This is a genomic window from Heliorestis acidaminivorans, from assembly GCF_008933955.1.
GTDB classification, from domain to species: domain Bacteria; phylum Bacillota; class Desulfitobacteriia; order Heliobacteriales; family Heliobacteriaceae; genus Heliorestis; species Heliorestis acidaminivorans.
Genome location: NZ_WBXO01000005.1, coordinates 115344 through 230686 on the forward strand (window position 1 = coordinate 115344; position 115343 = coordinate 230686).

The window sequence follows — 115343 nt, forward strand, 5'->3', positions numbered from 1 at the left end:
TAGGTGGTGGTTTTGGTATTCGTTACACTGAAGCTGATGAGCCAGCTGATATTAACGATTATGCTAGAACAGTTCTCTCTACCGTTCAAAGTGAGGCAGAGAAGAGAAACCTAACTGTTCCCCGCGTTGTCGTAGAGCCTGGTCGCTCTATCGCCGGTCCCGTAGGAACAACTTTATATACTGTTGGCTCAGTCAAAGAAATTCATGGAGTACGTAAGTATGTAGCTGTTGATGGTGGTATGAATGATAATCCTCGCCCAGCTCTTTACGGATCTCGCTACGAAGCAATGCTAGCTAACAAAGCTACAGAAGCTAATGAAGAAGTTGTCTCTATTACGGGCAAATGCTGCGAATCAGGTGATATGCTGATTTGGGACGTAAGCTTACCGAAAGTGAAAAGTGGCGATATTCTAGCTGTATCAAGCACTGGTGCTTACAACTACACTATGTCCATGAACTATAACCGCATTGGTCGCCCAGCAGTAGTTTTTGTTCGTGATGGACAGTCAGCTGTTGTTGTAGAAAGAGAATCTTATGATGATCTAATTCGCAATGACCGGATTCCTCCCTATCTCCAAAGATAGTCTGCAGTAAGATGCCTGAGAGTAACCCTGCTACAGAACAAACAGAGTAAGCTACTACTTCATATATGGAGAGACTACAGGAAAGGGGTGACGGAGCATGTCAGAAAAATTTTATGAAATAGCCATGGAAGCTCTAAAAAAACAGCAAGAGACTCAAGGGGTTGAAACCGTCGCTGAAAACACAGAAGAGAGAGAATAAGTGACACCCTAGAACTAGATCAAGAAAAGATTAATAAAAGTGCGGTATCTAGCAAGTTTGCTGATACCGCATTTTTTTCTTGACGAAAAAAGCAAAAGGTGCTATAAAAGATACATACATAAGAATATACTTATATACAAATTCGTTCAGCGCTTTTGATTAAAGGGAGGTGTCTAATGAAAGAGCGCAATAAACTTTTGCTTATGGTAGGAATCTTTTTGCTAGCCTTCTATATTCCTTTGGAAAGCACAAGAGTGCAGGGTGCTATTCTGGAATCTTTTTATATGTTGCAAGATTATGCTCGTGAGCATGTTTTGGCTTGCTTGATTCCGGCCTTCTTTATCGCAGGTGCTATTTCCGTATTTGTATCGCAAGCTTCTGTACTCAAATATTTTGGTGCACAGGCTAATAAATTTTTGTCTTACGCTGTTGCTTCTGTATCAGGCACAATTTTGGCTGTTTGCTCATGTACAGTTCTGCCTCTTTTTGCTGGTATTTATATGCGTGGTGCGGGGATAGGTCCGGCTACAGCTTTTCTTTTTGCTGGACCGGCTATCAATGTGTTGGCTATTATACTAACGGCAAGAGTTCTAGGCTTGGAGATGGGTATAGCTAGAGCTATTGGCGCTATTGTCTTCTCCATTATTATTGGCCTTGTGATGCACTTTGTTTTCCAAAAAGAAGAAAAGGAAAGGGAAGCCACTTCTTTCCATTTGCCTGTTGAAGAAGAACAACGTAGTCTCTGGCAATATATAGTTTATTTTGGTACTATGATACTAATCCTAGTGATAGCCTCTTGGGGTAGGCCGCCAGAAACAACAGGCTTTTTTCACTTCATCTATACAATTAAGTGGCCTTTAACAGTCTTGTTGCTACTTATCCTGGCTATAATCTTGAAAAGCTGGTTCACAAAAGAAGAAGCTTCAGAATGGGTTAGTTCAACTTGGACCTTCACCAAACAGATCTTTCCTCTGCTTCTAGTAGGTGTGCTCATTGCAGGCTTTCTTATGGGGAGACCAGGTACAGACAGTGGGATCATTCCTGCAGAGTATGTAGGTGCTCTCGTTGGTGGTAATTCGATTCAAGCTAACGCGCTGTCTGCTGTTTTAGGTGCTTTTATGTACTTTGCTACATTGACGGAAATACCTATTTTGCAAGGTCTCATGGGAAGTGGTATGGGCAAAGGCCCTGCTTTAGCTTTACTCTTAGCTGGTCCTTCCCTAAGCTTGCCTAACTTAATAGTAATTCATAAGATTCTAGGTTTCAAAAAAACAGCTCTTTATGCCACATTGGTGATTACTATGGCTACGCTCAGTGGTCTTATTTTCGGCACATTTTGGGGATAAACATTAGGCTTAGCCTTATAATATGGAAAGGTAGGTTTTTGTAATGGATATTAAAGTTCTAGGAACAGGATGCCCTAAGTGCAATCAGTTAGAAGAAAGAGTGAAAAAGGTAGTTAATATGCTGGGGAAAGAAGCAACAGTTTCCAAAGTCTCCGATATCAAAGATATCATGTCTTATGGTGTTATGATGACACCAGCACTCGTAATTGACGGGGAAGTTAAGGTTTCTGGCAAGTTGCCTTCTGAAGGAGAACTTAAAGCTCTTCTAGATTAATAATCATGCTAATCTTTCATGTGATTGTAATTTAAATAAAGAAGTTAATCTTAGTCTTATAAAAAGCCTTTATGCTCCTGTAGTGTGGAAGGCTTTTTTCTCTACCTGAGGGAGGGTTGTTACTATGTTTGGACCTAAGGACTCCCCAACTGAAGAAGATATTTTACTTTGGGTGGAGCTCTTCAAGGTGCTCGGTGATAAAAGTCGCTTAACTATTTTAGCTCTTTTGATGAACAAGCCGCTTTGTGTTTGTGAAATTGTCAATTACTTAGGAATGACTCAACCAGCAGTATCACAGCATTTGCGTCGCTTAAAAGCTCTTGAACTAGTGAAGGAGCGCAAAGAAGGGCAGTGGGTTGTTTATAGAGCTAATGAAGAAAAGGTTAACACTCTCAGTAAAGCTTATCAAGCTATGCTAAACTTTGGTGTACAGGAGATAGAAAAAGTAGAAATACTGCGTCCTATGGGTACTGAATAAGTTGAGAACCTTTCTTCACGGTGAGGAATAAAGCGTGGTATAATATTCTCTATGAACAAAATAACAAGAGGTGGGTTGGAGCTTGGAGATTATCCTTACCCACAATAATACAGACTTTGATGGTCTTGCTGCCGCCTATGGGGCGCATAAATTGTATCCAAGAGCCATACCAGTACTGCCAAGTAAACTTGGTGCTAATGTGCAAGAATTTATGGCTCTCCATAAAGATACTTTAGGTTTTAAGGCTGTAAAGAAGATTAATCCTCATAAAGTCAAAAGAATTATTATGGTCGATACGAAATCACCTCACCGAGTAGGCCCTCTAGGTAAACTATTAGCAGATCCTGCCATAGATGTTCATGTTTTTGACCATCATCCTCCTGGAGACGATGATGTGGTAGGTTCTTATGTGAACCAGGATAGTGTGGGTGCAGTAACGACGATTATTGTGGAAGAAATACAAAAACGCAAGATCAAGCTTACTTCTTTTGACGCTACCTTATTAGCCCTAGGGATTTATGAAGATACAGGTAGTCTTATGTTTTCTACTACTACAGCACGTGATGCGGCGGCTATTGCTTATTTGTTAGGGCAGGGAGCTAACTTAGCTGTTGTTGGTGAGTTTATTGACCGACCTCTTTCTGTGGAGCAGCGGAAGCTATTTCATAAGATCATGCGCAATGCCGAAGTGCACATAATACAAGGCTTTAAGATTGTCGTAACGACCGCCACCGTTGATGAGTACGTAGAAGGCTTAAGTTTGCTTGTCTACAAGTTAAGTGAAAATGAAAGTCCTGACGTTATCTTTGCTGTTGTTAAGATGGAAGATCGCGTTATTGTGGTGGGTCGCAGTCGTATTGAACATGTGAAAGTTAACAAACTGCTTTTACCTTTAGGAGGAGGCGGTCACGGTGCTGCCGCTGCTGCTTCCATTAAAGGTGGCAAAAGTGAAGAGATTTTAGCTCTATTAGTACAACGTCTTTATGAAACTATTGAACCCCAAAAAGGGGCTCGCGAAATTATGTCTTCGCCTGTTAAGACAGTGACATCAGATACTACGATTGAAGAAGCTGGCAAAGTACTGCTTCGTTATGGCCATACTGGTATGCCTATTGTAGATGGCGATAAGCTTGTAGGCGTCATCAGTCGTCGCGATCTTGACAAAGCCTTCTATCATGGTCTTCGCCATGCACCTGTCAAAGGCTTTATGTCCCGCAATGTACTTACGATTGATGTAGATAGCTCTATACGTGAAATTCAAAGTCTGATGATCGAGCATGATATTGGACGCTTACCTGTTATAGAAAAAGGAAAAATAATCGGTATTGTATCGCGGACCGATGTTTTACGAACTCTTCACGGTGAAGATACGCCGCGAATTTATCGAACTAATTTTTCAGCGAGCACGCAAGAAGAACAGCGAGTTACTGTTGACAACAACCGACTCGATCATTTAATGGAAGAAAGATTACCAGATCATATAATCACCTTGTTTCAGAATATAGGACAATTAGCAGATGAAGCAAATGTAAAAGTTTATGTAGTAGGTGGCTTTGTTCGTGACCTTTTGCTTGGTGTTAACAATCTAGATATAGATCTTGTAGTAGAAGGTGACGGTATTGCTTTCGCTACACGTTTAGCTCGCTTTTTGCGAGCTCGTCTGCGAGTCCATGAAAAGTTTGGAACAGCTATGATTCTCTGGGAAGATCAGAAGATTGACGTAGCTACAGCCCGTCGAGAGTTTTATCAGCATCCGGCGGCTTTACCGCAGGTGGAAGCATCGAACTTACGACAAGATCTTTATCGTCGTGATTTTACGATCAATGCTTTAGCCTTACAGCTTAATTTACCTTCTTTTGGCTATCTTGTTGACTTTTTCTCAGGTAGAAAAGATCTAGATCAAGGTTTGATCCGTGTTCTTTATAACTTAAGCTTTGTTGAAGACCCAACACGGATTATTAGAGCTATTCGATTTGAACAGCGTTATGACTTTACTATGGAAGTAGAGACTTTAGAATTTGCTCATGAAGCTATTTCACGTAAAATGATAGGTGAAGTTTCTCATGAGCGTATGTTCGATGAATTACTTTTAATTCTACAAGAAAAAAATCCCGTACCAGCATTGCGTAGAGTTACAGAAATGAACTTATGGGATTACTTTCTACCAGACTTAGAGTGGAGCGAAAGGCTCGAAAGAGAACTGACCACATTGACAGAGCTTTATCAAGAAGTAAAAGATAGAGAATTAGTACCGCTAGAAACTCGCTGGATGCCCTACTTTCTAATACTTACGAAACATATGAAGCCAGAAGGTGTAAAATTAGCAATAGATCGATACCCACTGAAGATGTGGATTCGGGAGGCTATTGTAGAACTAGCAAGTACGAATGAACAGACCGGATTGTTGATGGAACAATCTTTACAATATGGCAAACTTAGTGACCTTGATAAACTTTTTCAAGGCTGGTCTATTGAAGCCTTCCTAGCTCTACGAGCGTCTTATGCTTTGCCCAAAACGGTAGAGTTGTTAGAAGCTTGGCATATTATCAAGAAGTGCAAAACAATTATTACAGGCAAAGAACTTAAAGAAATGGGTATTAAGCCTGGACCTCACTATAAAACTTTACTGAATCAGATGCGTTGGGATCGTCTCGATGGGATTGTGCAAAGTTACGAGGAGGAGTTAGAGCACTTACGAGAGCTCTTGTTTGAACTGGGTTTTGTGAGTAAAGACTAGGAGGAAAAAATGTTTGATTTTTCACTGGCTTCATTAGTGGCCAAAGCGCCAGCTATTTTACTGGGCCTGGCTCTTCATGAGTATGCCCATGCCAAAGCGGCGACAATGCTAGGTGATCCCACACCACGCTATGAAGGCAGATTAACTATGAATCCTTTACCACACCTTGATGTAATAGGTACATTAATGCTCATCATAGCGCCAATTGGATGGGCCAAACCAGTTAATGTAAACCCTTATAATTTTCGTGGCGATCCTAAGCGTGGTATGATGTATGTTTCTCTAGCCGGACCGGCCATGAATATCTTTCTGGCTCTGATCTCTATGGTTCTATTTGTGGGTTTTTATAACCATCCTGAAATGAACAGGGTCTTACAGTGGATGATTATTGTCAACATCTCCTTGGCTGTTTTCAATATGCTGCCCATTCCACCTCTCGATGGTTCTAAAGTATTAGCTGGCTTATTGCCTTACAAACACCTTACCTGGATGGGCAAAGTAGAGCAATATGGACCTCTAATTCTCATTATTGCTGTCGTGACAGGTATTGCACAAATGATTATTCGACCACTTTGGATTATTGTCCATGATGGTTTTGTATCTCCTGTAGGTAGGTTTATTGGTTCATTTATTTTTTTCTGACTTCGTTGTAAGGAGGCTCCTCAAGGGTGAAAAAAGGTACGATTTTTAGTGGCATGCGGCCGACAGGCCGCTTGCACATTGGTCATCTTAGTGTTTTAGAAAACTGGGTGCGTTTGCAAGATGATTACAACTGTGTTTATGGTATTGTAGACTGGCATGCCTTGACTACTTCTTTTGAAGATGTACAAGCTTTGCAAAATAACATTCGCGAGATTGCTCTGGACTGGTTGTCAGCAGGACTAGATCCCGAAAAAAGTATTATCATGGTACAGTCGCAAGTAAAAGCTCATGCAGAACTGCATTTGCTCTTTTCCATGATGACGCCACTTAGCTGGTTGGAGCGCTGTCCCACTTATAAAGATCAGATTCAGCAGTTTGGTCAGCAGGGCAAAGAAATTAATATGTATGGTTTCTTAGGCTATCCTCTTTTGCAAGCGGCAGACATACTGCTTTATCGAGCTGATCATGTGCCTGTAGGACAAGATCAGCTTCCTCATATCGAAATTTGCCGTGAAGTTGCAAGGCGCTTTAATCACCTCTACCAGACAGAGCTATTCCCAGAGCCAAAAGCTTTGCTTTCCCAAGTAGCCCTATTGCCTGGTATAGACAAAAGAAAAATGAGTAAGTCTTACGGCAATGATATTGCTTTATCAGCTTCAGCAAAAGAAGTACAAGAAAAAGTACGTCTTATGGTCACTGATCCACAGCGGATTAAGAAAACTGATCCAGGCGATCCTTCCGTCTGTGTGGTCCATAGTTACCATCAGATTTACAACGTTGATGAAGTGGAAGAACACGCAGAAGGATGCCGTAGTGCTGGCATCGGCTGTGTGGCCTGTAAAAAAAGATTGGCCCAAAAACTTGAAGAAGTGCTAGGACCAATTCGTGAAAAACGTCATGAATTGATGGCACGGCCAGGTCTTGTTGATGAGATTCTTGCTGAAGGTTCCAAAAAAGCAGAGGCTCTTGCCGAAGAGACAATGGCACAAGTGAGATCATCTATGGGTGTCAAAGGGCCTTTAGAAGGATAAGCTGATGACATACAGAGTGAGCCTTCCTGTCTTTGAAGGCCCCTTCGATTTGCTCTTTCATTTGATTGAGAAAAAGGAAGTCGATATTTACGATATTCCGATCAGTCAAATCACAGCAGACTATCTAGCCTACTTACGGCAAATGGAAGAGTTGGACCTAGATGTGGCCAGCTCTTTTCTTGTCATGGCGGCCACGCTTTTGTCGATTAAAGCACGCATGCTTTTGCCTAAACCGATGCTTTTACAAGAAGGGGAAGGCGAGATTGATGAAGATCCAAGGCAAGAATTAGTCGATCGTTTGCTTGAATATCGAAAGTTCAAAGCTGTAGCCGAATATCTGAAAGAAAGAGAAGAAAGTTCGGGACAGCTCTTTCCAAGAGCACTTGACCCGGCTACTATAGCTCCTTTCTTAGAAGAGGAAGACTCTTTACAAGGTATTATGATCGGTGACTTGCTGGAAGCTTTGCGACGAGTTATTTCTCCTGCTTCTCCAAGTGAAAAGGTGGCAAAAATCTCAAAAGAAGAAATTTCGATTCAAGAGCGTATGGAAGAATTTCTAGAGATAGTTGAGAAGCAAAGGCCAGATAAGCCCTTATTATTTAGCACATTTATTAGAGAAAGCCGTTCTATCAGTGAAGCTATAGTAACCTTTCTCGCCCTCTTAGAATTACTGCGCATGAGAAAAATCAAAGTGATTCAACAAGAAGCATTAGGTGAAATCTACGTCCTTAATGGACAAGCTCTGTAGGATAAAGGAGGGAAAAGATTGCCCCCTCTTTTGCTAGAAGATAAATCATCGGTACTAGAAGCCCTTTTGTTTGCTTCTTCTGAGCCTGTGCCATTAGATTTACTGGCTAAAATTACGGAACTTACAACAGAAGAAGCAGAAAAACAGTTGAGAGTATTAGCTCATAGCTATGATCAAGAGCGTCGAGGTTGGCAGTTAGAAGAAGTAGCTGGTGGCTATCGATTAGCAACAAGACCTGAATATAGTACCTATGTGATGCGTTTAATAAAACCACAAGGCTCACAAGGCTTGTCTAAAGCGGCACTAGAGACTTTAGCTATCGTTGCCTACCATCAACCTGTGACTCGAGCTGAAATTGAGCAAATCCGTGGTGTAAAGGTAGAGCGTTCTTTAGCAACTCTTTTAGGCAAAAAGCTTATTCAAGAAAAAGGAAGAAAAGAAGCTCTAGGTCGTCCTATTCTTTATGGTACGACGGAGCAGTTTCTCCTTCATTTTGGTCTTCGTACTATAGAAGAATTGCCTCTTTTAGAAGAAGTTTTTGTACAATCTGATTTGGCTTTTACTGAAGTTGAACAAGAGGCTGATGGATAGTAAAGATAAAGAAACGAGCCCTAGGAGGTTTGCTGTTGATGGAACCGATTCGTCATTCTTTCGAACTACCAGGAATCACCTTATCTTATCTGGAGTGGCAAGGAGAAGGCAAAGAACCACTCTTACTTTTACATGGCCTTGGAGATCATGCACTAGTATGGTCTGACCTAGCCCCTTTGCTAAAAGAAGACTTTCAGATCATCGCACCAGATATGCGAGGTCATGGAGAGAGCGGCAAGCCTCATAAAGGCTACACATTTGACCATGCTATTGAGGATCTAGAGAAACTGATGGACCATCTAGGCTGGTCAGCAGCCCATATAGTTGGTCATTCTTGGACAGGAAAGTTAGCGCCTATCTGGGCTCGCCAAAATAGCAAGCGCTTCTTAAGTATGGTACTTATTGATCCTATCTTTATTATCAAGATGCCATCTCTAATGAAACTTTCTTTCCCTATTCTCTATCGTGTTCTCGATAGCTTAAAAGGCATGGGGCCTTTTGCAAACTATGAAGAAGCGGAAAGCAAAGCTCGAACTTTGCGACAATACGAAGGCTGGAGCGAGTTACAACAAAAAGTTTTTCATCAAGGTATGGAAGAAAAGGGTAACGGTCGCTGGGGAAGTAAGTTTGTTATACCGGCACGCAACGAAATCTTTGAAGATGTCATGAAAGTAGCTGGCTTAACAGAAGACATCACCGTACCTACTCTTTTTGTTCAACCAGAAAAAGGTGTAAATAGAGCTGATTTTCAGCTCAAACCTTACAACAAATATCTCAAGAATTTGACTATTGCTCGCGTCCCAGGTAATCATTGGCCTCATCTTGTAGAGCCAGAACATTTTAATAAAGCTGTACGAGAATTCTTGCTTGCCCATAAGCAATAAAAGTAGTATTGATGAAGAAAACATAGGACTCGGAAAGGGGAATTTTAACTATGGCAAATTATATAGACGGAAAAGCAATTGCCGCAAACTTAAGGGCAGAAGTAAAGGACGAAGTGGAAAAGATCAAAGCACTAGGCCATACTCCCAAATTAGCGGTACTCTTAGTTGGCGATGATCCTGCCTCCGTTCTTTATGCCCGTTCAAAAGAAAAAAGTGCTGCTAATGTAGGCATTGCTTTTGAACTATACCACATGCCGGGGAATACAGCAGAAGAAGAAGTACTGGCTTTGATTGAAAAACTAAACAAAGATGAAGCTGTTCATGGGATTATGGTGGAATTGCCTGTACCAGCTCATATCTCAAAAGAAAAAGTAATGGAGCAAATTGATCCACTGAAGGATGTAGATGGTGTACATCCCTTGAATCGTGGCTATCTAGTAGCAGGCCGACCCTCCTTAATTCCTGCCACGCCACAAAGCTGTATAATTATGTTAGAGCGCTCAGGCATTGATTTGCGCGGCAAGCGCGTTGTTCTTGTAGGACGTGGAGAAACAGTAGGTAAGCCTTTGTTTTTCTTACTATTACAGAAAAACGCTACCGTTACAGTCTGTCATACTGGTACGAAAGACTTAGCTAAGGAAGTGAAAGGCGGAGAAATTGTTATCGCCGCTGCAGGTCGAGCTGGTCTTATAACTAAAGAGATGGTAGCTCCAGGATCTATAGTCATTGATGCAGGCATTAACGAAGTAGAAGGACGTATTGTCGGTGATGTTTTAACTGAAGAAGTAGCCGAAGTAGCGTCTATGATTAGTCCCGTTCCCGGTGGCGTCGGTTCTTGTACAACCGTATTAATCTTCAAAAACGTCATTGAAGGTCTGAAAATGCAGAAAGGGCTATAGGGGGCTGTAATAAATATGAAAAATCTTTTTGATGAATCATTACGTGAAGTACTTAAACAATCAGCATCACCAGCGCCAACACCAGGTGGAGGCTCTGTCTCTGCTGTGGCTGGTGCTTTTGGAGCGGCTATGGTCGCCATGGTCGGTAACTTGACAGTAGGAAAAGAAAAATATAAAGATGTAGAACCAGAAGCAAAAGAGTTACTCCATAAGGCCAACAAGGTTATTGAAGAACTAGAACAACTAGTACAAGCTGATATTGACGCTTTCAATGCCTACATGGATGTATATAAAATGCCCAAAAATACAGAAGAAGAAAAAGCATTGCGAGCGCAAGCTCTGCAAAAGGCGGCTATAGAAGCAACAGAAGTTCCTCTAGCCATTGCAGAAGTGGCCCTAAAAGGGATAGAAGTAGCTAAAGCTATGGCCAGCATAGGTAATAAAATGGCTATTTCCGATGTTGGTGTAGGCGCTTATCTAGGAGAAGGAGCCTTAAAGGGCGCTCTTCTAAGTGTTGATATTAATTTGCCAGTAATCAAAGATGCTGACTATGTAAAGAAAGCAGAAGCAAGGCGAGATCAGCTTATTGCAAGAGCAGAGAAAGTGCGAGAAGAAGCATTACAAGTGCTTCGGCAAAGGTTTTAATCGGGATAAATTATTATCTTATTAGGTAGATAGGGATAAAAGGGAATTAATTGGGAATAATAACCTTCTGAGATAGAGGGGGCAATCCCAATGCTGATCAAAATCTTAGTGGGAATCCTCCTAGTTGGGACTTTGCTCCTGACTCTGGGGATTTTTTTCTTACAGAGACCACTTACTTTAAGGATTACATACCGCAAAGAAGGCTCTAAGAACCAGGTTCTTATTGAATGGTTGATCTTTGGTCGGGCCATCTCTCTTGTAAAAAGCCCATTCACGTCGAAGTTAGAACCAGGAAAGTACATGAAGCCAAAGATAGATACAAAAGCACCGGAGGATAAAGATCATCACAATGAAATGAAAGCTATGTTTGGTGCATTAAAAGAAGCAATACCCAAAACGCGATATTATATAAATTATTTGCGCCGTCATAGCAGGCGTTTTGACATTCAGAAATTACACTGGAAAAGCGATGTAGGAGGATCTGATGCACTCGACACGGCTATGCTATCAGGAGCTTTATGGGCTATTAAAGCAACTTTACTAGGTCGCTTTTATCAATATATGAATCGTAAAGGTGAGAAACCTGTTATTCACGTTAACCCCTGGTATCAAGGAAAAAGATTTAATATGAAACTAGATTGTATAGTTAGCTTGCAACCGGGTCATATTATTTTTACAGGCCTATGGCATGCTGGGATTAAACCCAAAGCGATATCTAGGGGGGGTGAAGATACCCATGAACCATCCCATCGAAGGCTTGATGCGAACAGCTATGGAAAGTATCAAAGAGATGGTTGACGTTAACACCGTTGTTGGCGATGCTGTACAAGCGCCAGACGGTAGCTTGATAGTCCCGGTCAGCCGCGTTGCTTGTGGTTTTGCTGTTGGTGGTTCTGAGTTTGATGCTGAAGGAAGGAATTCAGAGCAGGAAGATAGAACTTCCTTGCCTTTTGGCGGCGGCAGTGGAGCTGGAGTTTCTGTACAACCTGTAGGATTTCTAGTTGTAAGCAACGGCACTGTTCGACTATTACCAGTAGACGGCACAGCCATGGTTGATCGGCTCATTGATTTGGCTCCACAAATGATGGATCGTGTTAAAGAAATGATGGATAAAGATCCTTGTGAATCACCTAATAGTGAAGTCGATGAAGAAAATCGTGATAGTACTATCGTGAATCCAGAGAAGATTTGTTAAAGTAAAAAGGCAATATAGAAAGAACCCTAGGTAAGTTACCTAAGGTTCTTTTTTTATAGCAAATATTAGTTTACTCTTCACCTTTCGGGACACCTTCTATGACCCTTTCTTCACTATTGCTTGAATCACTAGAACTGTTAATAAAATCGGTGGTAATTGGTTGATTTGCTACTGGAGTAGTTATAGCTCTTGGTTGTGAATCTGTTACCGGTTGTGAATCTGTTACCGGTTGAGCATCTGTTACTGGTTGAGCATCTGTTCCTACATAAGTAGGAGGTATTTCTGTGGAATCCTTTTCTATTTCTTCTAGAGCTTGCTCTTCTTGCTCGGGAGGATAAAGTCGCTCTGTCGCGGCTGGTTCTGCCTGAGCCTGACTTTCTACTATAGTGCTTTCCTCTGTACTTACAGGTATAGCTGTCGAAGCGGAAGTGCCAAGAAATTTACCAGAAGCATATCTAAGACCTTCCGGTCGTGCAAAAGCTTGCACTGGTTGATCTTGTAAAGCTAGGCTTAGAACATCACGAAACATAGCGGCAGGATATGAGCCACCATAGATTTGACGTAAATAATGATTACGATCGGTTATATCATAGCCCATCCAAACAGCGCAGGTAAGCTCTGGTGTATATCCTACAAACCAAGCATCTTTGTTGCCACTAACATTACGAAACTCAGCTGTATGAGGAAGCTCTACTGTGCCTGTCTTACCGGCTACAGGTCTACGCATTTGGGCTCTTGTACCTGTCCCTGACTGAACAGCCGTTACTAGCATATCAGTCATTTTGTAAGCTGCTTCTTCACTTAGCACTCTTTTTTCTATAGGCTTAATGACTACTTCTTTGCCTTGATAATCAACAATTCTTGTTACGGCCAGTGGTTCTATATATAGCCCACTGTTGGCCATTGGAGCATAAGCCCCAGCCATTTGGAGGGGAGAAACGCCTTTGGTCATGCCACCGAGAGCAAGAGCTAGATAAGCTTGCTCTCCCTCTAAAGGCAGACCTACGTTTTTAGCAAATTCAATGCCTACTTCAGGACCAATATGGCGAAATAAATAAACAGCAGGAATATTTATAGAGAGAGAAACAGCTTGTCGAATAGAGACAGTGCCTCGAAAACTATTATCATAGTTTCTAGGTCTATAACCTCCGAAATTAATGGGACTATCAGGCAAAATATCATTAGGTGTAAAGCCAGCTTCCATAGCTGGTGCATAAACAAAGATAGGTTTGGCCGCTGATCCTGGCTGTCTTTTTAATTGACTAGCTCGATTAAAACTTCGACCGCCTTCATAGCTTCGACCGCCTCCAAGTCCCTGAATGAGACCATTACGGTGGTCTACTACAGCCATGGCGGCTTGAACAAGCTGATCTTGGGGACTAGGTGGGAAATAAGACTGGTTGTTTAATACTTCCTCAATTTTTTCTTGTGTTTTTCGATCCATGGCTGTGTAGATATGTAAGCCACCTCGAAAAACTTGATTGTCCGTGTAGCCATGGCGTGTAACTAGTTCTTCAATAACGTAGTCAACATAAGCAGGATGAGGATACTGCAATGAAAAAGTATTATATAATTCCTGAGGCAGGGGCTCTAGAGCCGCTGTTTTTGCTTCTGCAGAACTAATTAATTGATTCTGAGTCATCAAAGTCAAGACCATATTCCGACGTTCAAGGGCAACTTCAGCATTTTGAATAGGTGAATAGAAGCTAGGTCGTCGAGGAAGTCCAGCAAGCAATGCAGCTTCAGCAAGGTTTATCTCACTAATGTCTTTATCAAAGTAAGTTTGAGCCGCCGCTTGAACTCCATAAGCTCCGTGACCAAAGTAGATCCAATTCAAATACATTTCTAATATTTCTTCTTTGGTATAGTTTTTTTCAATTTGATAGGCTAGAAAAGCTTCGTGAAATTTTCTCCTGATTGTTTTTTCCGGTGACAAGAAAGCATTCTTTGCTAATTGTTGCGTAATCGTACTTGCTCCTTGTGAAAAGGCACCATCTTGTACATTGGTAAAAAGAGCTCTTACAATGGCTCTTATATCAAGACCTTGATGGTTATGAAAGCGTAAATCTTCAGCGGCTAAGATGGCTTGTTGTAGCGTCTCTGGTATGGTGTCGATAGTTACGGGTATTCGGTTTTGCTCACCATGGAGTGCCGTAATCAGCTCACCCTCTTGGTCATAGATAAAAGAAGTTGCCTGCATCGTCAAGAGAGAATCAGGATCAAAAGAAGTACGATCATGAAGATAGTATGCTAAGACCAGTAAGGGGGGGAGAAGAATAAGTACAAAAAAAAGTACTGCTGTAATTAGCAAAGGACGACGATAAGTTCGCAATTTTTGAGTTAGGGGAGCTTTATTAGGCACTAGTTCTTTCTGGGGATTTTCTTTTTCATTTTCTTTCACATGAAAACAACCTACCTTCCTGGTGGGGCTTTTTACGTAGCCTCCGCCTCTATCTAATAATTCGTAGAAGGCCAAGAAAAACCTCCCACAATTTAACATATTTACATACTTTTTGCTTATGACTTTAATAGAATCATTTGTAGATAACTTTTCTACTTATAAGTTCACTTTCTTCACTCCCCAATCTAGTTCTAGCCTGTCCTTAGGGCTCATAAGCTTGTACCATTCGGGGGTGAAGATTGTGAATTGGATATGGACAATGTTTATCATAGTTGGGATTGGCGTTGCCGCCGCACAGGGAGAAATACATAAAGTTACAGAAGGCGCGATAAAGGGTGCCGAAATGGCCGTAGCTGTCGCTCTAGGCTTAATTGGTGTAATGGCTTTATGGTTAGGAATTATGCGCATTGCACAGGAAGCAGGACTTGTTAATCTTTTGGCCAAGGCTGCAAGACCTCTAATGGCCAAACTTTTCCCTTCCATTCCTTCGAATCATCCAGCTCTAGGTCACATCATCATGAACTTAAGTGCCAATATCTTAGGGTTAGGCAGTGCCGCTACTCCCTTCGGGATGAAAGCTATGCAAGAAATGCAAAAGTTGAATGGGAATCGACCTGTAGCCTCAGAAGCTATGTGTACTTTTTTGGCCTTAAATACATCCTGTCTCACTTTAGTTCCCGCTACTATCATCAGTGTTCGCGTAGCCGCTAACTCAGCAAATCCTACAGAAATCGTAGGACCTACCATCTTGGCCACAGCTGTTGGTATGACTGTTGCTATTACTGCTGACTGGATACTAAGAACTTACTATCGCCGGCGAGGAGGCTTCTAGCATGTTGGCAGCATTTCTAGATCCACTATCGCGCTGGACTGTACCAGTGCTGTTGACAATTATTTTGCTTGTCGGCTTAATGAAGAAAGTAAAAGTTTATGATGCTTTTGTCTCTGGTGCTGAAGAAGGTTTTTCTATTGCTGTCAAGCTTATTCCCTATCTTGTAGCCATGATGGTTGCTATTAGTATTTTTCGAGAAACTGGCGCCATGGCTATTGCCTTAGGTTTTTTAGAACCACTAACAAAATGGCTAGGTATACCTGGTGAAATTCTACCTCTTGCTATTATGAGACCATTATCAGGAAGTGGTGCTCTAGGTGTTGCTACAGAGTTGATTCAAACTCATGGACCAGATTCATTTATTGGTCGCTTAGCTTCTACCATGCAAGGGACAACGGACACAACTTTCTTTGTACTAACTATTTATTTTGGAGCTGTTGGCGTCAGTCGCTATCGCTATGCTCTCTTTACGGGGCTATTAGCAGATATTACAAGCTTCTTAGCCTCTGTTTACTTTTGTCATCTCCTCTTTCTCTAGATGCATCAAAGGCAGGCACATAGAAAGATTACCGAAAGTTCTTTATAGCACAAGTTTTTTATGGTAATATATTAGTGAGATTAAATTGAACCTCTATTCAGAATTGCCTGTCTTTTGAGGTGTCTAGAAAGGAGGGAAGATGATGACAAGAAGGTCCCGTACGTATCAAGTCGGAGATCGTGTTATTACTTACAATGCTCAAGAGGGGACCATTACTGATATTGTTCGCGATGATGATGGTGGTAGCTTTTGCTTAGTCAGACTAGATCATATGGCGGGAGAATATGCTTATGATTTTACTGAAATCACATACCTTCGCCAGCTCATGAACAATAAAACGATAAAAGCTGAACCTGTTCTCAGTGGACACTAAACAAGAGCGCTCATTGTTGGTTTTTTAGAAAAAGAGAATACGGTAAAAAGACCTACTTTGGGCCATAATTGGAAAGTAGGTCTTTTGTTTTGTTTATCAAATCGTTTAAAATAGATAGCATCATAGCAATTTAGAGGAGGAAGGACAGTTATAACAGATACTGTACGTTTACAAAAAGTTCTCGCTTCTGCTGGAATCGCTTCTCGTAGAGAAGCAGAGCAGATGATTCAAGCTGGTCGTGTACAAGTCAATGGTAAGACTGTTACCGAGTTAGGCTTTAAAGTAAGAGAAAAAAAGGATAAAATCGCCGTAGATGGTAAAGTTCTTTCCGGTCAGGAAGATAAAGTATATTATATATTAAATAAGCCTAAAGGCTATGTAACAACCAGAAAAGACCCGCAAGGAAGACCTACCGTTATTGATTTATTTCCCGATGTAAAAGAGCGTATTTTTCCTGTGGGAAGGCTTGACCAAGATACGGAAGGACTATTACTGCTAACGAATGATGGCGATTTGGCTTTTCGACTAACCCATCCTCGTTTTGGTGTAGAGAAAACTTATCACGCTACCTTGAAAGGACAAATTCGAGGAGAAACTATGGCACAACTGGCACGAGGTGTGGAACTAGAAGATGGAATGACAGCGCCTGCAAAAGTACGTCTGGTCACGAAAGATAAAGAATCAACAACTTTAGAACTTAAGATTCATGAAGGAAGAAATCGCCAGGTTCGACGGATGGGAGAAGCAGTAGGCCACCGAGTTTTGGCTTTGTCTAGAAAAGCGTTTGGACCTTTAACGTTAGAGGATCTGGCAGTAGGCACCTTTCGGAAACTGAGTGGCCCTCAGCTAGCCCAGCTTCGTAAAGCTGTTGCAGGTCCTCCGAAAGTAAAGAAAAATGAAGGAGGAGAAGATCATAAAAAGGCCCGACCTAGAAAAAGGTTTGATTCAGGTATACACAGGAAGCGGAAAGGGTAAAACCACAGCCGCTCTAGGACTTGCTTTGCGCGCCTCTGGCCATGGCTTTAAAACTTTCATAGTACAATTTATGAAAGGAAATGGCTATTACGGGGAACTTTTTGCTTTACAAAGGCTTTATCCACAAATCCAAATTGCCCAGTATGGTCGCAATTGCCCACACGACCCTATGATTCGGCAAGGTGAAATGAAGTGTCTAGGTTGTATGACTTGCTTCGTACGCAAAGGAGAAGGGACTAAGCAAGATCTCTTTATGGCTCAAAAAGCTTTAGAAAAGACAAAGGCATTGCTTCATAGTGGCGAATTTGATCTTGTTATACTAGATGAATTATCTAATGCCATTTACTTCGAATTAGTTTCACTAGAAGAGGCCCTTGAGGTAATTGAAGGCAAACCAGATCATGTTGAACTTGTTATTACTGGTAGGAACACGCCAGCAGAAATTATAGAAAAAGCTCACCTTGTTACAGAAGTTAATGAAGTAAAACATCCTTATCAGATAGGAGTTGCAAGTCGAAGAGGTATCGAATATTAGGCTAAGCAATTTAAAGTAGCGTAAAAAAAGGAATTTTATCTACATTTCTCGAATTTTGCTAGACGAATTCTAAGTTTGCTGGAGGATACAATCTTGACAAACATAAGAACAGGGGAAGATTGGCGTCTTCCTTTAAAAGCGAGGGTTCGTCTTGATTTTCGCACACCCTATCGTAAAAGTAAGCTTTTTTTTAGCTCCAATAATCTTGACAAAGAAGCGGCAGAGATTAGGGAACAACAGGTAGGTTTATTGCGCAATGTACCCATTCAAGGGATTGAAATAGAAAATATTGACCTTACAGCAGAAGTATACTGTCTAGTTGACGAAATCACAGGTCGAGAAGTTGCTTTTGCACCAGTAATTCTTACAATTCGTGCCGATACCTTAGAAGATCTCTTGCGCTTTACGATGCGCGATGATTTTCGCAAGATTGAGTTGGTAGAGCCAGAAGAAATATACCTTCAACGTTTTGAGTTAGAGCGATTTATTTATCGTCTTAATGAAGAACAAAAAAGAATTATACAAACCATGGAACGCAAATTATCAGGTCGTTGAAAGGCGGATATAAAACTATGTCAGCGATCATCATCATCGGCGGGGGCGCAGGCGGTCTAATGTCTGCAATTATGGGGGCCAGAGCAGGTGCCCCTGTTTTGCTTTTAGAACGTAACGATAGATTGGGAAAAAAACTTCTAATTACAGGAAAAGGTCGCTGTAATGTGACTAGTGATTCTGAAGTAGAAGAGATTGTTCGTCACTTCCCAGGAAATGGTGCTTTCCTTTATAGTGCTTTGCGAAACTTTGATAGCTATAGGACGATGCAGTTTTTTGAAGATATAGGCGTACCTCTCAAAGTAGAGCGAGGACAACGTGTTTTTCCAGTTTCTGATCGTGCTCAAGATGTAGTTGACGCTTTGGAAAAGGAACTGCGCAAACTTGGTGGGAACATTCGTATGGGACAAAGGGTGCGCTCTATAAAAGTTGACGAAAAAGGTCATGTAGCTGGTGTTATAACAGAAAAAGGAGATTTCTTTCCCGCTTCTGCTGTCATTATAGCTACAGGTGGTATGACTTATCCAGGGACGGGAAGCACTGGTGATGGTTATGAGCTAGCCAAAAGTCTAGGACACACAATTACGAGGCTTCGCCCTTCTCTAGTACCTTTAATTACGGCGGAAGAGTGGGTTAAAGAATTACAGGGCTTGTCTCTCAAAAATGTTCGACTTACCTTATCTACTAGTCAAGGCAAAAAGCTAGGTGAAGATTTTGGAGAAATGCTTTTTACTCACTTTGGTCTTTCCGGACCTTTGATATTATCATTAAGCAAGAAAGCAACAGACTATTGGGAAGTAAAGGAAAACAAAGGACAAGTTAAAGAAGCACTGACCATTAAAATAAATTTGAAACCTGCTTTAACGCCAGAACAGCTTGATCGAAGGATTCAAAGAGATTTTGAACGCTATGCTAGAAAGCAATTTAAGAATGCCTTGCAAGATCTTTTACCTAAATCATTGATTCCCGTTATTATTAAGCTGTCAACAATTGATGAAGATAAGTTTGTCCACCAGATCAGTCGTCAGGAACGACTAGGCTTAGTAGAGTTGATTCAAGGGATGAAAATGACAGTTATAGATCACCGCTCAATGAAAGAAGCAATCGTAACAGCTGGTGGTGTAACGATCAAAGAAATTCATCCTAAAACTATGGCGAGTAAGCTGGTAAAGGGCCTATTCTTAGTTGGAGAAGTAGTTGACGTTGATGGCTACACTGGTGGTTATAACTTGCAAGGAGCTTGGTCGATGGGTGTCGTAGCTGGTAAAGCGGCGGCTGAGGTTGCTACCAAGTCGGGATAAAGGGATGGGAAGATAGGGGGGCGGACTTACCATGACTGGCACAAAAGGAAGTAGAAAAGCTGCTGTAGCGGCTCTGCGCTTAGCGATGACGGAATCAAGAGACGAAGAGTATCAGTTGCGAAAGACCCTGGGGGAAGAAGGAATTCGCTCTGCTGCAGTTGACTACGGTGGTGAATACGTTGGCGCAGTTAAGAAGATTATTGAACGTGCTGTTGTAGCCGCCAAAAGAGAACAAGTAATTCGAGATACACACCATGAAGAAGGCGCTATCGCCGGAGCAACCCATGAAGCGATGATGCAAATTATGGCCAAGGCTATTGGTCTGAATATAGGTGGAAAAGTAGGAATTGCTCGTTATAGAGATCATGTTTCTGTAGCTATCTTTTTTGGCATTGGCTTACTTCATCTTGATGAAGTTGCGGTAGGCATGGGTCATCGAGCTGCACTAGAGGAGGGAAAGTTATCATGACTTGCTATCAAAGAGGTTTGCGCGGTGCTATCTCAGTAGAAGCGAATACGAAAGAAGCGATTCATGAAGCAACAAGAAAACTACTTACAGAAATGATGGCTACTAATGAAGTGCGCACTGAAGATATTGCTTCCGTTCTCTTTACGGCTACATCTGATCTCAATGCTGATTTTCCTGCTTATGTAGCTAGAGAAATGGGTTGGCAATACGTTCCCTTACTCTGTGCTAAGGAAATGGATGTTCCTGGTGCTATGGAACGTTGTATTCGCATATTGATGCACGTTAATACAACTAAAAAACAAGAAGAGATGTCTCATGTCTACCTCGGTGAAGCGAGAAAACTTCGCCCCGATCTGGTAGAAAGAGAAAATGAGTAAAAAAGTAGCCGGAGAAGATAGTAGTTCTTCTCCGGCTACTTTTTTAAGCTTTTTTATGGGGTTATTTTCTTTCTATAATTTAAAGCGACTGATCGCATTTTGTAGACCTCGGGCTAATTCATTAAGACTTTTACTTACTTCTGCTACTTCTTGAGTTGATGCAGATTGTTCTTCTGTAGAAGCCGACACTTCTTCAGTAGCGGCGGCATTTTGTTGTGCAATCGATGCCAGATTTTGAATGATCTCTAGAATCTTATTTTTCTTATCTTCTAGCTCTGCACCTGATTGATTAAGACTTTCTACTTCTTGAATAGTCAGTTCAATGGCTTGTGCAATACCGTGAAACTTACTTTCTGCTTCATTGACGCTTCGACCTTGCTCTTCAATAATCTGTCCTACAGAGTCCATTGTATTTACGGCATTTTCAATTTTGTGAGTTAGCTCTCGCACAATATCTTCAATTTCTTTGGAAAATTGTGAGGCATTTTCGGCAAGATTTCTAACTTCTTCAGCAACAACAGCAAAACCTTTGCCCTGTTCGCCTGCTCTAGCCGCCTCAATGGCAGCGTTTAAGGCCAGAAGATTAGTCTGATCGGAAATACTGCGGATCTCTTCAGTAGCCTGACGAATCTTATAGACACTCTGATTCGTTTCCATAACAACTGTCTGCACCTCTTTAGCAGAAGTAATGTTATCATTCGTTTTGGCTTTGACTTTTTCAATTGCTGACAAGCCATCGTCTTTTAGCTGACGAGTTTCCACCATTGCACGGTTTAAGTTAACCATATAGCTCTGATTCTTCTCTACAATGGCGGCTATAGTAGAAGCTTCCTTTGTGCCTTTTTCTGTCATAGAAGCCTGTTCTGTTGCCCCTTCAGCTATTTCTTCTACAGCCCTAGCTACCTCTTCGGAAGCACTGGATGCTTGCACTGTTATTTCATGAGTATCTTTCGATGATTTTAAGAGTTGTTCTGATAGACCTTGGATCTGGGAGAAACTCTGACGTAAAGACTGTCTAAGTGCTTGTAAAGCACGAGTCATATCACCCATCTCATCTTGACTAGACTCTTTTAAGTCGCTGAAAGAAGTCAAGTCACCAGCAGATACTTTTTGTAGATCTTTTATGTTTTTGCTAATAGAGCCGGTGATTTTGTGAACGAAAAGATAGATTATCACGCCAGATAACAAAGATGCTACTGCTGTGATGATAAAAGATAAAATCAAGTTTTCTCTTTGTTGTTGGTCAAACTCACTGCTTTCAGATCCTGCAAAGAACATGCCGATGACATTGCCTTCTATATCAAAAATAGCTTGATAAGCACCGTAGAGGTCTTGGTTTCCAACTATTGTAAGTCGCCCTGACCAAGTGCCTCCTTTTTCTAAGACCTCTTGCAATACTTCAGGATGACTAATTGTTGATCCTATAGCGCGGTTGCCAGATTCATCTAATAGGGTTGTAGCAATTCTTCGATCACCTTCAAAGATAGTTAAGTCGGTATCAGTCCTTGCGGATAAAGCATCTAAATAATCATTGTTGAGTAATTTTCCAACTTCCAAAATGCCTATGTAATTACCTTCATTATCTAGCACAGGACCTCCGACTCTTATACCTAACCCATTTAAGCCTACATCAAAGCCTTTAAGCATGGTCTGTTCTTTTGCTATACTTTGCGGCATTTTTCGGAAGGAAAGATCCATACCGACTCTATCCGGTTCATGAGGTCGGATAAAAGAGTGCAAATTTTTATCAATAACCTGGATACCGTTAATATCATGACTGTCCTGTAACCTTTCATAGATATGTTTCAGTTTACCTTCTGCAATTGACCTGTCATTACTTAATAGAGAATCTGCAATATGACTATCGCTAGATAGGATTAAGTATACGGCTTCTAGCATTTCTAACTCTTCTTCAATTAAAAGTTCAAGTACAGTTAAGTCATGTTCAACTTCTTCTATTGCAAAGTCTTCAATAAAAGAAGCTTGTCGAAAATAAAAAAGCAATGAAATAACAAGACAGGTAATCACGATCAAAGGAATAAAAAGAACCAAAAACTTTCCTCGCAATTTCACCAGAACAGCTCTCCTTCTTTTCTTTTCTTTTTGTGTATTCTTGGTAAGGTTTTGATATATCTATTGCTCTAGTTATTTGCCAAGATGATAGATAATAAATTAATACATTTTACTCTATGTATATAGTAATAAATTTTTTTAATTTTAGTCTAATAAGTAAGTTCTGTCAAGGAATTTCAGAACAGATATTGCCAATAATGGATACTTAGTTCTATCCTGTTTTTTGAACACGGAAAAAAATCAATCTGAGGAAGGAAAATAGTATTATCGCTACGAAATTATAGTCTAACTAAAATATTTGCACGAACATGCACAATGCAGGCTATTTTTTTATAATTTTGTAAGGCGGTGGGCTTATGGAGAGACTTCCATTGCGATTAGTATTAATCGTTCCTTTTGTGATCCAATTAATGATCGTTGTCGGTCTTACAGGATGGTTGTCTTGGAAAAACGGTCAAGAAGCAGTTTCTGATGTAACTACAAAGTTACGGTCTGAGATTACAGAACGAATCTATGACCACTTAAAAAACCACATGGACACTCCACCTCTAGTCAATCAATTGAATGCGAATGTTTTGGAAACAAATATGCTTGATTTGCAGAATAAAGAAGAGAGAGAACGCTTCTTTTATCATCAGATCAAGTCTTTTCCTGATATTGCCTATACCTTTATCGGGACAACAGAAGGACATTTTTTTGGAACTAGACGTATGCCTAATGGTGACCTTGAACAGGTTATCGTAGATAATAAAACAGGTCCTAATTCTCATTACTATACTATCGATCCTACCGGAGTTGCTGAAGAGCTTACAGAAGTCTTCCAAAACTACGATCCCCGCACTCGACCATGGTATCAAGCGGCGGTAGAGGCAGAGCAACCAACCTGGAGTGGAATTTATCGTCACTTTGTATTTACAGACCTTGCTATAACATCTGCTCATCCTCTTTACAACAAAGAAGGAACTCTTTACGGAGTTCTTGGTGTTGATTATGTATTATCAGGACTTAATGACTTTCTAAATAGCTTACAAGTCGGCGAAACAGGTATGACTTACATAATGGAACGAAATGGGCAAATGATTGCTACCTCTACCATGGAACGGACTTTTCGCATGAACGATAATGGTACAATGAAAAGACTGATGGCCGTACAGAGTAGTACTCCTGTAGTAGCAGAAGTGACGAATTTTTTAGAGAGTTACTATGGTAGCTTAGAAAGTATTTATGCCAGTGAACAATTGGAGTTTTCGGTTAAAGGAGAAAAACAATATATTCAAGTTACGCCCTTTCAGGAATATGGACTTGATTGGCTGATCCTATGTGTTGTTCCCGAAAAAGACTTTATGGGCTATATTCAGAAAAATACGGAGATAACCTTATATCTGATCGGAGCGGCACTTCTAATAGCTATTCTCGTAGGTATAGCAACTTCACAATGGGTCATTCGACCAATTGTTGAGATGAATGATGCCGCCAAAGAATACGCCAAAGGAAAGTGGAATTATCCATTGCAGATCAACCGTGATGATGAAGTTGGTCAACTAGGAAAAACTTTTCAACAAATGGCCAAACAATTGGCAGAGCTTTTTGGGCATTTAGAAGATAAAGTGGAAGAACGGACACGAGAATTAGAACAAAAAAATGAAGAACTAATTGAAGCGAATCAGAAAAAAGAAATGGCCGCTCAAGCGAAAGCCGCTTTTCTGGCTAATATGAGTCATGAAATCCGCACACCAATGAACGCTATTCTAGGTTTTACGGAGATTATGCAAGATCAAGTCAAAGATGAACAAGAAGCACGATACTTAAACTATATTTCGTCTAATGGCGAAACTTTGCTTCGAATTATTAACGACATCCTTGACTTGTCTAAAATTGAGGCAGGACGTATTGAGATTCAGCATCGACCAACAGACCTGAAAAACTTATTTAATGAAGTGCAAATGGCTTTTTTACATCTGCTAGAAGCTAAAGGTGTAGAAATGAAGATGGAAATAGCTTCCAACATACCTGCTAAGGTTATGATTGATGATGTTAGACTACGTCAAGTGCTTTTTAACTTGCTAGGAAATGCCGTTAAGTTTACACATAGCGGTTATATAGCTATAAATGTACAACAAGGCAGTTCCGTGAACGCCGATGGGACTTTTGATTTAATCTTTGCTGTGCAAGATAGTGGCATTGGCATTGAAGAGTCACAAAAGCAAGCTATTTTCGATGCTTTTGTACAACAGAAAGGGCAAGATACGGGGCAATATGGAGGCACAGGGTTAGGCCTGGCGATTACGAAGCGTCTCGTTGAAATAATGGACGGTAGCATTACCGTAGAAAGTGAAGTTGGCCAAGGTAGTACCTTCCAGGTATTATTGCGAGGAATTGCTCCGGTGCAACAAGTAAGCGCAGTAGAAGATGGCTTGGACGACATTGATACGGAAAAAATTCGTTTTTCTCAATCTACTCTTCTAATTGTTGATGATATAGAAACTAATCGACAATTGCTAAAAGATTATCTACAAGATCATAATTTACGTGTTATTGAAGCCAAAGATGGGCGAGAAGCCCTTGAATCTATAGCCCTATATCAACCTCAGCTCATATTGCTTGATATGAAACTACCTATACTCAGCGGTTATGAAGTTATGGAAGTTCTCCAAATGGATGATGAACTGTCTCATATTCCTGTTGTTGCTTGTACCGCATCAGTGTTAGAAGAAGAAGAAGCAACAGTGCGTAAGGCTGGTTGTGTAGGTTTTTTGCGAAAGCCTGTTAGCAAAAAGGAACTGGTCAGTGAACTGGCTCGCTTCTTGCCTTATGAAAACTGAGCGCTCCCTTGAGGTCCTAATTAATCAGGACCTGCGACTCTTTCTGGTTTTTCTGAGAAAAAGTACAATCTTAATATAGTTTCACTAAAAAAACAAAGGGGTGGTAAAGTGCATAATGTAGTAAAAACCGCATGTGCAATCGTTGTTACAGGCTTTCTTGTCACTACTGTAGCTATAGGAGAAGTAGAAGCGAAAAAAGAAGCACCAGGACAAAAGGGTAACTCAGGTCAGGCTGTTCGCTCTGCTGTTCAAGAAACATTAAGAGAAAGAAACATTCCAGCAGGGCCAAAAGCTGAGAAGCCCCAAGCTTCCCCTAACCAAGAAGCAGAAAAGGTTATCGATAAAGTGGAACAAGTTGAAGTAACTTTTCTTCAAACAGATCTGCTTCTTCAAGAAGACCAAGCAACAGAGGTTGAAGAAGAGGTTACCATAGATGATGAAGAAGTTAAGATAGATGAGAAAGAGATAAAAGAAATAAATGATAGAAAAGCATATTTAACGAAAAAAGACCTTCAAAACCAGAAGAAGGCTCTACAAAAAGAAAGGCAACTAGAGCGGAAACATAATCAAGCTCTAGCTAAGGTAGAGAAAGAAGCTCTAAAAAACCGTGCCGTAGAAGAGCGTCTTTATGTGCATGGACAAAAGCTGAAGTTTGACGTACCACCAGTCATTCGCGAAGGTCGAGTACTAGTGCCAGTAAGAGCTATTACAGAGGGCATGGGTGCTAGGGTAGACTGGAACGAAGAAAGCAAAATAATCACCATCACTAGAGATGATGTAACGATTGTTTTTTCTCTAGATAGCCAAACTATCTATGTCAATGGTGAAGAAAGAACTATAGATGTCGCCCCTAGTATTCATAACAACCGAACCCTTGTACCAATACGTTTTATTAGTCTAGCTTTAGGCGATAAAGTGCTCTATGACGAAGAAACAGGCGATATAGATATTATTGAAGAAGATGCTGTCTTAGAAGATGAAGTTGAAGAACCTGTTATTGAAGAACCTATTATTGAAGAAGAACGAAAAGAAGAAGAGACCAACGATGGCATCGAAAATGATGTAACAGAAGATGAAGATACTAACAATGACAATGACGATGACCAAAGTGATGAAGAAGTAGAAGAAGAGGAAGTAGAACTAGAAGAGGATGAGTCAGAAGAAGAAGAGTTAGAAGATCAAGTAGAATAAGAGCAAGCTAAAAAGCCCACCATTTTGCGTGGGCTTTTTTCTCATTTTTAGAAGTACTATACTGACTTGAGTAGCTACTATATCAAAGCTTATGTGATAGAATATAACCATCTATACAATCAATTTAGTATCAAAAACTTACAATACGAAGGGTGTGGAACTACTGCTAATAGCCAATTGGATTGTTATCGTTATCTTCGCTCTTATTGGTATAGCTTTTCGTGCAGGACGTTTCCATGATTTAATGGCCGGTTACAACACAGCTTCTGAAGAAGATAAAAAATATATGCAAGAAAGTGGCCTTTTTCCTTTTGTAGGCAATGGACTGATCTTTTTAGCTCTACTACTCGCTATTGGTACACTTTTAGGCCATATGGGTTACCCTTTTTTTGCTGATCTGGTCTGGGCTATTTTTGTTATAGGAATCCTAATTATTCTCATAGGTGCACAAAAGTTTACACCAAAGACTGAGAAAAATAAATCTAAGGGAGCTATCCTTTTTACCATAGTAATCATGCTGTTTTTTGTAGGCTTGGTTTGGGGATCAATACAAGAATCTAAAGTAACAATTGAAGCAGAAGGAATCCTTGTTAGCGGTTTTTATAGTGAGAATATTGCTTTTGCTGAAATCGAAGAAGTGCGCTTGCAAGATAATATTCCTAAGATTGTGATTCGCACGAATGGTTTAAGCATAGGCCCTATACAAAAAGGAAATTATCGATTAGAAGAGTGGGGTAGTAGTAGACTCCATTTGCATAGTCGAGAAGGCCCTTATCTAGTTATATACACTAAAGAAAAACCTATAGTGCTTAACTTCCGTGATGAAGACAAAAGTCGCCAAATTTACGAAGAGATAAACAGAAAAATATTAGAACAGTAAAAGAAAGCTCTGCCCTATGATCTAAATCAAAGGGGCAGAGCTTTGGTTTTTGGATTATTGAGAAAGCTATTTTGCTGAATTCTTGTCGTGAGCTAGAGCTAAAAAGCGTTGCAATAACTGTCGTCCATAGTCATGGTCTTCAATAGAAGTAATAATTGCATCAACGTCCCGACCTTGCGATAGCAGTTTCTCTCGTTGTTTTTCGACATAAGCATAGGTTATATCTGCAGTAAATTCAGGATGGAATTGTAGACCCCAGATATGTTCAAAGATAACAAAAGCATGATGACCTTCAAAATCATTGCGAGCTAACAAAGTTGCATCTGGCGGCAATTGAAGAACTGTCTGTGCATGGGTTACATGACCTTTAAAAGAAGAAGGCATCTGACCTAAGAGAGGATCTTTGTGACCTTCAGCAGTCAATTCAATTGACACCGTTCCAATTTCAATGCCCCTAGGATGGTAATCTACGATGCCTCCAAAAGTATAAGCTAACAACTGATGACCATAACAAATGCCTAAGATGGGGATCTTCGCTTCCACTGTTGTACGCAACCACTTAGCTAGCGAAAGCATCCACTCTTCCTGATCTGTTACCATCCCATGAGAGCCTGTGATTATAATTGAAGCAACATTTTCAAGAGCAGGTAAAGCTTCTCCCTCAAAAGCTTTTACAACGACTACATCGCGCCTATCTAAATCAATTTGCCTGATAATAAAATCTTCAAAGTCACCCTGTTGTGGTATTAGAGAGGGAAAAGTAGAACCTGCTTTGATAATGACAAGCTTTTGCATAAACGAATTCCTCCGGTCATCTTAGAGCTTTACTATAATAGAAGTTTTTCACAATAATCTTACCATTGGAATTTGTTTTTTGTAAGATATTAGGTAAAGTATTATGTATTCTTAGATAGGAAGCATAAGAAGCATAAGGTGGGCTATTCGAGGCTAAGACGAGTGCTTTTCTCATGGAATCTCATTACAATAATTTACAAGAAAACAAAAAAACTCTAAAAAACTTTTACAATAAAAAGAGGAATTAGGAAAAAGATAGAGAATAACCCAGAATAAAATCAAACAAAAGCTGACAAAGAAAGAAATTCCAACACAATTGTTGGAGAATAAAGAAGAAAGGAGGATATTGGAACAACAGTCTATGAAAAACAACATAATTGAAACACTTATAAAACTATAGAAAAAGAAAGGAGAAAGCTTCATGAGTCAAGGAAGTACTGATGAAGGAAAGAAAAACTGGTTTTTTCGAGAAAGCTTGGCCTATGGTGCTAGCTACAGTACTTCCCTGCTTGAAAGAACTAAAAAAATTCCGATAGAAAAAGTTGAATCAGAAGAACAAGAGCTATTAGATGAAGAAGAGACAATAATCCCCTTAGTCAATTCAATTTTTCGTGAAGCATTGCAAAAAGAAGCAAGCGATATTCATATAGAAGTACACAAAGGAAAAACAATTGTTCGTTACCGTATTGATGGAATTTTACAAGATCAGATGGCTTTACCACCTCTTATCCACAGAACCTTGCTATCAAGAATCAAAGTCTTAGCCCATATGGACATAGCTCAAAAAAGAATTCCTCAAGATGGACGCATTCAGATCGAAGAAAAAGGTAAACCCATTGATTTACGCGTTTCTACTTTGCCAACAATATTTGGGGAAAACTGCACTATTCGCATTTTAGATAAAGAAAAAGTGCCCTTATCTTTATCGGAATTGCATTTTCAAGAAAAGATTCTGCCTCTCTACCTACCTATGCTCCAAAGTAGTTACGGCATGATTCTTCTAACAGGACCAACAGGTTCGGGGAAAACGACAACTTTATACAGCAGTCTTCAATACTTAAATAATCGAGATAAGAAAATAGTAACGATTGAAGACCCCGTTGAATACGTATTGGAAGGCATTAGCCAGATACAAATTAATAGCAAAGCGGGACTTACTTTTCCTACAGCTTTACGATCTATCTTAAGACAAGATCCCGATGTAATTATGATCGGTGAGATTAGAGATCGCGAAACGGCTGATATTGCTGTTAGAGCGGCTATTACAGGTCATCTTGTTTTTTCTACTTTACATACAGGCGATGCGCCTGGTGCTCTGACTAGATTAATAGATATGGGGCTAGAGCCTTATCGAGTAGCTTCATCTATAGTAGGAGTTGTAGCTCAAAGATTGGTGCGAAAGATTTGTGAGCACTGCAAAAGTGCCTACAGCCTTGCCGCAGAGGCACAGGAGCGCTTTTTTCTAGATATCGATAAGGACAAGGAAGTAACATTATATAGAGGTAAGGGATGTAAAGCTTGTAACCAAAGTGGTTATAAAGGTCGAATAGCAATTCAAGAAGTTTTCGCTTTGAATAGGAAAGTGCGCACTCTCTTGATGAACAAAGCATCTGTGGAGACAATTCGCCAAGCGGCTACGGCTAATGGTATGAATTCTTTGCGCGAAGACGGCATTTACAAAGCTTTACAGGGGCTCACAACAGTACATGAAGTGATGAGGGTAGCTTATCGGATCGATTGAAGGTGACGGTTCATGACTTTCTTATTGATAAAAGCACAACAATGGCAAAAGAGCATGAAAAGTGCCATTGGCAAAGCTCCCTTTTTCACCAAAAAAGTAAATAAGCAAGATTTAGCTTTCTTTTGCAGTAATTTTGCTTTGCTGATTCGAACAGGTATACCTATTTACAGTGCTCTGACTATTTTGGAAGAGCAAACGGAACATAAAAGCTTGCGTCAATCTATCGCTATAGTTAGAGAAGAAGTTCGGAAAGGACAAACATTATCGGAAGCCTTAAGTTGCTGTCCTCAAACTTTTCCAATACTCTTCGTGCAAATGATTGAAACGGCTGAACTAGGTGGAATTTTAGATGATGTTTTGAGCTACATGTCTATTCACTTAGAAAAAGAAAGTGAACTAATAAAAAAAGTACAGACAGCTTTGTTTTATCCAGTTATTTTGCTTATAGCATCTATTGCTGTAGTATTTTTTGTCCTTACTTTTATCATGCCACTTTTTGCGGATATGCTTATAGGCTTAGGTGCAGATCTTCCCTTAATTACCAGCTTACTGCTTTCATTTTCTTTCTTTTTACAAGATTATGGCCTTTTGCTTTTGCTACTTTTCTTGATAGCTCTCTTGACGTACATAAGCTATCCCAAAAGTGAGGCTTTTCTCTATAGGGTAGACAAGCTACTGCTGAAGAGTCCCATCATAGGTACTTTACTCTCTAAAGTTCTACTAGCTCGCTTTTGTCGAACTTTAGGTACATTGTTAGGAAGCGGTATACCACTTACGCAGTCCTTAGCAGTTTTACGTAAAACAGTAGGCAATAGAGTTCTTATCGAAGGAATTGACATAGCTGTAGAAGCGATTCACCGAGGTGAAAACTTTTCAACGCCTTTAAGAAGTCAACCTTTTTTCCCGAATTTAATGGTCCAAATGGTAACAGTTGGAGAAGAGACTGGTTCTTTAGATAGCTTACTGCTCCGAGTCGCTGAATTTTATGAAAAAGAAAGTAGTCGAAGGTCAGAAAGGCTATCAACACTTTTAGAACCTTTATTAATGTTGTTTATGGGTACTATGGTTACTGTTTTAGTTTTGTCGATGCTGTTACCTATGTTCGAAGTTATAGACCTACTCGGTATCTAACTATCCTCAGACATCAACAAGTGTAAAGCAGAGACTTTGCTAGTTATAACCTCTTCATGAAAGTTCATTAAAGTCTAAAGATTAAGCAAAAAATGGATAGCATGCAATGAAAGGATAGTAAAAATGAGAAAAAAGATTTTTCAAAACCAACAGGGCTTTTCTCTCATCGAATTGATTGTCGTTGTAGCTGTGATCGGTATTCTTATCGTCGTTATGATACCGAAGGTAGGTGGAGCACCAGACAAAGCTAAACTTGCGGGTGTGAAAAGTGATTTTTTAGCTATTGAGACAGCTGTAAGATCCCATTTTCTAGAGAATAGTAAGTTACCAAAACTAGATGAGATAAATAAGAGCAATCTTCTAGATTACGAACTAGTTGCTCCTAGTTCTACTAATAATGGTGATTCAGTATATAAAGATCCCTGGAATCAACCATACAGCTACAATTTCAAAACTGATAAAGAGGTAGAGGTATCTTCTTCTGGTCCTATAGGTTATGAACATATGATTACAGTCACTTTTTCTATAGTTGAGGGTAGGTTAAAAGTTGCATATAAGGAAGATGATGATCCTACCTAGAGTCCTTTTGTTGTCTATCTCTCTGTGATTTACCCCGTGAAAAGGAGGGTAAAAAGATGTACCATCTCCTCAAAGTAAACAACGAAAAAGGCGCAACCTTGATTGAAATAGTCATTGCTTTTACCCTTCTTTCTATTGTCATGATTAGTCTTATCAAAACTTTGTTTTTGGGAGAAAAGCTAGAAAAATACAGCAATGAAGAGATTAAAGCTCTTTATCTAGCTCGAGCAATTCTTGAACATAAAACGACAGGAATGATCTTAGATTGGCAAGAAGCTCAAGATACTCTTCCCACAACAGTGTTCATACCTAAAGAATACGACTGTGAAGTTTATGTAACAGATGTAGGCACGAGTTGGGAACTAAAAGAAGTAACTGTGAAGGTATGGACTAGTGAAGGTAAAGAAGTAGTTTTGACTAGCAGGGTGTCTAAAAGATGAAAAAACTTATAAATCACCTTAGCAACGAGAAGGGAATTATCTTACCTTATCTGTTTTTCATGATCCTTTTTCTTTTCCTGATACTAACCATGGTAATCTCCCTGGGTATGCAAAGCTTGGAATCTGTTGCGACAGAAAAAGAAACAAAACAAATATATTACGGTGCTGAAGCAGGCCTTGAGACGGTCTATGCCTTGGTACGTCAATACGCAGAGCAAGATGAAAGCGAAAAGCTACAAGGCCAGGCTCTACTTGCTTTTCTTCGACCTAAGCTTGTTCCTTTTCAACTATACAAAGAAAGTAGCAAGCCCATAACAGTTACAGTGAAGCTTGCCGTTGTAAATAGAGTATCAGGAAATACAATAGTGTCTTACTTAGTCATCACTTCTCTAGCACGGTCTAGTGACGGCAGAGGTGAGCATGAGCTAGAGGCTAAGTTATCTCTAACAAAACCTCCAGCAGGTTGGTCCTCCCTTAGTTACATGGAACTGCGCAGTAAATACGACATTGTTTTCTAATGAGGTTGGGAAGAGATGACGATAAGTAAAATAATTAAGAACCATAAGGCTTTTTCCTTAATCGAAATCCTTATCGTTATGACTATTGTAGGGATACTGCTTTCTTTAGGCTTACCTACTATGTACAATAGCCTAGCTGAATACAAGTTGAATATGGCGGCGCGGCAAGTACAAGCTGATATGCACTGGGCTCGTGAACAAGCTGTTAAAGAAAGAAATAATTTCACGATTTACTTTCCTACTGGATTGAAGCAGTACACAGTAAACCGAAGTGGTTACGATCTACAATATAGACGGGAATTGCCTGCAGGTGTACGTATACACGCCACAAGTTTTTATTACGACAAGGATCGTGCTTATTTTTCTGTCGATGGAAGAGTTATCAACCCGACCATGGGGGGTACAGTAATGCTCGAAAACGAAAGAGGTCATCTACGTTATATAATCCTCTCACGGAATGGACGTGTACGTATTTCCAAAGAAGCACCAGGAGCAGGAGAATGAAAAATCAAAAAGGCTTTACGCTTCTCGAAGTGCTTTTTGTTGTAGTTATATTTACCCTGCTAGGACTTACGGCAACCAAATTATTAAATCTAGGTCTAGAGCGGTCACATAAACAAAATCATCACTACGATGGAATCTACAGTGCCCGCTGGGCATTGCATTGGATTAGTATGGATATCCGCAAAGGAAGAGATTTTATCATTCAAAAGAATCGTATTCAATGCCAGGTCTTCCATCCTAGTCGCGGATGGGAGAGTGTAGACTACTATCTTGATAATAAAGAAACTATTCAGAGAAGACATAGAAGTGATGCTAAGCCACTAGCATCAGGTATTGAAGCTCTGGAGATTAGAAAACTTCCTTCCCTTGATGAGAGCTCTGCTTATAGCCCTATCTTGATTACGATTAGGCAAAAGAAAAATTATCAAGGTGATTATGTAGAGTTTTACAATGAAGTTATTCCACTAAAAAACTTAAAATAAAGGGTTGCATTTTTCGATAAGCTATGATATATATATAGAGGTCGTTGCAACACAGCAAACTTGTCTGATGAATGACAAGAGACAAGAAGTTGTTAATACCGATAGATACAGTATGCGGAAGTGGCTCAGTGGTAGAGCATCGCCTTGCCAAGGCGAGGGTCGCGAGTTCGAATCTCGTCTTCCGCTCCATTATGAATGCGCCCGTAGCTCAGCTGGATAGAGTAACTGACTACGAATCAGCAGGTCGGGAGTTCGAATCTCTCCGGGCGCGCCATAAGCCGCTGTAGCTCAGTCGGTAGAGCGTATCCTTGGTAAGGATAAGGCCGCCGGTTCAATCCCGGCCAGTGGCTCCACAAATTATAATGCGAAAGTGGCGGAATCGGCAGACGCGCACGTTTGAGGGGCGTGTGGGTAACTCCATGAGGGTTCAAGTCCCTCCTTTCGCACCAAATTAAATTAACAAAAGCCTTTTACTAGAGTACAGTAAAAGGCTTTTTTCTTGTCAACCTTATAAGTAAAAGTTATAATGAACTCAAGAAAGAGTGAGGAGGCGATTTTCTCCGTCTTATCGCGGACAAGCTTAGCCGTGAAGGCTCTTTTCATGTTACGCAAGGTGAAAAAGAATTTGAGATTCGCCCTGCTGGAAAAACAGAGTTACAGTTAAAGTACGAAACAGAAGGGGACAAGCAGAAGTTCGAGATTGAAATAGAGTGGAGACCTTTGGGAGAAGTAGATAATATTGTTATAAAATAGAACATAATTCCTTTGTAAGAACCTTCTCTTGAAAGTCTTTACCTTTTGTACTATCCTATGGTAGATGACTTTTTTCTATAAAGGAGTAATAACGTGAAAGAAACACAAGAAGCATCTCTAGAACTGGCCGATCAAGCACTTTTAGCTATTCAGGAATCTTTGATGGCGCACTTTCAAGCTAATGAATATGAGAAAGTTGATGAAGCTTTACGGTTGCTAGAACAAGCAAGTCTTTTGTTAGGAGATCTAACAGGTCGCTTTGAGGAAGAAGCAAATAGCGCTTTAAAAAGTAAGAGCACACCTTGTAATCAATAACTTCTAAAATTATTTAGCAAATATCCTGTCACAGATCTTTATAGATGTTTTGACAGGATAAATTTTTTATTTGCACTTTACTTGTAATTGATTTATTAAGGAGGTTTTCTTGTGGGAAAAAAGAGGTACTTACTTACAGCTCTCATCTTACTTCTAGCTATGATTTTTTTAGCTGGTTGTACAGGAGGGAATCAAACAGAATCTAACAGAAATCAACAGGAGGTTCAAGAACCACTGCCGGAAGAAGCAGTCCAAGTAACACTTTACTTTGCTAATCAAGAAGCAGAATACTTGAATCGTGTAGAAAGAGAAATTGCCAAACAAGACGATATCATATTAGCTTTGTTTGAAGAGTTGAAGAACCCTGGTGAATATGGATCTGTTTTGCCAGTTGAGGCGGAGTTACTTAACTATAGTGAAGACGGCAACGTGTTGATCTTAAACTTTAATGAGGCTTTTGCTAATCTCGGTGGAAGCGCTTCTGAATTTTTGGCTATTAACGCTATCGTAAACACTTATACAGAGCTACCAGAATATGAAGCAGTATCTTTCTATGTAAATGAAGAGTTTTTAGAAACAGGTCACAATGCTTATGATCAGCCAGTACCTAGAAATGAAAATGCCATCCAATAGTTGTAGAACATAAAAAGAATAATACAAAAAACCTTAAGCCCACGACGTTATTGTCGTGGGCTTATATGATTCCTATTATTTTTTAATAGGTTCTTCCTGAACCTTGCAAGTATTGCTAACTAATTAGCACCTATATGTTTTAGAACTTTAAGGATTTAGCAGGAGTAGGCTCGGCATTCCGATCAAAAAGCTTTGTCTCAGCGAGAATTTTCTTAGCATTCTTGATTTTCTTACGGGCTACATTGTCAGTAAGATAAGTTTTAAACACGATTAGTTCCTCCTCTAGATATTAAATAGTCTGTTGAGAATTAATCTCAAATAGATTATACCCCAGAATGATAATCAATGTCAACACTTTCAACCTTTTTTCAAGGATTTTTAAGCAAAAAGTTAGCAAGTCAATGAAGTGCTAACAAGATCTGGACATAATGACGGCAATCTCCGGTAGTTATGGCTCTAAGGATACGTTAAAATCTTCTCATATGCACTATCGAAAGAGTGGAAAAGAACGTGTCAGTGAACAAGCTGGTAACGGGGTAAAGGGGTTAAGATATGTTTACTAATAAAATGAAAGTATTATTAGAAAAAAAGAAAAGTTTAATGCTCCTGTTAGCTTTACTAATTGTAGTAGGTACTTCATATACCCTTTATGCCAACTTAGCGCTAGGGAACAGTGAGGAAGGGGAATTACAGATCATTTCGGTAGAAAGAGGCACTGTAACGGAAAAAGTCTCTGTATCGGGAACTGTACAAGTACCTACTCAGTTAAACCTTGGTTTTTTGACGGGAAATAGTCAGATTACGTCAGTGCAAGTACAAGTTGGAGAAACGGTATCAGCAGGACAAGTGCTAGTAACACTCGATGATCGGATAGCCCAGACCCAAGTAGCTCATGCTCGTGGAAACTTGTTAGCTGCCGAGGCTCGATTAGCCCAAGCAAGAGAAGGTGCTAATCAACAAACTATTGCCGTGCAAGAAGCTAATGTAGAAAAAGCGCGCGTAGCTTTGATAGGAGCGCAAAAAGATTTCGAAAACCAAGAGATTCTTTTTAACGATAGGTCTCAAGCTTATCAGCATCTCGTCAATGCTGAAAATCAACTTGAGCAAGCAAGAATACAGCTTCGATCTGCTCAGGCGGGATTAGACAGTGCGCAGGCTAAGTTAGAAGCTTTGCGGCAAGGTCCATCCGAATCAGCTCTATATGCTCAAGAAGTAAGTGTAAAAGCCGCACAAAGTCAATACGATCATGCTCAAGCACAATTGCAAAATGCAATAGCTACAGAAGCTTCTCTTGATGTAATTGGAGAAGCACAACGAACTGTCTATCAAGCTCAAATGTCTTTAGCTAATGCGCAAAAACAGCTCGATGATCTGCGTCGCTCTCCCGATTCTAATCAACTAGCGCAAGGACAAGCAGCTGTAGCCCAAGCAAAAGCAGTTGTTGATCAAGCACAGGCTACAGTCCATTCTACAGAAAAAAATACGGAGATAGCGCGCATAAACTATGAAGATCGAGCTCAGGCAAAAGCTCAACTAGATCAAGTAGAAAATAGACTTCAACAGGCCCAAGCCAATTATGAAGCTACTAAGGCCCAGCTAATGCAGTTGCAATCACCACCAGAACGTTCTGCTGTTTTAGCGGCCGAAGGTTCTGTAGCTCAAGCTAGAGCTCACTTAGAACAACAATTGATTAACCTCAACAACTTAACCTTGCGTGCGCCAATTGACGGTTTAATAGTGCAAGTGAACGGCAAAGTAGGAGAATTTCCTAATGCGGGAAGACCTTTTATTGTGCTTAATGATAGTAATAGTGAAGCTCTACAAGTAGTAGCACAGGTAAGTCAAGGTGATGTAGGACGCATTCAAGGCGGTATGGATGTCCTCTTTACAAGTACAGCCTACCCTGATGAAGAATTCTACGGTAAAGTTTTAAGTGTTTCTCCAGAACCAACAATGCGTAATGGTGTTACTATGTATGATACAATCCTTTCTGTTGATGGAGAAGCCTTATTAAAACCAGGTATGACTGTTAATGCCATGATTACTGTTGCCCAAAAAGAGAATGTTTTGTTTGTCCCAGCAAGAGCCCTAGTTGAAGAAAAAGAGCAAGAAGGTGTCTATATCGTTTCCGATGATCAGACTTCTAAAGAGCCTATTTTTCAGCCTGTTACTGTTGGATTACTAAGCACTGATGTAATTGAGATTACTTCTGGGCTTACAGAAGGACAAGCTGTACTTGTTACTTTGCCGAGAAAAGAAGAACGTAAAGAGAGTAAGTCCATCTGGGATTTTTAGAGGAGAAGTAACAATGACGGAAAAACCTTTGATTTTCCTTGATCGAGTTAATAAAGTTTACTCTTCAGGAGAAGAAGAAATATTTGCACTCCGAGAGATTACAGTAGAAGTAGAAGAAGGGGAGTTTGTAGCTATCATGGGCTCTTCTGGTTCCGGTAAATCTACTATGATGAATTTACTGGGCTGTTTAGATAAGCCGACAAAAGGTGATTATTATCTTGATAAGCAGGCTGTCGCAGAAGCAACTGAAGATGAACTAGCCCTAATTCGCAATAAAAAAATTGGTTTTGTCTTTCAAAATTTCAACTTGTTGCCCAAATTATCAGCACTAGAAAATGTAGAGCTTCCTTTGCTCTATTCTGGAATGGCTACTGAGGAAAGAAGACAAAAAGCGGAAAATGCTTTAGAAGCTGTTGGGCTTAGTCATCGTAAGCAAAACAAACCAACAGAGCTTTCAGGGGGACAACAACAGCGTGTTTCTATCGCAAGAGCTCTTGTCAATGAGCCCGTTATTTTGTTAGCTGATGAGCCAACTGGTGCGCTCGATAGTAGAACAACTACAGAAATTATGGAGATATTTCAAGAGCTACACCAAGCAGGCAAAACTATCATGATGGTTACTCATGAAGCAGAAATTGCAGAGTACGCAGAGCGACTGATTTTGTTTCGAGATGGTATGATTGTAGATGATAATAAGAGGTGAGGCCCTTGAATTTTACAGAATCTCTATTACTATCTTTGCGCAGTTTGAAAGCTAACAAACTGCGCTCTTTTTTAACAACTTTAGGGATAATGATTGGCGTTGCCGCTGTCATAGCTCTCGTTGCACTAGGACAAGGCACCTCATCTCGCATTACGGCTAGCATTGAAAGCCTAGGTAGTAATTTGCTTATTGTTACTCCAGGAGCTGTTCCACCTGACCAAAGGGAGCGAGCTGAAGAGCTTAATAGACTTACCTTAGAAGACTCAGCCGCCCTGAGTCGTCTAGAATCTATTGATGCCGTAGCACCACAAGTTAGACGACAAGGTCAGGTTGTTTGGCACAATGAAAATTGGACAACAGTCGTAGAAGGCACTAGTTCTGAGTATATTGAAGTACGCAATAGCGTAGTAGATGAAGGTCGATTTTTTAATCGTTTAGAAGCAAGGCGACAACAAAATGTAGTTGTACTTGGTGCAACAGTAGCAGAAAAGTTTTTTGAGTCTAATAGCAAAGGAATTGGCCAGGTTATAGAGATTAATCAGACACCTTTTACAGTCATTGGGATTTTAGAAAAACAAGGCAATCAAGGCTATGCTAATCAAGATGACCGCGTTATTATTCCAATTACTACAGCAATGGATCGACTTTTTCAGATCCAAGAGATTAATGCTATCTACTTATCGGCACGCTCTGCCGATTTGATGGATCAAGCTCATGAAGAAGTAGAAAAAATCTTGAAGGTACAACGTAATGTTTCATCTACGGAAAACACTTATTTTCAGATTAGCTCGCAGTCACAAATTTTGAGTACTGCCGAAGAGATTGGCAAGCTGATGACAGGATTGTTGGCTGGCATTGCCGCTATCTCACTTTTTGTTGGTGGTATAGGTATTATGAACATTATGCTTGTCTCTGTGACTGAGCGAACAAGAGAAATAGGTATTCGTAAGGCCATAGGTGCAACTAGAAGTGCCATAATGCAGCAGTTTATTATTGAAGCTGTTACACTTAGTCTCATAGGCGGCTTAATGGGCATTTTCTTTGGTCTAACTCTTTCGAAAATTATTGATTACTTTACGCCTTTGTCAACTCTTATTTCTATAACTCCAATCTTATATGCTTTCTTCTTTTCTTTCCTTGTTGGTTTGATTTTTGGTGTTTATCCAGCGAGCAAAGCCTCAGCACTTGATCCTATTGAAGCCTTACGTCATCAGTAAAAAGCCTTGCTTTTGTGCTATAATGAGCTAGACGGTACAAGCACTTAGCTAGTGCTTACAAGAGTCTAATTACAAAGGAGTCAATGCTTTTATATGTTGCAATCTGAAAAGCTCTGGACCCGCAATTTTATTTTAATATGTCTAGCCAACTTGTTTATGTTTACAAGCTTTTACTTTTTGCTACCTACCTTGCCTATTTTTATTACAGAAGTATTACAGGGAAATGAAAGTCATGTTGGTTATATTATTGGAATTCTATCTCTAACAGCCGTACTTGTAAGACCTTTTGCTGGTTATCTACTAGATCAATGGAGCCGTAAAAAATTATTACTTACGGCTCTCCTTCTTTTTGCTCTTGCCACGGCGGCTTATCACTTGGTCACAGCAATAGCCGCTTTATTTATACTGCGAGCGCTACACGGTTTAACTTGGGGTGTTACAACAACTGGTACGGGAACTGTAGCGGCTGATGTGATCCCACCGAAACGACGCGGTGAAGGGCTTGGCTACTATGGTCTCTCTAATACTTTGGCTATGGCAATTGGGCCTGCTCTCGGTTTATATATTCTAGATTTTGCTGGCTTTTCTATCTTATTCTCGGCCGCTGTTGCTCTGGCTCTATTTGCCTTTGTGGCAGTTATAGCTATGACCTATGAGGAAGAACATAAAGAGAATAGGGAGCAGAAAAACATAAAAAAAATCTCCCTCGATAGCTTTTATGAACGTCGTGTCCTTGCTTTATCAGCCATCATGTTCTTTACGGCTTTTGTGTATGGTGGCATCGTTTCTTTTATCACTCTTTTTGGTAACAACATTGGAATCATCAACGCTGGTAGCTATTTTCTTGCCTACGCTCTTGCGCTCATGGTTGTGCGACCGATTGCAGGTAAGATTTTCGATCGCGAAGGACCTAATAGAATTATGGCCTTAGGCTTTATCAGCATTGTAGTTTCTTTTCTTCTACTTTACATGGCTCAGGGTATGAGTCTGTTTATCTTATCAGCTCTGTTCATGGGTTTAGGTTTTGGTATTGTACAGCCTTCTGTTGTAGCCATTGCTATTAATCGAGTAGAGCCTCACCGTCGTGGCGCTACTAATGGAACTATTTTCAGTGCCTTCGATCTAGGTATTGGTTTTGGGTCGATCACCTTGGGTATCTTTTCTGAGTTCTACGGATTGTCTGCTATGTATCTTTTATGTGCTATCATTACTATAGTGCCTCTCATCTTTTTTTACTTCGGATCTAGAAGCCAACAGGATGCATAGTTTTTTGCTTTACTTTTAGAGCCGCAAATAGAGTAGAGGCGAAAATAAAGGTTCGAAAAATAAAGGCTAACAAGAACATAGAAGGCCATAACAATGTAAGCATCCTAGACAAAAGGGTGCTTTTTTTCTTGCCTAAAAGAGCTAAAGTTCAAAAAACGTAAGTATAGTCTATAGAGGTGATCAAAGGGTGTGGAAAAAGTTTTTTCGCCAAGCTCGAAAGCGATTGAAGTCTCAGGAGATAACTTTATCACTTACCGAGCTTGCCCAATACGATGGAAAAGCAGGACGACGGGCTTATGTAGCCGTCGACAATGTTATCTATGACGTAACAGAAGAGGCAACTTGGGAAGGGGCAACCCACTTCCGTCTTTTGGCGGGAAGAGATTTAACAGAGCCTTTTGGACGCTGTCATAGTGGAAGAAGAGACATTCTAGAAGGCTTGCCTCGAGTCGGTCGTCTTAGCTGACAGGAAGGAGGGAAAAAATTGAAAGTTCCTCTATCCACTAGTTCGCCCCAGAAAAGAATGGAAAAAGGTGCAAAAGCAGTAGAAGAATTGATTGAAAAATGGAAAGTAAAAGCAAGAAGTAGTATTAAGCAGGGAGAAAAAAGAAAGAAACTTAAGCTGATATGGCTTGAATTAACAGGTTGTTCAGGCAATATTATCTCCCTTCTAAATGGTATCGATCCTGAACTAGAAGAATTATTAATGAATCATATTGATCTCTGCTATAACAACAGTTTGATGACAGCAGAAGGAGAAGCGGCGATGGCACAACTATTTGCCTCAGCTGAAGAAGAATTTATTCTTGCTGTAGAAGGTGCTGTAGCGATGCAAGATCAGCGCTACAATATTATTGGACGTTACCAGGGTAAGCCTATCTCTGCCCAAGAGGCAATTCAATATTTTGGGCAACGGGCTAGCTCCATCATTGCTGTAGGTACTTGTGCCACTTATGGGGGGATTTCTGCTAGCCGTCCCAACCCCAGTGGTTCAGTAAGTGTAGCTAAAGCTCTACAAACAATGCGTCAAGACATAGTTCAACTGCTAGGTTGTCCCTGTCACCCTGACTGGTTTATTGGTACTTTGGCGCACTTCATGCTATATGGGCAAGCACCTGTTTTAGACAGCGAGAATCGACCGATTTTGTTTTACGGGATTACTATTCATGATAATTGTGAACGACGTTCTTTTTTTGAAAATAGAATTTTTGCAGAGCGCCTAGGTGAACAGACTTGCATGATCGCTTTAGGCTGTAGAGGTCCTATTACCAAAACAGATTGTCCCACACGACAATGGAATAGCTATCTAAACTGGCCTGTAGGTGCTAATACACCTTGCATTGGTTGTGCTCATCCCACCTTTCCCGATGGAACGGCACCTTTTGTGCAGTATGCTCAGAGAGCAAGAGGGATGGAAAAAAGGGGGCAACATAATTGGCCATCCAAAAAAAAATAAGTCCGCTCACTAGAATGAGCGGCTTTTTAGAACTGGAAGTACAGATTGAAGGCCATACCATTATAGAAGCTAAAAGTAGTAGTCTTTTATTTCGTGGTTTTGAATTAATGCTTCAAGGAAGAGATCCTCTTGATGCTATCTATTTTACACAGCGCATCTGTGGCATATGCTCTACCGCTCATTCTGTAGCCTCTTCATTAGCTTTAGAAGAAGCCTTACAAGTAACTGTTACAGAGCAGGGGCGAACTCTACGAGATCTTGTTCACAGTTGTGAATTCTTACAAAACCATCTTCGGCACTTTTACCTATATACACTTCCTGATTTTATAAAATTACCGCAAAAGCAATGCTTATATGAAAATAGTAGAGATTATAGGTTTCCACCGAAAATAAATGAATTACTGGTAGCAAATTATTTTCAAGCCTTTGAGATAAGTCGCCTAGCTCATGAGATGATTGCAATCTTTGGCGGCAAAGCGCCTCACGATCACGGTATCTTCGTGGGAGGCTTGACTGTTCATCCCACTATTGATAAGATTAGCAAATTTCGCTCCCTATTAAAGAAAATAAAAAGCTTTGCACTTGAAAAAATGCTCCATGATGTTTATACATTAGCTCATTATTATGAAGATTATTTTCAGATGGGGCAAGGACCTGGCCATCTATTAAGCTTTGGACTTTTTGCTGATTATCCTGAACAGAAACCTCACTATGTAGAAGAGGCCTTTTTGCCTTATAAAGGTGAAAAGAAGCAAGTTGATAAACAAAAGATTACAGAATCTTTAACTTATGCGTGGTATGAAGGAAAAGTAGAAGTACCTATGGAAGGGAAGACTATTCCCGATTTAGAAAAAGAAAAAGCCTACAGCTGGTCCAAAGCACCTCGCTATCAAGGCTATCCCTGTGAAGTAGGACCTCTAGCGAGACTAATTATAAGCGGTCAATATCCTAATCAGATCTCCATGATGGACCGCACTATCGCGCGGGTACTTGAAGTTTTGCAAATTATCATAGTCATGGAAAAACTGTTAGACAAAGTAGAGTTAAACAGAGCACCTCAAGAAGTTTATCCAATCCCCAGTCGCAGTAAGGGTATTGGACTAACTGATACAACGAGAGGAACTCTCGGTCATTGGCTTACTATCCGAGAAGCGATGCTTTCTCACTATCAGGTTATAACACCGTCAGCTTGGAATCTTTCTCCACAAGATGAACGAGGAAAAAGAGGACCTGTTGAAGAAGCTCTTATCGGTACAAGAATAGAGAATCTTGATCACCCCGTAGAAATAGGGCGAATTGTTCGTTCTTTTGACCCCTGCATATCCTGTGCAACTCATGTTTATAGTGCCAAAGGGAGAAAAAGAATGACCATATTGTAAGGAGGGATTTTTTCTGAGCCAAAGAATCATCAAAGTAATCGGCCTGGGCAATGTACTTTGTCAGGATGATGGTCTTGGCGTCTATGCTGTTGAAAGGCTAGAAGAAGACTTACAAAGCGATGAAGAACAAGAATGGTGGAACTCAGACTTGTCACTAATCAAGGCAGAAACAGATGCTTGGTATGGACTGCAAGAATGCCTGTCCTCGTGGCAAGTTATCATTATAGATGCTTTAATAGGACCTTGTGAGCCTGGTACAATCTATCTAGTTCCGTTAAACGAGTTGGAAGAAACAGAGTGGTCTAAGTCTTTGCATGGAGTAACCTTACTTCACCTAATAGCTCGCTATCGCAAAAAAGGTAAAATGATCAAAGGTTGGCTAATTGGTATGGAACCGGAAAGAATCGACTTAGGCTTTGGCTTAAGTCCTGTAGTAGAAGATAATATGGATGTTTTGCTAGAACAAGTAAAAGATATGGTAGAGTTAATGCAAGGGACTAGTATGGATAGTTGAAGAGTTACCAACTAATAAACAGGAAAATATAGTAGTCTTTACGAATCCACATGTCATGGTCAAAAAGGTGGATGAAAAAAATGTCTGAACCAATGACAGTACGTAGCTTTTTGGATAGTATGAATCGTATCTTAGAGAAAGAATCTAAAGAGTCCTTAAAACAAATGGAAATCACCCTCAAGGCAGAGCTTTTACCAGAGCGAAATCCTGTAGGGCCTGCTTATCTATGGCTTGTTCGAGATAGTGAAGGGCGAAGTATGTTCTGGATGGTACCAGAAGCTCTAGCCAAAAAATGCAAACCTCGAATGGTTATTATAGCTAAAGGACACCCCGTACTCTGGCCCTCAACAAAACAAGGCAAACGGTTAGAATGGCTACAAGTTAAGGAAATAGAATTCCCATCAACAAAAGAACTATCAAGAATAGAAAAAGCAAGAAAACTATCCCAAAAAGGCCTAGTAGGTTGGCAAAGAGAAAGAAAATGGCCTATTGATAGCAGTCGTGGTTCTGTCAAAATAGAGTTGATCGCGAGCAAGAACAACAGCTTTTTACCACAACTGCGCCACCTATTCCACAAAGGACGCCGCTTCATTATCACTGAAAATCATATCAACATGAACGAAGCAACAGAAGTAGCAGTAGCCGTAGAAAAAGCTTCCCAAAGAGGAGGCGATTTTCTTCTGCTTTTGCAACAGGAAGACGATAATGTCCTGCTTTTTGATGAGCCTGTAATACTACAAGCCCTGAAAAAAACGACTCTCTATACATATTTAATACAGCCTCAGGATCGTCTACGGCCTTTTGCTTATGGCTGGGTTGACAAGTGGCTGGAAAGTCCCGTCAAAGCGTCACAAGAACTTATCGGTCATTGCTGGCAAGTATGGAAAGGTCCGAAAGATAAAGCTCGCCTACGCGAAGCCGTTACAGTTCAAGCAGAAAAAGACCGTACGCGGCTAGTAGGAGAAATTAGTCGTCTACGGCGAGAAAACGAAGCGCTACAAGAAACAGTAGCTACATTAGGGCCTCAAAAAGTAACAGACTTAGAAGACAAGCTAGAAGTTAAAGATAAAGAACTAAAAAAAGGAGAAGAGCGACGGCGTATCATTGATCAACAACTGCTACTAGTAGAGCAGGAACGAGACGATTTACAGCGCAAGTTAGCTTTGCTAGAAGCTGGAGGGCTTGTAAAGGAAGAGCCTGTTGATCAGGATAAAGAAATAGAAAAAATCCGAAGACAGGAAGAGTTTCGTAGAACATTACTAGAAGAAGAACGTGAGCGACTTCTAGCTGAAAACAAAAGCTTACAAAAAAAAGTAGAAGCTTCATCACCACTACTTATGGAAGATATAAAGAAAGAAAAAACGGCCCTAGCACAAGAACTAGATCGCTCCGAAGAACGTCGTGAACAGTTAGCCGAGTTTCTATTCATTCTAGAACAGGAAAACAGAGAACTGCGAGGTAGGCTAGGCTTTAGAACTGCTCTTGATGGTGAAGAAGCAGGGAGCGAAGAACTAGAGCAGGAAGAAGAACTTGTATTAGGTCAAGCTCGCTTATACGAAGAAATTTACGATATCTTAGTACAAGAAGAAATAGAGCGACTACAAAGAGAAGTAAAAAGATTGCAGGAACTACTGAACACCTACTCACCTATCGCTATGGCAACTTTGCAAGAAGAGCTTGAACAAGTAAAAGAGCGACTTATACACTCTGAAGAGCTACGGGAGAAGCAAAGAAAAAAACTAGATAACTTAGAAAAAGAAATGGGTAAAAAAGATTTATTGCAGAAGTCCTTACAAGAAGAGAGCAAAGTAAGAGAGCAGGAAAATGATACGAAAAGTGAAGAGTCCAATAGTAGCGAGAAAGAAAAAGTCGATCCAGCAGAAGGCATGGATACAATTATAGACAAAACCTTCCATCTCTTTAGACATGGTTTGCGCTGGAATCGGAAAAAAGATTAGCCATTTTTAGGCTTGTCTCATGGAACTGTTTAAGCTTACAATGTAAAGGTGCATCCTAATATAAAATGAAGCATAGACGGCTCAGATAGGAGAGGAGAGTTGAGCATGAGTTTACCTCATTCCAAAAAGATCATACTTGAAGAAAAATCCATACCAGAGGCTTGGTATAACATTCAAGCAGACTTACCAAACCCCTTAGATCCACCGTTGAATCCACAAACCTTAAAGCCTATCGCACCTGAAGATCTAGCACCTATCTTTCCTATGGAACTGATTAAGCAAGAAGTTTCCACGGAACGCTGGATTGAAATTCCAGAAGAAGTTCGTGAGCTATATAAAATGTGGCGCCCAACGCCAGTTTATCGGGCCACACAGCTAGAGAAGTTGCTTGATACACCAGCTAAAATTTATTACAAATACGAAGGTACGAGCCCTGCAGGAAGCCATAAGCTTAACACATCAATACCGCAAGCCTATTACAACAAAGAAGCAGGTATCAAAAGGCTTTCAACTGAGACAGGTGCAGGACAATGGGGCAGTGCTCTGTCCTTAGCTTGTAAATTCTTTGACATTGACTGTACTGTTTATATGGTTAAAGTTTCTTATGAACAGAAACCATACCGTAAATCATTTATGCAAATATATGAAGCTGAAGTTATTCCGTCACCTTCTAATCGCACATCAGCAGGTCGTCAGATCTTAGAAGAAAATCCTGGCTCCACAGGAAGTTTAGGTATTGCTATCTCCGAAGCTGTAGAAGATGCTGTGTCTCGTGAAGATACTAAGTACGCCTTAGGAAGTGTCTTAAACCACGTCATCTTACACCAGAGTATTATCGGTCTAGAGGCTAAAGCCCAGTTAGCTCAAGTTGATGAATACCCTGATATTGTTATTGGCTCTTGTGGTGGTGGCAGTAACTTTGCTGGCATAGCCTTCCCCTTCATGCCCGAGATGTTCCAAGGCAAAAAGACACGCTTTGTAGCAGTTGAACCTGATGCCTGTCCTACCTTAACAAAAGGTACTTTTGCCTATGACTTTGGTGATACAGCCAAACTAACACCTATTATGAAGATGTACACACTAGGTAGTGACTTCATGCCTCCTGGCATTCATGCTGGTGGCCTACGCTATCACGGTGAATCACCATTAGTTAGCCGACTCTTTTACGATGGCTTTATTGAAGCTCAATCTTATGGTCAAAAGACTATCTTCGAATCAGCGCTTACATTCGCTCGCACAGAAGGTATCGTACCAGCGCCAGAGTCGGCACATGCCATCGCTTCAGCCATTGCAGAAGCAAATAAAGCCAAAGAAGCAGGGGAAGAGAAGACAATTCTCTTCTGCCTATCAGGACACGGTCTCTTCGACCTCGGTTCATATGATGCTTACTTTGGTGGCAAACTAGAAGATATCGCTCACTCTGATGAAGCATTAAACAAAAGTTTGGAAAAGTTACCAAAAGTATAGAAAGCTACGTAAAGAAAAAAAGCCTCTTCACCCCAAAAAGGTGAAGAGGCTTTTTTATCACTTGGCAAAGAATTAACCAAAAATAAAAAAACTACTTATTAGACTCTTTCTTTTCTTCATCAACAACACGAGCTTCTACTTCTTTGGCTTTATCACCTGGTGTTTTTTCTGGTGTGACTTCTTCTTTAAACTCTTTCAAGCTCTTACCAAGAGCTCGTCCGATTTCAGGTAATCTTTTGGCACCAAAAAAGATCAACACAAGAGCAACGACGAGAAGCCATTGTGCAGGGCTCAAAAAATATCCAAAAGTAAACAAATGAATTCCTGCCTTTCTTAAGATGCTAGAAGCTAACAATAGTATAACAAAGACTTATAGGATGTCTCAACTGGCATTAATTATTTGTGAAATGAAATCTATAGTTGCTATGACTATGAGCAGGAATTTATACTATTAATAAGAGTGAGCCCAAGGATAGGAGGTAGCCCCGTGACAGCCTCTAAACTACAAGAAGAATCGCTAGATCGTCTCTTTGAAGCTATTTTGGAGCTTGAAAATATAGAAGAGTGTTATCGTTTTTTTGAAGACTTATGTACAGTAGCTGAACTTAAAGCACTGGGACAGCGGTTAGAAGTTGCCAAAATGCTAGAACAAGATTGCACCTACATTAACATTGCTGAAGAAACGGGAGCTAGTCCAGCTACTATATCGCGGGTCAAGCGGTCTCTTAATTATGGAGCAGACGGGTACAAACTGCTGTTGCAACGGTTAAGAGAAAAGAAAAAAAGTCGTTGACAGGTTTTAAAAAGTCATGATAGATTTAACACAACACTTTACCTAGATGAAGTGATGTATTAAAAGAGTAAGTGTAGAAACGGGAATTTACCCATAGAATTATTTATAGACATATTAAGTGGATTATATTGAGGAGGTATTGGCGTCATTATGGCCAAAGATCGTAGCCTGTTGCCTATTCCAGCGGGGATGAGGGATTTTCTGCCAGGAGAGGCCCAATTAAGAAGAGTTCTAGAGAATAAGTGGGCTCAGCTTTATACGTCATGGAGTTATGAAGAAGTAATGACACCAACGGTGGAGTATCTTGATGTCCTGACGATTGACACAGGAGAAGAGATGGCTGGGAGACTATTTCAGTTTTTTGACCGCAAAGGACATATTATGGTCTTGCGTCCTGAAATGACTACGCCTATCGCCAGACTTATGGCCTCTCGCTTGTACAAAGATACGTTGCCTCAAAGGCTTTTTTATGGCGCCAACGTATTTCGCTATGATGAACCTCAAGCAGGTCGTCAGCGTGAAATTTTTCAATCTGGCGTAGAGCTTATTGGAGCATCTAGTCCTTTAGCAGATGCTGAAGTTATAGCGCTAGCTGTGGAAGCCTTGCGTCAGTCAGGTCTTGAAGAATTCCAGATTTCTATTGGACAGATAGAAGTCTTTAATGGAATTATGGATGAATTGCCTCTATCGCCAGAAGACAAAAGCAAGATTCGTGATCTCGTAGCCAAAAAAGATTTTGTTAGTTTAGAAGAATTTTTACAAAACCATCATCTTAACTTAGAGCAAGCGGAGCTACTTCTGCGTCTACCTACTTTTCACGGTGGCAAAGAAGCTTTAGAAGAAGCTTCAATTTTAGCAGTAAATGAAAAAGCACGCCAAGGCTTAGAGAATCTACATCAAGTTTACTCAGCTCTTTGCCTTTATGGTGTTGAAGAATATGTAGCTTTTGATCTGGGAGTGCTACGTGGTTTTGATTACTATACGGGTATCGTTTTTGAAGGATATACAGTAGGCTTAGGCTTTCCAATCTGCGGTGGCGGCCGTTACGATCGACTTTTATCCCAAGTAGGCTATGATTGCCCTGCTACAGGCTTTGCCATTGGATTAGATCGAGTGTTGCTAGCGCTTTCTCGCAACCAACAACCAAAAACCCATACCAAACCAGATGTTCTACTTGGTGGCGACGATCTTGTTGAAATTTTTGCCAAGGCGGCACGATTACGAGCAAGAGGCTTTAGAGTAGAAGTTGACGTCTTAGGTCGACAAGAAGAAGCATTGAAAGCTTATGGTCGTGAACGAGGTATTGCAGATATAATTTACTTTGCCTTATCACCAAGGGAAGACGCTGATGACGTTAAGAAGGAGGCCTGACCATGAGAAACTTACTGACTATTGCTTTGCCAAAAGGTAAGCTATATGGTGATGCCGTCGATATACTGGCAGAAGCAGGTCTTTGTGTTGATGGCTTAAAAGAAGATAGCCGTAAAATGGTTTTTACTAATGAAAAAGCAGGTCTTAAATATATCATCTGTCGTCCCACGGACATTCCGACCTTTGTAGAATATGGTGCCGCTGACTTAGGTATTGTAGGCAAAGATACGATTGTTGAACAAGACAAAGATTTAATGGAGCTTGTTGACTTGCGCTTTGGCTACTGTCGCTTTGTTGTTGCCTTACCAGAAGTGACAGCTCATGGACGTGACATCAGTCAATTTAATCATCGCCGTGTTGCTACGAAGTTTCCTAACGTAGCAGAAAACTACTTCCGCCAGCGAGGTATGCAAGTGGAAGTAATTAAGCTTCACGGCAATATTGAATTAGCTCCTGCTGTAGGTCTTGCTGATATGATTGTAGACATTGTTTCCACAGGACGAACACTACGGGAGAATCAACTTGTAGCTATAGAAGATATCTTCAGTGCCACTGCACGTATGGTAGCTAATAGAGTATCTTATCGACTCAAGCACAGTCGCATCCAGCCTTTAATAGAAGAGGTACGCCGTAATGTCAAAGACAAGGAGGTCCGTTCTTAATGGTGAAAGTACTGCACTATCCATCTGCAGAAGCTGATGAGCTACTTCAGAAAAAAAGCAACGATGATGATCAAGTAGCCGGACAAGTAGCAGAAGTAATTGACAAAGTACGTCGTGAAGGCACAGCGGCCCTCTTTGCTTATACTAAACGCTTTGATGGTGCTGATGTAAGGGAAGATAACTTTGCTATTAGTGCAGAAGAAATCGAAAGAGCTTATGGAGAAGTAGATGCTACTGTACTAGCAGCACTACGCCGTGCTTGTGAAAACATAAGAAAGTTTCACGAAAAGCAAATGCGACCTTCCTGGATAGAACCAGAAAGTGATGGCACCATGCTTGGACAACTAATTCGTCCTCTCGATCGCGTGGGTATTTATGTACCTGGCGGTCTTGCCTCTTATCCTTCTTCAGTACTCATGAACGCTATTCCAGCACAAGTCGCCGGGGTAAAAAGCATTGTTATGGCTACACCACCAGGCAAAGATGGCTCGATTAACCCTTATACGCTTGTAGCGGCGGCAGAGTCTGGAGTAACAGAAATTTATCGCATGGGCGGTGCTCAAGCTGTTGCCGCCCTAGCTTTTGGTATAGGTATGGAGAAGGTCGACAAGATTACGGGGCCTGGAAATATTTATGTTACTTTAGCGAAGAAGCAAGTCTACGGCACTGTTGATATTGACATGCTAGCTGGTCCTTCTGAGATTCTTGTAATTGCAGATGATACAGCTTCCCCAGCTTATGTGGCAGCAGATTTTCTCTCACAAGTAGAACATGATGTGCGGGCCGCCGCCATTTTGGTGACACCTTCTCTTGAATTAGCTACAGCTGTGCAGAAGGAAATCGAAACTCAGATGGCAACCTTGTCGAGAAAAGACTTGATGGCTCAAGCACTTCGCGACAATGGTGCAATTATTATAGTCAAAGATCTAGAAGAAGCTTGTCATGTATCTAACCTCTATGCACCAGAACACTTAGAAGTTTTGACTGCTGAGCCCTTTAGTCTTCTAGGCAAACTGACCCACGCTGGTGCTATCTTTGTCGGTCCGTATTCTCCTGAACCTGTAGGTGATTACTATGCAGGTCCTAACCATGTTCTTCCGACAGGAGGGACAGCTCGTTTTTACTCACCCTTAAACGTCGATACATTTATGAAAAAGACAAGTGTTATCGCCTACTCGCGAGAGCGTTTTTATAATACTGCTGAAGATATTATGGCCTTAGCTAAAGTAGAAGGCTTAGATGCTCACGCTAATGCTATAGCGGTGCGCCTTAAGAAGTAGCTCCTATAGTAGCAGTGGTCCATAGAAAGAAGTGATAATTGCATGGAAATGAAAGGCCCTCTAAAATGGGCTCGACAAGATATAAGAGATATGGTTCCTTATCAAGCTAAGGTCTACCCTGATGGTGCTAAGTTAGATGCCAATGAAAACCCTTTTCCTTGGCCTCAATCTTTTGCCAAAAGGTTACAAGAAGATATAGCGACCTATCCTTTTACCCGCTACCCTGACTCAGAAGCCAAAGAATTGCGTCAAGCTTTATGTGACTATACAGGAAGGTCAGCTGAAGAAATCTTGGTATCTAATGGTTCTGACGAAGCTATTCAGTTAATTTTGCTCACTTTCGGAGGACCTGGACTGGCTACGGTAATTTCTCATCCTACTTTTGTCATGTATGGCATGGCTACAAGATATGTAGGTGGACAGGTAATAGATGTACCCTTAAAGGAAGAAGAGGGAACTTACCGACTTGATGTTGCTGGCCTTTTAGCGGCGGCGGCTCAAGAGGAATCAAGGGTCATTGTGATTTGTAACCCTAATAACCCTACTGGTAATTGTTTTGCCGAAGAAGATATTATCGCTGTCTTAGAAGGCACTGATAAGCTCGTTATAGTTGACGAAGCTTACTATGAATTTTCGGGAAAAAGCCTAGTCAGCCGTCTACAGGAATTTCCCAACTTGGTTATTTTACGTACCTTTTCCAAAGCCTTCGGATTGGCAGGCTTGCGCGTTGGATATACTATGGCATCGCAGGAAATCATTCGGGAGATGCACAAAGTTCGCCAACCTTTTAACGTTAACGCTTTCTCTCAAAGAGCTGCCGTAATTGCTTTAGAGGAATTAGAGGCTTTTCAAGAGCAACTTAGAGCGATTCTAGCGGAAAGGGAGCGGCTATTGCCACTTCTAAAGCCTTTTCCTTGGCAAGTCTATCCTACTGATGCTAACTATGTCTTCTTGCGTCCCTTTGCAGAGACAGAAGAAGAACAGGTTAAGTTGAGTCAGACCATTCATCAAGCTTTATTAGACCGTGCTCTTTTGGTGCGTAAGCTAGGCGGTGCACCTAGTCTTAATGGAACTTTGCGCATTACAATTGGTGAACCGTCAGAAAATGATAAACTACTTCAAGCTTTAGAGGAAATATATGATCCGCTTCAAAAGAGGTGGGCTCTATGAAAATAGAACAAAGAATAGCAAAGTACAGCAGAAAAACGGCTGAAACAGACATCGCTATGGAAATCAACCTAGACGGATCAGGTCGCTTTACAGGATCCTCTGGTATTGGCTTTCTCGATCATATGCTTACGCTTTTAGCACGCCATGGTCAGCTCGATATCAATCTAACTTGTCAAGGCGATTTAGAAGTGGACAACCATCACACTGTAGAAGATCTAGGCATCTGTCTTGGCAATCTTATCTTAAAAGCTTTAGGCGAGAAAAAAGGTATCACTCGCTACGGTCACGCTTATGTACCTATGGACGAAACACTAGTGCGAATTTGTCTTGACTTAAGCGGTCGACCTTACTTAGTCTATAAAGTAACCATACCTGTAGAGCGAGTAGGTACTCTGGAAACAGAACTAGTGGAAGAATTTTTCCGCGGTCTCGTTAATCATGGTGCTATGAACTTGCATATTCACCTGCTAGAAGGTGGCAATGGCCATCACATCATCGAGGCTATCTTCAAAGGTTTAGGACGAGCCTTAAAGCAAGCTGTGGCTCTTGATCCGAGAAGCCTTGATAAGATACCTTCTACGAAGGAAGTGCTGTAAGCTTAATATGCTTATTAGTGTCAAGTAATTAGGGGCACTTTTCTTCAGCTAGACCAAGCCGGACCGGGTGAAAAAAGGAGGCGAGTACGAACAATGATTGCGATTATTGATTACGGTATGGGTAATCTGCGGAGTGTGCAGAAAGGTTTAGAAAAAGTAGGTTACAATGGCTTTATAACTAGTGATCCGGAGCAAGTTGTTTCTGCTAAAGCTGTTATATTACCTGGTGTAGGTGCTTTTGCTGATGCCATGGAGAATTTGCGAGAGAGTAAGTTAATTCCTGCTATTGATCAGGTAATAGAACAAGGAAAGCCTTTCATGGGCATTTGCTTAGGTTATCAGTTGATGTTTGAAGAGAGTGAAGAGGGAGGCCTTCATAAGGGGTTGTCCATTTTTCCAGGGCGGGTTCGTCGTTTGCCTCCTGGGTTGAAGGTACCTCATATGGGTTGGAATCAGCTGACGATTCGTCAAGCAAGTCCTTTGTTAGAAGGTGTACCTTCTCAGTCGGAGTTTTACTTTGTTCACTCTTATTATGTTGATCCAGCTGATCCTTCTTTGATTATTGCAACGGCTGATTATGGCTTTGATTTTTGTGCCATTGCAGGACGAGATCATATATTTGGTGCACAGTTTCACCCTGAAAAGTCTAGTGACCTGGGTCTAAAGATTTTACAGAACTTTGGAAGGCAGGTAGAACAATGATAATTTTTCCAGCTATTGATTTAAAAGAAGGTCGCTGTGTCCGTCTTTACCAAGGACGTATGACGGAAGCAACTGTTTATAACGATGATCCGGTGTCTCAAGCTATGGCTTGGCAAGCGCAGGGAGCGCAGATGATTCATCTTGTCGATCTTGATGGTGCTTTTGAAGGCGTCCCCCAGAATATGACGGCTATTAAGGCGATTTTAGATAACCTTACTGTGGCTGTTCAAATTGGTGGGGGCATTCGTGATATGGCCACTATTGATAAGTACTTAAACCTTGGTGTTTCTCGAATTATTTTGGGTACGGCGGCTCTTAAGAACCCCGATCTTTTTGCGACAGCCTGTGAAAAATACGGCTCCCGTATCGTTTTGGGCTTAGACGCTCGTGACGGTTGGGTTGCCACAGATGGTTGGGCTGGTACGTCAGAAGTGACAGCTTTAGAACTAGCTGTAGAAATGAAAAAACTAGGTGCTACTCGTGTTATATATACAGACATTTCCAAAGATGGCACTATGGAAGGTCCAAACTTGAAAGCTACAGCCGATCTGGCTAGAAAAACAGGCTTAAAGTTCATCGCCTCTGGTGGCTTCGCCACTATTGATGATGTAAAAGAAGCGGCGGCTCTTCATTCTGACGGCATAGAAGGTGCAATTCTTGGTAAATCCATTTACACAGGTTCGATAAACTTACCTGAGGCGATTAAAGTTGCCCGTTCAGCTATCGCCGGGGGGAAAGAGGTATGCTAACGAAGCGAATCATTCCCTGCTTGGATGTTCATGCAGGGCGTGTCGTCAAAGGAACCAACTTTGTCAATCTTCGTGATGCTGGTGATCCTGTAGAGTTAGCGGCTCTTTATGATCGAGAAGGCGCTGATGAATTAGTTTTTCTAGATATTACTGCTTCTTCTGATGGTCGCGCTATTATGCTAGATGTGGTTCGTCGCACTGCAGAAGAAGTTTTTATCCCTTTTACTGTCGGCGGTGGTCTTCGTACAGTAGAAGATATTCGAGAAATGCTCAAAGCTGGCGCTGATAAGGTTTCATTAAACACATCGGCTGTACAGACACCAGAGTTAATCGAAGAAAGTGCGAAGAAATTTGGCACTCAATGTATAGTAGTAGCTATTGATGCTCGGAGACGCCGTAACGAAGCAGGAGAGACTACAGAAGGTTGGGAAGTCTACATCCATGGAGGACGAACACCAACTGGCTTAGATGTTCTCGAATGGGCTCAAAAAGTAGAAAGCTTAGGTGCAGGAGAAATTCTACTGACTAGTATGGATTGTGACGGCACCAAAGATGGCTACGATATTGCCCTATGTCGCACCATCAGTGAAGCTCTTACTATTCCTGTCATAGCTTCAGGTGGTGTAGGTAATTTGGAACATATCTATGAAGGACTAACAGAAGGAAAAGCTGATGCGGCGCTGGCCGCTTCAATTTTCCATTACAAGGAATATACGATTCGAGAATCAAAGGCCTTCTTAGAAGAGAGAGGAGTGCCTGTACGACGATGGCACCGCTAAAGATAGCCAAAGAGAAGCTAGAAAAAGTAAAATACGACCCTCAGGGACTCGTTACAGCTATTATTCAAGACTACCAGGATGGACGAGTTTTGATGGTAGCTTATATGAATCAAGAATCTCTAGAAAAAACTATCGAGACAGGACAAACTTACTTTTATAGTCGTAGTCGTCAATCTTTGTGGCATAAAGGTGAAACTTCCGGCCATATTCAAATTGTAAAATCAATGGAAATCGATTGCGATGGCGATGCTCTACTTTTTCAAGTAGAACAAGTGGGAGTTGCCTGTCACGAAGGAATACGCTCTTGCTTCCGACCTGTAGACTCCTCTCAGCCTATGAGCACAGAAGTAACGGAGCAAGCGACTCAAGATCAAAAGGCTGAGCTTGGAGAAGTCCTAGCAGGTCTCAGTCAAGTTATTGCTCAACGTAAAGAAGAGATGCCTGAAGGTTCTTATACAACCTACCTTTTTACTAAAGGTCAAGATAAGATACTCAAAAAAATTGGCGAAGAAGCGGCTGAAGTGATTATTGCTTCGAAAAACAACGAAGCAGAAGAACTAATCTATGAAAGTTGCGATCTTCTTTATCACCTCTTAGTGCTATTGCGTCATCAAAATATTGAGCTTTCCGACCTAGCGCAGGAATTAAATAAAAGAAGATGAAAATAAAGACTATGGAAGATTCAGTGAACTTACACTGAGTCTTTTTTTATTTGCCTTTTGATTCATAGCTTTCTTTCTTCTCTTCCATACTAAAGAATAAAGAAGCTAGGAAGGAGATAGTAAGGTGAGTAGAGCTATTGTCGCAAATAGAGAAGATGCAATAAAAAGCTTACGTTCGATTATCAAGCAACTAGAAAATGGGGCTTTTCGTGTTGGCGATGCCAAAGTAGAAATTCCAGAAGAATTTTTATTATCCGTAAAGTTTCGCCGTGGTGAACATCAAGGACTAGAGATTCGCTTAGCTTGGGATATTATCGAAGAAGAAGAAATTATTGAAGAAGACAAACATGATCGAATCTGGCATAACGTACTCCACTAAAAGCGAAAAAAACAAGATTATGACGACCGATTTCACCTATACATGATAAGGAAAATATAGTAACATCTTGTTTATCAGGATATGAAATGGGGTATTTCACATGACTTGGAAGAGTAAAGAAGAAGTACAACTGTCCATCGACGCTATCAAGCTTATGGCAGAACAGCATGAGGAACTACCACAATATGTTGTGGACATATTTCACAGCAAGATTGAGTCTTCAGAAGAAGCTATGGTTTTAGAGTTTTATAAGAGCCTAGAAGAAGATTTAGCAGATATGCTTCGCTTTTTTGCCCCTCAGGGAGAGCAAGAAGCAAGCTCCAGTTAATTCTAATAACTTAGGGTCAGTTCATTATAAAGTTATATTCTCCATAAAGGTTAAAAGAATAAAGATACGAAAGAAGGTAGTTGAAAAAGAATCAACTGCCTTTTTTGTCTTTTCATACTACTTAGATAGGTCTTGCCATAAAGGGAGAGAATAAGTTGTACTCCAATTCTGGCAATGCTAGAATAAGAAAAAAAGAAAGGGCGTTCCTTCTTGAATGATAGAAATACTCCTCTACTTTGGGGAGACAAACGGTATCATGCTTTTAACTACCACTTAAGAGAACTTTTCGGAGAAAAAGTAATGAAAATTTCTCTTAACGCTGGGTTATCTTGTCCCAATCGTGATGGGACAATCAGTAGTGGTGGTTGTGTGTTTTGCTGTCCTCAGGGTTCGGGAGCTTGTGCTGGTGATCCGGAGCAAGCAATTACTCAACAGTTTAGGGCTATACGAGAAAGGATTCAAAAAAAATGGCCTCGAGGTAAATATTTAGCCTATTTTCAAGCTTACACAAATACGTATGCTGATCCCGCCTATCTAAAAAGTATTTATGAAGAAGCTTTAGCACAAGAAGATGTTGTGGGGCTTTCCATCTCAACAAGACCAGACTGTTTACCAGAAGAGATTCTCGATCTACTTGCTGAACTTAATAAAAAAACATATCTCTGGGTAGAAATGGGCTTGCAAAGCATTCATGATAAAACGCTAGAACGTATCAATAGAGGTCACGATAGTACTGCTTTTTACGAGGCTTTACAACGACTGCGCTCTCGTGGAATAAGAACTTGTGCCCATATAATTCTCGGCTTACCTGGTGAAAGTGAAGCAGAGATGTTACAGACAGGACAAGCCGTAGCAGATATGGATATTCAAGGACTTAAGTTTCACGTTCTTCATTTGATGAAAGGTACAGCCTTAGTTGAAGACTATGAAGCAGGAAGATTTTCTTTTTTAGAACGGGAAAGATACATTAACATGGTTGCTGATATATTGGAAATATTACCACCTTCTGTCGTTATACAACGTTTAACAGGCGATGCACCTCGTCATCTTTTGCTAGGCCCTTCTTGGGTATCTAATAAGTGGCAAGTCCTGCAAGGAATTGATGATTTATTACGAGAGCGTCACAGCTGGCAAGGAAAAAATCAACATTTCTAACAAAGTAAAAATACAATATAAAAAAAGGAAATTAAGACTTTAATATAGAATCATTGGAAGCAATGACCAAAAAGTAATTACTCTTTCAATAAAGAAAGACAGTCTCAGAAGAATATTTACAATTTCATGATGATATTAGAATATATTACAAGAAATAGAGAAAAGAGGACGAAGCGAAATAAGGGTGTGAGTTAATGAACAAGGAAGGTCAAGAAAAATCACGATTGCGATGCCATGACTCTGAAAACTTATCAACAAAAGAAGCGCCACTAATGTCTAAGTGGGCCGCCTTTATTGAAAAAACAGAATCCAAAATAGCAGGTCTAGATAATCCATGGAAGCATTGGCAAACAGTGCTTGCTTATCTGCCTGGCGGGATGGTTTTAGTAGATGCTAATCTACAAGTTGTAGAAGTAAATGATGACTTCTGTCAAAGCTTTTGCAATCTGAAAGCTGAAGAAATTCGAGGCCGCTTGCTTATGGAATTTCATCAGGGAGAAGAGCGAAAACGTCTTGAGAATATAATTAACTCTATTTCATCGGGAACAGTGCGTGGTCCTGAATATTTTCGTAAGAAAATAGGCGAACATATCTACTGGTGTAGTATACGTCCAGTTTTTCAAGACAATAGCTTTACTGGTTTAGTTATGAACTCTATGGATGTAACAGAGTTGGAAATGGAGCGGCAAAAAGCAGAGATATTGGCATCTACAGATTGTTTGACGGGATTATTAAATCGACGGGCCTTTATGGATCGTTTTTTTATAGAACTACAGAGGTCTATGCGTAATAAAGAGCCATTAAGCGTAATCATTACTGACATCGATGCCTTCAAGGCTATTAATGATCATTATGGACACCAAGTTGGCGATGTAGTTTTACAAGCTTTTGCCACAGCGCTAAAAAATTCTTGCCGACCTTACGATCATGTAGGTCGTTATGGAGGAGAAGAGTTTATAGTTTGCTTACCTGCTACGGATAAGTCAGAAGCTGTTAAAGTTACGGAAAGGTTGCGCAATAGCATTAATGAATTGGTAGTTGTTTTACCGAATACATCACCACCAGAAACGCTTACTATTCATGCTAGTTTTGGTATAGCTGTAGCTGAAACTGAAGAAGACAGGGAGATAGATCGACTTATTAAGCAAGCTGATCAAGCTATGTACTGTGCCAAAAAAGCAGGTGGCAACGGTGTTGTCTTAGGATCAGAAAAGCTCGAGCGACTTTAAGTGCTCGGGCTTTTCTTTTATTAAGGGCTATTTTAGGGCGTTGTAATAAGGCGCATCCACAGATAAAGTAACCAGGAAGCGTGGCGCTGTTCATCCATGGCGGCAGAGGAAAAGACTTTGGAAATATAAGGATCTGTGGCCATTTCCGAGATGGCCTGATAGTTTGCGACCGATTGCAACTCATCGCGAATAGCCATTTGCAGTCCTGCTGCATATGTGGCTGGTAAAGGTCCTGCAGAGACTTTAGGTTGACGATTAGTTAGGCTTCTATAGATATCTACGAAAGTGCGGTAATGATCTCTTCTTTCTTCAGCAAGAATATCACGAATAATCTGTCTTGCTTCCATCGTTGGCGCTAACTCTGCTAAGCGAGTGTAAAACTGAACAGCTTGAAACTCGTCTACAATAGCTTTAGCAATTTTATCAGTCAAGGGAGAGCTAGGTCGATGGTGATCATGATGATCGTGGTGATGATCATGGTGATGGTGGCGATCATGTGGACTATGCTCTTGGTGAGGATGCCCATTGTGGTCAGGTCCTGAAGGATGCTTAGCTTTATGAGAATCATAGCTATGAGTTAGATTTGGGTTAGCATACTGATAAAGCCGCTCGTAAGAAGAATCGTCAAAGCCTGCCATTACATAACCTCCTTCCTTAGAGGAAGTAATAACTCAAATATCCCTTTGTATTGTATGTAGGAAGAATCAAAGGGTGTAACAGAGATTTTCTTACAGTAGTATAAAAAGCATTTTTATGGTACTCTTTAAGTTGTTTAAATAATGTTTAACCATGAAAGTAGGTACGATATTGACAGGGCGACAAATTCGCATACTGATCACCTTTCTTTCAGGCGTATTCTTAGGAGCACTCGATCAAAATATTTTAGGTCCTGCCCTGACGTCCATTATTCGGGATTTTAATATTTCTCCTAAGTGGGGAGTATGGGCTGTCACAGTTTATACACTCATGTATGCTGTATCTATGCCCATTACAGCCAAAATTGCAGATAAATTTGGACGACGCAAAGTATTTATGGTCGGGATAACCCTTTTTGCTTTAGGTTCTCTAATAAGTGGCCTTTCTGACAATCTATATCAACTATTAATAGGACGAGCTATTCAAGCTATCGGAGGCGGCGGCATTTTACCTATTGCTGTAGCTGAGATTGGACTAGCTTTTCCCAAAGAACAGCGAGGCAAAGCTTTAGGTCTCTATGGAGCTACTTGGGGCATTGCGTCTATTACAGCGCCCTTACTAGGTGGCTTCTTCGTAGAACATTTATCCTGGCCCTGGCTCTTCTGGGTCAATATTCCTGCAGTTATGGTCATACTTTTACTAGCATTTACTTTGCCAGAAAATGCTGAAACTAGTGAGCGTCAATTTAAAGCCATGGATATCAAAGGCTCTATGCTTACTGGTGCTATTATCTTTTGCTTTATGTTAGGCTTAAGTCATATTCAAGGACATCTTGGGATTACTGGTATATTTAAGCCTAATGTCTATCTATTTCTGTTAGCAGGTATGGCTTTATTACCCCTACTCATTTATGTAGAAAAAAGAGCAGAAGATCCTGTCATCAACTTGAAGTTTTTTCAGAATAGTAGCCTCACCATAGTCTTTCTCATGGCTCTCTTATCTGGTGTGGTCATGATGTCTATTCTTTTCTTACCAGCTTATGTGGAGTACGTTTTAGACTTCCCTGCCGGTCGAGCTTCCTATATGGTTCTTCCCCTGGCTATGGCTAGTGTGATTACTTCTCCCTTAGGCGGTGCTATTGCTGACCGCTTTGGGGCACCAAAAGCAATTTTCTTTGGCTTCACTAGCAGTACAATTGGCTCAATTATCCTAGCGCTACTAGCTTCTTCTGTCTTGCCAATTTCTTTAGAAACAGTGATACCTCTTGTTATGGCCACCATAGGACTAGTATTTCTTGGAGCTGGCTTAGGTCTAGTCATTGGTTCTCCCTTAAACTTACTAGTTATAGGACAAGTTGATCGACAAGAAGTTACTAGTGGACTTGCTGTCATGACGGTAATTCGCTCCCTAGGTAACACTTTAGGGCCTGTTATTATGGGTGGTTTACTAGCCACAGCCACAGCGCTCGGTCATCCAAGAGAAGGTTTTACTGATATCTTTTTCGTTGTTACTTTTGTAAGCCTACTGGGCATGATCTTAACTATATCCTTGAAAAGAATACAAAAAAGTGCATAAAAAAACCTCCTGCCGGTCACACTGAACCATAAAAGCTTATGGTTAGGAAATGCTGTGCAGGAGGTTTTTTTTGTGGATAAAGATCCTAAGCAGAAAAAAAATGAACCTATAGGAGACAAAGAGATTTCTCATACTGAGACTCATAGAGCTGATAGGAATAAAGAAGCAGAAGCAAAAGAGCATAAAGTAGAAGGTCATAAAGCAAGAATGGACCGAGAAGATGAAAAGAAAGACAGAATTGAAGAAAGAAAAGATGATCGAAGCAAGTGGATTGCAGGCGCTGTAGCGGCTGTCTTGTTAGTTGGTCTTTTTACGATGACACCGTTACGACAAGCGGCCGCTGATTTTCTAGCTCAATTTCGAGCCCAGCGCATTGAAATTGTAGAAGTTAATCCTCAACAAATGCAACATCTAGCTCAAAATATTCAAACACAAGTAGGCGAAATTGATTTACAGCAATTTGGTAAAGTTGATGTGCGAGAAAAGCCAGTACAAAACCAATTGCCGCTGGCCGAAGCAAGAAAGCAGATACCTTTTCCTGTGAAGACACCAGCTTTTGTACCGGAGCTTTTTCGTCTTAATGAACCGGTGACCATACACCAGGGAGGTCACGTAGCTTTTACTCTTGATGTAAATCAAGTAAACGCCTTGTTGCAACAGTTAGGGGCGCAGACTTTACTGCCAGAAAATCTGCAAAATAAAACTTTTGAGATCGCTGTTCCTAAAGGTATTCGCATGCAATATATACATGCTGACGAAGAACAGCAGTTTAATATTAGCCAGTTCAATAGCCCTGAGATCAATGTGCCCGGCGGTGTCGATGAAATAGCAGTGCGAAATGCTTTGTTAGACTTACCAGTATTACCAGAAGAGCTAAGAAGCCAGTTAGCGGCCATCGATGACTGGAAAAATACAGCTATTGTTCCTTATGTTGAAGGGCAGATGGATCGCTTAGAGATTAATGGACAAGAAGCGCTTTACGGTCTATCACCTAGAGGTATGGGTCACCTTATGTGGATGGACAATGGTGTAATCATGCAAATGCATGGTAATTTGGATAAAGAAACATTGATTCAAATCGCTCAGTCTCTACGGTGAGCTTAATGAATGCCATAGAAACGCAGAAGTTAACGAAGACTTACGAAGGAAAAGGGGGCTGTCAGGATATTACTCTGACAGTCCCTAAAGGTTCTATATTTGGCTTTTTGGGACCTAATGGTGCTGGTAAAAGCACTTTTGTCAAAATGTTAGTCGGTCTTCTACATCCTGACTCAGGCTCTGCTAACATTCTGGGTAAGCCGATAAAAGGAGAAGAAGCGAGATCGAAAGTCGGTTTTTTACCAGAAAACTTTCGCTATCATGATTGGCTTACTGGCGAAGAGTTGCTTTTTCACCATGGAGCCCTCTTCGGTTTATCGAAAGAAGAGATCACTCAGGCTATTCCGCGTGTCTTAAGGCAAGTAGGTCTTAGAGATCGTGAAAAAGAACGGGTAGGTAAGTACAGTAAAGGCATGCAACAGCGTATCGGGTTAGCTTGCGCGCTTTTGCCAGATCCAGAAGTGCTTTTTCTTGATGAACCTACGTCGGCCCTAGATCCGCTAGGGCGCATAGAAGTGCGCGACTTGCTTATAGAACTAAGAGAGCAAAACAAGACCATCTTCCTAAATAGTCATCTCCTCAGTGAATTAGAAACTGTCTGTGATGGTATCGCGATCATCAAAAAAGGTCGCCTCGTATTCCAAGGCGACTGGCGTGAGCTAGCTAATAAAGCTTATCGCGTGAAAGTCTTGCTAGGGCCTCTTAGTCAAGAACAACTAGCAGAAATTCACCGTCTCCCTTACGAAGTGCTTTCTCATCACATTAGAAGTTCTGAACTGGTCACAGAAGGGCGTCAGGAGTTTCTATTTTCTATCTCCACTGATGATATTCCAAATCTAACGCGAGAGCTGATCAAAGCCAATATACCTCTTTATGAAGTAACTCCGCAGATAGACTCACTGGAAAAGCTCTTTATAGATTATGTTAAAGAGGCATAAGAAAGGCTGGGGTTAATTTGTTGGCTATGGCCCGCTTGACCTTCTTGGAAGGATCGCGGAAAAAAGTTTTTTTGATAACTCTTTTGCTATCTCTAGTATTTCTTTTACTCTACGGCTTGGCTTTAGAGTTCGCTTCTCGAGAAATGCTACGCCTCGATGTAGCAGGTCCTCAACAAGTAATGATCCAGCAGATTATCGGCCATCAACTATTAGGCTCAGGTCTTTACTTTGCTTCCTTTATCTTAGCCTTACTGGCCTTATTAGCTAGTGTTGGATCTATTGCTTCAGAAATTGAAAATGGTCTTATGCATGCTGTTGTATCTAAACCTATCAAACGGTGGGAGATTGTACTAGGCAAATTTTTAGGCTATACAGGCATGCTTATTGGTTATGCTCTTTTACTTTATGTTGGTGTAATTGCTATCAACCGACTCTACAACCCTTTAGCTTTGACGCTGGCAGGACCAGAAAGCATTTTCTATAGTGCTTTGCTTTTTGTCTGGCAACCAGTAGTACTCTTAGCTCTGGCTTTGCTTTTGAGCACTTTGCTTCGTACGATCACAGCAGGCATTGTAGCTGTATTGCTCTATGGACTCGGTTCGATAGGTGGTTTTCTGGAGCAAATTGGCAGTATGGTAGCGCGAGCCGATTTATTGAATATCGGAATTGCTATTAGTTTATTTATGCCTAATGATGCTCTTTATCGCAAAATGCTCGCCACTGTGACGACTACTGATGGAAATCCCTTGCAAGCTATGACTGTTGGTCCCTTTGGCATTTCTATGCCACCAACTAACGCCATGGTCTGGTACACTCTTTTCTATGTTATCCTTTGTTTGGCTTTAGCTGTATACACTTTTCAAAAAAGGGATCTCTAAAAGCCGACAGGTATAAGGGTCAACACTTCCCCCGATACTACTTTTGGAGGTGATGTTATGACCACATCGGATAAAAAAGAAGATAGAATCTATCCATTGCCTCGTCGTGAAGATGAAAAAGAGCGTAAGGCCGAACAAATCGATCCAATCACCACAGGAGTGGTCGACGAAGGCAATTTCGGACTTGGCGTGGGCTTGCCCGGTTTTGACGAAGGCGATCAGTTTACAGACCCTGTAAAGAACCTCAAGGAAGCTCGGGAAGATAGGCATAGTAACAAGGAACAAGACTTAAACAGAGAGAAATTTCATGGACAAGAATTGCATAGACAGGAGTTCCACAGAGAAGATTTTCCTAGAGAAGCAGAAACTGAAGAAAGAATTGATCATCCCCACGATGCAGAAACGAGAATTACTAACGATAGTTTAGAAGAAGTGAATCAGAGAGCTACTGAAGACTTTGATCTTGACTTCTTCCAAAGGGCACGGAACAACTTTGAAGAACTGCCGCTAGAAAAAGCAGATCCCCAAAGGTTAAATAGCACTTTGAGAGATTTTGCACAAGAAGATGATCACGATAATAACTTAAAGTAGCAAGAATTAGCATAAGAAGGAGCAGGTTCAAACAATCGTGAACCTGCTCCTTCTTATGCGATTATTTTTTCTTTCTATCCTAACGACCATTTAAGATCTGACGACAGCGATTAAGTCGCTGGCGGTAATATTTAACTACTTCAAAGTTAGGGTCGGCTTTAGTCATTTCGTCACTCAAAAGTTGCTGATAACTTTTCATGCTGTTCATAGCTTGAATTTTTTCGAAAGCAGAGTAAACAGGATTGTATCGCATGGAATTTCATCCCTTCAGCGTTTTTTATGGTACAATAAAATAATGCCAAGGTATCTAAGAAGGAGGACAGGATCTTTGTCCATTAACTACAACACACTAAATCCTGAGCAACAGAAAGCTGTTGAACATCAAGATGGACCACTGTTGATCTTAGCGGGAGCAGGATCAGGGAAAACTAGAGTTTTAACATATCGTATTGCTCGATTGATAGAAAAAGGTGTCAGCCCTTTCCATATACTGGCCATAACCTTTACCAATAAAGCGGCGGGAGAAATGAAGGAACGATTACGAAAGTTAATCGGCCCGGAAGGGGACAACCTTTGGGTTTCGACCTTTCACTCTGCCGCCGTGCGCATTTTGCGTCGTGATGGAGATAAGATTGGCTACCACCGTAACTTTGTGATCTACGATAGCGATGATCAATTGAAACTAATCAAAGAATGTCTGAAAGAATTAAATATTGACGATAAACGGTGCAATCCCCAGGCTGTGCGAGGCGCTATAAGCTCTGCTAAGAATATGCTCTCTAGCCCTCAAGATTATGAACGCAAAGCCTACGACTATTTTGCCCAGACGGTGGCCAAAGTTTATCATCTCTATGATCGGAAATTAAGAAACAATGTGGCTCTTGATTTTGACGATCTGCTTTTACAGTGTGTTCGTCTCTTCCAACAAGAACCTTCTACTCTAGCATATTATCAAAACCGATTTCGATACATCCATATTGACGAATATCAGGATACCAACCATGTGCAGTACTTGTGGGTAAAATTATTAGCTAGAGAGCATCGCAATCTCTGTGTCGTTGGTGATGATGACCAAAGCGTCTACGGCTGGCGTGGCGCTGACATTAAGAATATTTTGGACTTTGAAAGAGATTATGCTGATACGGAAATAATTAAGTTAGAGCAAAACTACCGCTCTACCAGTATGATCTTAAATGCTGCTAATGCTGTAGTCAGCAATAACTGCGGACGGAAGAAAAAGCGCCTCTGGACAGATAAAGGTGAAGGCCAAAAAATTGCTCTTTACGAAGGTCGCGATGAGCATGATGAGAGTCGCTTTATCGTTCGCACTATTGAGGAGCTAGTTCGACAAGACAAGAGAAACTTTAGTGACTTTGCTATTCTTTACCGAACAAACGCACAATCTCGGGTTTTAGAAGAACATCTGCTTTACTCAGCCCTACCGTACCGTATTCTCGGTGGACTGCGCTTTTATGAACGTAAAGAAATTAAAGATATCATTGCTTACCTGCGTTTTATCTCCAATCCTGCTGATGAAGTAAGCATGAAGCGTATTATTAACGTTCCCAAAAGAGGTATTGGAGATGCTTCCATAGCACGCCTCTTTGCTCACAACTATAAGGAGAACTGGACGCTTTCAGAAACGCTACAAAGAGTGAAAGAAATTCCTGGCATGACGAGAGCGGCCAAAGCGATACAAGCTTTTCATGAGATGATGGAAGAACTACGTCAAGAAGCGCCTAACCTGTTAGTGACGCAGATTCTAGATCAAGTCCTCGCTAAGACTGGTTATATGCTTGAATTACAAGCTGAAGGAACAGAAGAAGCAAAGGGCCGCATCGAGAATATCAAAGAATTGCGCTCAGTAACTCAAGAGTTTGATCGACAGGCGGAAGAGAAGACATTAGAAGAGTTTTTAGCTTCTGTTTCTCTCGTTTCTGATACAGATCAGTTAAAAGAAGAAGATGATGCTATCGTCCTGATGACCATGCACTCGGCTAAAGGCTTAGAGTTTCCTGTTGTTTTTGTAGCTGGTATGGAAGAAGGCGTGTTTCCGCATAATCGAGCTCTTATGGATGACAAAGAATTAGAAGAAGAACGTCGTCTCTGTTATGTGGCTATCACAAGAGCAGAAGAGAAGCTCTTTTTAACGAGCGCATGTGAGCGAACAATTTTTGGTAATACTGTATGTAATGGCAAATCTAGATTTTTTGAGGAAATACCAGCTGATTTAACGGTCAACGTAACACCAGAAAGAAAAAGTACTTTTTCCATGAACAATAAGAACAGTACAAGCCAATTCAGTTCTTCCACTACTTCAACGACTTCCAAGAATGCTAATCCATTTATGTCTACAGGCATTTCCTCTTCTCCCTCAGCGAAGGAAACAAAGGCTACTGACGTTTTTGTTGTTGGTGACAAAGCCATGCATGGCAAGTTTGGACAAGGTGTTGTTGTGAAGACCGAAGGAAGTGGCGAGAACCAAGAAATATCTGTTGCTTTTCCTGAACAAGGCATCAAGAAGTTTCTGCTCAAGTTTGCTCCCTTGAAGAAAATCTAAGCAGACCTTGTCATGGAATTCTCCCTGAAAAGAGGTATGGGTTTTTGTGGATAAGGAGATAGCGAAAAAGCAAATCGAAGCATTAATACAAGAAATAGAAGAACATAATTATCGCTATTACGTCTTAGACAATCCTACTATTACCGATCAAGAATACGATGAAAAAATTGCCCAATTAGAAGCATTAGAAAATGACTATCCCGATCTCATAGAAGTGGACTCACCGACGCAGAGAGTAAATGGGAAGCCTCTAGAAGCTTTTGGGACTGTAGCTCATCGTCAGCCGCTACTTTCACTAGCTAATGCTTTTCATGAACAGGACTTACGGGACTTCGATCGCCGAGCTAGAGAAAAAGCGAGCCGTCCTCTGACCTATATGGTAGAGCCGAAGATAGATGGTCTTACTATTGTGCTTCATTATGAACAGGGACGTTTTGTGCGCGGTGCTACTCGTGGTGATGGTGAAAGAGGAGAAGACATAACAGAAAATCTAAAGACCTTGCGTTCTTTGCCCCTTCGTTTGCGCCAAGAGTGGCCTTACTTGGAAGTGCGTGGAGAAGCTTTTATCTCTAAAGCTGATTTTGCTCATCTTAATCAAGAAAGGGAGGAAAAAGAAGAACCTCTATTTGCCAATCCTCGCAATGCCGCCGCTGGTTCTTTGCGACAACTCGATCCCAAAGTTACAGCCAGCAGACCTTTACGTGCTTATCTCTATAACATTTTGCACCTTGACGGTGAAAAAGTATCTGAACATAGCCAAGCTCTTGAGCTTCTAGAAAGAGCAGGTCTGCCTGTTAACAAGGAACGAAAATACTGCCAAAACATAGACGAAGTCATTAGCTATTGCCAGGAATGGATTCATAAACGCCATGAACTGCCTTACGAAATCGATGGCATGGTTGTTAAAGTAAATGAAGTAGATGAATATGAACGTCTAGGCGTTACAGCCAAAAGCCCTCGCTATGCTATTGCTTTTAAGTTTCCAGCAGAGCAAGTAGTTACGAAAATTAATAATATTATTATTGGCGTAGGCCGTACTGGTGTTTTGACACCTACAGCAGAGCTTGAACCAGTACGGGTAGCAGGAACGACCGTAAGTCGCGCTAGCTTGCATAACGAAGACTTGATTCGAGAAAAAGATATTCGAATTGGCGACTACGTCATTATCCAAAAAGCAGGCGACATCATTCCTGAAGTAGTAGCTGTCTTATCAGAGCGACGCAGTGGTGAAGAAAAACCTTTTGCTATGCCCACTTTTTGCCCTGAATGTGGCGAACCTATTAGCCGTCTGGCAGGGGAGGTAGCTTTGCGTTGTACATCCGCTACTTGTCCAGCTCAGGCCATTGAAGGTCTAATTCACTTTGTCTCACGAGATGCTATGAATGTTGAAGGACTAGGACCTGCTGTTATTGAGCAGTTCTGGAAAGCAGGTCTAGTTCAAACAGTAGCCGATCTCTACCGCTTACCACTTGATGAAGTGATTAAGCTAGAACGAATGGGTCAAAAGTCGGCAACGAAGATTCTCCAAGCTATTGAAGAAAGCAAAAAGAGAGGCTTACCAGCTTTACTTTTTGCTCTAGGTATTCGTCATGTAGGACAGAAAGCGGCTAAAACTTTAGCTAACCACTTTGGGCACCTAGACAAGCTGATGGAAGCTGAAGAAGAGTACTTACAAAAGATTGAGGAAATCGGACCGAAGATAGCCCAATCTATAAAGGCTTACTTTACTAATCCCGCAAATCAAGAATTAATCAAAGAACTAAAAGACCTAGGACTTTCCGTAGAAGTTGCTACCGAGACCTCTTCTCAGCCAAACCAAGACTTAGAAGGCCTTACTTATGTTCTGACAGGAACTTTAGAAAAACTGAGCCGCAAAGAAGCACAAGCTCTTCTAGAAGCAAGAGGTGCAAAAGTAGCTTCAGCAGTCAGCAAAAACACAGACTACCTAGTAGCTGGTGCTTCTGCAGGATCAAAATTAGATAAAGCTCAAAAACTTGGGATAACTGTCTTATCAGAAAAAGAACTTCTTGAGCAAATTGGTTGGGAGTAAAAGGAGGAGTCTGGTGACAGAGGGAGAAAATAAAAGTGATATCTGGCTTTGTGGGGGTACTGTAGTTAATTTATTTACTATGACCCTAGAAGACAAAGATGTTTTAATTTCAGATGGGGAAATTCAGGGGCTCTATGATCGTCAGGAAAGAGAAGCACTGCAAACAGAAGTGCAAGAAATCATAGAACTACAAGGTGCTTACCTTGCTCCCGGTCTGATTGATGGACATATGCACATAGAAAGTACCATGGTAACTCCAGCGGCACTGGCGCAAGTCATTGTACCGAGAGGCACAACATCGATCATAGCCGATCCCCATGAAATAGCTAATGTTCTAGGCCTACCAGCTATTGTGGGACTGTCCGCTATGACAAAGCAGTTACCTCTAGATATCTTTTTTATGATTCCCTCTTGTGTTCCGGCCACACCTCTAGAAACAGCTGGTGCAGAACTACAGGTTGAAGATATACAATGGCTTTTTGAACATTTACCACAAGCGATTGGGTTAGCCGAAGTGATGAATTACCCCGCTGTAATTGCCAAAGAACCTTCCATCATGGCTAAGATTGAAGAAGCTAAGCGCAGAAATTTGCCAATTGACGGCCATGCCCCTGCTTTGAGTGGCGATGATTTGCAACGATACATCTCAGCAGGTATTAGTACCGATCATGAATGTGTTACGGCGCAGGAAGGTTGGGAGAAGCTTAAGCGAGGTATTCATCTTTTAATCCGAGAAGGATCGGCCGCTAAGAATTTGACCCAATTAGCTTCCTGTTTGACCACAGAAAGTGCCGACAGGATCTCTTTTTGTACTGACGATCGACATCCAGAAGATTTATTAGTAGAAGGTCATCTCGATCACCTTCTACGTCAAGCTGTTAAGGTTGGTATCGATCCTTTGCTAGCCCTGAAAGCCTGTAGCTGGACTACAGCACGTCATTATGGTTTGTCTCGCCGAGGTGCTATTGCGCCTGGCTATTTAGCTGATCTAGTTGTTTTTGAAGATCTTGAGAACTTCCAAGCTTCTCTAGTTATCAAAAAAGGTACTGTCGTGGCTAGAAAGGGCCTTCTAGTTGAGGAAAGAGGAGATCCTTCTATCGATCCTATCTTCACAAATACTGTTCGACTGCCGGACATAAAAGGCAAGCTGGTGCCATCGATAGACTCACGTAAATTTGTAAGAGTTATAGGTCTTCAAAAAAATCAAATTACTACTTCTTATGAAGAAGCAAAAGCTAAAGATATTGGCCCAGCTCAGGATCTCCTCTATGCGGCTGTTATTGAGCGTCATGGCAAAAAGGGATCTATCGGTCAGGCTATCGTAAGAGGATTAGGACTTCAAAAAGGAGCACTAGCCTCTACTATTGCTCATGACTCTCATAATCTAATCGTGATTGGGACAAGCGCTGAAGATATGGAAAAAGCCTGTCAGGCTGTAGCCGAGACAGGTGGGGGCATTGCTGTTGTTGTTGATGGAGAACTTCAAGCTCGACTGCCCCTACCCATAGCAGGTCTTATGTCTACAGCTACAGTGGAAGAAGTAGCTGTAGAGTTGAAAAAGATACACCAAGTCCTTTGGGAGGCAGGCTGTACCATATCGTCGCCCGTAATGACTCTTTCTTTTTTGGCTTTGCCTGTTATTCCAGAGCTTAAAATAACTGATCAAGGCTTAGTTGATGTTAGAACTTTTCAATTCCTGTCATTAGAAGTTTAATGTATAAAGAAAGGTAGGCCGCTTGTGAAGGTAATACAATTATCGCAATTTAAAGCTCTAGCGGCCCCTTATCGGCTTCAAGGGGTCATCTCTATGATGATGCTTTGGGAGCACCGACGAAGAGGCGTTAAGGGTATCTACGTCCACTATGTTGTCGCCAATCCAGCTGAATCACAAGTGGAATGGGTTGAAGGTATCCCTTATGGTCAAGGTGATACACTGCTAAAAAGTTTAGCAGAAGATCATGTTATAGACTTAACTTATCAAGAAGCTTATTACATTTTTGAAGAAATGCGTGTCCAGCTAGCTAGAGCGCGTGTTGAATTAACAGAGGAAGTTCAAAAACATTGGTCTCAAGTAGATCGTCCTGCTCAATTAAAGAATTCACAATGGCAGGAGTTAACTCAACGACTAGTGGGACGGAGACTTGATGCCAAAGAAACAGTTCACGCTTATTTTCAAGGATGGGCTATCGAAGACTGGGCTTTTGTTTATTACCTAATGCCACCACAAGTGCAGTCGCGACATCGTGATCATCTATCTTATGCTAGATTAATGATGAAGAAGTTTCGTGGTGAAAGTTTACTACGAGGCATCGTCGTAGATGAGAAAGAGACGAAAGAAAGCAACAAGCATCATTTCGTCGCTGATTTGTTAGTAGGTAAAGAAAATCAACTGCTAAGTCAACGCATGCACTTTTATGTAGAAGAAGTAGAAGGCAACTGGGTTATTCAGAGAACGAGAAGGGAAAAAGCCAAAGAGATACCGCCGGGTTCAGAGCCATTTTTTCAAGGGCGCTGGTACTGGAGGTCTTTTGTTGTTCCCAGTACAGATCAGGTACTGGACTTTTTACGCACTAAAGAAGGATGTCATGTTGACGAGAACGACGAAGGTCTTGCCATCGTTTATGTAAGTCATATGAACGATGCTACTAAGCTCGGCGTTGATGTTTCTCGTGATGCTAGAGGTCAGATCTGGATTGGTTATCGCGAAGTTGTTATCGGTGCGATTAGTGAAGATCGACTTGCCTCACTCTTACAAGAATTACGGCGGGAGAAAATATTAAGTCGCCAAAGTGGAAAAGGTCCTTTTAGACTACCTGAAGCGGCTAACTATCTATATCGAGAAGGCCATTTTGATAGCTTTGAGGAATTTGTCAAAGCATGGGAGCAAGAATTTCGCAGAGCTGGAGAGGCTGAGGGAGAAGGCATAACATTTGAAGCTTCTCAGATGGGTTCATTGCTTACCCAGTTTATGGAGTGGCGTTTTGGCGAAAGCTGGAATGCTGAGTGGCGTCGGTTTGCCCGTCAGAGTGGTGAAGATAGTAAAACTATTGAAGAGCATTCTCAAGGTGCTCTGTTCTGGGAATGGTTTGTTTTCGATCGGCTTTCACAAAAAGATACAACTTTAGATGTTTTTATTGATGAAGTAGGTATTCATTTACCTCCGATGATGGTAACAACACTGAAGAAGTGGCGAGAGAGCACTCCTGGATTTTTTGTAATCACTTCAATGGAAGAAAAGGGTTTTTGGGCTCGTGATCTTTTTCGAGATAAGTCTTATTATATCGAAGACAGTGATTGTAAGCCTGGAGAACCACCCTATGAAGAAGGCTATATAATCTTTTCGCGGATAATGATTAGAGAAGGTAAATGGCATTATGGTGGAGTGGCGCACTTTTTTCCACGCTGGTATCGTAAGGCCATTGAAAGTTTTATGGAACGGATCGGCCTCTGGGATGGAGAAAATTTCAGAGAAGATCAATGGCGTAACCGCTCTTGGTCTATTCTTATTTACCTCGTAGAACTTTGCAAAAAACCGATCATACCTAAGCTCTTCACAATGGAAGGACACTTAGCAGGTATGTCAAGAGCTGTTTATCAAGTTAAAGACTATTCTGCTGTTAAGAAAACAGTTGAGAAGCTTTCTGAATTTGTCTTTGTTGCGCGAGAAAGACAAAAAGATCAAGGTGAGTATTTACGCTATGACTGGCTTGAACATGGTTTAACGTCGCAACTAATGACTTCAATGCAAGAGCTGCCTTTAACGATGGATAGCGAAGGAATTCGCTTAAGTGATATTTTTCAAGACAGCAAAGATGGTCAGGAAGTTAGACAAGTGGGCACTTTGATGCTTCACAAACAATATGCAGTCATTGATACAATTTCTATGGAACGTCTTGATGTGTTAAAGCGAGTGCTTTCTAAATACTGCGGCTTTTATCTTATTCACGATGAAGATTTTTTCGAAGAAGCTGAGGTTTTGGCGCAGGCTCCTTTGAAGGAGAAGCAGTAGGTAGCTTTACTCTAGCTTAGATATAAAATAGATTAGACAGGAAGTAGCTAGACAGGTTGAAGTAAATTGGCTAGAATTGTTGAATGATGGAGATCCTATGGAAGTTAGTAAGGTAGGTGATAAGTAGATGGCTTTGACCAAAGAGGAAGTTCAACACGTTGCCAAACTGGCTCGTTTGGAGCTCTCAGAAGATGAAGTTGACAAGTATACAGTGCAGTTAAATGCCATTTTAGAATATGCCCGCAAGCTAGAGGCTTTAGATACTACGAATGTTCCGCCGACAGCTCATGCTTTTCCTTTGCAGAATGTAATGCGGGAAGATAAGGTTACGGCTTCGATGGCTCAAGAGAAAGTTGTGAGTAATGCGCCTGATGAAGAGGATGGGTTTTTTAAGGTGCCTCGCATAGTCTAATTCCTAATTTTTCAATAATACCCTGAACCTAGTATTGAACGGAGGATCCTTGTGAAACTCTATAGTAAGCGTGCTCATGAGTTGCATGAGCTTTTGGTAAGCAAACAAGTTAGTGCTGTGGAGCTTGTTAATGATGTGGCGGCTCGTCTTGAAGATGTAGAGCCGAAGGTGCTTGCTTTTGTCAGTCAGCGGATTGAGGATGCGAAGGCAGAAGCGGCTCGGGTTGATGATAAGATTGCTTCGGGAGAGACTATTGGTCCTTTGGAAGGGATCCCGATGGCTATTAAAGATAATATGTGTACGGAAGGTATTCCGACGACTTGTTCATCTAAGATGCTTCATAACTTTGTACCTCCTTACTCTGCTACCGTTGTGCGTAAGCTTAATGAGGCTGGGGCAATTATGTTAGGCAAGGTGAACATGGATGAGTTTGCTATGGGCTCTTCTTGTGAGAACTCTTGGCAAGAGGGGACCCGCAACCCTTGGCGTTTGGAGCGTGTGCCTGGTGGTTCTTCTGGTGGTTCAGCGGCCTCGGTAGCGGCTGGACAGGCCATTTTTTCGCTTGGCTCTGATACAGGTGGTTCGATTCGACAGCCTGCCGCTTTTTGTGGTGTTGTGGGGTTAAAGCCTACTTATGGTTCTGTTTCTCGTTATGGTTTGATTGCTTTTGCTTCTTCTCTTGATCAGATCGGCCCTTTTAGCCGTGATGTGCGCGATTGTGCTCAGGTTATGAATGTAATCGCTGGTCATGATCCTTTGGACTCTACTTCAGCGCCTATTGATCGCCCTGATTACACTTCTTTCTTGAACAAGTCAATCAAAGGTTGGCGCATTGGAGTGCCGAAAGAGTATTTTGGTGAAGGTATTGACGCTGAAGTAGAAGAAGTGCTTCGCAAAGCTATGAAGACTTTAGAAAGCCTTGGTGCGGAACTGGTTGAGTGTTCTTTGCCACATACGGAGTATGCTTTACCATGTTATTACATTATTGCACCAGCTGAAGCTTCTTCTAATTTAGCTCGCTATGATGGCGTTCGCTATGGTTTTCGGACTGAAGATGCAGAAGATTTGATTTCTATGTTCAGCAAGACTCGCTCTGAAGGTTTTGGTGAAGAAGTTAAACGACGCATTATGTTGGGAACTTACGCTTTAAGCTCAGGATATTATGATGCCTACTATCTCAAGGCTCTGAAAGTGCGCACATTGATTAAGCAGGATTTTGATCGTGCTTTTGAGAAATTTGATGTTCTCTTATCTCCAACGACACCGACTGTTGCTTTTACCTGTGGTGATAGGTTGGAAAACCCTTTGCAGATGTATCAATCTGATATCTGTACGCTTTCAGTTAACTTAGCAGGCATTCCGGCTATTTCTATTAATGCTGGTTTTGCCGATGGTCTACCTATTGGACTACAATTTATGGGCAAACCTTTCGAAGAAGGACGTCTTTTGCAGATCTCCCATGCTTTTGAGGAGGCCACGGGCTGTCACAGCCAGATGGCGCCATTGAAAGGAGGCTGTGAAGGATGAGAGACTTCGATTTTGAAATCGTCATGGGCTTAGAAGTCCATGCAGAGCTTCATACGAAGAGTAAAATCTTTTGTGGTTGTACGACCGAATTTGGCGGGGAACAAAATACCCATGTTTGCCCTGTTTGTTTAGGCTTGCCCGGTGTGTTGCCTGTGCTCAACGAAAAAGTAGCAGATTATGCTATGAAGGCAGGGTTGGCTCTAAACTGTAAGATAGCTAGCTTTTCTAAGTTCGACCGGAAAAACTATTTCTATCCTGATCTACCAAAGGCTTATCAAATCTCGCAATTTGATCTACCCATTGCCTCAGGTGGCTATATTGATATTGAAATAGAAGGCAAGAAGAAGCGTATCGGTATTACGCGCGTTCATATGGAAGAAGATGCCGGTAAGCTTGTTCATGGTGGTGGCTCGCTGGCTTATGCAGGTTACTCTTTAGCAGACTATAACCGCACAGGCGTTCCACTGATTGAGATCGTTTCTGAGCCTGACATTCGTTCTATTGAAGAAGCTATCGCTTACTTAGATCTATTAAAAGCTATTTTGGAGTACACGGAAGTTTCAGATTGCAAAATGGAACAAGGCAGTCTTCGCTGTGATGCTAACGTATCTTTGCGCCCCTGGGGTCAAAAAGAGCTAGGTACGAAAACAGAGTTGAAGAATATGAACTCTTTTAAAGCTCTGCAAAAAGCCTTAGAATATGAGATTGAGCGTCAAGCAGAAGTTTTACGTGAAGGCGGTAAGATTATTCAGGAAACGCGCATGTGGGATGAAAACAAAGGCGAAACCATTTCTCTGCGCAGTAAAGAAGAAGCTCACGATTACCGCTACTTCCCTGATCCAGACTTGCCTCCCATTATAATTTCTGAAGAATGGGTAGAGCGAATTCGCCAGACCTTACCGGAATTGCCTCAAGCAAGACAGATTCGTCTAGTAGAAAGCTATGGTTTACCTTCTTATGATGCATCTGTAATCACAGGCTCTAAAGCCATGGCTGATTATTTTGATCAGGCTTGCTCTGCTTACGGTATTGCTTTACCAGCAGGTCAAAGCACTGACGATAAAGGTAAGGAACGAGCCAAGCAAATTTCTAACTACATGATGGGCGAGCTTTCTCGACGCTTAAATGCTTCCGATCAAGGCTATCAGGACAGTCCAATTACGCCAGAAAACTTGGTAGAATTGCTTACCTTAATTGAAGGTGGTACTATCTCCGGTAAGATTGCTAAGACTGTCTTTGATGAGATGTTCGAAAGCGGCAAAAAGCCTAAGCAAATCGTAGAAGAAAAAGGCTTAGTGCAGATCTCCGATGAAGGCGCTATAGCCGCAGTAGTTTCTGAAGTTGTGGCTAAGAATCCGCAAGTTGTGGCAGATTTCAAAGCAGGCAAAGATAAAGCTGTAGGATTCTTTGTTGGACAAGTCATGAAAGCAACACGCGGTAAAGCTAACCCAGGTCTAGTTAATAAGCTCTTAATGGAAGAGTTGAAAAAGCAATAAAATAAGAAAAGAGATCCGACAAGCTAGTTAGCCACTCGGGTCTCTTTTTTTGTCACAACTTTTCACAAAAAAGAGCAGGGAAGATTGGTCAAGTTGTGGAATAGAATAACCTGTATTTTCCTTTCAACTCAGAGCGAAGGAGTTGCATATATGGCAGAACAGAGCGTTCTTCAATTCAAGACCATGTTAGGCAATTTATTAAAAGCCCGTTTTCCTTGTCTATATATATCAACGTGGGAAGAAGAGCGGGCTTTGCAAGTGATAGACAAAGTTGTCCATGATACTGAATTGATTAGAACTACTCGTAAACTTTTTACTTGGAACTTGACCGATGGTATCAAAGGTGAAGGGCAGTCAGGTAAAGAAGAAACTAAGACACCGCTTAAAGCGTTAGAATTTATAGAGAAGTATACTGAGCCTGCTGTTTTTGTTCTGAAAGACTTTCATATCTTTTTTGGTGGTCAAGGTCGATTGCCTGATTTTCAAGTTATCCGTAAGATCCGCAATATTATTCCTGCGCTGAAACTATCTACACCCAAGAATATCATCTTTTTGTCACCCACTTTGATCTTACCTAAGGATCTAGAAAAGGACGTAACAGTTATAGATTTTGAACTGCCGTCCTTTCTTGAAATAGAGAGACTTCTTGATGATATGATCGATGCTAATAGAGACAATGAACGGATCACTATTGAACTTTCAGATGAAGAAAAAGAGCGCTTAGCCAAAGCCGCTTTAGGTCTAACCTTACAGGAAGCAGAAAATGCTTTTGCGCGAGCTATGGTTGAAAACGGACGCTTGTGTATCAAAGATATGGATATTATCTTAGAAGAAAAGCGGCAGATCATCAAAAAATCAGAAATACTTGAATTCATTAAGTCTGATCTTAATATGGATGATGTGGGTGGATTAGAGAATCTAAAGCGTTGGCTGAAGAAAAGGGACAAATCTTGGCTAGACTCAGCACAGCGTTATGGTTTGCCAGCCCCGAAAGGTGTCTTGATTACAGGCGTTCCTGGTTGTGGTAAGAGCCTCATAGCTAAAGCAGTGGGAGCTACTTGGCAGTTGCCGCTTTTGCGTCTTGATATTGGGAAGATATATAGCGGTATCGTTGGAAGTAGTGAAGAGAACATGCGTCGGGCTATTCAAACAGCCGAAGCAATTGCTCCCTCTATTCTTTGGATTGATGAGATAGAAAAAGGCTTAAGCGGCATGAACTCTAATGGCGACAGTGGTACTTCGACACGTATTTTTGGCACTTTCTTAACGTGGATGCAAGAGAAAAAGAAGCCTGTTTTTGTTGTTGCTACGGCTAATAATATTCAATCCTTGCCACCAGAACTGTTACGCAAAGGTCGGTTTGACGAAATCTTTTTTGTTGACTTGCCTACATTGAGAGAACGGATGGCCATCTTTGAGGTTCATCTGAAAAAAAGGCTTCACGATGAAGAAGTAAAAGGCTCTTTTCATCTGACTGAAGCAGTAATGGAGCGGCTAGCTCAGAAGACAGAAAGCTTTGTGGGCGCTGAGATTGAGCAAATTGTCGTTGCCGCACTTTTCGAAGCTTACTCAGAAAATCGAGCCATCGAAGAAAAAGACCTTTACAAAGCAATCGATACAATGATTCCATTAGCAGTAACACAAGCCGAAACGATTAGGGCTATTCGTGAATGGGCTAATGTGCGAGCAGTAGCCGCTACGTCACAAGATTATCGTGTAGAATACCAACAGCCTTCTTTTCCAGAAAAAGAAGAAAAAAGTCCTGCTCCAGCAGAAGATATTCGAGCCTTGCGGGGTGGAAGAACAATAGATTTTTAGAAGCAGGTGGGTGCTTTGAGCGTTTCATTAATTCTTTTGCCATTAGGGCTTGCCGCGGCAGGTATGATTGGCATAAAAGAAGTTGAGAAAGCTGATCAGCTGGAATTAGAAAAGCTAAGAGCTAAAAAGCAAAAAGAAGTCGCAACAGATTCTATAGAAAAAGAAGTAAGTAAACCTTTGCACTGGTATGCTATGGAGACAAGAATGAAAGATCTATCTATGATAGGCAATAGTCTTGATAACTTAGGATGTCTCTATCAGAGCATAGACGATCTTATTGCTTTTCGCTGGCGAGAAAAGGATTGTTTTCTAAGGCAAAATGAAGCTGGTCTTTATGAGGCAATTTTTAACGATCTTGTAACTGTAGAAGTAGCACAAAAAATCGTTGCCGAAGTACAAGAAGAATACACTAAAGTATTACAAGCCCAGGTTTATACAAAATTGCTTGCGAAAGCAGAAGAGAGAGGCTTGATCTTAGAAAGCGAAGAAATAGAAGCAGACAACTCTGTTTTGCTTACCTTTTCTGTACAGGGGAGATAAGGCTATGTTAAAACGTAAGATAGAGATCCGTTTGCGACCAGATGGTGAGATAGAAGCAGAAGTAAAAGGGTTCAAAGGTAAGAAGTGTACAGACTATATAGCTTTCCTCGAAGAGCTATTAGAAGCTGAGACAATTGATTCCAATTATAGGGCTGAATATTATGAGCAAGAAGTTCTCCTGAAGGATGAAAACAAAGTACTAGAATCAATAGAGGTAATACCAGAAAGCATCTTAAAGGCTTCCAACAAAAAATAAGGCTAAGGCATTTTGAATAGGCAGGTGAAGTTATGGCTATCACTTCACGAGGTAAAATGTGGGAATTCATGAATTCCTTCTGGATGTTATGGCTTTTTACACTCGGTATCTTTAACTGGATCTCTTTTCTCTACATAGGTTTTAGAGCTAAGCAGAAAAAATGGATGCTTTATGGTCTTGCCTACGCTATTCCCTTTATGATCATGATGATGGCTGATGCGAATGAGTCCTTAAGTGAGTTAGGTGCTACTTTAGCTCTGCTGATTTTTCTTATCTCTTTAATTCATGGCTTTATCGCCCGTAAAGAATACTTGCTTCGATTAGAGGCTTTACAAGAATCGAAAGGGCAACGCATGGCCGAGATGAAAGAGAAAATAGCCTCTCAATACAACCCAAATGGGGTGACAGTAGAAACTGATAGTGGGGCAACAAACTCGTCAGTCAACAGACAAGTAGATTCGTCAGCGTCACATCCAGTATCAGCGCCCAAAGAGTCCATCACGCTTCCACCAAAAGAGGTGGAGAAAATAACTCCAAAAGTAAATGATTTTGACTTACTTCCTCCAGTACAAGGCCCTTATGCCAATAAGTCAACGGAAAGTCCCAAACCGCAAAATTCAGTCAAGACAGTACCGTCGAAGATAGAAGAAAGAGAAGAGAAAGCAAAGAAGGAAGAAAAGCAACTGCTCGATCTTAATCAAGCCAGCGTTGACGAGTTAGCTTCCTTGCCAGGCATTGGTCCTATATTGGCCAAAAAGGCAGTACAAGTAAGAGAAAGTCAACAAGGCTTTCGTCAGCTAGAAGATTTTGCCGCCGCACTACAACTGAAGCCGCATATAGTAGAAAGAATAAGACCTATGGTAACCATCAAGGCTCTTTCCAGAAGACAAGGTCGCTCCGGTCGTGTTGTAGATTATTAAGGTGGTGTCGAAATCTATGGAGCTACAAGTCCATCGTTTCTTGCCTGTAACAAGAGCAGAAGGACCGGGCTTGCGTGCTTCTATCTGGGTTCAGGGATGCAAAAGACATTGCCCAGGTTGCGCTAACCCTGAAACATGGCCTTTTCAAGGAGGCCAAAGCTGGTCAGTAAGAGACTTAGCGACAGCAATCATAGCGAATCGTCAGATCGAAGGAGTCACTTTTTTAGGTGGAGAGCCTTTCGAACAAGCTGAAAGCTTAGCCCAACTGGGGCAAGAAGTTCAAGAAGCAGGGCTGTCAGTACTAACTTTTACCGGTTACAGCTTAGAAGAGATAAAAGCGTCCCCTCGCTCAGGGTGGCAAGAGCTCTTAGCAGTTACTGATCTATTAATTGACGGTCCCTATCTTCAAGAAGAAGGAGATACCTCGAGGCCTTGGATAGGTTCGCGCAATCAACGTTATCATTTGCTTACTTCTCGATACTCAGCCAAAGACTGCTCTATAGCACAACAGCCTAATCGCTTAGAAGTGCGATTTCAACAAGATGGCAGAATTGCTATTAATGGCATGGCCGATCCAGAAGAGCTCGAACAATTGCTAGCTCTTTTGAAAGATAGGAATGATTCTTAATAGGTATTTGCTTTTAAATATTTGCCTAACCCTTAATACCTGCTTAATTCTCTTTAAGTAATTAGAAAAAGAGAGTTAAGCAGTTTTTTTCTTTTTTTACCATTACGATGAAACTGAGTACAAGCTATCGGAACAGCGAATACTAGGACAGAAAAAAGGGGCTCTATAAGTAAGAGCCAGGAAGGTGATCTTTCCTGCTAAAGTTTGAGAATGTGACTAAGCGGTACGTAGACGGCACTGTAGCAGTAAAAAGCTTAAACTTGCAAGTAGCGGCTGGTGAACTTGTAGTACTCATAGGGCCTAGTGGTTGTGGTAAATCAACAACTATGAAGATGATTAATCGACTTGTTGATCCTTCATCAGGCACGATCACCGTCGATGGAAAAGACATCTCCAAAGTAAATCCTGTAGAGCTACGACGCAACATTGGCTATGTTATCCAGCAAATTGGTCTTTTTCCACATATGACGATTGCTCAAAATGCAGAAATTATCCTAAAACTAAAAAAAGTGCCTGAGAATGAACGAAGCAAAAAAATCGACGAACTACTGGAGCTAGTGAACTTAGATCCAGCGCAGTATCGAGATCGCTATCCCCATGAATTGAGTGGGGGACAGCAACAGAGGGTCGGTGTAATCAGAGCCTTAGCGGCCGAGCCCTCTATTATCTTAATGGATGAACCTTTTAGTGCTTTAGACCCCCTAAGTCGAGAACAACTACAAGATGAGCTTTCCAGATTGAAAAAAACGATTAAACAAACAATTGTCTTTGTAACTCATGACATGGATGAAGCTCTAAAGATTGCTGACCGCATTATTCTGATGAAAGACGGAGAAATCGTACAAGCTGATACACCAGACCGGATGCTTCGTCATCCCAAAAACGATTTTGTAAGGGAATTTATAGGCGAAAAAAGAATGGTCTCTGACGATAGTCCCATCTATGTTGCAGAAGCCATGATTGATAAGCCTGTCACTATTGATCCTGATAAAGGCATTGCTTACTGTGCCAAATTAATGCGCAAAAAGCTAGTCAACAGTTTGCTCGTCATCGATGGGGAGCGCAAACTTTTAGGTGTCTTAACAGCCAAAAAAGTAGAAGAAAATTATCGCGATGAAGACTTAACAGCAGGAAAGATTATGAATACCGATGTACCTACCATCGAAGATGAGACTTTGTTAAGCGATGCTGTAACATTGATGCAAGAAAAAGGTGTGGGCGCTTTACCAGTGATTAACAAAGAAGGTCGTCTTGTAGGCTTGGTGACTAACTCTAGTTTGATGGATGTTCTGTTAAAGCAAATCGGTTAGATTATAAGTCCAATATAAATCTCTGCATAGCAAGAGCATACACTAGATTGAATAAAGGAAGGTTCTATGGAAGAGTTTTTTCAACTACTCGTCAATCGTCAAGAAGAATTAATTACTTTAACCCTAGAACACCTCTGGCTATCCTTTGCCTCTCTATTTATTGCCATTATCATCTCCGTGCCACTAGGAATCTTTTTAACACGATCTCAGAAATTAGCCAGCCCCATAATTGGTGTAGCAAGCATTTTCCAAACTATACCTAGCCTTGCCTTACTCGGTTTCATGATTCCACTCTTTGGTATAGGCTCTCAACCAGCTATTATTGCCTTGACGATCTATGGCATTTTGCCAATTCTGCGTAACACTTACACAGGAATTATGCGCGTTGAACCAGCATTAAAAGAAGCAGGCCGTGGTATGGGCATGACCAATATGCAAATCCTACGTATGGTAGAACTGCCTATGGCTCTCTCTGTTATTATGGCAGGCATACGAACTTCCACTGTTTTGATTATCGGCGTTGCAACGCTGGCAACTCTAGTAGGTGCAGGCGGTCTTGGTGACTTTATTTTTCGTGGTATCGCCACAGCTTACAATGAACTAATCTTACTAGGAGCTATTCCTGCCGCGCTATTGGCTATTTTTCTTGATACGATACTTGCTTGGGTTGAAAAAAGAGTTACTCCTAAAGGAATTAAAGCAGTTTGATATTGTCGTAACCTAGATGAAGATAGCCCTAACCAAGATAATTACCATTAGAAGAAGCAAAGATTAAGCTGAAGCACCCGAATAGAAGCCTAGGAGGCAAAAATGAAAGTCAAAAAAATTATCGCTATTACGCTACTACTCTTTTTTACAGGAACAATGCTAACTGGTTGTTTACCAGGTACTGGAGGAGGACAACTACCGGAAAACCGAATTATCATAGCAGGCAAAAACTTCACAGAGCAAGATGTTCTTGTTCATATTATGGCAACGCTTGTTGAAGAAAACAGCGATATCGTTGTAGAGAGACGAGGCTACTTAGGTGGTACTAACGTTGTTCATGAAGCAATCGTTAACGGAAGTGTTGATATATACGCTGAATACACAGGTACAGGTTGGACAGTAATCTTAGGTGAAGAGCCTATTGATGATCCTGATGAAATTTATAATCTTGTCCAAGAAGGCTATGATGTACAGTTTAACCTACGTTGGCTCGCACCCTTTGGCTTTAATAACACTTACGGGCTTACCATGAGACCTGAACAAGCCCAAGAACTTGGCATAGCAAGCATCTCTGATCTTCAAGAGCATGCACCTAACCTTAACTTTGGCTGTTCTCACGAGTTTTTGGAGCGACCTGATGGTTACGCTCGCATGAACGAATACTATGGACTTAACTTTCAATCGGTAACAGGCATGGATCCAGGTTTGACTTATGCGGCCTTGCGTGATGGTGCTGTAGATGTAATCGATGGATTTACTACAGATGGACGTATCCCTGCTTTTAACCTTCAAGTCTTAGAAGATGATCGCAACTTCTTCCCACCCTACTATGCCGCTCCTGTAGTTCGAGAAGATACACTAGAACGCTTACCTCAACTAGAAGAGATCCTTAATCGCCTTAGTGGCAGATTAACGGAAGCAGAAATGGCCCGATTAAATGCTATGGTAGACTTAGAAAGAATGAGAGCAGAAACAGTAGCTCGCATGTGGTTAGAGGAAGAGGGATTACTGCCCTAGGGGGGATACTACTAAAAGTAACAAATGACCATGAGGCCATTAGGCTTACATGGTCATTTGCAACTTAAGATTAATTTTTGAAGACTCCTATCCATATCAATATTGAGGAAAAGGAAGAATAAACAGTGATAAGAACCTACCAAGACATTCCCAGATGGCGAGATATTACAGAAGAGCAATGGAATGACTGGCAATGGCAATTACAAAATCGCATAGAAACGGTAGAGGAACTATCAGAGATAATTAACCTAAAAGAATCAGAGAAAAAGGGTATTCGCAGGTCACTAGACCGCTTGCGTATGGCAATTACACCTTACTATGCCTTGCTGATGGATCCAGACGATCCCGATGACCCCATACGTAAACAAGCCGTACCTTTATCATTGGAGTTGCGTGACGGTAATGCTGACCTTGATGATCCTCTTGCGGAAGACTTAGATTCTCCCGTACCAGGATTGACCCATCGTTACCCTGATCGAGTCTTACTGTTAGTTACAGATCAATGTTCTATGTACTGTCGCCATTGTACGAGAAGACGCTTCGCTGGTACAAATGATCAAGTAACGCCACAAGAACAAATAGAGCAAGCTATAGCATACATTCGCGATACACCTGTAGTTCGCGATGTTATTCTCTCTGGTGGCGATAGTCTCTGCATTTCTGACGATCGTTTAGAGTGGCTTTTGCAAAAACTCCGTGAGATCGATCATGTAGAGATAATCAGAATTGGCACGAGAACTCCAGTAGTAATGCCGCAACGTATAACGAAAGAGCTTTCCGAGCGTATCAAAAAATACCATCCTCTATGGCTAAATACCCACTTCAACCATCCCAAAGAGCTAACAGAAGAAGCACAAAAAGCCTGTGCCATGCTAGCAGATGCTGGCGTACCACTTGGTAATCAAACAGTTTTACTTCGTGGTGTTAATGATTGTCCATATGTGATTAAAGAACTTATGCACCGATTATTAAGAAATCGTATACGACCTTACTATATCTATCAATGTGACCTTTCAACTGGCATTGAGCACTTTCGTACATCGGTGGCTAAAGGGATAGAGATCATAGAAGTACTTCGTGGTCATACCTCAGGCCTAGCAGTACCAACTTATGTCATCGACGCTCCTGGTGGTGGAGGGAAAATACCTGTTGCTCCGCAATATATGATCTCACAGTCAGAAGAGAAGGTCATCTTGCGTAATTACGAAGGAGTTATCTCTAGCTATCGTGAGCCAGCGAAAGAAGATTATGAAGCTTGCCAGATGGCTCAAGAATATTTATCAGATAAAGAAACAACAGATCCAGAAGGCTTAGAAATATTATTAGAAGGAAATGAGCTTAGCTTAATACCAGAAGGTAACTTGCGAGCTCAGAGAAGAGAAGAGTGGGGATCTTGTCGATGAATAATAAGAATATGATTATAGATAGGAAAATTGAAGGACCAAATTATCGAGGCCTAGTAAAGCTTGATTACATTAATAGTCGTCTTAAAGTGTTAAGCTATGAAGGCAAAGGCTACCAAGATATGGCTAATGCCTGCGTAAAGCTTGCTACTGAAGAGGGTCTTGGAAAAATATTATGGAATTTTCTAAAGCAACAATCTAAAGAATCTATTAATAGAGAACTTGGCTTAGAAGAACTTCATGAAGTAGGTTTCGTGCAAGAAGGAAAAATTCCGGGATTTTTTAGAGGTCAAGACGCATTGTGCTATGCTTATTTTGTTGATAAAGAGAGAAGCAACAGCCCTTATATAATAGAAGAACAAAGAATTCTTGAACAAGCCATGGCTATTTCAGAACCAGGTAAAACAGAAGCTCCCTTGCCTTTAGGTTTTACATTACGACCTTTAGGGAAAGAAGATATAATGAATCTTGTTTCTTTATACAGGGGAGTTTTTGAATCTTATCCTAGCCCACTTTTTGATCCGCACTATATCAAGGACATCATGAATACGCATGTTTTTTTTGTCGGTGTTTTTGAAAAAGGTCAACTGCTGGCGGCTGGTTCAGCAGAAATGGATCTAGAACATCGAAATGCTGAAGTTACTGATCTGGCCACAAAACCGGAGGCTCGGGGTAGGGGGCTAAGTGGTTCTATTATCAAAGCATTAGAAGTAATAATGCTTAATCGTAATATTGCTTGTCTTTATAGCTTGGTAAGAGCAGGCGAACCTGGTGCTAACAGAGGCTTATTCAAGTTAGGCTATCAATATCAAGGTAAACATATTAACAATTGCCATATTGATGGGCGATATGAGAATATGAATATTTGGACGAAGATGTTGTAGTTGTCCGGAAAAAAATGACCATCATCAGGCACGTAAGGCCTAAATGGTCATTTTTTTCATGTTCCTACCTTATTAGATGTGACGAATCACTTGCCAAAATCCCGAAGGAAGCTTAGAAGAGCATTTATGGAGAAATGGTTACGACCAATGAAGTAGGTAGCAATTTCTATGATTCTTTATGGTCAGTGAAGGTAGAGTGGAGTAGAGTAAAGGCGATTGTAAAAAGGAAAAGAGCAAAGATACATAGAAGAATCTATATATCAATACAGTGGAAGCTAAAGATTTTCTTTAAGGAGACAGTCAAAAGATCATATGAAAAAATCTTCTTCTACTCGCAAGAAAAGCATAACCAAAAAGACCATAGTGACAGTTCGCACCAAACAACTTGAGCTAGATCTAGCAGATAAACCCTTACTAGTTACCATAGAGTGGCGTAAAGGAATTATTAATGCTAGTTTGCGCCTATTGCCGGAAGGCTTAACTTTACGTGTCCCCGATAGCATGACAGAAAAAAATGTTCAGACCTTGCTAAAAGAGCGGAGTAGCTGGATAGAGGGCAACTGGCGACGGCTACTAGATAATGAAAAACGTTATAAAGAAAACAAAGGTTTATTATATTATCACGGGAAAGCTTACCAATTAACGTTAATCATAGAAGATAGCAACAAAATAGTCGAAAAAATCGGGATCGACGAAGAGAGAAGTCGTCTTTACCTGAGAGTGCCAAGTGGTGAAAAAAGTCAGTGGCGTGATAGTCTTCTTGATAGTCTGCGACAAAAGGGCAAAGAAACTATTCTAGAACGACTCCAGACTATTAATCAGCATCTAGGCTTTAAGTACAATAAAGTAACTATCAAAGACCAAAAGACTCGCTGGGGTAGTTGCTCTAGCAAAAAGAACTTAAACTTTAGCTGGCGCTTAGTTCTTATGCCGCCGGAAGTATTGGATTATGTAATTATTCATGAACTATGCCATTTGGAAGAATTGAATCACTCGCCGAAGTTTTGGCGGCGAGTTGGACAGTTAATGCCCCAGTATGAAACATATCGCCAGTGGCTTCGGAAAAATGGCCAGTTTGTAGCGCGAACTGTTGATGAAGTGGAGATTGAGTAGATAGAAAAAAATAAGACGCTAGCAGTGTAATTGAATAATTAGACTACTAGTGTCTTATTTTTTGTTTAAAAGTACTAAGTACTTTTTCAGTTCTACTTATTTTTCTGGCTTGTAATTCAACCCATACTCAGCCGGATCTTTACCTGCATCAGGAAAGAATAGGGGAGAGCCATACTCGGCAATACCAAAATCCTTGATAATGCTTTGTGCTTTTTCAGAAACCATAAATTCTACAAAAGCTTTAGCTCCTTCAGCGTTGATCAGATTAGACTTCTCGGGATTCACTTGTGCTACGTGATAGATGTTCAACAGGTCAGTTTCGCCTTCTACTAGAATTTCGAGATCTAAGCTTTTTTGTAAAGCTAGATATGTTCCCCGGTCTGTAAGGGTATAGCCACTTTTTTCTGAGGCAATGTTAAGTGTTTGTCCCATACCACTGCCTGTTTCGATGTACCAGGAACCGTTAGTATCTAAGCCAGCCTTTTTCCAGATAGATAACTCTTTTTTGTGAGTGCCAGAATCGTCAGCACGAGAAACGAATAGTTCTCCTGCTTCAGCAACCTTTTGGAAAGCTTCAGAGGAGGAAGCTAAGCCTTTTATACCGGCAGGATCGTTAGCTGGACCAACAATAACAAAATCATTATGCATAACAAGGCGATAGTTCTGAATGTCACCATTTTCATATAGCTTTAGCTCGGCATCTGGTGCATGAGTTAGCAACACATCAGCGTCACCTTTTTCACCCATAGCCAAGGCCTGACCTGTACCTACAGCAATCGTTTTTACAAAGTAACCGTATTCTTCTTCGAAGACAGGAAGTAGTGTATCTAATAGGCCACTATCTTGGGTGCTTGTTGTGGTGGCTAGAATTACGTCTTTCTTAACAACTTCAGAATTACCCTCTGGGGTGGAAGCACCACAAGCTGTCATAAAGAACATGAGCAAAACTAATAGTAAGGGAAATGCTTTCTTACGTAAAGACAAATTGAACACGCCTTTCTTTTTCGATATTAATTAAGCACAGAAGATATTATTGATAAAATATATTTCTTTGCTCTCGGAGCAATAAAAAAAGTCCTCCTTTCCAATTTTGATCAATGGAAAAGAAGGACTTTAATCATTTAAGTCAACTTGAAGATATACTGTCCTGCTCCTTTCCACCATGGGAGGCCAGAAAGTTTCCTCGCTGACCCTATAGACTGATAATCCATGCTCCCTCTGTGCGAGGAAAGTTTAGGAGTAACAGTTCGGAGTATGAAGTTTTCTGAGCTTTATTTGTTATTCTAGATGGCTGTTAATATTCCTGCTTACGTAGAAGATGAAAAGTAGATTGAGATTAGTTGGTAATAATTGAAGAATAATACTTGATGAAAAGTCTCAGATTGGGTACAATGTAAACAAGATTTACTTGGCTAATAATGGTTTTTTCGCAAATAGTGGGCTTTTTAAAGCAGTTCGTAGTGTTGCGAAATTTAATGACCAATTTGTAGGGGGGTATGGATATTGAATAGCCTTATATCATTGGATTGTTGGATGCATACCTACTGCGGTTGCAGTGAATGACCCGCTTGATAGGGGACTGAAAGAAGAAGAAGCAATGGACATATTCAAGGATATTTTTAGTTGCAGTGAATGACCCGCTTGATAGGGGACTGAAAGTATCCATGCTCTGCTACCGCTGCCACATTGCAAGCTGGCGTTGCAGTGAATGACCCGCTTGATAGGGGACTGAAAGGTGAGAGGCTGTATATTAAGGACTTGTGAGGCTGAAGGGGGCTCGGTAGGTGTAGCTGTATTTGGGAGTGGTATCATTTATAATATATATTATGGGGGTGGGTTAGCTGTGGCAGTAATAGTTCTGCTGTTAGTTGCAGTGAATGACCCGCTTGATAGGGGACTGAAAGGATAAGAACGGGCAATACAATGCGAGTGTGGCGGAACGTTGCAGTGAATGACCCGCTTGATAGGGGACTGAAAGGTCCGAGGATAGCTCCACCGGCTGCCACAATAGGCGCGTTGCAGTGAATGACCCGCTTGATAGGGGACTGAAAGGAGGAGTTGGAGAAGTACGGCAAGCCTACAATCAAAGTTGCAGTGAATGACCCGCTTGATAGGGGTTTGAAACCTGATTTTGTCGCGGAGGCATAAAGACCATTGAGGCGGCGTGCTTCTTTGCGTTCGACGGCCTCCGGTTTGGAAAACAAAAGAACAGGTTACAAAAAAGTACCATCCAACCTGTCGGTGATGGTTTATTTTGCAATAATTCAAAATAAAGTAACTTTATATCATTGGAGCGTGTTTCTAATGCGTGTTACAATAAAGTTAGAAAGGAGGTAGCCATATTGGGGAAGCAAGTTACAGTAAGAAAACTACTTCAAATACTTAAGAAAGAAGGCTTTATCAAATCCCCAACTCATAAAAGCGGTGGTAGTCACCAACGATATATACACAAAGATAATCCTGAGAGATACGCTGACATTAGCTATCACAGCAGTGGCCAGGTAATCCCGAAAGGAACTCTTAAAAACATAGAACGCACATCAGGGGTTACGTTCTAACCTCTGACCACCCTTGAATTTTGTTTGCTAGAAAGGAGTTTTTTTCTTGTCTTACGAGAATCACGTTATTTATCCTGTCGTAGTCGAAAAGGCTGAAGACGGTGGTATCGGGATGTACTTTCCTGATTTCCCAGGTACAGCTATCTTATCTTCCAGTATATCAGATGGTATTAAGCGAGCTAAGGAGATGCTTGCCAATCTTGTTTTAGAAAAAGAAGAACAGGGTCAAGCTCTTCCAGAGCCATCTGAACCAGCTAGCATAGAGTTGTTAGATAGCAGTGATAGAATTGTATTCGTAGATGTTTACATGCCTCCCTATCGGGATGAGGCGGCTAATAAAGCTGTAACAAAAAATTGCACTCTTCCAAGATGGTTACGCGATGCTGGTGAAGCTGCTGGTCTTAACTTTTCTCAGCTCTTGCAGGCTTCGATAAAAGAAGCCTTGGGAATTACGACAAGAGGCAATCACCAGTAATAAAATGAAAACGACTCGTACATAGCGAGTCGTTTTCATTTTACCTCTTATCATGTAAGCCTCAACTAGTGTAAAAAACTGGCCAGATTCTAGAAATAATATTAAATTTCCGAGCAAATAGTTTAACATTATAAAAATTACGAAAGAATATATACATAACAACTATTTGGAGATTACGATATGGATCTACAATCAATTATTGACAATGCAAGTGGTGAGAAAAAACATATAATAGTTTCGCGCTTTGGCACGAGTCTAGGTAAAAAAAGCGAAACGCTTGTAGTCAAAGAAAAAGGTCAGGTAATAGAAGAACATCCTTTTTTTCAAGTAGAACAAGTTACGATAATGACATCTGGTGTATCGATATCAACTGATGTTATCAATGAAGCAATTAAGCAGGGAATCGAAATAAATCTTTTAGATTACAAGGGAGTACCATATGCCAAAATCTTTACCCCAACACTATCAGCAACTGTCAAAACAAGAAGAGAGCAACTGTTAGCTTACAATGATCAACGAAGCGTTTTTTTAGCAAAAGCTTTTGTTCAAAGTAAATTAAAAAATCAATGCAATACCTTAAAATACTTTGCTAAATACAGAAAAACATCACGGCGTGAAGTGTATGAAAAAATCTCTGAGGTTTGCATAAGTATAGATAAAATATCTGAAGAACTTGTTCCCATTAATGGAACTATGATAGATGACATACGAGGTCATTTATTTTCTATAGAAGGAAGAGGAGCACAACAGTACTGGAAAGGAATTCAGGTGCTTTTTGATGATAAAATTGATTTTCCAGGTCGGGAAAATAGAGGCGCTAATGATCCAGTAAACTCATTATTAAATTATGGATATGCCATATTGGAATCACGAATTCTAGGAGCAATTATACAAGCTGGTTTAGATCCTTATGCGGGTTATCTGCATGTTGATCGACCAGGAAAAAGTAGTCTTGTCTATGACCTTATTGAAGAATTTCGACAACCCATAGTAGACCGTTCAGTCATTGCGCTTATAACACAAGGTGCAGACATTTCAATGAATGGTGAGCTACTTAGCGATAAAACTAAGCAATTACTAATAGAAAAAATAGAGAAACGGCTAAATAGTAATGAGCGCTTTGATAACAAGAAGTATCCATTGAAAGCAATAATTTTAAGGCAAAGTAGAAGAATAGCCTCCTACCTTCGTGGTGACCACACATACAAACCCTTTATCTGTGGATGGTAGCAGTCAAATGAAAACTTTACTGATTTATGATATCGAAAAGGACAAGATACGCAACAAAATATTTCAAGCCTGTAAAGACTATGGTCTTCAACACATTCAATACAGTGCTTTCTTTGGCGAACTTAACACAAATCGCAGAGAAGAACTGCGACAACGAATGCGTAGAATTCTTGGCGATTCAGTTGGCAAAATATATTTTTTCCCTATCTGTGATAAAGATTTGCGTTTAGCTACACAGGTTATAAATACCTCGGAATTACCAATAGGTGAGATCGAAGAAACAAACGATTAGGTTGTAGAGCTAATGGAACAAAAAATTATACTTAAAGTAACAGACATAAAACAGTATGTTTATTGTCCAAGAATTCCCTATTTTACTTATGTTTTACCCGTGCCAAAAAAGATATCAAAAAAAATGGATTATGGTAAAGAAGCTCATGAAAGGCTCGACAAATTGGAACAACGTCGTAACTTTATGGCTTATAAAGATGAAGAATTACAAAGTAGACAAGGATCTACCAATATGCCTCAAGGATTAAAAAAGTTTCATACTTATATATACTCCAGAAGACTAGGACTTGAAGGAAAGCTAGACCTACATCTTCTTCAAGGTACTGATATTTTTCCTGTAGAAGTGAAATCTACGCGCAGAAAACCAGGGCTTAACCATAAGTATCAACTAACAGCTTACGCTATGCTATTAGAAGAACATTACAATCGACCGATCCGCAAAGGTTTCTTCAAAATTCTCGATCCTTTTCAAGGGAAAGAAAAGGGCTTTCCAAAAGAAAAAACTATCCCTGTAGAGATTACCACTTACATGCGCGATTACGTTAAAGAAACAATGAAATAAATTCGAACCATGATCAATAAGGAGTCTATACCAGAAGTAAAAATTCAAGTAGGTCGATGTAGAGACTGTGAATACAGACGTTACTGTGAAGACGTAATATATTGAAAGGTTGACCAAGCTATGTTTTTTCTGAGCTCAGAAGAGCAAAAAAAACTATTGCGCTACTATTTGCCTAAAGCAAGAATGGAAGGTGTAGCAGAAGAACTACGAGGATGGAACTGGAATCAAGCACCTTTATCACCGGTTTATGATACAACTTTAGGAGTATACGAAGTAGCAGGTGCTTACTGTGATTCAGCAAGAGATCTATATCTTCGTCGTGTCGAAAAGATTTATCAACCACCTAATGAAGCCATGTTAAGAGGAAAGATATTTCATGCTATTGTTGCTAGAATTATCGTAAATACAAAAAAATTAATTTACCTTTACGGTGTTAGCGCCCATGGGAAAATAATTGATGAGCTTAATAAAATTCAGTTAACTGATGTTATAAATGAATCTTTTCAAAAAAGCATAGAAGCATTAACAGAAAAAGAGCAAGAAGAGATAAGAAAGAAAGGGAATTTATTACTAGAATTCGAAAGGGATAGAATTAAAGCAAGACTACAAGAAACATTAGTAAAACAACCATATATAGGCGAAGACTCCTTAGCAGCTCTAACCGTACCTATAGTCGTTGAACATAAGTTAGATGGTTCTTTCCTAGGCCTAAGTAGACACTTAAGTACAGATGCTTTTCATTCTGGAGAATCTATGATTGTTGATTTAAAGTTTGGAGAACCACGCAAATTCCACCGCTTAACGACAACTGGTTATGCCTTGGTCATGGAAGCAATGTATGAGTATCCTGTAAATGTAGGTTGCCTCGTCTATGTGTCCTTTGTTAATAATCGCATTTTGATACACCGGGATATACACATTATTAGCGACGAACTACGCCAGTGGTTTATAGAAAGCCGTGATGAAAAGGCAAGATTAATAGAAGAAGAAATTGATCCCGGGCGAGCTAGTGCATGTTCCCATACTTGTCCTTACAAAGGCCATTGTCAATAAAAATAGACCCCTTGCTTCAATGTTAATGTAGTGAAGCAAGGGGTCTATTTTTAATAATATAACCCCTAACAGCGGGTCAAATAGAAAACAAAAGATAAATATCTTATCTTTCAGCCCCGTTATATACCGGTCAATTAGTAGTAGTATAGCATAAAGAAAAATCAAAACAAAACTTTGAGAAAACTTACTCAAATCGTTATTGACAATAATGGTAATTTTAACATACTATATAGTTAATATAGTAAACATAAGAAAATAACTTATTGGAGGATATGATTTGGAGTCAAAGCTTAAAGAACTCTTTCATCATATTACTGACAAAAAGGTCGCCTACGACATTCAAATTAGATTAGCTCAAGGCGTATTAGAAAAAGAGCGAGTTATATTCCAATCCCCAACAGGTTCAGGAAAGACTTGGGCATCTATTCTTCCTTTTATCTATGCAAAACTAACAAATCTTCCTTGGGCTGATCGATTAATCTATGCTGTTCCACTACGTACCTTGGGAAAATCTTTGTATAACGAAGTCAAAGCAACATTAGACAAAAAATTTCCAGGAAAATTTAAAGTAACCTTACAAACTGGTGAAATGTCTGATGATCCTTATCTAGAAGGCGATATTATCTTTTGTACTATCGATCAACTTCTTTCAGCTTACATACTTCACCCTTATGCAGTCACCCGCAAAAGTGCACCCATAGTAGCTGGTGCCTTAGCAGGATCTTATATAGTATTTGATGAGATACACCTATTATCAACAAGAGAAGCATTACCTACTGCACTTGATCTAGTACGACGTTACCAAGGCATAGCTTGTGCATTGATGATGACAGCGACTATGTCGGAAAGTATAGTTTCAGAAATAGCGTCACGTTGTAATGCCACCAATATAAAACCGACAACAGAAGAGCTCATAGAGATTGAAAAGAAAAGGATAAGTAGGCGCACTTTTATACGTAAGCAAGAAGCGCTAACAGTAGAAGAAGTTTTACGCTCTTACGTAGAAGGAACTAGAGTTTTTGCAATTTTTAATACTGTTCAAAGAGCCATGTCTTTTTACGAAAAGTTAAAAAGTAAAATAAAACAAGAAAATATGGCTGTTAATACATGGCTTCTTCATTCTCGATTTCTACCTGAAGATAGAGCGAATATAGAAAAAGATATAATAACAAACTTCGGTCCTCGGGGCGAGGGTTCTGGAATTGTTATTAGTACGCAAGTTATAGAAGCAGGTATTGATATTTCTGCACATATTCTACATACAGAACTAGCGCCAGCAAATGCATTAATACAACGAGCTGGTAGAGTAGCTAGATTTGGCGGAGAAGGAATAGTATATATTTATGATGTACAAGAAGATGGAAAACGTAGCTACAGCCCTTACTTTAGTAGCTACAGTTCCTTTTTCAAAGGAACAGAAGAAAAAGTAGACTTACCAACTTTGATTGATAAAACTTGGGACACACTTCCTCAATTATGTAACAAGAAAGTTAGTTTTAATGAGGAAAAAGATTGGGTAGACCTGATTCATGGTCATTTGGATGCTAAATTATTACAGGATAGCGATGTAGTAACTGAAGCAATAGATCAAGTATTTATAGATTCTTTTGGCAAAGGATCAGCAACAGCCTTGCGTAAACATGTAAGAAATGCACCAACTATCAACATTATAATCCACCACAATCCAGAATTACTAGATCTTCGCAGGAAACCACAGCGTTTTTCACTACATCCTAGCATAGTACATCAATTTATTAAAAATATTGAAAAAAATAAAATCAAAGGCTTAGTATGGATAGCTAAAGAAAGAGAAGACGGAACACTGAGTTGGAGTGCCATTAACAATAGCAAAGAAGTTGAAGGAGAGTATTTGCTCGCCCTATCTCCAAAGTGTGTTGCTTATGACTCGGAATTAGGCTTGCAACTGGGGAGAGAAGGAAACTTCGAGTCTAAAGAAACAATTCAAGAAATACCAAAAAGAGAACTATACAGTTACGCTAGAGAAGAACTTACAAAACACATGGAAAGAGCCATAGAACAATACCGGATTGAAGGACCTAGATATATATCGGCAGTTAACCGATGGGCAGAGCTTTTTGAGCTTTCATCAAATGAAATGGAGTGGATTGGAGAAGTAGCGACCATCCTACATGATAGCGGCAAAACCACCATAGAATGGCAATGTTGGATAAAGACTTATCAAGAAGAGTTAAGTGGACAAGAGGAAAAGTCCTTACTGGCTCATAGTGATTATGATCCACTAAATCCTTACATGGTTAGTCTAGAGAAAAAGCTAAATCAAAGGCTAGGTAAAAAACCAGGCCATGCCGTTCAAGGAGCACTTTATTTTTACCGCATGCTGAGTGAAAAATTTTTAGAACCTCTAAACATAGGGGATGAAGAACAAGAACTAATTAGTCGAGCTATTGCTACAACTATTGCCAGACACCATGGTGCCAAAGGAGATAGTATGGAGAAGGATACAACTTTTCCAGTTATTGATGATGATGTAATAGTATTTCTAAAGAATTGGCAACAAAAGTTTTTTGGCCATGAGTTAAATATAAATAATTTAGTGGATCTACAAGTTAAACAGCATAAACTCTTTCACTGTGATCCCAAAAGATACAATAGAGAACTTAATAGTTTACTTATTCAACCGCAAGAGACAGACTATGAAAACGAAAAGATTACAGAAAAAGCTTTTCTCTTCACTCTTTTCTTATTACGACGTGTACGCTTGGCTGATCAGGCTTCTATAGTGAGATACTAAATTTAGGTACTCACTATTGAGATAAGCTACTTTAATAACAGGAGGTGAAAAAACCTTTGGAAAAGCCTGTTTTCAGAGTCTATCAAAAGACAGGAACTTATGCAGATGTACTAGAGGCTGTTGGGCTAGGTTACTTTCTCAATATGTTAATGCCAAAAAATGTAGAAAGAATAACAGATCGAGGCTCTTATTATGAAATTATCTTACGAAGAGCTAAACCTATTGAAGAATGGAACTTTAACAGAATTGTAAAGGCTCCAGGCTACCCTTATTTTTCAACGAAGAAGGATAAGCAAGTGCCAATTGGATACGATCAATATGATTATGAAGAAGAAAAAGAGCGTGAAAAGAGATATTGGGAAAAAATTGAGAAAAACAAAAAGCTAAAGAAAGAAAAAGCAGTTACTGAAGATGTGTATCAAGCTATGGAAGAAGATAAACCGCATCCACGACACAGTTTGATGAAAAATCTCTATGTACTACAAGCTTTCAACAGTCACAACAAATTGCTTCAAGAAATTTCACAAGCTGAACCAGAGGAAATACGTGAAGCTCTATTAGAAAAACTACAGAGCTATACAGAAACGGCACTACAGCAAGAACATTTAATATTGTCAGCTCAAACAAGCAAGTCAAATAAAAAAGAACATAAAAAAAGAAAAAAAGCTTTTTCTCCTTCAGTGTCTGCAGTACAAGCCCTAAATCCTATTATTGGAAAAGGAGTGAATAGGACCAAGCCAACTGGCACTGGTTTAGCAGGATTGCCTTCGTCTTATGTAGATTGGTTTGCAGAATACCTTCGTTATATTGCAGTTCATCGAATAGCTAATGCCTACAATATTCGCGATGATATAAAAATAGCTGTTATCGTTCCAGCTGATGTCACTTTTACTTATTTGGAACAGTTAAGCGATAAGTTTGTAAAGGTTCAGCATTTTAAAAAATCTTCTTGTCAGATAGATATTCAAAACATCATTGCTATGGCTCGAGAGCTTTTATATCAGTCTCAACAAAAACAAGAACAAGAAGAAATCGACTCGATACGCAAAAAGACACCCAAAAAAGTAATATCTGCTGTGGCTAATGGCTATTTCAAAAGCCTAGGTACAGGTAAAGCACTAATTAATGTAAGTTCAATTGGGTTGCCAGGTTGGTTTCCTATTGAAACAGCAGAAGATGTTGACTTATGGTTGGGCATCTTAGATGAGCACAAAAGCATTATAGACTGGCTGAAAGAAGAACATTCAGAAGAAGCAAAGTTGCTCTTTCAATACCGAGATTTCATATCATCAGGTAACCTCAAGGACCTTTTGAACTTTTCTGTAAACTACGGATTATTTGCTTTTCGTGAAACAGCAAACAGCTCCAAAGAGAAGCGAATAAGAATGAGCGAAGAATTATTAGAAAGGTTGGTGATAGCGTTGAATAAAGGTTACAGTGTGATTGTTAGCAACCCTGGTTTTAAAGCAGTTGCCGATGCCATTCGTCGGGCTACTGTTTCAGAACAATTTAGAAAAGCGCAAGGTAAGCAAGAGTACGAGATTCATTACGGTCTATTAAGCGATCTCAAACGCAAAGCAAGGTCGAAGAAAGATGTTGTAGCATTGCTAGGTGATTTCATTAGTTCCTACAATTACGAAAATGCAAGAAAAGCAGAAGTTACATCAAAGCAAGTACAAAGGCCTGATCAAGAAGAAACATTTTATCGCCAAAATGTGACAGATGAACAGGTAATTCAATTGGTTGAACTTATTGATGATTTTGGACCAGAACCTGTAACTATGCTACTTGCTGCAGTTGGCTCTGCTAAGAAAGCAAAAAAAGAAGGGTAAGGGGAGGTTTATATAATGAGTGAATTCAAGTCACTTTCTATTTGTGCTCAAGTAACTTTGGACATGCACTGCTTGAACAATGAAGGAAGTGAAGGTAACCACCTTAAGACAAGAATGGTTCATATAGTAGATCAGAACGGCGAACTTACTGAAACAAACGCCGTCAGTGGTGATATGCTCAAGCATATTCAGAACGAATGCCTTATCCCAATTGCTCAAGAAGCAAAGTTACCTCTTTGTTCTGGTTGTAATCGACTTAATGCCAACCGAATTAACGTAGATCGAGATTTTTTTAAGTCTATTGAAAAGATCGATAGCAAAGATAACATAGGGACCTTAACAGAAGTAATTAGACACTGTACTGCTGACGATCTGGAAGGAATCCTGATTACTGAAGGCAAACGTTCTGTTGCCCGCAAATCTGTTGTTGAATTTGGTTGGCTAGTTGGTATACCAGAAAAAACCCGTACAGAATCATACTTTCATGTTAAGTTTGATTCGGAAAGTCGCGGTGGCGGTACTGGTGCTGATGATGGTTCAAACACTGGTCAAAACATCTTCTATCGACCTGCTAACTCGGGCATCTACGCAATGGTTGTGAATGTAGAACTAGATAGAGTAGGCTTTCATGACGTAAAGAGAGAATATGTAATTGAAGATGAAGAACGTAGAAAACGACAAAAAGCAATGGTGAGAAGCCTTATACACAGCTTTGTAAAACTAAATGGTGCTCATAGAAGCACTCAACATCCTCATCTTCTATCAATTACCGGTGTAATAACCACTTCGCGCAATATGACGCCAGCACCAACTATTTCGCCTCTGAAAGATAGTTATGAGCAAGAGATTATGGACGTTGTAGATCAATTAAATCGCTGGGAAGGTAATGAGATAGCTTGTAAGAAATTTAATAATCTTGCAGAGCTAGTTGCAATCATGACCGATCTAGCAGAATCATTATAAGCAAATAAGTACTGTTATAAAAAAAGTAAGGTTATTAAAAAACAGGGTTAGATTTTTCTTAATCTACTTACCCTTTTTGTTAAGGTGGTGATCACCTGTGTGGCTCATTAGTTCCTTTAGCGCATCTAATCTTTTTTCATTGCGTCTTTCTTCTGCGACAAGTTCTGGTGGTAAAAGCCATCTTATTCCAACACCTTATACAGTAAAAATGGCATTGATCAACGCATCATTCCGATGGGATGGGAAGGGTGAAGAAGATTTTTATTGGCTTCGTCCCTTAAAAATAGCCTTCAAGCTTCCTGACTCTATAGTGGTCAACAACAGCTTTGTCAAAATCTTAAAAGAAGCTCGCGAAGGCGACGAAACCTATCAAAATACTGTTGGGTTACGACAATATGTTTACTGGGGTGGATTACTCTATATTGCTTTTGACATTTCTAACTTACAAGATTTAGAAAAGAAGCGTTTACAGCGTCTTTTAACGATGGTTAACTATTTTGGAAAACGAGGTAGTTTTGTTCAATATCAAAAACAGTGGGAAACTAAAGAGTTGTCTGAAGATTTTTCTGTAGAATGGCAGGAAATGCACGAAAGTAGAGCCAGTCAATCAATTGATAAAGGGATGGTCATACAAATCATGGATGATATGGCTGGGCAATCATCTTTTGATGCTTTTAACTCCTATTCGCCAACAAGATTAAAACTTTTTGAAGACAGAGTTTTTAAGACTTATGTATTAATGGGTGTAAAAGGAGCTACATCACATGGCTATACTCACTATCAGTCCCTTCCCTCATCCTGATCTGAAATTACAACGTTTTCGAATAGTTATTTCAGCGGGGGCAAATGGCTTGCTTTTGCCCCCTTATCCAGGTTCCACTTTACGCGGTGCTTTTGGACATGCTCTGCGTGAAATGTCTTGTACGGCAGGAAAAGGACAAGACTGTAATGGCTGTTTTTATCAGATGATTTGTCCCGTTACCATGTTATTTAATCCTGTTGTACCAGAAGAGCAGGAAGGACTTTTCGCAAAAGGTCAAGAGATTCCTACACCCTTTGTGCTTAGACCCTTAACGGATGGAAGAACAATGTATCAGCCCGGAGAAACTTTTGAAGTGGAGATTACTATTTTTGGTAAGTCGATCCCCTTTGCACCGTACTTACTGTCAGCACTTTCAAGAGCTTTAGAAAAGGGAATTGGTAAAGGACTCAAAAGTTCCAGCATTATATCAGCATATCTTTTTAATCCTTTTACGAATGATAGACATGCTATTTTCGAAAAAGGCCAGTGGAATCTTACCAATAAGGTTAATTTATCGGCTTACGATGTTGATGCAAGAGTCAATAAGCTGTTATATTCCTCTGTTAATAAAGGGTCGCAAACTTATAAGGTAACTTTTAACTCACCTTTACGCCTTAAAGCAGATAAACACTTTCAGAATAAGCTAACAGCGCCCTTGTTGATTCGGGGCCTCATGCGAAGGCTTTCAGTGATTACGGCTTATTATGGTGAACAACAATGGAGCATTGATTTTTATAAATATATTGAACTTGCTAATTCTTTACAGGTACGAGAAGAAAAGTATGAATGGGTTGATTGGGAACGATACTCAAGCAGGCAGAATTCGAAGATGAAGTTAGGCGGCATTATGGGGTCTTTAGTATTAGAAGGGGAAGCGTTGAAAGAATTGTTACCTCTACTAATTTGGGGTCAGTTGATTCATCTAGGAAAAGCGGCAAGTTTTGGTCTCGGGGCGCTGGAGATTGAATAAGCAGGTTAGGAAGATAGGTGTTGTGTGGTGATAAAGAGTTACTACAGGGTTAACTTGAATAGTATCGGCTTCTTAAAAGAAGGTAACTATCAAGTTATAAATTTTGATAATTTCAGCAAAAACATGAGAAAGTTCACGCAAAAACAGAGGGAATTTGCAATCTTTGTAGAAGGTTTATTAACAAAAGGCTTATTACCACTAACAACAAGGAGGTTTTTCTTTGACTATGTTTTGTAACCAATGTGAGCAAACAGCAAAAGGAACAGGTTGTACTGTTGTAGGGGTCTGTGGGAAGAAGCCAGATATTGCGGCTTTACAAGATCTTTTACTGTATGCTTTGAAAGGGCTATCCATCTTTGCTCAAGAAGGACGTAATCAAGGCCTTGTAGATGACGAGGTAAACCTTTTCACCTACCAAGCTTTATTTACCACAGTAACTAACGTAAACTTTGACGCAACTAGATTACAAGAGTTAATATTACAATGCCTTGCACTACGAGAAAAACTAAAGGTGCAAGTAGCCTCAAAGGGTGGTCAAGTTGACTTTTCCTGTCCATCAACAACTTTTCAAGGTGCTACCGAACTAGCTAAGCTGGTGGAACAAGGTGAAGAAGTAGGACTACTGACAGACAAAGAAGCAAATGCAGATATTCAGTCTTTGCAAGCAACAATGATTTATGGCATCAAAGGCTTAGCTGCCTATGCAGATCATGCTTACATATTAGGCAAAAGCGATGACAAAGTGGCGGCTTATATCCACGAAGCATTAGCATCTATTGGTAACAAGAGCCTTACACTACAAGACTGGATCGGTTTGACCTTAAAGTGTGGAGAAATTAACTTACTAGCAATGCAATTATTAGATGAAGCTAATACAGGAACATATGGACATCCTGTGCCTACTTCCGTGCCACTAGGACACAAGAAAGGAAAAGCTATTCTTGTATCAGGTCATGATCTTAAAGATTTAGAAGAACTGCTCAAACAAACAGATGGTAAAGGTATCTATATCTATACACATGGTGAGATGTTACCGACTCATGGCTATCCTGACCTAAAAAAATATGAACATTTTTATGGTCACTACGGAACAGCTTGGCAAAACCAAAAGAAAGAGTTCAAAGAGTTTCCCGGTGCTATCCTGATGACCACAAACTGTATACAAGAGCCTCAAGACCTTTATAAAGAAAACATTTTTACATCAGGCTTGGTAGCTTGGCCTGGTGTTGCCCATGTTGACAAAGAGGACTTTACACCTCTTATTGAAAAAGCGCTCACTATGCCTGGCTTTGCTGAAGATGAAGAAAAAGGCCAAGTCTTGACTGGTTTTGCTAGAGATGCTATTTTGAATGTAGCAGATGCTGTAGTTAATGAAGTCAAAGAGGGGAACATTAAGCACTTTTTCTTAGTTGGCGGTTGTGATGGTGCTAAGCCAGGACGGAGCTATTATACTGACTTTGTAGAGAAAGCACCTCAAGATACGGTCATCTTAACACTAGCCTGTGGTAAATTCCGCTTCTTCGATAGTCAACTAGGCGATATAGGTGGTATACCACGTCTACTTGATGTGGGGCAGTGTAACGATGCTTATTCAGCTATTCAAGTAGCTGTAGCCTTATCTAACGCTTTTGACTGTGAAGTCAATGATTTACCACTTTCGCTCGTTCTTTCTTGGTATGAACAAAAAGCAGTAGCAATATTACTAACTTTACTTCATCTTGGAATTAAGAACATACGCATAGGTCCTTCTTTGCCGGCTTTCATTACGCCCAATGTGCTTAATGTTCTGGTAGAAAACTTTAATATTAAGCCGATTTCAACAGTTGAAGAGGACTTAGATGCTATCTTGAATTAATAATTAGATATCTCTTATCTATTGAAAGGCTTCCTTTTCTACTTTTAAGAAAAGGAAGCCTTTTGTGTTTTTAAAAGTTAGCAACAAAAACCATTGTTGCTAGTTAATACTTTCACAACTGAATTCGACGTTTTTCGACTTTTTTTACGAGACTTTTAGCTCTAAAATGGTACAATAAGATCGGAATTTCCCAAATAAAGGGGTGAGTCTGATGAATAATCAAGGGAAGCAGTTATACGATTTACTAAAGCGCTTTCCAATAAAAATTACTATGCTTTATGTTTTTTTCGGTTCTTTATGGATTATAGCGAGTGATATTGTTGTTCATGGATTTCAAGACTACAATAGAAGCTTTCCCAACGTTGAAGTTTACAAAGGTTTATTTTTCATTTTTTCTACCGGTGTGCTCTTATTTCTCATGACTAATTATTACGCTAAGCGAATCGAAGAAACAGAAAAAGCTTTATTAAAGTCAGAGGAATCATTTCGGCTTTTTGTCGAGAATGCCGAAGATATTCTCTTTCGTTTTATTTTCAATTCTAAACCTGCTTTTCTTTTCATCAGTCCTTCAGTGGAAAATATCACAGGTCACAGTCCCAAGTACTTTTACGCTTATCCAGAACTGTTATTCGAACTAATTCATGAAGAAGATCGGGAAGAGTTCAAGAGTTTTGTCCTTCATCCCAATCATCAGACACATTACTTTCGATTTATCAACAAAGAAGGTAGCCTTAAGCATTTAAGCTTACGAGCTGTACCTATTAATAATAAGCAAGGTGAAATAATTGGTATTGAAGGCATTGCTCGCGATGTAACGGAACGGAAAATGCATGAGTCTATCATAGCTAAGAAAAATGAAGAACTAAAAATTTATGCAACCCATCTAGAAGAGACGAATAAAAAACTTATGAAGCTCGAACAGATTAAGAATGAGTTTTTGGCTAATGTTTCACACGAATTACGCACGCCGTTGAATGCAGTACTTGGTTTTTCTCAATTGATCAAGGAAGGATTATTTGAAGATCCTGATGAGTTATTAGAGTTTATTAACATCATTGAAAAAAATGGCACCGATCTCTTGACAATTATTGATGATATCTTAACCTTATCTAAGCTGGAATCGGATAAGCTAGACTTAACTATCTCCCACTTTTCTTTACAAGACATCTTACAAGAGTTAAGAGACTATGTTGAGGGACAAGCTTTAGCAAGCTCTCTTACGATTACTACCCATAGTATCGAAAAAGAAGTGATAATAAAATCTGACTATGGTAAAGTTCGAGAAGTATTGCGTCACTTGCTTAGGAATGCCATAAAGTTTACTGAAGAAGGTCAAATTACGGTCAAAGCAGATCTAGTGGAAGATGAGGTATTGTTCTCTATTATCGATACTGGCATTGGCATAGATCCAGAAAAACAAGCTCTCTTGTTCCAAAAATTTGTACAAGCTGATGGCACTTCTACCAGAAAGTTTGGAGGCCTTGGAATTGGTCTAACTATTTGTCAATTAACAATTCATAAGCTCTCTGGTAAGATTGAGATTTATAGCGATGGTCTTAATAAGGGTACAAAAGTTTATGTTACCTTGCCCCTTGTAGCGAAGAAATGAAGAAGACGATCCACTGCTCTAGGGCAGGGATCGTCTTTTTTTTGCTTCTATGTTACTCCAAAATACTGTTGGATCTATAGAGACTCTTGCTTTGCTACTTCTAAGGGTTTTTCTTCTGATAAGAACCAGCCACCAAGAGCGATAAGTACTAGCACACCGTAGAAAGTATATTTCCATTCAGGCATGTGAGATATACCTTCTGGTAAGACCGCAAGGGCAGGGTGTGAGAGAGTGAAGACAGATAGCTTTACACCGACCCAACCGACGATTAAGAAGGCCGCTAATTCTAGCCCAGGCTTGCGCTGTAGCAATTTGACGAAGAAAGTAGCGGCATAACGCATGATAGCTAAGCCAATAAAACCACCGATAAAGACGACAAGAAAATGTCCGCCGTCCATACCTCCAATAGCAGGTAAGTTTGTCTTAGGTAAGGCAACAGCAAGAGCAACGGCGGCTAGAATAGAATCAACAGCAAAAGCAATGTCTGCTAACTCGACCTTGAAAACAGTCATCCAAAAACCAGAGCCATTCTTTTCTTCATCTGTCGCACTGTTTTCAGCTTCAGCTTCTACTTTCTTAAGTACCACTTTCCGGAAAATATGATTCAAGGCAATGAATAGTAGATAGATAGCGCCTATCGCTTGCAATTGCCATACTCCAACCATAAAAGATATGGTGAATAGGGATAGGAAGCGGAAGAAGAAGGCACCAGCTAAGCCATAGAACAAAGCTTTTTTTCGCTCTTTTTCCGGAAGGTGTTTTACCATGAGTGCTAATACTAGAGCGTTATCTGCCGCTAACAAGCCTTCCATTATGATGAGCACAAGCAAAACCCAACCATACTCTAAGAACATTGAAAGCTCCATGATATTCCCTCCTTAAATTATTTCTAGACACACAAAAGACCCTTACCTATACAGGCAAAGGTCTTTCGAATAAACCTTTACCTGCGCAGGCAAAGGTCTCGCTAACAACTTAAGGTTGCCAATAAAGCCGGAGATTTTATCTCGTAATGACGACTTTATTGTAACAGCTACTCCCCTTTGGGCCAATTATGTCCTAGTCCTATTATCAGCACTGTTAAGTACTTTGTCAATAATGTTTTTTGTAAAAAATGAGTTTATTGAGCAGGGTTTCCTTTTGCATCTGTTGAATAAAACCATACAAAAAATAACAGGTAGATAGTATAAATAGTTTAAGATGGTAAGAAGATGAAGGGGGTGCTGGCTATTAAGATATCGGATGAGCGATTTGTAGAGTCTTTCAAAGTGGTAGCACCTTATCTGAGAGGAACTCTTGATGTAGATATGATGGTCTGTATTACTGACAGGGAGAAATTTATCTATTACTTGCCAGGTGAGAAGGTAGATGTGCGTGTGCGAGAAGGCGACACCATACCGCCGGGCGAACTGCTTCTAGAAGTTATGAAGACAGGAAAGCAGATGATTGGTGAAGTACCAGAGCATGTCTATGGCGTACCTTTTAAAGCTATGATGACACCTATTGTGGACAGATCAGGTAATGTAATAGGTTGTCTAGGGATCGGTCTTTCTACCGAAAAGTGGACTATCGTAAAAAAGGAAATGATCTCCCTTTCTTCTACTTTATCGGAATCTCTCCACCAACTTTCTGCTTCTTCAGAAGAAATGGCTGCAACTTCGGAGCACTTACATCAAAGTGAAAAAGACTTACATAAGTTCATTAATCAGACAGCAACTCGTATTCAAGAAATCAATAAAACTTTAAAGTTTATTAATAAAATAGCTTCACAGACGAAAATGCTTGGCATCAATGCGGCTATTGAAGCGGCCCGCGTAGGCGATCGTGGTCGAGGCTTTGCTATTGTGGCCGAAGAAATTCGTCAACTTTCAGAAGAATCGATGAATACATCTAAGCAGATAAACGACTTAACAGAAGAAATCAATGTCATGTTAGAACAAGCTTTACAAAGTGTTGAAAAATCAACTAACAACACACAAGAACAAGCTGCCGTTAGCGAAGAAATAACTGCCAGCATCCAAGATATAAGTGGTCTATCTAGTCGTCTAGCTGACCTGACCAAAAGCACAGTGTAAGCCTTTAACCTTCAGGGCCTGTTTCATCCTCAGTAATAATTTAGTACAATAATAAGTACGTCAAGATCTATAAAAAACATAACTACCTATATAGCTCTTCCCATTATGCGTTTCTGGGTTTTCCCCATCCCCGTACTTGCCATAAAAAGAAAGAGAGGCTCTCTAAAAATGACAGAAGATAATCCCAAGCAAGTAGATCTAGAAGTTTGTCAAAAAGAAGCTACAGCTGGTGATGCCCAAGCTCAGTATACCTTAGCTCAATGTTATGAAGAAGGTCGAGTCATCAAAGAAAGCGGCAAAGAAGCTTTTTCCTGGTATGAGAAAGCAGCTCAACAAGGTCATGCATTGGCTCAATTAAGTCTAGCCAGAATGTATGAAGATGGCTGGGGCACTAGAGCTGATGAAGAGAAAGCGGCCCATTACTATAAGGCGGCGGCAGAACAAGGTCTGGTAGAAGGGCAGGTTACCTTAGGTCACATGTATGCTGAAGGTCTTGGTGTGCCTGTAGATGCCCAAAAGGCAGTGTACTGGTTTCAGAAAGCAGCTGAACAGGGTGACGCCGATGGCCAATTTGAATTAGCTATGATGTTGACACTAGGTCAAGGTATAGAGAAAAATGATCAAGAAGCATTACAGTGGCATCGTAAAGCGGCAGAGCAAGGTCATGTAGACAGCCAATTCAACCTTGCTTTTATGTTAGAAGAAGGTATAGGTACAATAGCTAATCCAGAAGAAGCTTACCAATGGTATCAAAAAGCGGCTCAGCAAGGTGATGAGGAAGCTCAGAAAAAAGTAGGCATAGCTCCTCCTAAGAAGAAAAAAAGTTCTGGGAAGAGAAAAAAGAAATAGTTCTTTCTCTTATTTTTGCTACCATGGTACTTACCTGTTATACTAGTAAAGGTGTACAGATTAGTATCAAAAGGATTTGGAGGTCTTACCTTGAAAAAAGCAATTATCGAGACAGAAAAAGGAACTATGGTTGTTGCTCTCTTTGAGAACGATTCCCCAGGTACGGTTGCTAACTTTGAAAAGTTAATCAACGAAGGCTATTACGACGGCCTAAACTTTCACCGAGTCATTCCAGACTTTGTGATTCAAGGCGGTTGTCCCCAGGGAACTGGCATGGGCGGCCCTGGTTATACAATTCCTTGCGAAGTAAAGAACAACCCCAACAAGCATTTAAGAGGTAGCCTATCTATGGCTCATGCCGGTAGAGACACAGGTGGGAGTCAGTTTTTTATCTGCCATAGCCCTCAGCCACATCTTGATGGCAACCACACTGTCTTTGGTCGTGTCATCGATGGTCTAGATGTAATTGATCAGATTCGTCGAGGCGATAAAATGATTAAAGTTACGATTGAAGAAGATCAAGCATAGTATGATTTCCTGTGCATTTGCATAATAAGCAAAGCTTAGAAGAGGTCTTAACAGCGCAAGCGCGAGGTTAAGATCTCTTCTTTTTTTATATATTTTTTACCACTTTCGATTTGCTATCTTGTCAGAATTTGCAGATCAGCTATACTCAAATTAGGTTAGATTTTGTCGATTTGTCAATATGGGTGGCCGCAAATTCTGATGAGGTGAGCATATGAAAATTGCCATCGTGTACAATCGCGATAGCCAGGCTGTAATCAATCTTTTTGGCATCCCTAATCGAGAGAAGTATGGTCTTAAGACGATCCAAATGATCCGTGACGCTATCAAACAAGGTGGCTTTCAGGTCAAAACTTTTGAAGGTGACAAGAACCTTATCAGTAATTTAGAAGACTTTATGCCTTCTGTCATCTCAGGCGAACGGCCTGGCTTAGTTTTCAATCTTAGCTATGGTATTCAAGGTCGAGCTCGCTATACTCATGTTCCTGGTATTCTAGAGATGCTAGGAATTCCCTATGTTGGTTCAGGTCCGGAGACACAAGCTATAGCACTAGATAAAGTAGTAACTAAAGTTATCTTAATGCACAAAGGGTTGCCCACACCTCGTTTTTGCGTGCTGGAAAAAGCAGACTCCCCTTTGACAGAAGATCTATCCTATCCTTTGATTGTAAAGCCAAAAGACGAGTCTATATCATTAGGCTTACGTATTGTTCATAATGAGGAAGAATTAAGGGCTGGCGTTGCCAATATCTACGAGATGTTTCAAGCACCAACACTAGTAGAAGAATATATTGAAGGTCGCGAGATTAATGTAGGCTTACTAGGCAACGATCCTGTTCAAGCACTGCCACCTGTGGAGTTAGATTTTGGCGAAGGTGAGCAGATTTTCAGTTATGAAGACAAGATGGAGATTAGTGGGCGTAAAGTACGCAAGATTTGTCCCGCTAATCTTAGTGAAGCAGAAATAGAGCGTCTACAGAAGCTAGCTATAGATGCTTTTAAAGCACTCGGTTGCTTTGATGCCGCTCGTGTAGATTTTCGCCTTGACAAAGATGGAAACCCCTATATCTTAGAGATTAATTCTCTTCCTAGTCTAGGTGAAAATGCTTCTTACGTTTTTGGTGCTCAACATATTGGTCTTGATTATAATGCTCTCGTTAATAAGCTGGTAGAAGTAGCGGCTCAACGCTACTTTGGTCATCCTGTAACAACTTTGAGTAGCGATGAGACATGTAAAGAAAAGAAGTCTTTTCACTTCTTAACCAAAAATCGTGATAAAGCTGAAGAAGAGCTAAAGAGCTGGACTAACCTTTCTAGTAGCACTGACGATCCGGCTGGCTTAAGTGCTGTACTTCGACGAATTGGACAACGAATGGACAAACTAGGCTTTGAGGCTCTCGAAAAGTACACTAATGGTCGCTCTGCTTGGACCTGGCAGACTAAGGCGGGGTTAAGTGGAGGTACACTACTGGTAGTTCCTGTTGATACACCTCGAGAACGAGGTGGCTTTCCTGTTCCTTTTCGCCGTGATCCCGAGTGGCTTTTTGGGGAGGGAATCGCTTCTAGTCGAGCTGGTCTAGTCTGCGCTTTACAAGCTTTTGAAGCTTTACGATCTTTGCGGAAACTGCGCACTACGCCAGTAGGCCTTTTTGTCTATACTGATGAGGGCCGTGGTATGCGTTATAGCAGTAGTTTGCTGAAGCAGTCTGCGCAAGAGGCAGGAGAAGTGCTTGTTCTTCAACCTGGCTTTAGTACGGGGAAGGTTGTCGATCAGCGGCGAGGCTCTCGTAAGTACAGTCTTCTAGTAGAAGGACAACCACAGCGCATAGGAGCTAAAGCTAATTATAGCGATGTCTTAAGTTGGTTTTTGAAAAAAGCAGAAAAGTGTTCCTCTATCAGTCAATCAGATCAAAAACTGTCTGTAGTTGTGCAGGAAGTGAAGTCAGAGCGCTTTAGTGTACTTATGCCTCACCGCGTCTGGGCTACTATTTATGTGACCTATATGAATGAAAAGCTTGCCGACAAAGCGGAAGAGCAATTGAAAAAGCTATTCAATGCTGATAGCAAAGGTTTACAAGTCTATCTAGAAAAACTAGAAGAGCGACCTTCACTCTCGAAAACGGCTCAAAGTAATAGTTTGATTGAGCAGTTGCAACAGATTTCAGAAGAATGGAAGCTACCTTTTGGTTTGGAAGGAGGTTTACTGCCTTCTGCGGCAGGTGTCGTTCCTGAGAATATTCCAGTACTCTGTGGACTAGCTCCAGCAAGTCGTGATCTATATACACCTCATGAAGCTATTCCAAGGGGTGAATTATTACAGAGGACTTTATTGCTAAGTCTATTTCTCTTACGCAAAATAAAGTAAAAATACTCCGTAATGAAATGCCTACTATAACTAAAAAAAGAGCACTCTTTTTGCATGAAGCTAAGAGAGTGCTCTTTTTTTACAGGTAAACTTATTTTTTTCGAAAGAACCGTTGACAGCAAGAGTTCCAAAAGATAGAATAAGATCAAATACAGCAATCCAGATAAGAATAGTCGGGATTAAAACATAGGGAATGGGGGAGATAAAAGTGGCTAAAGAAAAAGAGCAAACAGAACTGTATGAACATCTGGAGAAAATGCTAGGCTCCCTTCGCTATGGCACTATAACCCTGGTAGTACAAGATGGAAAAGTAATTCAATTAGAGAAAAACGAAAAGATTAGACTCAAGTAAGCACCTTTTTCGTGACAGTAACATATTCTCAAATTGGGCTGACTAGAAATACTAGAGGCGCCGATGACATAAAAAAGTGTCAATGGCGCCTTTTTGTCTATATAGATAGCTTGGAGGTGGTCACATGGATAAAGATAAATTGCGTTACGCGATCTTAAGTCCTGACGATTACAAAAAGATAAATGACCAGTTGGCTAATCTAGATGCTCTTGATGTAATTCGCTGGGCCTATGGTCAATGGGATGAAGACTTAGTTTATGCTTGTAGCTTTGGAGCAGAAGCGATGGTGCTCATAGATCTAATCTATCGAGTGAAGCCAAAAGCATCCTTGCTTTTCATCGATACAGAACTACACTTTGCGGAAACTTATGAACTTATTGACGAAGTAAAAGTAAGATATCCAGAATTGAATATTGAGATGATAAAACCAGCTCAGAACAGAGAGAAGCAAGTAAAAGCAGAAGATGAGAAATTATGGGAAGTAAAACCTGATTTATGTTGTAAAGAACGTAAATTAGCACCACTAGAGAAGTCATTACAGCAATATAGCGCTTGGTTTTCAGGCTTACGGCGTGAACAAAGCGCAACGCGACAACATATTCAGTTTGTTAATGCCGATAAACGTTTTGGCAAAGTCAAAGTTTGTCCTCTAATTCACTGGACTTGGGATGAAGTATGGATGTACATCAATCTTCATAACTTGCCTTACAACAAATTACATGATCGGCGCTACCCGAGTATCGGTTGTGCTCCCTGTACAGCACCTGTAGCTGAAGACGGAGACAGCCGAGCCGGTCGATGGGCTGGCCGTTCTAAGACTGAATGTGGTTTGCACCAGTAATGTGCTATATCTTATCAACTCGAAAAATAAAAGGAGTGTCCATTTATGACCTTGTCAACTAAGAACGAACTCGTCAATGTCATGCAAAAGGATTATGATACTAGCTTGGTCGCCAAAGAAGTAGAAATTGATTTTTATGCTCTTTCTGATCTTGAGCTGTTAATTAACGGTGGTTACAGCCCTTTGCGTGGTTTTATGAATCAAGAAGATTATGAAGAAGTTCTTCATTCCATGCGCTTGAAAAACGGTTCTATCTGGCCTTTGCCTATCACTTTACCTGTTGATGAAGCTATAGCTAAAGACCTTACACTAGGAAGTAAAATTAAGCTCACTTACCAAGGAGAAGTTTACGGCATTTTATTGTTAGAAGAAAAGTTTTTGCCTAACAAAGAAGAAGAAGCTCTTCAAGCATACAAAACAACAGATCGTGAGCACCCAGGTGTTAAAAGGTTATTTGAACGAGGCGATGTATACCTTGCTGGAGATGTTATTGGCATCAAGCAATATGAACGGGAGAAATTCGGTAACTTTTATCTTACGCCAGCTGAGACGAGAGCAGAGTTTTCTTCGCGCAACTGGGAGCGCGTAGTTGGCTTTCAGACTAGAAATCCCGTTCATCGCGCCCATGAATATATTCAGAAAGCGGCCCTAGAGATTGTAGATGGACTTTTCCTGAACCCTCTTGTGGGGGAAACGAAATCCGACGATATCTCAGCAGAAATAAGAATAGAAAGTTATCAGGTTTTACTTGAGAATTACTATCCCAAAGATCGCGTCTTTATGGCCTTTTTCCCTGCGGCCATGCGCTATGCAGGACCAAGAGAAGCCGTCTTTCATGCCCTTGTTCGCAGAAATTATGGTTGCACCCATTTTATCGTAGGCCGTGACCATGCTGGTGTTGGTAACTATTACGGAACTTATGAAGCTCAAGAGATTTTCCATAACTTCAATCTTCACGAACTAGGAATCAGGCCTCTCTTCTTCGAACACACCTTCTTTTGCCAAAAGTGCGGCAATATGGCTTCCTCCAAAACTTGCCCACATGGAAAGGAACATCATCTGACCTTATCAGGTACGAAAGTACGAGAAATGTTGCGTCAGGGTATAGTTCCCCCACCAGAATTTACAAGAGCTGAAGTAGCTCAGGTCTTAATTAAGGGCTTACAAGACAGTTAAGAGAAAGAACTAGAGCAAGAAAGAAGCAGATCAATACAAAGCACTTTTTATCAATTACCATTAAGCACTTTCAAGTTTATTAAGCTTCCTACCAGCCAATAAATCGATAAAGCAGGTGACAGCCCATGCTTCTCTATATAGCCTTCGCCGTAGCATTTTTCTTTGCTATGAACATCGGTGCTAGCGGCACTGCCGCGGCCATGGGCCCCGCCTATGGCAGTGGCGCTCTCAAGAAAAAAACTGCCATGTTATTAGTAGCTATAGCGGCCTTCTTAGGAGCTTTAAGTGGCGGCGAAGTTGTACGCACCATCGGCTCTGGGATTATACCCTCTACGATCTTAACAGTAGAAATAGTTATAATCGTCTTGGCCGCTGCCTGCCTAACTTTATTTATTGCCAACCTTTTAGGGATACCCTTGTCAACTAGTGAAGTTGTTGTGGGCTCTATCGTTGGTGCTGGTATAGCTTTCCAAAGTCTTTATTATCATAAATTGGCCTGGATCGTCGCTTTCTGGGTTATTACACCTATTATAGCTTTTGGAATATCTTATCTTTTTGGTACTTTTGTGCTCAAGATGGAAAAGCGCTGGCCTGAATTAAAAGGTGAAGGTAGATGGAAAAAGCCTTTAACTATCTTACTCATTACAGCTGGTGCTCTCGAAGCTTATGCCGCTGGTATGAACAATGTTGCCAATGCCGTTGGACCTCTTGTAGGTGCAGGTTTGCTTGATATTTCTCTAGCCGTCATTCTAGGAGGACTTTTTGTTGCCCTTGGTGCTTTCTTACTCGGTGGAAAAGTACTAGAAACAAACGGCAAAAGGATTACAGACTTGACGCTTTTACAAGGAAGTTCCGTTTCTTTCACAGGAGGTACTCTCGTAATCATCGCATCGATCTTTGGTTTGCCTGTTCCGCTTACACAAGTAACTACTTCTGGAATTATGGGCATTGGCACTGCTCGTCAAGGTTTTATGCTCTGGCAAAAAGGTATTATTAAGAAGATTCTAAAAGTATGGGTCGTATCACCGCTGTTATCTCTCGTGCTTTCTTATGGTTTCATCATTCTCTTTATCCAAGCTGACTACTATACCCTACTCGTCTTGGCCAGTCTTTTTCTAGCCACCCTTGGTGTCATCAGTTTGGTAAAAACTATTCAACAAGAAAAAAGTACTATCCACGATCAAGGTGGCGGTATCTAGTCTTGACGTAAGAGATTATTAACAAGACTTAACTAGAACCTTTAAGGAGGCGTAACTATGAGTAGTAATATTTTCTGGCACGAAACGGTGCTGAGCAAAACAGAACGGCAAAAGCAAAAAGGTCATCAAAGTGCTATCTTATGGTTTACAGGCTTATCAGGGTCTGGGAAATCAACATTGGCTAATGCTGTAGAACGAAAGCTTTATGAGCGAAAAGTGCATAGTTATCTACTCGATGGCGATAACATTCGTCACGGGTTAAATAAAGATTTAGGCTTTTCTGATCAAGATCGCCAAGAAAATATTCGCCGCATTGGCGAAGTCGCCAAGCTATTTGTCGATGCTGCTGTAGTTGTCTTAACCGCTTTTATCTCGCCTTTTCGTGAGGATCGAGAGCAAGTCAGAGAGCTTGTTCCTGAAGGGGAGTTTATTGAAATCTATGTGAAATGCTCTTTAGAAGAGTGTGAACGTCGAGATCCTAAAGGTCTCTATGAAAAAGCAAGAGCAGGAAAGATTCCTTTCTTTACAGGTATTAGCTCTCCTTATGAAGAGCCATCAGCGCCAGATCTGATTATTGAAACAGACCGCTTAACGCTTGAAGAAAGTGTAGATCAGGTAGTTAAGTATTTAGAAAGTCGCTCTATCATATAATTTTCTTCAAGATTATCTATACTCAAGTTGTAAGTCTTAAGCTGTTCTATCTATTATTTTCCTTTTTGTAGCTACTATTTTTGCTGAAAGGTAGAAGGAGACGGTTCAATTGAAAGCAACTAATTCTGAACAAAAGGTTCAGCAAGTGACCGAAACCATTGAAGAGATTTTGCGCCAAGGAATTGCCTCCATCAGTGATGAAGAGCAAAAAATGCTCAAAAAGGCAGGCATCTATTTTCATAAACCTAAAGAAAAGTTTCTCCTCTTTCTTCGTGTTACCTTGCCGGCAGGTATTTTGACGAGTGAACAAGGTAAAGTGTTGTCTCACATTGCCAACAGCTATGGCAAAGGTTATCTTTCTATTACTACGCGACAAGCTATACAGATTCATAACATA

114 protein-coding genes, 4 tRNA genes, 1 pseudogene and 1 riboswitch (2 of these 120 cut by a window edge) are annotated in these 115343 nt (G+C 40.6%); of the genes and pseudogenes, 110 read left to right on the forward strand and 9 right to left on the reverse strand.

Annotation, left to right across the window (positions count from 1 at the left end):
* The 14 genes from lysA to ytfJ all read left to right on the forward strand — a co-directional run.
* Nucleotides 1-584 carry the end of a diaminopimelate decarboxylase gene (lysA, locus tag F9B85_RS08090; RefSeq protein WP_151619890.1) on the forward strand. Its footprint begins 730 nt before the window's first position, so the window shows 584 of its 1314 coding nt (coding positions 731-1314); the start codon falls outside the window, past its left edge; its stop codon occupies nt 582-584.
* Nucleotides 585-959: 375 nt separating this feature from the next.
* Nucleotides 960-2129, forward strand: a complete 1170-nt coding sequence (locus tag F9B85_RS08095; RefSeq protein WP_151619891.1) for a permease — start codon at nt 960-962, stop codon at nt 2127-2129.
* A 43-nt stretch (nt 2130-2172) separates the two neighbouring features.
* Nucleotides 2173-2403: a thioredoxin family protein gene (locus F9B85_RS08100; protein WP_151619892.1), complete on the forward strand. Its 231-nt coding sequence runs from the start codon at nt 2173-2175 to the stop codon at nt 2401-2403.
* Between the two features lie 124 nt (nt 2404-2527).
* Nucleotides 2528-2881: an ArsR/SmtB family transcription factor gene (locus tag F9B85_RS08105; protein WP_151619893.1), complete on the forward strand. Its 354-nt coding sequence runs from the start codon at nt 2528-2530 to the stop codon at nt 2879-2881.
* Nucleotides 2882-2963: 82 nt separating this feature from the next.
* The gene (locus tag F9B85_RS08110) at nt 2964-5618 is read left to right on the forward strand and encodes a CBS domain-containing protein (protein ID WP_151619894.1); all 2655 of its coding nucleotides are present in this window, start codon (nt 2964-2966) and stop codon (nt 5616-5618) included.
* A gap of 9 nt (nt 5619-5627) precedes the next feature.
* A complete protein-coding gene (locus tag F9B85_RS08115) occupies nt 5628-6260 on the forward strand; it encodes a site-2 protease family protein (RefSeq protein ID WP_151619895.1) in 633 nt (210 codons plus the stop codon).
* Nucleotides 6261-6286: 26 nt separating this feature from the next.
* Nucleotides 6287-7291, forward strand: a complete 1005-nt coding sequence (trpS, locus tag F9B85_RS08120; RefSeq protein ID WP_151619896.1) for a tryptophan--tRNA ligase — start codon at nt 6287-6289, stop codon at nt 7289-7291.
* A gap of 4 nt (nt 7292-7295) precedes the next feature.
* Nucleotides 7296-8039 (forward strand): segregation and condensation protein A, encoded by a 744-nt coding sequence (locus F9B85_RS08125; protein ID WP_151619897.1) that lies wholly within the window; start codon nt 7296-7298, stop codon nt 8037-8039.
* 18 nt (nt 8040-8057) lie between these two features.
* Complete coding sequence (gene scpB / locus F9B85_RS08130) at nt 8058-8630, forward strand: SMC-Scp complex subunit ScpB (RefSeq protein WP_207707080.1); 573 nt, start codon at nt 8058-8060, stop codon at nt 8628-8630.
* A gap of 38 nt (nt 8631-8668) precedes the next feature.
* Nucleotides 8669-9514 carry an alpha/beta fold hydrolase gene (locus F9B85_RS08135; RefSeq protein WP_151620021.1) on the forward strand — a complete coding sequence of 282 codons (846 nt, stop codon included), beginning with the start codon at nt 8669-8671 and terminating at the stop codon, nt 9512-9514.
* A gap of 50 nt (nt 9515-9564) precedes the next feature.
* Nucleotides 9565-10413 (forward strand): bifunctional 5,10-methylenetetrahydrofolate dehydrogenase/5,10-methenyltetrahydrofolate cyclohydrolase, encoded by an 849-nt coding sequence (locus tag F9B85_RS08140; RefSeq protein ID WP_151619898.1) that lies wholly within the window; start codon nt 9565-9567, stop codon nt 10411-10413.
* Nucleotides 10414-10428: 15 nt separating this feature from the next.
* Nucleotides 10429-11058 (forward strand): cyclodeaminase/cyclohydrolase family protein, encoded by a 630-nt coding sequence (locus F9B85_RS08145; protein WP_151619899.1) that lies wholly within the window; start codon nt 10429-10431, stop codon nt 11056-11058.
* A gap of 90 nt (nt 11059-11148) precedes the next feature.
* A complete protein-coding gene (locus F9B85_RS08150) occupies nt 11149-11856 on the forward strand; it encodes a DUF2953 domain-containing protein (protein WP_151619900.1) in 708 nt (235 codons plus the stop codon).
* Nucleotides 11795-12253 carry a GerW family sporulation protein gene (ytfJ, locus tag F9B85_RS08155; RefSeq protein ID WP_151619901.1) on the forward strand — a complete coding sequence of 153 codons (459 nt, stop codon included), beginning with the start codon at nt 11795-11797 and terminating at the stop codon, nt 12251-12253. Before F9B85_RS08150 ends, ytfJ begins: the two co-directional genes overlap by 62 nt.
* A gap of 70 nt (nt 12254-12323) precedes the next feature.
* Here ytfJ and F9B85_RS08160 read toward each other — a convergent pair whose 3' ends face one another.
* On the reverse strand, nt 12324-14729 hold the full coding sequence (locus F9B85_RS08160; protein ID WP_170270332.1) for a transglycosylase domain-containing protein: 2406 nt from the start codon (nt 14727-14729) through the stop codon (nt 12324-12326).
* A gap of 163 nt (nt 14730-14892) precedes the next feature.
* Between F9B85_RS08160 and F9B85_RS08165 the strand changes: the two genes are divergently transcribed.
* From F9B85_RS08165 to aroH, 9 genes are all read left to right on the forward strand, one after another.
* A complete protein-coding gene (locus tag F9B85_RS08165) occupies nt 14893-15486 on the forward strand; it encodes a nucleoside recognition domain-containing protein (protein WP_170270345.1) in 594 nt (197 codons plus the stop codon).
* A gap of 1 nt (nt 15487) precedes the next feature.
* The gene (locus F9B85_RS08170; protein ID WP_151619903.1) at nt 15488-16024 is read left to right on the forward strand and encodes a spore maturation protein; all 537 of its coding nucleotides are present in this window, start codon (nt 15488-15490) and stop codon (nt 16022-16024) included.
* Between the two features lie 142 nt (nt 16025-16166).
* Nucleotides 16167-16397 (forward strand): hypothetical protein, encoded by a 231-nt coding sequence (locus F9B85_RS08175; protein ID WP_151619904.1) that lies wholly within the window; start codon nt 16167-16169, stop codon nt 16395-16397.
* A 150-nt stretch (nt 16398-16547) separates the two neighbouring features.
* The gene (locus F9B85_RS08180; protein WP_243138124.1) at nt 16548-17372 is read left to right on the forward strand and encodes a pseudouridine synthase; all 825 of its coding nucleotides are present in this window, start codon (nt 16548-16550) and stop codon (nt 17370-17372) included.
* On the forward strand, nt 17293-17907 hold the full coding sequence (locus F9B85_RS08185) for a cob(I)yrinic acid a,c-diamide adenosyltransferase (RefSeq protein WP_151619905.1): 615 nt from the start codon (nt 17293-17295) through the stop codon (nt 17905-17907). The genes F9B85_RS08180 and F9B85_RS08185 overlap by 80 nt, the downstream gene beginning before the upstream one ends.
* Nucleotides 17908-18000: 93 nt before the next feature.
* Nucleotides 18001-18462: a hypothetical protein gene (locus F9B85_RS08190; protein WP_151619906.1), complete on the forward strand. Its 462-nt coding sequence runs from the start codon at nt 18001-18003 to the stop codon at nt 18460-18462.
* 17 nt (nt 18463-18479) lie between these two features.
* A complete protein-coding gene (locus F9B85_RS08195) occupies nt 18480-19760 on the forward strand; it encodes a BaiN/RdsA family NAD(P)/FAD-dependent oxidoreductase (RefSeq protein WP_151619907.1) in 1281 nt (426 codons plus the stop codon).
* A gap of 31 nt (nt 19761-19791) precedes the next feature.
* On the forward strand, nt 19792-20229 hold the full coding sequence (locus F9B85_RS08200) for a HutP family protein (protein ID WP_151619908.1): 438 nt from the start codon (nt 19792-19794) through the stop codon (nt 20227-20229).
* On the forward strand, nt 20226-20606 hold the full coding sequence (aroH, locus tag F9B85_RS08205) for a chorismate mutase (RefSeq protein ID WP_151619909.1): 381 nt from the start codon (nt 20226-20228) through the stop codon (nt 20604-20606). The genes F9B85_RS08200 and aroH overlap by 4 nt, the downstream gene beginning before the upstream one ends.
* Nucleotides 20607-20678: 72 nt before the next feature.
* Here the strand turns inward: aroH and F9B85_RS08210 are convergent, their stop codons facing one another.
* Complete coding sequence (locus F9B85_RS08210) at nt 20679-22679, reverse strand: methyl-accepting chemotaxis protein (protein ID WP_151619910.1); 2001 nt, start codon at nt 22677-22679, stop codon at nt 20679-20681.
* 356 nt (nt 22680-23035) lie between these two features.
* Between F9B85_RS08210 and F9B85_RS08215 the strand changes: the two genes are divergently transcribed.
* The 3 genes from F9B85_RS08215 (at nt 23036) to F9B85_RS08225 (ending at nt 27572) form a co-directional block, all read left to right on the forward strand.
* Complete coding sequence (locus F9B85_RS08215) at nt 23036-25501, forward strand: hybrid sensor histidine kinase/response regulator (RefSeq protein WP_151619911.1); 2466 nt, start codon at nt 23036-23038, stop codon at nt 25499-25501.
* 108 nt (nt 25502-25609) lie between these two features.
* Entirely contained in the window at nt 25610-26692 is a 1083-nt protein-coding gene (locus tag F9B85_RS08220) for a copper amine oxidase N-terminal domain-containing protein (RefSeq protein ID WP_151619912.1), read from the forward strand.
* A gap of 154 nt (nt 26693-26846) precedes the next feature.
* Nucleotides 26847-27572: a DUF3784 domain-containing protein gene (locus F9B85_RS08225; RefSeq protein ID WP_170270334.1), complete on the forward strand. Its 726-nt coding sequence runs from the start codon at nt 26847-26849 to the stop codon at nt 27570-27572.
* 66 nt (nt 27573-27638) lie between these two features.
* Here F9B85_RS08225 and F9B85_RS08230 read toward each other — a convergent pair whose 3' ends face one another.
* A complete protein-coding gene (locus F9B85_RS08230) occupies nt 27639-28367 on the reverse strand; it encodes a glutamine amidotransferase (protein WP_151619914.1) in 729 nt (242 codons plus the stop codon).
* Nucleotides 28368-28788: 421 nt separating this feature from the next.
* Here F9B85_RS08230 and F9B85_RS08235 point away from each other — a divergent pair, with 421 nt between their 5' ends.
* The 14 genes and pseudogenes from F9B85_RS08235 (at nt 28789) to F9B85_RS08300 (ending at nt 35463) form a co-directional block, all read left to right on the forward strand.
* Nucleotides 28789-30108 (forward strand): GspE/PulE family protein, encoded by a 1320-nt coding sequence (locus F9B85_RS08235; RefSeq protein WP_151619915.1) that lies wholly within the window; start codon nt 28789-28791, stop codon nt 30106-30108.
* A gap of 12 nt (nt 30109-30120) precedes the next feature.
* Nucleotides 30121-31239 carry a type II secretion system F family protein gene (locus F9B85_RS08240; RefSeq protein WP_151619916.1) on the forward strand — a complete coding sequence of 373 codons (1119 nt, stop codon included), beginning with the start codon at nt 30121-30123 and terminating at the stop codon, nt 31237-31239.
* A 123-nt stretch (nt 31240-31362) separates the two neighbouring features.
* On the forward strand, nt 31363-31818 hold the full coding sequence (locus tag F9B85_RS08245; protein WP_151620023.1) for a prepilin-type N-terminal cleavage/methylation domain-containing protein: 456 nt from the start codon (nt 31363-31365) through the stop codon (nt 31816-31818).
* A 56-nt stretch (nt 31819-31874) separates the two neighbouring features.
* Entirely contained in the window at nt 31875-32258 is a 384-nt protein-coding gene (locus F9B85_RS08250; RefSeq protein WP_151619917.1) for a type IV pilus modification PilV family protein, read from the forward strand.
* Nucleotides 32255-32776, forward strand: a complete 522-nt coding sequence (locus F9B85_RS08255) for a hypothetical protein (protein WP_151619918.1) — start codon at nt 32255-32257, stop codon at nt 32774-32776. The genes F9B85_RS08250 and F9B85_RS08255 overlap by 4 nt, the downstream gene beginning before the upstream one ends.
* Nucleotides 32777-32791: 15 nt before the next feature.
* Entirely contained in the window at nt 32792-33280 is a 489-nt protein-coding gene (locus F9B85_RS08260) for a GspH/FimT family pseudopilin (RefSeq protein WP_151619919.1), read from the forward strand.
* Nucleotides 33277-33762: a PulJ/GspJ family protein gene (locus F9B85_RS08265; RefSeq protein WP_151619920.1), complete on the forward strand. Its 486-nt coding sequence runs from the start codon at nt 33277-33279 to the stop codon at nt 33760-33762. The genes F9B85_RS08260 and F9B85_RS08265 overlap by 4 nt, the downstream gene beginning before the upstream one ends.
* A 114-nt stretch (nt 33763-33876) precedes the next feature.
* Nucleotides 33877-33951: transfer RNA gene (locus F9B85_RS08270), tRNA-Gly, on the forward strand.
* A gap of 8 nt (nt 33952-33959) precedes the next feature.
* Nucleotides 33960-34036: transfer RNA gene (locus tag F9B85_RS08275), tRNA-Arg, on the forward strand.
* Between the two features lie 3 nt (nt 34037-34039).
* Nucleotides 34040-34115, forward strand: a tRNA-Thr gene (locus tag F9B85_RS08280).
* Nucleotides 34116-34126: 11 nt separating this feature from the next.
* Nucleotides 34127-34211: transfer RNA gene (locus F9B85_RS08285), tRNA-Leu, on the forward strand.
* 115 nt (nt 34212-34326) lie between these two features.
* A pseudogene (locus F9B85_RS15030) lies at nt 34327-34515 on the forward strand (amphi-Trp domain-containing protein); the annotation flags it as partial.
* Between the two features lie 93 nt (nt 34516-34608).
* Nucleotides 34609-34830, forward strand: a complete 222-nt coding sequence (locus F9B85_RS08295) for a hypothetical protein (RefSeq protein WP_151619921.1) — start codon at nt 34609-34611, stop codon at nt 34828-34830.
* A 111-nt stretch (nt 34831-34941) separates the two neighbouring features.
* Nucleotides 34942-35463, forward strand: a complete 522-nt coding sequence (locus F9B85_RS08300) for a GerMN domain-containing protein (protein ID WP_243138115.1) — start codon at nt 34942-34944, stop codon at nt 35461-35463.
* A 139-nt stretch (nt 35464-35602) separates the two neighbouring features.
* Here the strand turns inward: F9B85_RS08300 and F9B85_RS14915 are convergent, their stop codons facing one another.
* On the reverse strand, nt 35603-35731 hold the full coding sequence (locus F9B85_RS14915; protein ID WP_279237748.1) for a hypothetical protein: 129 nt from the start codon (nt 35729-35731) through the stop codon (nt 35603-35605).
* A 284-nt stretch (nt 35732-36015) separates the two neighbouring features.
* On the opposite strand from F9B85_RS14915, the gene F9B85_RS08305 reads away from it, so the two are divergent.
* The 10 genes from F9B85_RS08305 (at nt 36016) to F9B85_RS08350 (ending at nt 47718) form a co-directional block, all read left to right on the forward strand.
* Nucleotides 36016-37758: an efflux RND transporter periplasmic adaptor subunit gene (locus tag F9B85_RS08305; RefSeq protein WP_151619922.1), complete on the forward strand. Its 1743-nt coding sequence runs from the start codon at nt 36016-36018 to the stop codon at nt 37756-37758.
* 13 nt (nt 37759-37771) lie between these two features.
* Nucleotides 37772-38461 carry an ABC transporter ATP-binding protein gene (locus F9B85_RS08310; RefSeq protein WP_151619923.1) on the forward strand — a complete coding sequence of 230 codons (690 nt, stop codon included), beginning with the start codon at nt 37772-37774 and terminating at the stop codon, nt 38459-38461.
* Nucleotides 38458-39678 (forward strand): ABC transporter permease, encoded by a 1221-nt coding sequence (locus tag F9B85_RS08315; RefSeq protein ID WP_243138116.1) that lies wholly within the window; start codon nt 38458-38460, stop codon nt 39676-39678. Before F9B85_RS08310 ends, F9B85_RS08315 begins: the two co-directional genes overlap by 4 nt.
* 93 nt (nt 39679-39771) lie before the next feature.
* Nucleotides 39772-40944 (forward strand): MFS transporter, encoded by a 1173-nt coding sequence (locus F9B85_RS08320; RefSeq protein WP_151619925.1) that lies wholly within the window; start codon nt 39772-39774, stop codon nt 40942-40944.
* Between the two features lie 187 nt (nt 40945-41131).
* The gene (locus tag F9B85_RS08325; protein WP_170270336.1) at nt 41132-41410 is read left to right on the forward strand and encodes a cytochrome b5 domain-containing protein; all 279 of its coding nucleotides are present in this window, start codon (nt 41132-41134) and stop codon (nt 41408-41410) included.
* Between the two features lie 18 nt (nt 41411-41428).
* Nucleotides 41429-42400, forward strand: coding sequence for a hydrogenase small subunit (locus F9B85_RS08330; protein ID WP_243138117.1), 972 nt, complete (start codon nt 41429-41431; stop codon nt 42398-42400).
* Nucleotides 42379-43779 carry a nickel-dependent hydrogenase large subunit gene (locus F9B85_RS08335; protein ID WP_151619927.1) on the forward strand — a complete coding sequence of 467 codons (1401 nt, stop codon included), beginning with the start codon at nt 42379-42381 and terminating at the stop codon, nt 43777-43779. Before F9B85_RS08330 ends, F9B85_RS08335 begins: the two co-directional genes overlap by 22 nt.
* Nucleotides 43780-43822: 43 nt before the next feature.
* Entirely contained in the window at nt 43823-44293 is a 471-nt protein-coding gene (locus F9B85_RS08340; RefSeq protein ID WP_243138125.1) for a hydrogenase maturation protease, read from the forward strand.
* Nucleotides 44294-44373: 80 nt separating this feature from the next.
* Nucleotides 44374-46251: a coiled-coil domain-containing protein gene (locus tag F9B85_RS08345; RefSeq protein WP_151619929.1), complete on the forward strand. Its 1878-nt coding sequence runs from the start codon at nt 44374-44376 to the stop codon at nt 46249-46251.
* Nucleotides 46252-46356: 105 nt separating this feature from the next.
* The gene (locus tag F9B85_RS08350; RefSeq protein WP_151619930.1) at nt 46357-47718 is read left to right on the forward strand and encodes a TrpB-like pyridoxal phosphate-dependent enzyme; all 1362 of its coding nucleotides are present in this window, start codon (nt 46357-46359) and stop codon (nt 47716-47718) included.
* A gap of 91 nt (nt 47719-47809) precedes the next feature.
* On the opposite strand, the gene tatA is transcribed toward F9B85_RS08350, so the two are convergent.
* Nucleotides 47810-48034 (reverse strand): twin-arginine translocase TatA/TatE family subunit, encoded by a 225-nt coding sequence (gene tatA, locus F9B85_RS08355; RefSeq protein WP_243138118.1) that lies wholly within the window; start codon nt 48032-48034, stop codon nt 47810-47812.
* A 171-nt stretch (nt 48035-48205) separates the two neighbouring features.
* Between tatA and F9B85_RS08360 the strand changes: the two genes are divergently transcribed.
* From F9B85_RS08360 to F9B85_RS08425, 14 genes are all read left to right on the forward strand, one after another.
* On the forward strand, nt 48206-48511 hold the full coding sequence (locus tag F9B85_RS08360) for a YerC/YecD family TrpR-related protein (RefSeq protein ID WP_151619932.1): 306 nt from the start codon (nt 48206-48208) through the stop codon (nt 48509-48511).
* 150 nt (nt 48512-48661) lie between these two features.
* A complete protein-coding gene (hisZ, locus tag F9B85_RS08365; protein WP_151619933.1) occupies nt 48662-49882 on the forward strand; it encodes an ATP phosphoribosyltransferase regulatory subunit in 1221 nt (406 codons plus the stop codon).
* Between the two features lie 2 nt (nt 49883-49884).
* Nucleotides 49885-50544, forward strand: coding sequence for an ATP phosphoribosyltransferase (gene hisG, locus F9B85_RS08370; RefSeq protein WP_151619934.1), 660 nt, complete (start codon nt 49885-49887; stop codon nt 50542-50544).
* Nucleotides 50544-51824, forward strand: a complete 1281-nt coding sequence (gene hisD / locus F9B85_RS08375) for a histidinol dehydrogenase (protein ID WP_151619935.1) — start codon at nt 50544-50546, stop codon at nt 51822-51824. Before hisG ends, hisD begins: the two co-directional genes overlap by 1 nt.
* Nucleotides 51825-51866: 42 nt before the next feature.
* Nucleotides 51867-52994 (forward strand): histidinol-phosphate transaminase, encoded by a 1128-nt coding sequence (gene hisC, locus F9B85_RS08380; protein WP_151619936.1) that lies wholly within the window; start codon nt 51867-51869, stop codon nt 52992-52994.
* A 2-nt stretch (nt 52995-52996) separates the two neighbouring features.
* Nucleotides 52997-53590, forward strand: coding sequence for an imidazoleglycerol-phosphate dehydratase HisB (gene hisB / locus F9B85_RS08385; RefSeq protein WP_479723890.1), 594 nt, complete (start codon nt 52997-52999; stop codon nt 53588-53590).
* Between the two features lie 93 nt (nt 53591-53683).
* Entirely contained in the window at nt 53684-54292 is a 609-nt protein-coding gene (gene hisH / locus F9B85_RS08390) for an imidazole glycerol phosphate synthase subunit HisH (RefSeq protein ID WP_151619938.1), read from the forward strand.
* Nucleotides 54289-55041 carry a 1-(5-phosphoribosyl)-5-[(5-phosphoribosylamino)methylideneamino]imidazole-4-carboxamide isomerase gene (hisA, locus tag F9B85_RS08395; RefSeq protein WP_151619939.1) on the forward strand — a complete coding sequence of 251 codons (753 nt, stop codon included), beginning with the start codon at nt 54289-54291 and terminating at the stop codon, nt 55039-55041. Before hisH ends, hisA begins: the two co-directional genes overlap by 4 nt.
* Nucleotides 55035-55820 carry an imidazole glycerol phosphate synthase subunit HisF gene (gene hisF / locus F9B85_RS08400; RefSeq protein ID WP_151619940.1) on the forward strand — a complete coding sequence of 262 codons (786 nt, stop codon included), beginning with the start codon at nt 55035-55037 and terminating at the stop codon, nt 55818-55820. The genes hisA and hisF overlap by 7 nt, the downstream gene beginning before the upstream one ends.
* On the forward strand, nt 55808-56482 hold the full coding sequence (gene hisIE, locus F9B85_RS08405) for a bifunctional phosphoribosyl-AMP cyclohydrolase/phosphoribosyl-ATP diphosphatase HisIE (protein ID WP_151619941.1): 675 nt from the start codon (nt 55808-55810) through the stop codon (nt 56480-56482). Before hisF ends, hisIE begins: the two co-directional genes overlap by 13 nt.
* A gap of 124 nt (nt 56483-56606) precedes the next feature.
* Nucleotides 56607-56861: a hypothetical protein gene (locus tag F9B85_RS08410; protein WP_151619942.1), complete on the forward strand. Its 255-nt coding sequence runs from the start codon at nt 56607-56609 to the stop codon at nt 56859-56861.
* 100 nt (nt 56862-56961) lie between these two features.
* The gene (locus tag F9B85_RS08415) at nt 56962-57189 is read left to right on the forward strand and encodes a hypothetical protein (protein ID WP_151619943.1); all 228 of its coding nucleotides are present in this window, start codon (nt 56962-56964) and stop codon (nt 57187-57189) included.
* A gap of 210 nt (nt 57190-57399) precedes the next feature.
* Nucleotides 57400-58344: a tRNA modification radical SAM protein MnmL/YtqA gene (mnmL, locus tag F9B85_RS08420; RefSeq protein WP_151619944.1), complete on the forward strand. Its 945-nt coding sequence runs from the start codon at nt 57400-57402 to the stop codon at nt 58342-58344.
* Between the two features lie 194 nt (nt 58345-58538).
* On the forward strand, nt 58539-59573 hold the full coding sequence (locus F9B85_RS08425; RefSeq protein WP_151619945.1) for a sensor domain-containing diguanylate cyclase: 1035 nt from the start codon (nt 58539-58541) through the stop codon (nt 59571-59573).
* A 32-nt stretch (nt 59574-59605) separates the two neighbouring features.
* On the opposite strand, the gene F9B85_RS08430 is transcribed toward F9B85_RS08425, so the two are convergent.
* The gene (locus tag F9B85_RS08430) at nt 59606-60211 is read right to left on the reverse strand and encodes a ferritin family protein (RefSeq protein WP_151619946.1); all 606 of its coding nucleotides are present in this window, start codon (nt 60209-60211) and stop codon (nt 59606-59608) included.
* Nucleotides 60212-60380: 169 nt separating this feature from the next.
* Between F9B85_RS08430 and F9B85_RS08435 the strand changes: the two genes are divergently transcribed.
* The 5 genes from F9B85_RS08435 to F9B85_RS08455 all read left to right on the forward strand — a co-directional run bounded on the left by F9B85_RS08435 (nt 60381) and on the right by F9B85_RS08455 (nt 65289).
* On the forward strand, nt 60381-61784 hold the full coding sequence (locus F9B85_RS08435; protein WP_170270337.1) for an MFS transporter: 1404 nt from the start codon (nt 60381-60383) through the stop codon (nt 61782-61784).
* Nucleotides 61785-61856: 72 nt separating this feature from the next.
* On the forward strand, nt 61857-62882 hold the full coding sequence (locus tag F9B85_RS08440; protein WP_151619948.1) for a DUF4367 domain-containing protein: 1026 nt from the start codon (nt 61857-61859) through the stop codon (nt 62880-62882).
* A gap of 5 nt (nt 62883-62887) precedes the next feature.
* A complete protein-coding gene (locus F9B85_RS08445) occupies nt 62888-63820 on the forward strand; it encodes an ABC transporter ATP-binding protein (RefSeq protein ID WP_151619949.1) in 933 nt (310 codons plus the stop codon).
* A gap of 26 nt (nt 63821-63846) precedes the next feature.
* Nucleotides 63847-64698 carry an ABC transporter permease subunit gene (locus F9B85_RS08450; protein WP_243138126.1) on the forward strand — a complete coding sequence of 284 codons (852 nt, stop codon included), beginning with the start codon at nt 63847-63849 and terminating at the stop codon, nt 64696-64698.
* A gap of 57 nt (nt 64699-64755) precedes the next feature.
* Nucleotides 64756-65289 (forward strand): hypothetical protein, encoded by a 534-nt coding sequence (locus F9B85_RS08455; protein ID WP_151619951.1) that lies wholly within the window; start codon nt 64756-64758, stop codon nt 65287-65289.
* A 79-nt stretch (nt 65290-65368) separates the two neighbouring features.
* Here F9B85_RS08455 and F9B85_RS14385 read toward each other — a convergent pair whose 3' ends face one another.
* Nucleotides 65369-65542: a hypothetical protein gene (locus tag F9B85_RS14385; RefSeq protein ID WP_170270339.1), complete on the reverse strand. Its 174-nt coding sequence runs from the start codon at nt 65540-65542 to the stop codon at nt 65369-65371.
* 81 nt (nt 65543-65623) lie between these two features.
* Between F9B85_RS14385 and pcrA the strand changes: the two genes are divergently transcribed.
* From pcrA to F9B85_RS08545, 18 genes are all read left to right on the forward strand, one after another.
* Nucleotides 65624-67849 carry a DNA helicase PcrA gene (gene pcrA / locus F9B85_RS08460; RefSeq protein ID WP_479723891.1) on the forward strand — a complete coding sequence of 742 codons (2226 nt, stop codon included), beginning with the start codon at nt 65624-65626 and terminating at the stop codon, nt 67847-67849.
* 46 nt (nt 67850-67895) lie between these two features.
* Entirely contained in the window at nt 67896-69899 is a 2004-nt protein-coding gene (gene ligA / locus F9B85_RS08465) for an NAD-dependent DNA ligase LigA (protein ID WP_151619953.1), read from the forward strand.
* A gap of 13 nt (nt 69900-69912) precedes the next feature.
* Nucleotides 69913-71613 (forward strand): adenine deaminase, encoded by a 1701-nt coding sequence (gene ade, locus F9B85_RS08470; RefSeq protein WP_151619954.1) that lies wholly within the window; start codon nt 69913-69915, stop codon nt 71611-71613.
* Between the two features lie 24 nt (nt 71614-71637).
* On the forward strand, nt 71638-73908 hold the full coding sequence (locus tag F9B85_RS08475; protein WP_151619955.1) for a hypothetical protein: 2271 nt from the start codon (nt 71638-71640) through the stop codon (nt 73906-73908).
* A 127-nt stretch (nt 73909-74035) separates the two neighbouring features.
* Nucleotides 74036-74320, forward strand: a complete 285-nt coding sequence (gene gatC / locus F9B85_RS08480) for an Asp-tRNA(Asn)/Glu-tRNA(Gln) amidotransferase subunit GatC (RefSeq protein WP_151619956.1) — start codon at nt 74036-74038, stop codon at nt 74318-74320.
* Nucleotides 74321-74371: 51 nt separating this feature from the next.
* Nucleotides 74372-75847, forward strand: coding sequence for an Asp-tRNA(Asn)/Glu-tRNA(Gln) amidotransferase subunit GatA (gene gatA / locus F9B85_RS08485; RefSeq protein ID WP_151619957.1), 1476 nt, complete (start codon nt 74372-74374; stop codon nt 75845-75847).
* Nucleotides 75844-77343 (forward strand): Asp-tRNA(Asn)/Glu-tRNA(Gln) amidotransferase subunit GatB, encoded by a 1500-nt coding sequence (gene gatB / locus F9B85_RS08490; RefSeq protein ID WP_151619958.1) that lies wholly within the window; start codon nt 75844-75846, stop codon nt 77341-77343. Before gatA ends, gatB begins: the two co-directional genes overlap by 4 nt.
* Before the next feature lie 150 nt (nt 77344-77493).
* Nucleotides 77494-79161 (forward strand): AAA family ATPase, encoded by a 1668-nt coding sequence (locus F9B85_RS08495; protein WP_151619959.1) that lies wholly within the window; start codon nt 77494-77496, stop codon nt 79159-79161.
* A 15-nt stretch (nt 79162-79176) separates the two neighbouring features.
* The gene (locus F9B85_RS08500) at nt 79177-79701 is read left to right on the forward strand and encodes a hypothetical protein (RefSeq protein ID WP_151619960.1); all 525 of its coding nucleotides are present in this window, start codon (nt 79177-79179) and stop codon (nt 79699-79701) included.
* Nucleotides 79702-79705: 4 nt separating this feature from the next.
* Nucleotides 79706-79957: a DUF2997 domain-containing protein gene (locus F9B85_RS08505; RefSeq protein ID WP_151619961.1), complete on the forward strand. Its 252-nt coding sequence runs from the start codon at nt 79706-79708 to the stop codon at nt 79955-79957.
* 32 nt (nt 79958-79989) lie between these two features.
* A complete protein-coding gene (locus tag F9B85_RS08510) occupies nt 79990-80877 on the forward strand; it encodes a ComEA family DNA-binding protein (protein WP_151619962.1) in 888 nt (295 codons plus the stop codon).
* Between the two features lie 16 nt (nt 80878-80893).
* A complete protein-coding gene (locus F9B85_RS08515) occupies nt 80894-81505 on the forward strand; it encodes a 4Fe-4S single cluster domain-containing protein (protein ID WP_151619963.1) in 612 nt (203 codons plus the stop codon).
* A gap of 212 nt (nt 81506-81717) precedes the next feature.
* Nucleotides 81718-82815, forward strand: a complete 1098-nt coding sequence (locus F9B85_RS08520) for an ABC transporter ATP-binding protein (protein ID WP_341474385.1) — start codon at nt 81718-81720, stop codon at nt 82813-82815.
* A gap of 66 nt (nt 82816-82881) precedes the next feature.
* Nucleotides 82882-83523, forward strand: a complete 642-nt coding sequence (locus F9B85_RS08525) for an ABC transporter permease (protein ID WP_151619965.1) — start codon at nt 82882-82884, stop codon at nt 83521-83523.
* Between the two features lie 102 nt (nt 83524-83625).
* Nucleotides 83626-84540, forward strand: a complete 915-nt coding sequence (locus F9B85_RS08530; RefSeq protein WP_151619966.1) for an ABC transporter substrate-binding protein — start codon at nt 83626-83628, stop codon at nt 84538-84540.
* A gap of 125 nt (nt 84541-84665) precedes the next feature.
* Complete coding sequence (kamA, locus tag F9B85_RS08535) at nt 84666-85943, forward strand: lysine 2,3-aminomutase (RefSeq protein ID WP_151619967.1); 1278 nt, start codon at nt 84666-84668, stop codon at nt 85941-85943.
* Nucleotides 85940-86827, forward strand: coding sequence for a putative beta-lysine N-acetyltransferase (ablB, locus tag F9B85_RS08540; RefSeq protein ID WP_151619968.1), 888 nt, complete (start codon nt 85940-85942; stop codon nt 86825-86827). The genes kamA and ablB overlap by 4 nt, the downstream gene beginning before the upstream one ends.
* A gap of 312 nt (nt 86828-87139) precedes the next feature.
* Entirely contained in the window at nt 87140-87940 is an 801-nt protein-coding gene (locus F9B85_RS08545) for a M48 family metallopeptidase (protein WP_151619969.1), read from the forward strand.
* A gap of 96 nt (nt 87941-88036) precedes the next feature.
* Here F9B85_RS08545 and F9B85_RS08550 read toward each other — a convergent pair whose 3' ends face one another.
* Entirely contained in the window at nt 88037-88879 is an 843-nt protein-coding gene (locus F9B85_RS08550) for an ABC transporter substrate-binding protein (protein WP_151620027.1), read from the reverse strand.
* A gap of 195 nt (nt 88880-89074) precedes the next feature.
* Nucleotides 89075-89205, reverse strand: a riboswitch (molybdenum cofactor riboswitch).
* 1077 nt (nt 89206-90282) lie between these two features.
* Here F9B85_RS08550 and F9B85_RS08555 point away from each other — a divergent pair.
* The 13 genes from F9B85_RS08555 (at nt 90283) to F9B85_RS08615 (ending at nt 104913) form a co-directional block, all read left to right on the forward strand.
* The gene (locus tag F9B85_RS08555) at nt 90283-90498 is read left to right on the forward strand and encodes a type II toxin-antitoxin system HicA family toxin (protein ID WP_151619970.1); all 216 of its coding nucleotides are present in this window, start codon (nt 90283-90285) and stop codon (nt 90496-90498) included.
* 46 nt (nt 90499-90544) lie between these two features.
* Entirely contained in the window at nt 90545-90973 is a 429-nt protein-coding gene (locus F9B85_RS08560; protein ID WP_151619971.1) for a type II toxin-antitoxin system HicB family antitoxin, read from the forward strand.
* Nucleotides 90974-91153: 180 nt separating this feature from the next.
* Nucleotides 91154-92203 carry a CRISPR-associated endonuclease Cas1 gene (gene cas1, locus F9B85_RS08565; RefSeq protein WP_151619972.1) on the forward strand — a complete coding sequence of 350 codons (1050 nt, stop codon included), beginning with the start codon at nt 91154-91156 and terminating at the stop codon, nt 92201-92203.
* Nucleotides 92204-92210: 7 nt separating this feature from the next.
* Entirely contained in the window at nt 92211-92495 is a 285-nt protein-coding gene (gene cas2, locus F9B85_RS08570; protein ID WP_151619973.1) for a CRISPR-associated endonuclease Cas2, read from the forward strand.
* Nucleotides 92496-92507: 12 nt separating this feature from the next.
* A complete protein-coding gene (cas4, locus tag F9B85_RS08575) occupies nt 92508-93056 on the forward strand; it encodes a CRISPR-associated protein Cas4 (protein WP_243138119.1) in 549 nt (182 codons plus the stop codon).
* 120 nt (nt 93057-93176) lie between these two features.
* On the forward strand, nt 93177-94109 hold the full coding sequence (gene cas4a, locus F9B85_RS08580; protein ID WP_151619974.1) for a type I-A CRISPR-associated protein Cas4/Csa1: 933 nt from the start codon (nt 93177-93179) through the stop codon (nt 94107-94109).
* 277 nt (nt 94110-94386) lie between these two features.
* Complete coding sequence (gene cas3 / locus F9B85_RS08585; protein WP_151619975.1) at nt 94387-96882, forward strand: CRISPR-associated helicase Cas3'; 2496 nt, start codon at nt 94387-94389, stop codon at nt 96880-96882.
* A 56-nt stretch (nt 96883-96938) separates the two neighbouring features.
* Nucleotides 96939-98714 (forward strand): hypothetical protein, encoded by a 1776-nt coding sequence (locus F9B85_RS08590; protein WP_151619976.1) that lies wholly within the window; start codon nt 96939-96941, stop codon nt 98712-98714.
* Nucleotides 98715-98729: 15 nt separating this feature from the next.
* Nucleotides 98730-99677: a DevR family CRISPR-associated autoregulator gene (locus F9B85_RS08595; protein WP_151619977.1), complete on the forward strand. Its 948-nt coding sequence runs from the start codon at nt 98730-98732 to the stop codon at nt 99675-99677.
* Between the two features lie 97 nt (nt 99678-99774).
* Nucleotides 99775-100479 carry a hypothetical protein gene (locus F9B85_RS08600; RefSeq protein ID WP_151619978.1) on the forward strand — a complete coding sequence of 235 codons (705 nt, stop codon included), beginning with the start codon at nt 99775-99777 and terminating at the stop codon, nt 100477-100479.
* Nucleotides 100442-101449: a CRISPR system precrRNA processing endoribonuclease RAMP protein Cas6 gene (gene cas6, locus F9B85_RS08605; protein ID WP_151619979.1), complete on the forward strand. Its 1008-nt coding sequence runs from the start codon at nt 100442-100444 to the stop codon at nt 101447-101449. The genes F9B85_RS08600 and cas6 overlap by 38 nt, the downstream gene beginning before the upstream one ends.
* A gap of 226 nt (nt 101450-101675) precedes the next feature.
* On the forward strand, nt 101676-103304 hold the full coding sequence (gene hcp / locus F9B85_RS08610; protein WP_151620028.1) for a hydroxylamine reductase: 1629 nt from the start codon (nt 101676-101678) through the stop codon (nt 103302-103304).
* 211 nt (nt 103305-103515) lie between these two features.
* Nucleotides 103516-104913 carry a PAS domain-containing sensor histidine kinase gene (locus F9B85_RS08615; RefSeq protein ID WP_151619980.1) on the forward strand — a complete coding sequence of 466 codons (1398 nt, stop codon included), beginning with the start codon at nt 103516-103518 and terminating at the stop codon, nt 104911-104913.
* Nucleotides 104914-104987: 74 nt separating this feature from the next.
* Here F9B85_RS08615 and F9B85_RS08620 read toward each other — a convergent pair whose 3' ends face one another.
* On the reverse strand, nt 104988-105779 hold the full coding sequence (locus tag F9B85_RS08620; RefSeq protein ID WP_151619981.1) for a TerC family protein: 792 nt from the start codon (nt 105777-105779) through the stop codon (nt 104988-104990).
* Nucleotides 105780-106124: 345 nt separating this feature from the next.
* On the opposite strand from F9B85_RS08620, the gene F9B85_RS08625 reads away from it, so the two are divergent.
* The 10 genes from F9B85_RS08625 to F9B85_RS08670 form a co-directional block, all read left to right on the forward strand.
* Complete coding sequence (locus tag F9B85_RS08625) at nt 106125-106988, forward strand: methyl-accepting chemotaxis protein (RefSeq protein ID WP_151619982.1); 864 nt, start codon at nt 106125-106127, stop codon at nt 106986-106988.
* Between the two features lie 168 nt (nt 106989-107156).
* Nucleotides 107157-107837 carry a tetratricopeptide repeat protein gene (locus F9B85_RS08630; RefSeq protein ID WP_151619983.1) on the forward strand — a complete coding sequence of 227 codons (681 nt, stop codon included), beginning with the start codon at nt 107157-107159 and terminating at the stop codon, nt 107835-107837.
* Between the two features lie 90 nt (nt 107838-107927).
* A complete protein-coding gene (locus tag F9B85_RS08635) occupies nt 107928-108365 on the forward strand; it encodes a peptidylprolyl isomerase (protein ID WP_151619984.1) in 438 nt (145 codons plus the stop codon).
* Between the two features lie 211 nt (nt 108366-108576).
* A complete protein-coding gene (locus F9B85_RS08640; protein WP_151619985.1) occupies nt 108577-110727 on the forward strand; it encodes an ATP-grasp domain-containing protein in 2151 nt (716 codons plus the stop codon).
* Nucleotides 110728-110935: 208 nt separating this feature from the next.
* A complete protein-coding gene (locus F9B85_RS08645; protein ID WP_243138120.1) occupies nt 110936-111079 on the forward strand; it encodes a YezD family protein in 144 nt (47 codons plus the stop codon).
* Nucleotides 111080-111203: 124 nt separating this feature from the next.
* The gene (locus tag F9B85_RS08650; RefSeq protein WP_151619987.1) at nt 111204-111920 is read left to right on the forward strand and encodes a phosphoadenylyl-sulfate reductase; all 717 of its coding nucleotides are present in this window, start codon (nt 111204-111206) and stop codon (nt 111918-111920) included.
* Between the two features lie 45 nt (nt 111921-111965).
* Nucleotides 111966-113096 carry a sulfate adenylyltransferase gene (sat, locus tag F9B85_RS08655; protein ID WP_207707081.1) on the forward strand — a complete coding sequence of 377 codons (1131 nt, stop codon included), beginning with the start codon at nt 111966-111968 and terminating at the stop codon, nt 113094-113096.
* Nucleotides 113097-113221: 125 nt separating this feature from the next.
* Nucleotides 113222-114295: an inorganic phosphate transporter gene (locus tag F9B85_RS08660; RefSeq protein ID WP_151619988.1), complete on the forward strand. Its 1074-nt coding sequence runs from the start codon at nt 113222-113224 to the stop codon at nt 114293-114295.
* 57 nt (nt 114296-114352) lie between these two features.
* Nucleotides 114353-114946: an adenylyl-sulfate kinase gene (gene cysC, locus F9B85_RS08665; protein WP_151619989.1), complete on the forward strand. Its 594-nt coding sequence runs from the start codon at nt 114353-114355 to the stop codon at nt 114944-114946.
* Between the two features lie 109 nt (nt 114947-115055).
* Nucleotides 115056-115343, forward strand: partial view of a nitrite/sulfite reductase gene (locus F9B85_RS08670; protein ID WP_151619990.1) — the 5' end (the start) only. 1254 nt of this gene lie beyond the right edge of the window; only the first 288 of its 1542 coding nucleotides appear in the window; it begins with the start codon at nt 115056-115058; its stop codon lies beyond the right edge, outside the window.

Excerpts from the sequence above, each read along its gene's own strand:
- F9B85_RS08095 (WP_151619891.1), top strand. The coding sequence starts at position 960 with ATGAAAGAGCGCAATAAACTTTTGCTTATGGTAGGAATCTTTTTGCTA.
- F9B85_RS08100 (WP_151619892.1), top strand. The coding sequence starts at position 2,173 with ATGGATATTAAAGTTCTAGGAACAGGATGCCCTAAGTGCAATCAGTTA.
- F9B85_RS08105 (WP_151619893.1), top strand. The coding sequence starts at position 2,528 with ATGTTTGGACCTAAGGACTCCCCAACTGAAGAAGATATTTTACTTTGG.
- F9B85_RS08115 (WP_151619895.1), top strand. The coding sequence starts at position 5,628 with ATGTTTGATTTTTCACTGGCTTCATTAGTGGCCAAAGCGCCAGCTATT.
- F9B85_RS08125 (WP_151619897.1), top strand. The coding sequence starts at position 7,296 with ATGACATACAGAGTGAGCCTTCCTGTCTTTGAAGGCCCCTTCGATTTG.
- F9B85_RS08135 (WP_151620021.1), top strand. The coding sequence starts at position 8,669 with ATGGAACCGATTCGTCATTCTTTCGAACTACCAGGAATCACCTTATCT.
- F9B85_RS08140 (WP_151619898.1), top strand. The coding sequence starts at position 9,565 with ATGGCAAATTATATAGACGGAAAAGCAATTGCCGCAAACTTAAGGGCA.
- F9B85_RS08145 (WP_151619899.1), top strand. The coding sequence starts at position 10,429 with ATGAAAAATCTTTTTGATGAATCATTACGTGAAGTACTTAAACAATCA.
- F9B85_RS08150 (WP_151619900.1), top strand. The coding sequence starts at position 11,149 with ATGCTGATCAAAATCTTAGTGGGAATCCTCCTAGTTGGGACTTTGCTC.
- ytfJ (WP_151619901.1), top strand. The coding sequence starts at position 11,795 with ATGAACCATCCCATCGAAGGCTTGATGCGAACAGCTATGGAAAGTATC.
- F9B85_RS08170 (WP_151619903.1), top strand. The coding sequence starts at position 15,488 with ATGTTGGCAGCATTTCTAGATCCACTATCGCGCTGGACTGTACCAGTG.
- F9B85_RS08175 (WP_151619904.1), top strand. The coding sequence starts at position 16,167 with ATGACAAGAAGGTCCCGTACGTATCAAGTCGGAGATCGTGTTATTACT.
- F9B85_RS08185 (WP_151619905.1), top strand. The coding sequence starts at position 17,293 with ATGAAGGAGGAGAAGATCATAAAAAGGCCCGACCTAGAAAAAGGTTTG.
- F9B85_RS08195 (WP_151619907.1), top strand. The coding sequence starts at position 18,480 with ATGTCAGCGATCATCATCATCGGCGGGGGCGCAGGCGGTCTAATGTCT.
- F9B85_RS08200 (WP_151619908.1), top strand. The coding sequence starts at position 19,792 with ATGACTGGCACAAAAGGAAGTAGAAAAGCTGCTGTAGCGGCTCTGCGC.
- aroH (WP_151619909.1), top strand. The coding sequence starts at position 20,226 with ATGACTTGCTATCAAAGAGGTTTGCGCGGTGCTATCTCAGTAGAAGCG.
- F9B85_RS08215 (WP_151619911.1), top strand. The coding sequence starts at position 23,036 with ATGGAGAGACTTCCATTGCGATTAGTATTAATCGTTCCTTTTGTGATC.
- F9B85_RS08230 (WP_151619914.1), bottom strand. The coding sequence starts at position 28,367 with ATGCAAAAGCTTGTCATTATCAAAGCAGGTTCTACTTTTCCCTCTCTA.
- F9B85_RS08235 (WP_151619915.1), top strand. The coding sequence starts at position 28,789 with ATGAGTCAAGGAAGTACTGATGAAGGAAAGAAAAACTGGTTTTTTCGA.
- F9B85_RS08240 (WP_151619916.1), top strand. The coding sequence starts at position 30,121 with ATGACTTTCTTATTGATAAAAGCACAACAATGGCAAAAGAGCATGAAA.
- F9B85_RS08245 (WP_151620023.1), top strand. The coding sequence starts at position 31,363 with ATGAGAAAAAAGATTTTTCAAAACCAACAGGGCTTTTCTCTCATCGAA.
- F9B85_RS08250 (WP_151619917.1), top strand. The coding sequence starts at position 31,875 with ATGTACCATCTCCTCAAAGTAAACAACGAAAAAGGCGCAACCTTGATT.
- F9B85_RS08255 (WP_151619918.1), top strand. The coding sequence starts at position 32,255 with ATGAAAAAACTTATAAATCACCTTAGCAACGAGAAGGGAATTATCTTA.
- F9B85_RS08260 (WP_151619919.1), top strand. The coding sequence starts at position 32,792 with ATGACGATAAGTAAAATAATTAAGAACCATAAGGCTTTTTCCTTAATC.
- F9B85_RS08265 (WP_151619920.1), top strand. The coding sequence starts at position 33,277 with ATGAAAAATCAAAAAGGCTTTACGCTTCTCGAAGTGCTTTTTGTTGTA.
- F9B85_RS08305 (WP_151619922.1), top strand. The coding sequence starts at position 36,016 with ATGTTTACTAATAAAATGAAAGTATTATTAGAAAAAAAGAAAAGTTTA.
- F9B85_RS08310 (WP_151619923.1), top strand. The coding sequence starts at position 37,772 with ATGACGGAAAAACCTTTGATTTTCCTTGATCGAGTTAATAAAGTTTAC.
- F9B85_RS08320 (WP_151619925.1), top strand. The coding sequence starts at position 39,772 with ATGTTGCAATCTGAAAAGCTCTGGACCCGCAATTTTATTTTAATATGT.
- F9B85_RS08345 (WP_151619929.1), top strand. The coding sequence starts at position 44,374 with ATGTCTGAACCAATGACAGTACGTAGCTTTTTGGATAGTATGAATCGT.
- F9B85_RS08350 (WP_151619930.1), top strand. The coding sequence starts at position 46,357 with ATGAGTTTACCTCATTCCAAAAAGATCATACTTGAAGAAAAATCCATA.
- hisZ (WP_151619933.1), top strand. The coding sequence starts at position 48,662 with ATGGCCAAAGATCGTAGCCTGTTGCCTATTCCAGCGGGGATGAGGGAT.
- hisG (WP_151619934.1), top strand. The coding sequence starts at position 49,885 with ATGAGAAACTTACTGACTATTGCTTTGCCAAAAGGTAAGCTATATGGT.
- hisD (WP_151619935.1), top strand. The coding sequence starts at position 50,544 with ATGGTGAAAGTACTGCACTATCCATCTGCAGAAGCTGATGAGCTACTT.
- hisC (WP_151619936.1), top strand. The coding sequence starts at position 51,867 with ATGGAAATGAAAGGCCCTCTAAAATGGGCTCGACAAGATATAAGAGAT.
- hisH (WP_151619938.1), top strand. The coding sequence starts at position 53,684 with ATGATTGCGATTATTGATTACGGTATGGGTAATCTGCGGAGTGTGCAG.
- hisA (WP_151619939.1), top strand. The coding sequence starts at position 54,289 with ATGATAATTTTTCCAGCTATTGATTTAAAAGAAGGTCGCTGTGTCCGT.
- hisF (WP_151619940.1), top strand. The coding sequence starts at position 55,035 with ATGCTAACGAAGCGAATCATTCCCTGCTTGGATGTTCATGCAGGGCGT.
- hisIE (WP_151619941.1), top strand. The coding sequence starts at position 55,808 with ATGGCACCGCTAAAGATAGCCAAAGAGAAGCTAGAAAAAGTAAAATAC.
- F9B85_RS08415 (WP_151619943.1), top strand. The coding sequence starts at position 56,962 with ATGACTTGGAAGAGTAAAGAAGAAGTACAACTGTCCATCGACGCTATC.
- F9B85_RS08425 (WP_151619945.1), top strand. The coding sequence starts at position 58,539 with ATGAACAAGGAAGGTCAAGAAAAATCACGATTGCGATGCCATGACTCT.
- F9B85_RS08430 (WP_151619946.1), bottom strand. The coding sequence starts at position 60,211 with ATGGCAGGCTTTGACGATTCTTCTTACGAGCGGCTTTATCAGTATGCT.
- F9B85_RS08445 (WP_151619949.1), top strand. The coding sequence starts at position 62,888 with ATGAATGCCATAGAAACGCAGAAGTTAACGAAGACTTACGAAGGAAAA.
- F9B85_RS08450 (WP_243138126.1), top strand. The coding sequence starts at position 63,847 with ATGGCCCGCTTGACCTTCTTGGAAGGATCGCGGAAAAAAGTTTTTTTG.
- F9B85_RS08455 (WP_151619951.1), top strand. The coding sequence starts at position 64,756 with ATGACCACATCGGATAAAAAAGAAGATAGAATCTATCCATTGCCTCGT.
- F9B85_RS14385 (WP_170270339.1), bottom strand. The coding sequence starts at position 65,542 with ATGCGATACAATCCTGTTTACTCTGCTTTCGAAAAAATTCAAGCTATG.
- gatC (WP_151619956.1), top strand. The coding sequence starts at position 74,036 with ATGGCTTTGACCAAAGAGGAAGTTCAACACGTTGCCAAACTGGCTCGT.
- gatB (WP_151619958.1), top strand. The coding sequence starts at position 75,844 with ATGAGAGACTTCGATTTTGAAATCGTCATGGGCTTAGAAGTCCATGCA.
- F9B85_RS08495 (WP_151619959.1), top strand. The coding sequence starts at position 77,494 with ATGGCAGAACAGAGCGTTCTTCAATTCAAGACCATGTTAGGCAATTTA.
- F9B85_RS08505 (WP_151619961.1), top strand. The coding sequence starts at position 79,706 with ATGTTAAAACGTAAGATAGAGATCCGTTTGCGACCAGATGGTGAGATA.
- F9B85_RS08510 (WP_151619962.1), top strand. The coding sequence starts at position 79,990 with ATGGCTATCACTTCACGAGGTAAAATGTGGGAATTCATGAATTCCTTC.
- F9B85_RS08515 (WP_151619963.1), top strand. The coding sequence starts at position 80,894 with ATGGAGCTACAAGTCCATCGTTTCTTGCCTGTAACAAGAGCAGAAGGA.
- F9B85_RS08525 (WP_151619965.1), top strand. The coding sequence starts at position 82,882 with ATGGAAGAGTTTTTTCAACTACTCGTCAATCGTCAAGAAGAATTAATT.
- F9B85_RS08530 (WP_151619966.1), top strand. The coding sequence starts at position 83,626 with ATGAAAGTCAAAAAAATTATCGCTATTACGCTACTACTCTTTTTTACA.
- ablB (WP_151619968.1), top strand. The coding sequence starts at position 85,940 with ATGAATAATAAGAATATGATTATAGATAGGAAAATTGAAGGACCAAAT.
- F9B85_RS08545 (WP_151619969.1), top strand. The coding sequence starts at position 87,140 with ATGAAAAAATCTTCTTCTACTCGCAAGAAAAGCATAACCAAAAAGACC.
- F9B85_RS08550 (WP_151620027.1), bottom strand. The coding sequence starts at position 88,879 with ATGTTCTTTATGACAGCTTGTGGTGCTTCCACCCCAGAGGGTAATTCT.
- cas1 (WP_151619972.1), top strand. The coding sequence starts at position 91,154 with ATGGATCTACAATCAATTATTGACAATGCAAGTGGTGAGAAAAAACAT.
- cas2 (WP_151619973.1), top strand. The coding sequence starts at position 92,211 with ATGAAAACTTTACTGATTTATGATATCGAAAAGGACAAGATACGCAAC.
- cas4 (WP_243138119.1), top strand. The coding sequence starts at position 92,508 with ATGGAACAAAAAATTATACTTAAAGTAACAGACATAAAACAGTATGTT.
- cas4a (WP_151619974.1), top strand. The coding sequence starts at position 93,177 with ATGTTTTTTCTGAGCTCAGAAGAGCAAAAAAAACTATTGCGCTACTAT.
- F9B85_RS08595 (WP_151619977.1), top strand. The coding sequence starts at position 98,730 with ATGAGTGAATTCAAGTCACTTTCTATTTGTGCTCAAGTAACTTTGGAC.
- cas6 (WP_151619979.1), top strand. The coding sequence starts at position 100,442 with ATGGCTATACTCACTATCAGTCCCTTCCCTCATCCTGATCTGAAATTA.
- hcp (WP_151620028.1), top strand. The coding sequence starts at position 101,676 with ATGTTTTGTAACCAATGTGAGCAAACAGCAAAAGGAACAGGTTGTACT.
- F9B85_RS08615 (WP_151619980.1), top strand. The coding sequence starts at position 103,516 with ATGAATAATCAAGGGAAGCAGTTATACGATTTACTAAAGCGCTTTCCA.
- F9B85_RS08620 (WP_151619981.1), bottom strand. The coding sequence starts at position 105,779 with ATGGAGCTTTCAATGTTCTTAGAGTATGGTTGGGTTTTGCTTGTGCTC.
- F9B85_RS08625 (WP_151619982.1), top strand. The coding sequence starts at position 106,125 with ATGAAGGGGGTGCTGGCTATTAAGATATCGGATGAGCGATTTGTAGAG.
- F9B85_RS08630 (WP_151619983.1), top strand. The coding sequence starts at position 107,157 with ATGACAGAAGATAATCCCAAGCAAGTAGATCTAGAAGTTTGTCAAAAA.
- F9B85_RS08640 (WP_151619985.1), top strand. The coding sequence starts at position 108,577 with ATGAAAATTGCCATCGTGTACAATCGCGATAGCCAGGCTGTAATCAAT.
- F9B85_RS08650 (WP_151619987.1), top strand. The coding sequence starts at position 111,204 with ATGGATAAAGATAAATTGCGTTACGCGATCTTAAGTCCTGACGATTAC.
- sat (WP_207707081.1), top strand. The coding sequence starts at position 111,966 with ATGACCTTGTCAACTAAGAACGAACTCGTCAATGTCATGCAAAAGGAT.
- F9B85_RS08660 (WP_151619988.1), top strand. The coding sequence starts at position 113,222 with ATGCTTCTCTATATAGCCTTCGCCGTAGCATTTTTCTTTGCTATGAAC.
- cysC (WP_151619989.1), top strand. The coding sequence starts at position 114,353 with ATGAGTAGTAATATTTTCTGGCACGAAACGGTGCTGAGCAAAACAGAA.